Annotated in this window: 103 protein-coding genes, 7 tRNA genes, 1 other RNA gene and 1 pseudogene (2 of these 112 cut by a window edge); 60 read left to right on the top strand and 52 right to left on the bottom strand. The window is 71.8% G+C overall.

The window, feature by feature from the left end; all coding sequences use genetic code 11:
• Positions 1-971, bottom strand: partial view of a purine-cytosine permease family protein gene (locus ABD369_RS14610; protein WP_344636806.1) — the 5' portion only. The gene continues 394 nt to the left of window position 1, outside the view; only the first 971 of its 1,365 coding nucleotides appear in the window; the start codon lies at positions 969-971; its stop codon lies off the left edge, out of view.
• A 419-nt stretch (positions 972-1,390) separates the two neighbouring features.
• On the opposite strand from ABD369_RS14610, the gene ABD369_RS14615 reads away from it, so the two are divergent.
• The 5 genes from ABD369_RS14615 to ABD369_RS14635 all read left to right on the top strand — a co-directional run bounded on the left by ABD369_RS14615 (position 1,391) and on the right by ABD369_RS14635 (position 7,044).
• On the top strand, positions 1,391-3,022 hold the full coding sequence (locus ABD369_RS14615) for a S1C family serine protease (RefSeq protein ID WP_344636807.1): 1,632 nt from the start codon (positions 1,391-1,393) through the stop codon (positions 3,020-3,022).
• Positions 3,023-3,103: 81 nt separating this feature from the next.
• A tRNA-Ser gene (locus ABD369_RS14620) sits at positions 3,104-3,191 on the top strand.
• Positions 3,192-3,661: 470 nt separating this feature from the next.
• The gene (locus ABD369_RS14625) at positions 3,662-4,156 is read left to right on the top strand and encodes an allene oxide cyclase barrel-like domain-containing protein (protein WP_344636808.1); all 495 of its coding nucleotides are present in this window, start codon (positions 3,662-3,664) and stop codon (positions 4,154-4,156) included.
• A 543-nt stretch (positions 4,157-4,699) separates the two neighbouring features.
• Complete coding sequence (locus ABD369_RS14630) at positions 4,700-4,996, top strand: hypothetical protein (RefSeq protein ID WP_344636809.1); 297 nt, start codon at positions 4,700-4,702, stop codon at positions 4,994-4,996.
• Positions 4,997-6,324: 1,328 nt separating this feature from the next.
• Complete coding sequence (locus ABD369_RS14635; protein ID WP_344636810.1) at positions 6,325-7,044, top strand: HAD family hydrolase; 720 nt, start codon at positions 6,325-6,327, stop codon at positions 7,042-7,044.
• A 194-nt stretch (positions 7,045-7,238) separates the two neighbouring features.
• Here ABD369_RS14635 and ABD369_RS14640 read toward each other — a convergent pair whose 3' ends face one another.
• Positions 7,239-8,231, bottom strand: coding sequence for a ScbA/BarX family gamma-butyrolactone biosynthesis protein (locus ABD369_RS14640; protein ID WP_344636811.1), 993 nt, complete (start codon positions 8,229-8,231; stop codon positions 7,239-7,241).
• A 152-nt stretch (positions 8,232-8,383) separates the two neighbouring features.
• Here ABD369_RS14640 and ABD369_RS14645 point away from each other — a divergent pair, with 152 nt between their 5' ends.
• Entirely contained in the window at positions 8,384-9,040 is a 657-nt protein-coding gene (locus ABD369_RS14645) for a ScbR family autoregulator-binding transcription factor (protein ID WP_344636812.1), read from the top strand.
• Positions 9,041-9,090: 50 nt separating this feature from the next.
• On the opposite strand, the gene ABD369_RS14650 is transcribed toward ABD369_RS14645, so the two are convergent.
• Positions 9,091-9,819, bottom strand: a complete 729-nt coding sequence (locus tag ABD369_RS14650; protein ID WP_344636813.1) for a ScbR family autoregulator-binding transcription factor — start codon at positions 9,817-9,819, stop codon at positions 9,091-9,093.
• Between the two features lie 317 nt (positions 9,820-10,136).
• Between ABD369_RS14650 and ABD369_RS14655 the strand changes: the two genes are divergently transcribed.
• The gene (locus ABD369_RS14655) at positions 10,137-11,348 is read left to right on the top strand and encodes an IS701 family transposase (RefSeq protein ID WP_344636814.1); all 1,212 of its coding nucleotides are present in this window, start codon (positions 10,137-10,139) and stop codon (positions 11,346-11,348) included.
• A gap of 89 nt (positions 11,349-11,437) precedes the next feature.
• Here the strand turns inward: ABD369_RS14655 and ABD369_RS14660 are convergent, their stop codons facing one another.
• Complete coding sequence (locus ABD369_RS14660; RefSeq protein WP_344636815.1) at positions 11,438-12,313, bottom strand: shikimate dehydrogenase; 876 nt, start codon at positions 12,311-12,313, stop codon at positions 11,438-11,440.
• A gap of 319 nt (positions 12,314-12,632) precedes the next feature.
• Between ABD369_RS14660 and ABD369_RS14665 the strand changes: the two genes are divergently transcribed.
• Positions 12,633-13,997, top strand: a complete 1,365-nt coding sequence (locus tag ABD369_RS14665; protein WP_344636816.1) for an FAD-binding oxidoreductase — start codon at positions 12,633-12,635, stop codon at positions 13,995-13,997.
• Between the two features lie 126 nt (positions 13,998-14,123).
• Here ABD369_RS14665 and ABD369_RS14670 read toward each other — a convergent pair whose 3' ends face one another.
• Complete coding sequence (locus ABD369_RS14670) at positions 14,124-15,068, bottom strand: EamA family transporter (protein ID WP_344636817.1); 945 nt, start codon at positions 15,066-15,068, stop codon at positions 14,124-14,126.
• Between the two features lie 150 nt (positions 15,069-15,218).
• On the opposite strand from ABD369_RS14670, the gene ABD369_RS14675 reads away from it, so the two are divergent.
• The 3 genes from ABD369_RS14675 (at position 15,219) to ABD369_RS14685 (ending at position 18,782) form a co-directional block, all read left to right on the top strand.
• Positions 15,219-16,133, top strand: coding sequence for a DUF1906 domain-containing protein (locus ABD369_RS14675; protein ID WP_344636818.1), 915 nt, complete (start codon positions 15,219-15,221; stop codon positions 16,131-16,133).
• A 162-nt stretch (positions 16,134-16,295) separates the two neighbouring features.
• Positions 16,296-16,700 carry an SSI family serine proteinase inhibitor gene (locus ABD369_RS14680; RefSeq protein ID WP_344636819.1) on the top strand — a complete coding sequence of 135 codons (405 nt, stop codon included), beginning with the start codon at positions 16,296-16,298 and terminating at the stop codon, positions 16,698-16,700.
• Positions 16,701-17,120: 420 nt separating this feature from the next.
• Positions 17,121-18,782 (top strand): long-chain fatty acid--CoA ligase, encoded by a 1,662-nt coding sequence (locus tag ABD369_RS14685; RefSeq protein WP_344636820.1) that lies wholly within the window; start codon positions 17,121-17,123, stop codon positions 18,780-18,782.
• Positions 18,783-18,950: 168 nt separating this feature from the next.
• Here ABD369_RS14685 and ABD369_RS14690 read toward each other — a convergent pair whose 3' ends face one another.
• Positions 18,951-22,418 carry a PAS domain-containing protein gene (locus tag ABD369_RS14690; protein ID WP_344636821.1) on the bottom strand — a complete coding sequence of 1,156 codons (3,468 nt, stop codon included), beginning with the start codon at positions 22,416-22,418 and terminating at the stop codon, positions 18,951-18,953.
• Between the two features lie 221 nt (positions 22,419-22,639).
• On the opposite strand from ABD369_RS14690, the gene ABD369_RS14695 reads away from it, so the two are divergent.
• The 3 genes from ABD369_RS14695 (at position 22,640) to ABD369_RS14705 (ending at position 23,051) form a co-directional block, all read left to right on the top strand.
• Positions 22,640-22,733: transfer RNA gene (locus ABD369_RS14695), tRNA-Ser, on the top strand.
• A 130-nt stretch (positions 22,734-22,863) separates the two neighbouring features.
• Positions 22,864-22,939 (top strand) — tRNA-Arg (locus ABD369_RS14700).
• Positions 22,940-22,975: 36 nt separating this feature from the next.
• A tRNA-Arg gene (locus tag ABD369_RS14705) sits at positions 22,976-23,051 on the top strand.
• An 82-nt stretch (positions 23,052-23,133) separates the two neighbouring features.
• On the opposite strand, the gene ABD369_RS14710 is transcribed toward ABD369_RS14705, so the two are convergent.
• The gene (locus ABD369_RS14710; protein ID WP_344636822.1) at positions 23,134-24,360 is read right to left on the bottom strand and encodes a globin domain-containing protein; all 1,227 of its coding nucleotides are present in this window, start codon (positions 24,358-24,360) and stop codon (positions 23,134-23,136) included.
• A 10-nt stretch (positions 24,361-24,370) separates the two neighbouring features.
• A complete protein-coding gene (locus ABD369_RS14715) occupies positions 24,371-24,826 on the bottom strand; it encodes a hypothetical protein (protein WP_344636823.1) in 456 nt (151 codons plus the stop codon).
• Positions 24,827-25,213: 387 nt separating this feature from the next.
• On the opposite strand from ABD369_RS14715, the gene ABD369_RS14720 reads away from it, so the two are divergent.
• The gene (locus ABD369_RS14720) at positions 25,214-26,242 is read left to right on the top strand and encodes a hypothetical protein (RefSeq protein WP_344636824.1); all 1,029 of its coding nucleotides are present in this window, start codon (positions 25,214-25,216) and stop codon (positions 26,240-26,242) included.
• 187 nt (positions 26,243-26,429) lie between these two features.
• The gene (locus ABD369_RS14725; protein WP_344636825.1) at positions 26,430-27,761 is read left to right on the top strand and encodes an SPFH domain-containing protein; all 1,332 of its coding nucleotides are present in this window, start codon (positions 26,430-26,432) and stop codon (positions 27,759-27,761) included.
• Between the two features lie 229 nt (positions 27,762-27,990).
• On the opposite strand, the gene ABD369_RS14730 is transcribed toward ABD369_RS14725, so the two are convergent.
• Entirely contained in the window at positions 27,991-28,959 is a 969-nt protein-coding gene (locus ABD369_RS14730) for an aldo/keto reductase (protein WP_344636826.1), read from the bottom strand.
• A 173-nt stretch (positions 28,960-29,132) separates the two neighbouring features.
• On the opposite strand from ABD369_RS14730, the gene ABD369_RS14735 reads away from it, so the two are divergent.
• Positions 29,133-29,333, top strand: coding sequence for a hypothetical protein (locus ABD369_RS14735; protein ID WP_344636827.1), 201 nt, complete (start codon positions 29,133-29,135; stop codon positions 29,331-29,333).
• 420 nt (positions 29,334-29,753) lie between these two features.
• On the top strand, positions 29,754-30,647 hold the full coding sequence (locus ABD369_RS14740; RefSeq protein WP_344636828.1) for a tyrosine-protein phosphatase: 894 nt from the start codon (positions 29,754-29,756) through the stop codon (positions 30,645-30,647).
• Positions 30,648-30,671: 24 nt separating this feature from the next.
• On the opposite strand, the gene ABD369_RS14745 is transcribed toward ABD369_RS14740, so the two are convergent.
• The 9 genes from ABD369_RS14745 to ABD369_RS14785 form a co-directional block, all read right to left on the bottom strand.
• A complete protein-coding gene (locus ABD369_RS14745) occupies positions 30,672-31,586 on the bottom strand; it encodes an RNA polymerase sigma factor SigF (RefSeq protein ID WP_344636829.1) in 915 nt (304 codons plus the stop codon).
• A 163-nt stretch (positions 31,587-31,749) separates the two neighbouring features.
• A complete protein-coding gene (locus ABD369_RS14750; RefSeq protein ID WP_344636830.1) occupies positions 31,750-32,592 on the bottom strand; it encodes an RNA polymerase sigma factor SigF in 843 nt (280 codons plus the stop codon).
• 257 nt (positions 32,593-32,849) lie between these two features.
• Positions 32,850-33,143: a Dabb family protein gene (locus ABD369_RS14755; protein ID WP_344636831.1), complete on the bottom strand. Its 294-nt coding sequence runs from the start codon at positions 33,141-33,143 to the stop codon at positions 32,850-32,852.
• A gap of 83 nt (positions 33,144-33,226) precedes the next feature.
• Entirely contained in the window at positions 33,227-33,415 is a 189-nt protein-coding gene (locus tag ABD369_RS14760) for a hypothetical protein (RefSeq protein WP_344636941.1), read from the bottom strand.
• Between the two features lie 436 nt (positions 33,416-33,851).
• Positions 33,852-34,028, bottom strand: a complete 177-nt coding sequence (locus tag ABD369_RS14765) for a hypothetical protein (protein ID WP_344636832.1) — start codon at positions 34,026-34,028, stop codon at positions 33,852-33,854.
• Positions 34,029-34,148: 120 nt separating this feature from the next.
• A tRNA-Ser gene (locus ABD369_RS14770) sits at positions 34,149-34,238 on the bottom strand.
• 56 nt (positions 34,239-34,294) lie between these two features.
• Entirely contained in the window at positions 34,295-34,792 is a 498-nt protein-coding gene (gene tadA, locus ABD369_RS14775; protein ID WP_344636833.1) for a tRNA adenosine(34) deaminase TadA, read from the bottom strand.
• A gap of 29 nt (positions 34,793-34,821) precedes the next feature.
• Positions 34,822-35,346, bottom strand: a complete 525-nt coding sequence (locus ABD369_RS14780; RefSeq protein ID WP_425557622.1) for a tRNA adenosine deaminase-associated protein — start codon at positions 35,344-35,346, stop codon at positions 34,822-34,824.
• Positions 35,347-35,602: 256 nt separating this feature from the next.
• Positions 35,603-35,830: a hypothetical protein gene (locus tag ABD369_RS14785; RefSeq protein ID WP_344636835.1), complete on the bottom strand. Its 228-nt coding sequence runs from the start codon at positions 35,828-35,830 to the stop codon at positions 35,603-35,605.
• A 117-nt stretch (positions 35,831-35,947) separates the two neighbouring features.
• Between ABD369_RS14785 and upp the strand changes: the two genes are divergently transcribed.
• The gene (upp, locus tag ABD369_RS14790) at positions 35,948-36,583 is read left to right on the top strand and encodes a uracil phosphoribosyltransferase (RefSeq protein ID WP_344636836.1); all 636 of its coding nucleotides are present in this window, start codon (positions 35,948-35,950) and stop codon (positions 36,581-36,583) included.
• A 92-nt stretch (positions 36,584-36,675) separates the two neighbouring features.
• Here upp and ABD369_RS14795 read toward each other — a convergent pair whose 3' ends face one another.
• From ABD369_RS14795 to ABD369_RS14815, 5 genes are all read right to left on the bottom strand, one after another.
• Positions 36,676-37,419, bottom strand: coding sequence for a LytR C-terminal domain-containing protein (locus tag ABD369_RS14795; RefSeq protein ID WP_344636936.1), 744 nt, complete (start codon positions 37,417-37,419; stop codon positions 36,676-36,678).
• Positions 37,420-37,663: 244 nt separating this feature from the next.
• A complete protein-coding gene (locus ABD369_RS14800) occupies positions 37,664-37,960 on the bottom strand; it encodes a type II toxin-antitoxin system VapB family antitoxin (protein ID WP_344636837.1) in 297 nt (98 codons plus the stop codon).
• 230 nt (positions 37,961-38,190) lie between these two features.
• Entirely contained in the window at positions 38,191-38,691 is a 501-nt protein-coding gene (locus tag ABD369_RS14805; RefSeq protein ID WP_344636838.1) for a hypothetical protein, read from the bottom strand.
• A 99-nt stretch (positions 38,692-38,790) separates the two neighbouring features.
• On the bottom strand, positions 38,791-39,987 hold the full coding sequence (locus ABD369_RS14810) for a hypothetical protein (RefSeq protein ID WP_344636839.1): 1,197 nt from the start codon (positions 39,985-39,987) through the stop codon (positions 38,791-38,793).
• 91 nt (positions 39,988-40,078) lie between these two features.
• A complete protein-coding gene (locus tag ABD369_RS14815) occupies positions 40,079-40,789 on the bottom strand; it encodes a rhomboid family intramembrane serine protease (protein ID WP_344636840.1) in 711 nt (236 codons plus the stop codon).
• 75 nt (positions 40,790-40,864) lie between these two features.
• Between ABD369_RS14815 and ABD369_RS14820 the strand changes: the two genes are divergently transcribed.
• On the top strand, positions 40,865-41,386 hold the full coding sequence (locus ABD369_RS14820; RefSeq protein WP_344636841.1) for a YbhB/YbcL family Raf kinase inhibitor-like protein: 522 nt from the start codon (positions 40,865-40,867) through the stop codon (positions 41,384-41,386).
• 185 nt (positions 41,387-41,571) lie between these two features.
• On the top strand, positions 41,572-42,609 hold the full coding sequence (gene pyrB, locus ABD369_RS14825; RefSeq protein WP_344636842.1) for an aspartate carbamoyltransferase: 1,038 nt from the start codon (positions 41,572-41,574) through the stop codon (positions 42,607-42,609).
• 48 nt (positions 42,610-42,657) lie between these two features.
• Here the strand turns inward: pyrB and ABD369_RS14830 are convergent, their stop codons facing one another.
• Complete coding sequence (locus ABD369_RS14830; RefSeq protein WP_344636843.1) at positions 42,658-43,338, bottom strand: nucleotidyl transferase AbiEii/AbiGii toxin family protein; 681 nt, start codon at positions 43,336-43,338, stop codon at positions 42,658-42,660.
• Positions 43,339-43,376: 38 nt separating this feature from the next.
• Here ABD369_RS14830 and ABD369_RS14835 point away from each other — a divergent pair, with 38 nt between their 5' ends.
• A complete protein-coding gene (locus ABD369_RS14835; protein ID WP_344636844.1) occupies positions 43,377-43,589 on the top strand; it encodes a KTSC domain-containing protein in 213 nt (70 codons plus the stop codon).
• 10 nt (positions 43,590-43,599) lie between these two features.
• On the opposite strand, the gene ABD369_RS14840 is transcribed toward ABD369_RS14835, so the two are convergent.
• Positions 43,600-44,217, bottom strand: coding sequence for an HhH-GPD-type base excision DNA repair protein (locus tag ABD369_RS14840; RefSeq protein WP_344636845.1), 618 nt, complete (start codon positions 44,215-44,217; stop codon positions 43,600-43,602).
• A 179-nt stretch (positions 44,218-44,396) separates the two neighbouring features.
• Here ABD369_RS14840 and ABD369_RS14845 point away from each other — a divergent pair, with 179 nt between their 5' ends.
• Complete coding sequence (locus ABD369_RS14845; RefSeq protein WP_344636846.1) at positions 44,397-46,415, top strand: transglycosylase domain-containing protein; 2,019 nt, start codon at positions 44,397-44,399, stop codon at positions 46,413-46,415.
• Positions 46,416-46,470: 55 nt separating this feature from the next.
• On the opposite strand, the gene ABD369_RS14850 is transcribed toward ABD369_RS14845, so the two are convergent.
• The 4 genes from ABD369_RS14850 to ABD369_RS14865 form a co-directional block, all read right to left on the bottom strand.
• Positions 46,471-47,715, bottom strand: a complete 1,245-nt coding sequence (locus tag ABD369_RS14850; protein ID WP_344636847.1) for a hypothetical protein — start codon at positions 47,713-47,715, stop codon at positions 46,471-46,473.
• 138 nt (positions 47,716-47,853) lie between these two features.
• A complete protein-coding gene (locus ABD369_RS14855; protein ID WP_344636848.1) occupies positions 47,854-48,615 on the bottom strand; it encodes a TIGR03943 family putative permease subunit in 762 nt (253 codons plus the stop codon).
• Entirely contained in the window at positions 48,603-49,691 is a 1,089-nt protein-coding gene (locus tag ABD369_RS14860) for a permease (RefSeq protein ID WP_425557623.1), read from the bottom strand. The genes ABD369_RS14855 and ABD369_RS14860 overlap by 13 nt, the downstream gene beginning before the upstream one ends.
• A 242-nt stretch (positions 49,692-49,933) precedes the next feature.
• On the bottom strand, positions 49,934-50,305 hold the full coding sequence (locus ABD369_RS14865; RefSeq protein ID WP_344636850.1) for a winged helix-turn-helix transcriptional regulator: 372 nt from the start codon (positions 50,303-50,305) through the stop codon (positions 49,934-49,936).
• 93 nt (positions 50,306-50,398) lie between these two features.
• Here ABD369_RS14865 and ABD369_RS14870 point away from each other — a divergent pair, with 93 nt between their 5' ends.
• Complete coding sequence (locus tag ABD369_RS14870) at positions 50,399-51,238, top strand: SDR family oxidoreductase (protein WP_344636851.1); 840 nt, start codon at positions 50,399-50,401, stop codon at positions 51,236-51,238.
• 6 nt (positions 51,239-51,244) lie between these two features.
• Here the strand turns inward: ABD369_RS14870 and ABD369_RS14875 are convergent, their stop codons facing one another.
• The gene (locus ABD369_RS14875; RefSeq protein WP_344636852.1) at positions 51,245-52,588 is read right to left on the bottom strand and encodes a hypothetical protein; all 1,344 of its coding nucleotides are present in this window, start codon (positions 52,586-52,588) and stop codon (positions 51,245-51,247) included.
• Between the two features lie 138 nt (positions 52,589-52,726).
• On the opposite strand from ABD369_RS14875, the gene ABD369_RS14880 reads away from it, so the two are divergent.
• Positions 52,727-53,314 (top strand): hypothetical protein, encoded by a 588-nt coding sequence (locus tag ABD369_RS14880; RefSeq protein WP_344636853.1) that lies wholly within the window; start codon positions 52,727-52,729, stop codon positions 53,312-53,314.
• Between the two features lie 59 nt (positions 53,315-53,373).
• Here ABD369_RS14880 and ABD369_RS14885 read toward each other — a convergent pair whose 3' ends face one another.
• Together ABD369_RS14885 and ABD369_RS14890 are read right to left on the bottom strand one after the other, a co-directional pair.
• Complete coding sequence (locus ABD369_RS14885; RefSeq protein WP_344636854.1) at positions 53,374-54,288, bottom strand: TolB family protein; 915 nt, start codon at positions 54,286-54,288, stop codon at positions 53,374-53,376.
• Between the two features lie 187 nt (positions 54,289-54,475).
• Entirely contained in the window at positions 54,476-55,174 is a 699-nt protein-coding gene (locus tag ABD369_RS14890) for a hypothetical protein (protein WP_344636855.1), read from the bottom strand.
• 330 nt (positions 55,175-55,504) lie between these two features.
• Here ABD369_RS14890 and ABD369_RS14895 point away from each other — a divergent pair, with 330 nt between their 5' ends.
• Both ABD369_RS14895 and ABD369_RS14900 read left to right on the top strand, forming a co-directional pair.
• Positions 55,505-56,356, top strand: coding sequence for a MerR family transcriptional regulator (locus tag ABD369_RS14895; protein WP_344636856.1), 852 nt, complete (start codon positions 55,505-55,507; stop codon positions 56,354-56,356).
• Positions 56,357-56,389: 33 nt separating this feature from the next.
• Positions 56,390-57,595, top strand: coding sequence for a glycosyltransferase (locus ABD369_RS14900; RefSeq protein WP_344636857.1), 1,206 nt, complete (start codon positions 56,390-56,392; stop codon positions 57,593-57,595).
• Between the two features lie 59 nt (positions 57,596-57,654).
• Here the strand turns inward: ABD369_RS14900 and ABD369_RS14905 are convergent, their stop codons facing one another.
• The 3 genes from ABD369_RS14905 to ABD369_RS14920 form a co-directional block, all read right to left on the bottom strand.
• Positions 57,655-59,664, bottom strand: a complete 2,010-nt coding sequence (locus ABD369_RS14905) for a glycoside hydrolase (protein WP_344636858.1) — start codon at positions 59,662-59,664, stop codon at positions 57,655-57,657.
• 368 nt (positions 59,665-60,032) lie between these two features.
• A complete protein-coding gene (locus tag ABD369_RS14915; RefSeq protein ID WP_344636859.1) occupies positions 60,033-61,040 on the bottom strand; it encodes an LpqB family beta-propeller domain-containing protein in 1,008 nt (335 codons plus the stop codon).
• Between the two features lie 172 nt (positions 61,041-61,212).
• Positions 61,213-61,938 carry a TetR/AcrR family transcriptional regulator gene (locus tag ABD369_RS14920; RefSeq protein ID WP_344636860.1) on the bottom strand — a complete coding sequence of 242 codons (726 nt, stop codon included), beginning with the start codon at positions 61,936-61,938 and terminating at the stop codon, positions 61,213-61,215.
• Positions 61,939-62,047: 109 nt separating this feature from the next.
• Here ABD369_RS14920 and ABD369_RS14925 point away from each other — a divergent pair, with 109 nt between their 5' ends.
• Positions 62,048-63,130, top strand: coding sequence for an alpha/beta fold hydrolase (locus ABD369_RS14925; RefSeq protein WP_344636861.1), 1,083 nt, complete (start codon positions 62,048-62,050; stop codon positions 63,128-63,130).
• 3 nt (positions 63,131-63,133) lie between these two features.
• Positions 63,134-63,355 (top strand): annotated as a pseudogene (locus ABD369_RS14930) (hypothetical protein); the annotation flags it as partial.
• Between the two features lie 124 nt (positions 63,356-63,479).
• On the opposite strand, the gene ABD369_RS14935 reads toward ABD369_RS14930, so the two are convergent.
• The 5 genes from ABD369_RS14935 to ABD369_RS14955 form a co-directional block, all read right to left on the bottom strand.
• On the bottom strand, positions 63,480-64,607 hold the full coding sequence (locus ABD369_RS14935; protein WP_344636862.1) for an NADH:flavin oxidoreductase: 1,128 nt from the start codon (positions 64,605-64,607) through the stop codon (positions 63,480-63,482).
• Positions 64,608-64,977: 370 nt separating this feature from the next.
• On the bottom strand, positions 64,978-66,210 hold the full coding sequence (locus ABD369_RS14940; RefSeq protein WP_344636863.1) for an FAD-dependent monooxygenase: 1,233 nt from the start codon (positions 66,208-66,210) through the stop codon (positions 64,978-64,980).
• Between the two features lie 35 nt (positions 66,211-66,245).
• Positions 66,246-69,143: an ATP-binding protein gene (locus ABD369_RS14945; RefSeq protein ID WP_344636864.1), complete on the bottom strand. Its 2,898-nt coding sequence runs from the start codon at positions 69,141-69,143 to the stop codon at positions 66,246-66,248.
• Positions 69,144-69,168: 25 nt separating this feature from the next.
• Positions 69,169-69,939: an SDR family oxidoreductase gene (locus tag ABD369_RS14950; RefSeq protein ID WP_344636865.1), complete on the bottom strand. Its 771-nt coding sequence runs from the start codon at positions 69,937-69,939 to the stop codon at positions 69,169-69,171.
• An 865-nt stretch (positions 69,940-70,804) separates the two neighbouring features.
• Positions 70,805-70,889 (bottom strand) — tRNA-Ser (locus tag ABD369_RS14955).
• 129 nt (positions 70,890-71,018) lie between these two features.
• Here ABD369_RS14955 and ffs point away from each other — a divergent pair.
• From ffs to ABD369_RS15005, 10 genes are all read left to right on the top strand, one after another.
• Positions 71,019-71,115: signal recognition particle sRNA small type (ffs, locus tag ABD369_RS14960), an RNA gene on the top strand.
• 60 nt (positions 71,116-71,175) lie between these two features.
• Positions 71,176-73,323, top strand: a complete 2,148-nt coding sequence (locus ABD369_RS14965) for a DNA polymerase III subunit gamma and tau (protein ID WP_344636866.1) — start codon at positions 71,176-71,178, stop codon at positions 73,321-73,323.
• A 98-nt stretch (positions 73,324-73,421) separates the two neighbouring features.
• Positions 73,422-73,733 (top strand): YbaB/EbfC family nucleoid-associated protein, encoded by a 312-nt coding sequence (locus ABD369_RS14970; RefSeq protein WP_425557625.1) that lies wholly within the window; start codon positions 73,422-73,424, stop codon positions 73,731-73,733.
• Between the two features lie 310 nt (positions 73,734-74,043).
• The gene (gene recR / locus ABD369_RS14975; protein ID WP_344636868.1) at positions 74,044-74,643 is read left to right on the top strand and encodes a recombination mediator RecR; all 600 of its coding nucleotides are present in this window, start codon (positions 74,044-74,046) and stop codon (positions 74,641-74,643) included.
• Positions 74,636-75,307, top strand: a complete 672-nt coding sequence (locus tag ABD369_RS14980; RefSeq protein WP_344636869.1) for a DUF5063 domain-containing protein — start codon at positions 74,636-74,638, stop codon at positions 75,305-75,307. The genes recR and ABD369_RS14980 overlap by 8 nt, the downstream gene beginning before the upstream one ends.
• A 293-nt stretch (positions 75,308-75,600) precedes the next feature.
• Positions 75,601-76,881 carry an aspartate kinase gene (locus ABD369_RS14985; protein WP_344636937.1) on the top strand — a complete coding sequence of 427 codons (1,281 nt, stop codon included), beginning with the start codon at positions 75,601-75,603 and terminating at the stop codon, positions 76,879-76,881.
• Positions 76,878-77,930, top strand: coding sequence for an aspartate-semialdehyde dehydrogenase (locus ABD369_RS14990; RefSeq protein WP_344636870.1), 1,053 nt, complete (start codon positions 76,878-76,880; stop codon positions 77,928-77,930). The genes ABD369_RS14985 and ABD369_RS14990 overlap by 4 nt, the downstream gene beginning before the upstream one ends.
• Before the next feature lie 270 nt (positions 77,931-78,200).
• Positions 78,201-78,827, top strand: coding sequence for a SigE family RNA polymerase sigma factor (locus ABD369_RS14995; protein ID WP_344636871.1), 627 nt, complete (start codon positions 78,201-78,203; stop codon positions 78,825-78,827).
• Entirely contained in the window at positions 78,820-80,100 is a 1,281-nt protein-coding gene (locus ABD369_RS15000) for a hypothetical protein (RefSeq protein WP_344636872.1), read from the top strand. Before ABD369_RS14995 ends, ABD369_RS15000 begins: the two co-directional genes overlap by 8 nt.
• A gap of 126 nt (positions 80,101-80,226) precedes the next feature.
• A complete protein-coding gene (locus ABD369_RS15005; protein ID WP_344636873.1) occupies positions 80,227-81,036 on the top strand; it encodes an SURF1 family protein in 810 nt (269 codons plus the stop codon).
• A gap of 80 nt (positions 81,037-81,116) precedes the next feature.
• Here the strand turns inward: ABD369_RS15005 and ABD369_RS15010 are convergent, their stop codons facing one another.
• Both ABD369_RS15010 and ABD369_RS15015 read right to left on the bottom strand, forming a co-directional pair.
• Positions 81,117-83,003 carry a S9 family peptidase gene (locus ABD369_RS15010; RefSeq protein WP_344636874.1) on the bottom strand — a complete coding sequence of 629 codons (1,887 nt, stop codon included), beginning with the start codon at positions 83,001-83,003 and terminating at the stop codon, positions 81,117-81,119.
• Between the two features lie 179 nt (positions 83,004-83,182).
• Positions 83,183-83,545: a nuclear transport factor 2 family protein gene (locus ABD369_RS15015; protein WP_344636875.1), complete on the bottom strand. Its 363-nt coding sequence runs from the start codon at positions 83,543-83,545 to the stop codon at positions 83,183-83,185.
• Between the two features lie 175 nt (positions 83,546-83,720).
• Between ABD369_RS15015 and ABD369_RS15020 the strand changes: the two genes are divergently transcribed.
• Positions 83,721-86,705 (top strand): helix-turn-helix transcriptional regulator, encoded by a 2,985-nt coding sequence (locus ABD369_RS15020; RefSeq protein WP_344636876.1) that lies wholly within the window; start codon positions 83,721-83,723, stop codon positions 86,703-86,705.
• Here the strand turns inward: ABD369_RS15020 and ABD369_RS15025 are convergent.
• On the bottom strand, positions 86,671-88,218 hold the full coding sequence (locus tag ABD369_RS15025; RefSeq protein WP_344636877.1) for a preATP grasp domain-containing protein: 1,548 nt from the start codon (positions 88,216-88,218) through the stop codon (positions 86,671-86,673). The genes ABD369_RS15020 and ABD369_RS15025 overlap by 35 nt on opposite strands.
• A gap of 121 nt (positions 88,219-88,339) precedes the next feature.
• Here ABD369_RS15025 and ABD369_RS15030 point away from each other — a divergent pair, with 121 nt between their 5' ends.
• On the top strand, positions 88,340-89,623 hold the full coding sequence (locus ABD369_RS15030) for a tryptophan 2,3-dioxygenase (protein ID WP_344636878.1): 1,284 nt from the start codon (positions 88,340-88,342) through the stop codon (positions 89,621-89,623).
• Positions 89,624-89,722: 99 nt separating this feature from the next.
• On the top strand, positions 89,723-90,019 hold the full coding sequence (locus ABD369_RS15035; protein ID WP_344636879.1) for a DUF1330 domain-containing protein: 297 nt from the start codon (positions 89,723-89,725) through the stop codon (positions 90,017-90,019).
• Positions 90,020-90,582: 563 nt separating this feature from the next.
• Here ABD369_RS15035 and ABD369_RS15040 read toward each other — a convergent pair.
• Positions 90,583-91,926 (bottom strand): alpha/beta hydrolase family protein, encoded by a 1,344-nt coding sequence (locus ABD369_RS15040; protein WP_344636880.1) that lies wholly within the window; start codon positions 91,924-91,926, stop codon positions 90,583-90,585.
• 302 nt (positions 91,927-92,228) lie between these two features.
• Between ABD369_RS15040 and ABD369_RS15045 the strand changes: the two genes are divergently transcribed.
• Positions 92,229-94,274: a phosphocholine-specific phospholipase C gene (locus ABD369_RS15045; RefSeq protein ID WP_344636881.1), complete on the top strand. Its 2,046-nt coding sequence runs from the start codon at positions 92,229-92,231 to the stop codon at positions 94,272-94,274.
• Positions 94,275-94,444: 170 nt separating this feature from the next.
• Here ABD369_RS15045 and ABD369_RS15050 read toward each other — a convergent pair whose 3' ends face one another.
• Positions 94,445-95,083, bottom strand: a complete 639-nt coding sequence (locus ABD369_RS15050; RefSeq protein ID WP_344636882.1) for a class I SAM-dependent DNA methyltransferase — start codon at positions 95,081-95,083, stop codon at positions 94,445-94,447.
• 291 nt (positions 95,084-95,374) lie between these two features.
• Positions 95,375-95,872 carry a hypothetical protein gene (locus ABD369_RS15055; protein ID WP_344636883.1) on the bottom strand — a complete coding sequence of 166 codons (498 nt, stop codon included), beginning with the start codon at positions 95,870-95,872 and terminating at the stop codon, positions 95,375-95,377.
• An 800-nt stretch (positions 95,873-96,672) separates the two neighbouring features.
• Between ABD369_RS15055 and ABD369_RS15060 the strand changes: the two genes are divergently transcribed.
• Entirely contained in the window at positions 96,673-97,281 is a 609-nt protein-coding gene (locus ABD369_RS15060) for a hypothetical protein (protein ID WP_344636884.1), read from the top strand.
• A 555-nt stretch (positions 97,282-97,836) separates the two neighbouring features.
• On the opposite strand, the gene ABD369_RS15065 is transcribed toward ABD369_RS15060, so the two are convergent.
• From ABD369_RS15065 to ABD369_RS15075, 3 genes are all read right to left on the bottom strand, one after another.
• Positions 97,837-98,898, bottom strand: a complete 1,062-nt coding sequence (locus ABD369_RS15065) for a hypothetical protein (RefSeq protein WP_344636885.1) — start codon at positions 98,896-98,898, stop codon at positions 97,837-97,839.
• Between the two features lie 979 nt (positions 98,899-99,877).
• On the bottom strand, positions 99,878-100,087 hold the full coding sequence (locus ABD369_RS15070; protein ID WP_344636886.1) for a hypothetical protein: 210 nt from the start codon (positions 100,085-100,087) through the stop codon (positions 99,878-99,880).
• Positions 100,088-100,738: 651 nt separating this feature from the next.
• Positions 100,739-101,209: an NUDIX hydrolase gene (locus ABD369_RS15075; RefSeq protein WP_344636938.1), complete on the bottom strand. Its 471-nt coding sequence runs from the start codon at positions 101,207-101,209 to the stop codon at positions 100,739-100,741.
• Positions 101,210-101,226: 17 nt separating this feature from the next.
• Here ABD369_RS15075 and ABD369_RS15080 point away from each other — a divergent pair, with 17 nt between their 5' ends.
• The 15 genes from ABD369_RS15080 to ABD369_RS15150 all read left to right on the top strand — a co-directional run bounded on the left by ABD369_RS15080 (position 101,227) and on the right by ABD369_RS15150 (position 109,773).
• Complete coding sequence (locus tag ABD369_RS15080) at positions 101,227-102,006, top strand: GntR family transcriptional regulator (protein ID WP_344636887.1); 780 nt, start codon at positions 101,227-101,229, stop codon at positions 102,004-102,006.
• Positions 102,007-102,142: 136 nt separating this feature from the next.
• A complete protein-coding gene (locus ABD369_RS15085) occupies positions 102,143-102,484 on the top strand; it encodes an SCO3933 family regulatory protein (protein ID WP_344636888.1) in 342 nt (113 codons plus the stop codon).
• Positions 102,485-102,488: 4 nt separating this feature from the next.
• Positions 102,489-103,868: an FtsK/SpoIIIE domain-containing protein gene (locus tag ABD369_RS15090; RefSeq protein ID WP_344636889.1), complete on the top strand. Its 1,380-nt coding sequence runs from the start codon at positions 102,489-102,491 to the stop codon at positions 103,866-103,868.
• Between the two features lie 84 nt (positions 103,869-103,952).
• Entirely contained in the window at positions 103,953-104,195 is a 243-nt protein-coding gene (locus ABD369_RS15095; protein ID WP_344636890.1) for a hypothetical protein, read from the top strand.
• Positions 104,196-104,198: 3 nt separating this feature from the next.
• A complete protein-coding gene (locus ABD369_RS15100; protein ID WP_344636891.1) occupies positions 104,199-104,375 on the top strand; it encodes a hypothetical protein in 177 nt (58 codons plus the stop codon).
• An 84-nt stretch (positions 104,376-104,459) separates the two neighbouring features.
• Positions 104,460-105,146: a DUF2637 domain-containing protein gene (locus tag ABD369_RS15105; RefSeq protein WP_344636892.1), complete on the top strand. Its 687-nt coding sequence runs from the start codon at positions 104,460-104,462 to the stop codon at positions 105,144-105,146.
• Positions 105,147-105,165: 19 nt separating this feature from the next.
• A complete protein-coding gene (locus tag ABD369_RS15110) occupies positions 105,166-105,357 on the top strand; it encodes a mobile element transfer protein (RefSeq protein WP_344636893.1) in 192 nt (63 codons plus the stop codon).
• A 13-nt stretch (positions 105,358-105,370) separates the two neighbouring features.
• The gene (locus ABD369_RS15115; protein WP_344636894.1) at positions 105,371-105,565 is read left to right on the top strand and encodes a hypothetical protein; all 195 of its coding nucleotides are present in this window, start codon (positions 105,371-105,373) and stop codon (positions 105,563-105,565) included.
• A gap of 16 nt (positions 105,566-105,581) precedes the next feature.
• A complete protein-coding gene (locus ABD369_RS15120) occupies positions 105,582-105,776 on the top strand; it encodes a hypothetical protein (protein WP_344636895.1) in 195 nt (64 codons plus the stop codon).
• 94 nt (positions 105,777-105,870) lie between these two features.
• Positions 105,871-106,059, top strand: coding sequence for a hypothetical protein (locus ABD369_RS15125; RefSeq protein WP_344636896.1), 189 nt, complete (start codon positions 105,871-105,873; stop codon positions 106,057-106,059).
• Positions 106,060-106,064: 5 nt separating this feature from the next.
• A complete protein-coding gene (locus ABD369_RS15130) occupies positions 106,065-106,238 on the top strand; it encodes a hypothetical protein (protein ID WP_344636897.1) in 174 nt (57 codons plus the stop codon).
• A 61-nt stretch (positions 106,239-106,299) separates the two neighbouring features.
• On the top strand, positions 106,300-106,989 hold the full coding sequence (locus ABD369_RS15135) for a DNA cytosine methyltransferase (protein WP_344636898.1): 690 nt from the start codon (positions 106,300-106,302) through the stop codon (positions 106,987-106,989).
• Positions 106,986-108,398, top strand: coding sequence for a replication initiator protein RepSA (repSA, locus tag ABD369_RS15140; RefSeq protein ID WP_344636899.1), 1,413 nt, complete (start codon positions 106,986-106,988; stop codon positions 108,396-108,398). Before ABD369_RS15135 ends, repSA begins: the two co-directional genes overlap by 4 nt.
• The gene (locus ABD369_RS15145; RefSeq protein WP_344636900.1) at positions 108,395-108,610 is read left to right on the top strand and encodes a helix-turn-helix domain-containing protein; all 216 of its coding nucleotides are present in this window, start codon (positions 108,395-108,397) and stop codon (positions 108,608-108,610) included. Before repSA ends, ABD369_RS15145 begins: the two co-directional genes overlap by 4 nt.
• Positions 108,607-109,773 (top strand): tyrosine-type recombinase/integrase, encoded by a 1,167-nt coding sequence (locus ABD369_RS15150; RefSeq protein ID WP_344636901.1) that lies wholly within the window; start codon positions 108,607-108,609, stop codon positions 109,771-109,773. The genes ABD369_RS15145 and ABD369_RS15150 overlap by 4 nt, the downstream gene beginning before the upstream one ends.
• 77 nt (positions 109,774-109,850) lie before the next feature.
• Here the strand turns inward: ABD369_RS15150 and ABD369_RS15155 are convergent.
• Positions 109,851-109,924, bottom strand: a tRNA-Pro gene (locus ABD369_RS15155).
• 121 nt (positions 109,925-110,045) lie between these two features.
• Positions 110,046-110,987 carry a metallophosphoesterase gene (locus ABD369_RS15160; RefSeq protein ID WP_344636939.1) on the bottom strand — a complete coding sequence of 314 codons (942 nt, stop codon included), beginning with the start codon at positions 110,985-110,987 and terminating at the stop codon, positions 110,046-110,048.
• A 1,005-nt stretch (positions 110,988-111,992) separates the two neighbouring features.
• Here ABD369_RS15160 and ABD369_RS15165 point away from each other — a divergent pair.
• On the top strand, positions 111,993-112,448 hold the full coding sequence (locus tag ABD369_RS15165) for a GatB/YqeY domain-containing protein (protein ID WP_344636902.1): 456 nt from the start codon (positions 111,993-111,995) through the stop codon (positions 112,446-112,448).
• A gap of 107 nt (positions 112,449-112,555) precedes the next feature.
• Here the strand turns inward: ABD369_RS15165 and ABD369_RS15170 are convergent, their stop codons facing one another.
• On the bottom strand, positions 112,556-113,074 hold the final stretch of the coding sequence (locus tag ABD369_RS15170; RefSeq protein WP_344636903.1) for a transglycosylase domain-containing protein. Its footprint extends 1,683 nt past the window's final position; the window shows 519 of its 2,202 coding nt (coding positions 1,684-2,202); the start codon falls outside the window, past its right edge — the gene reads right to left on this strand; it ends in the stop codon at positions 112,556-112,558.

Genomic DNA, 113,074 nt, shown 5'->3' on the forward strand with positions numbered 1-113,074 from the left:
ATCCCGCCGGTCAGCAGGCGGCGGTCGACCCGGGGGAGCAGGTTGTGGATGGACATCGCGGTCGAGTACACGTTGGCGAACGACTGGTCGGTCTCGCGCAGCACCAGCACCAGCAGGAAGAGCCAGCCGGCCGCGACCCCGGTGAACGAGGAGAAGATCTTCGAGGCGTCGCCGCCGGACTGCAGCAGCGCGATCAGGCCCACCACGTAGCACCAGACCTGGGCCAGCGTGTAGCCGGAGAAGGTGCCCCAGTACGCCGCCGAGGAGGTGCGCGAGTGCCGCGTGTAGTCGGCAGCCAGCGGGACGAAGGAGATCGAGACGGCGATGATCGCGTCGGTCGCGTGCAGGAACCCGTTCCAGTTGCCCGCGCCCGGGTCGGGGAAGCCCTGGCGGCCCAGCTGCACCGTGAAGTACACCATCGCCAGACCGACCGCCGCCGCGACGTACCTGCGCAGCACCGCGATCGAACCCAGCGGCCAGATGGTCAGCGTGGTGGTCACCGCACCCGCCAGCACCACGAACAGCCAGCGCCAACCCTCGGTGCCGGCCACCGCCTGCGCGCCCATCGCGATCACCATGAGCTCGTAGACGCCCCAGCCGATGCACTGGGCGATGTTCAGCACCGTCGGCAGGTACGAGAGCTTCGTGCCGAACAGCCCGCGCAGCGACGCCATCGCCGGGGCACCCGTCCGGGCACCGATCAGCGCAGCCACACCGAGCATCGCGGTACCGATCACCGTGCCCGCCACCACCGCCGTCACCGAGGCCGCGAAGGAGAGCTCGGAACCCGCGGTGCCCAGCACGGTGGCCGCACCGCTGAAGCCCATCAGGCTGACGCCGAGGTTGGCCCAGAGCGCGAACTGGTCGCGGAAACCGAGGGTGCGGGGAGGCGCGGTGTCCAGCGTCAGCGGCGCCTCGGGGCGCGCGGCGGTCGTGGACGCGTCAGACGGTGGTGCAGAGACAGCCGACATGGCCAATGCTCCCTACGCCGGCATTACCCGGACAGGTTCGAGCGGTCTGCGCCCCCTCGCCCCATCGCCGGTGTGAATGGCGTACGGTCCGATCAGCGCACTCTCAGCCTGGACGGTCCAAGCTCCCGCGTGTCAGTTTGGAGCGGCCAGGTTAACCGCAGGGCCCCCGGAACCCCAAGGCCGAGGGCGCTCGTCCGGATCGCGGACGGCCGGCGCACCCGGTCGGCGTAGTTGGTCGGCGCGCCGGTTGGTATACCCGGTCGGACCGCTCGGACGGAGCGCTCGGACGGGAAACCTGTCGGGAGCATGTCGGGAGTACCTAAGGATTCTCACGAGTTCTTCAGAGGGCTCCTTACGGCAACTGAATCCTGGATGCGAAAAACTATGGGTCAAGGTCCTGTCAGTTATGGAGGTCGTCCGTGAGCACCGAGCACGCGAGTGGGTCCGCCGGGCCGGAGGAGGAGCGCTCCTCCGACGGCCAGGGGGCGGTGGGTCCGGCTCCTGACGCCGCGTCGGCTGGTGCCGCACCGGTCGTCGAGTCCGCGCCTACGGTCGCCCTCACCAAGCTGAGCGACGCGGAGGCCGCCGAGCCGTCCGCCCCCGCCGCCGCGGGCGAGTCCGACGCTCCGGCCCCCACCTACCTGGACGCGCCGCCGCCGACCGCCCCGGCCGCGCCTGCCGCGCAGAGCTACCTGGACGCGCCGCCGCCGGTCGTCCAGGCCCCGCCGCCGGCTGCCGGGAACCCCTACGCCGCGCCGGCCGCCTCGGCCGAGCAGACCACGGTGCTGGGCGCCGAGGGGCAGCAGCACCACCCGTTCGGCGCGGGGCAGCCGCTCGGCGGCTGGGGCGCGCCTCCGGCCGGCCCGGGCGAGCCCGGCGTCCCCGGCTACCCGGGCAAGTTCGGTGCCCAGGGCTCCCCGCAGCCCCGCAAGCGCGGCGGCCTGGTCGCCCTGATCGCAGCGGTCGCCCTGGTGGCCGGCCTCGCGGGCGGCGCGATCGGCGCCACCGTCGGCGGCAACAGCGGCAGCTTCACCAACTCCGGCGCCAGCCACACCAGCACCACCATCCAGGCCGGGGACAAGACCATCGACCGGGCCCCGAACTCCATCGCGGGGATCGCCGCCAAGGCGCTGCCCAGCGTGGTCACCATCAAGGCCCAGGGCTCGCAGGAGTCCGGCACCGGCACCGGTTTCGTCTACGACACCGAGGGCCACATCCTCACCAACAACCACGTGGTCGCCCCGGCGGCCAACGGCGGCAAGCTGACCGTCAAGTTCTCCGACGGCTCCGCGTACACCGCCTCGGTGGTCGGCCGCGCCCAGGGCTACGACGTGGCCGTGATCCGGCTCGACAACCCGCCGAAGGACAAGCTGGTCCCGCTCCCGCTCGGCGACTCCGACAAGGTCGCGGTCGGCGACGCCACCATCGCCATCGGCGCGCCCTACGGCCTCGAGGGCACCGTCACCACCGGCATCGTCAGCGCCAAGGACCGCCCGGTGGCCTCCGGCGACGAGACCGGCGCCCAGTCGTCCTACATGAACGCACTGCAGACCGACGCCTCGATCAACCCGGGCAACTCCGGCGGGCCGCTGCTCAACAGCGCCGGCGCGGTGATCGGCATCAACTCGGCGATCCAGTCCAACACCGGCGGCTCGGGCGGCCGCGCGGGCAGCATCGGCCTCGGCTTCGCCATCCCGATCAACCAGGCCAGCCGGGTCGCCCAGGACCTGATCAAGACCGGCACGCCGGTCTACGCGATCATCGGCGTACTGCGCAACGACGACTACAAGGGCGACGGCGCGCAGATCCAGACCGGACCGGTCCAGGGCACCCCGGCCGTCACCCCCGGCGGCCCCGCCGACCAGGCCGGCCTCAAGGCGGGCGACGTCATCACCAAGCTGGGCGACCACCCGATCGACAGCTCCCCGACCCTGGTCAGCGAGATCTGGACGTACAAGCCCGGCGACAAGGTCTCCGTCGAGTACATCCGGGACGGCAAGACCGCCAAGACCACCATCACCCTCGGCGAGCGCAAGGGCGACACCCCCTGACCCCGCCACCCCGGAAAACGCCCCGCTCCGGAAAAGCGTGTGCACCGAACCCCTCCGGACCCGTTAGGCTGACCTCCGCCAGGAGGGTTGCCCGAGCGGCCTAAGGGAACAGTCTTGAAAACTGTCGTGGCGTGACCCGTCACCGTGGGTTCAAATCCCACACCCTCCGCACGTGGGCGTAGTCCCAGCTCAGGGCGGGTACCGGCAAGCAGCCGGTACCCGCCCTTCGCTGTTCCGTCCTGCGGTGTCCGCCGTCGTTCAGCGCGCGTGGAACGTCCGTGGAACGTCCGTGGAACGCGTGGCCGGCCGGCGCGCCGACGATGAAGGCGGTGCTGCGGTGGCGCTCGTAGAGGGACTGCCCCTGCACCGGGGCCGAGCGACTGGCAGAAGCTTCGTCGTCCGCCGTGTCGGTTCTGGGAGGGGTGCCGGCGTGGAAGGCGCGACATCGGGATGCGCTCCCACGTCGCGTGTCGGCGCGCCATGCCGGAGTCACGCCCATCCGATGGACCCGACTGGGCCGGACTCCGCGCACGCCCGGCGCGCCGTGATCTGCAGCAAAGCCGATGAGGTATGCAGGAAGGCATAAGTGATTAACCGTCACTTATGCAACCTTCATCAATTCTCACCAGGAGACGCACAATGCGCCGTTACAAGGCACTGGGGTCGGTCGCGGGAACCGCCCTGGCCGCTGTCCTCGCCTGCGCGCCACTCGCACATGCTGCCGCCCCGGTCCCCGACACCCTCGGTGGTGATGGCAAGGGCAAGGTCAAGGTCATCAAGCTCGTCGCCCTCCTGCGACAGGCGGCCGGCATCCCGGTGGACGGTGGGTTGAGCCTCGGTGACCGGCAAGTCGGTAACGACGATCTCTTCCAGAACGGCAACAGGGTCGGCAGCGACGGCTTCGTGTGCACGGTCACCAGCCTTTCGCCGGACGAGCGGGAGTGCGAGATCACCCTCCACCTGCCCAAGGGCGACATCGCCATCCAGGGGCTCGCCCCTGTGATCCACAGCTTCCCCACCGAGTTCACGCTCGCGATCACCGGCGGCACCGGCGTCTACAAGAACGCCCGCGGTTTCGTGACCGGCACCAATGTCAACGACACGGAGACGGACATCACGCTCCACCTCACCTAGCGATGCCCGGGGCGGCGACCGCGACGCCCCGCCACCGGCGGACTCCGGAGGCCCGGCCACCAGAGGCCCTGCCGCTATACGCCGACCACTCCGCGATCACCCGAGTCGGGGCTTTCGTTCGATCGGCAACCCCTTGATCGGTACGACAACGGCTTCTGACGCCGTTGTCGATCTGGCACAGAACTGGCGCGACGACGATGGAGACGGCGCTGCGGGGATGCTCGTAACCGTCTGACCTGCAGCGGAGCGCTCACAGCGACCAAGTCGGGCGCAAGACTTGAACACTGTCGTGGCGTGACCCGTCACCGTGGGTTCAAATCCCACACCCTCCGCACGTGGGGATCACCCCAGCTCAGGGCGGGTACCGGAAGTCTTCGGCACCCGCCCTTCGCTGTTCCGTCCGCTGTCGTCCCGGGCGTGTGGCCCACCGGTGGACCGTGATCGGGTGGGCCGGCCGGGTCCAGTAGCGTTTCGACCCGCCGGGCCTCGCTGCGTGGTGGCGCGGACGGCGCCGTGCTGCCGGGGCATCGATACGCTGACGCCGTGGCGAGGACTGAGCTGCTGGTCAATGTGCGGGGGCACCGCATCGAGTCCCTGATGGACTTCCGCGAGGCGCTAGTCTCGGTGAACCCCGAAGCCCTCGGCTACTGGAAGGGCCGGAGTCTGGACGCGCTGTGGGACATCATTGAGAACCGGGGCTTCTCCGACCTGCTCGACTCCCACGACGTCCTCGTCGTTCGCGCGGACCGCAGCGAGTTCCTGTCCCCGGAGAACCGGGTCGGCGCGGTGCTGCTGGAGCTCTTCGAGAGTGCGACGCGCGCGCGACTCGAGTTGTTCTGATACCCGCTCACCGTCGGGGTGCTGCTCGGCGCAGACCTTGTGCGGCGGTCTGCGCGGCTCGTTGCGTGGGGAGCAGGGCGGTGGTTTGCGCGGGCAGCCCAGTCGCCGTCGGTGCACAGCGCCTTGGTCAACGGTCCGCTCACCTCCCTCCGCTCCACGGGGGCCAGCTCAGTCGGGTGGCCGAAGTCTGCGTACTGGAGTCGGCGGAAACGCGGATGCTCCGGCAGACCCGTGGTGCCCTGGTCAGGCGACCAGCGAGGCTGCCCACGCCGACGCGGTCGAGCGCGACGCTCACATGGCCGTCGTGGAGGCCAGGGCCCGGGCATTGGCCGAGTTCGGTTGGAGCTACCCGGCAGGGACATGAAGGCGGGGCGTTCAACAGACAGCGACCAGGCCCACCCGCCTGGTGTGTTGTGGGTGGGCCCGGCCGTTCTGAGGCGTAGCGATCGTTGCGACATGAGTGCCGTCGGGCTGATGCCGGCTCTGCTACGTGTTGGCGTGATGCCGTGCGTAGTAGGCAACCTCAATGGCGGTTAAGCCCCAGAAGAAGGCGGTCCCCGCCACCACGACTGGGTTCAGCGCCATAGCGGCGGCCCCCAACCCAGCGGCGGCAGCGCCGGCCCCGCCGGCTCCGAGAGCGATGGGGTCGCCGAGAGCGCCGAGACGCGTCATACGGGCTTTCCCGGCTCGCAGGAATCCTCTAGACACGGTTACGACACTTAATACGATCACACCGCCCCACAGGAGCCACATGGCATTCCCTCTCGTGATGGTCCGTCAGCTGCAGTATTCACCACTTCTATGCAGGCGTGATCGCCGTGGTCCTTCACTTGCGAGTGGAGTCCAAGGACCAAGAGGCCGGCAATGAGTGTCTAGCAGGTGCTTCCCGGCCTGAGAGTCGGGGGAGTCTCGTACTCACCCTCGTGGAGGCCGAGTTCAACTCGATGCCCGCGACCAGTGCGCCCAGCAGGTCGACCCGCCGGTTGCGAGCTTCCGCGCGCGGCACCACCGCGCGTTGGCCCGACGCGCGACCAGGCGTGGCCGGTGGGCATGGTGGATGCGAAGTCCGACTCGTTGAGGCAGGTCGAATCGCGCGTGCCCGCATCGGCCTCCGTCCGCAAGTCCGCAATTCCTCCGGATCAGTTGGCGCTGCCCGGGTCGTCGATCCCGGCCGATGTCGGGACGTCCCGGCGGATCCCTTGGGTGAGATGGAGGTCGTCGTCAGGGCTCGACCGATGATGAGTTGACGCCGAATCAGTTCCGTGCGCCAGTTGATCTTTGCCCGTGCCTCCCCTCTAACATGGGCCGCAGATCTGAGGGGGCTACCGATGACAGGACCGTTGACGCGGCTCAGGGCCGTCGCCGTGAACATCGACGGCGTGATGCTGAACGACACCTTCAGTCCGGTGATCCACCACTTCATCACCAGTCGGGGTGGCCGGTACTCGGCCGAGGTAGAGCGCCGGATCTTCTCGCAGCGGCAGGCGGACGCCGCCGTTGTGCTCGCCGAGGCCGCCGGGGTCGACTGGCCGGTCGAGCGGACCCTGGAGGTCTACTTCCAGGAGCGGGCCGAGTACCTGGAGCGTGATCCGAACCGGGTGCTGGACGGCGCGGTCCGGTTGGTCGAGCGGCTTCGCGCGCTCGGGCTGCGGACCGTCTGCTACGGCGGCCTGGACCGCTCCCACTTCGACCGCTATCTCGGCGAGCACTCCGGGCTGTTCGACGAGCCCGGGTACGTCTGCACCAATGACTTCCGTCCGGGAGTCAAGGAGATCGTCACCGAGGTGTTCGGCCTGGGCTTCGACGAGGTGCTCTTCATCGACGACGTGGCCCGGGTGGCCGAGCACGCCAGGGCGCTGGGTGTCCCGTTCATCGGCCACCCCTCGGACTTCGAGCACGGCCACCAGCGGGAGTTGATGCGGGAGGCGGGTGTTCGCCACATCGTGGACTCGCTCGACGTGATCGACGAGACGCTGGTCCGCGAACTGGATGCGGCGGCCGAGGCCGGCCAGCTCTGGCCGGAGCAGGCCGGGGCCGTCACGGGCTGAGCACGCCCGCAGCCGGGCGTACCGGTGGCCCGGCGTACCCGCTCGGCGCACCGGTGGCTGGACGCCCGGCAGGCCGGCACTCGCCACCTCCGTGGCGATGCGAGCACGTCCGTAACGAGCGCCCGTGGCCGTGCGGGCCCGTTCCGAAGGCGCGGATCGCGGCCTCAGGAGCCCGGCGGCGGGCGGCAGCGCCGTCACACGGTGAGCGGCACCCGCGCGGCCACCGAGATGGTCATGGTGAAGGCGGTCTCCCCGAACTGTTCTCCGCGGATCACCAGACGCCGGCCGGAGGGGTCGTCGCCCGCCACCTCGTCGGCCGTGATCCAGCAAGGTGCCTCGAACTCCACGTACTTGGTGAAGGACGTGTCGAGCGAGGTGATCATGTCCGCCTCCGGTGCCATCGCCCGGGCCGCCTGACGGGCGGCCTCCATCAGCACCATGCCGGGGATGTGGTCGCCCGGGTGGTCGAAGAGCACCGGGTGCCGGCTGTCGGCGCGCAGTTCCCAGCGGTTGGCGAGCCCGGTCGAGGAGAGGACCACGTCGAAGCCGATCCGCCGGCCGACGAGGGCGGGTTCGATCGGTGGGGGAAGCACCGTGCTGGGCCGGGCGGTCAGGTAGTCGCCGCGGAGGCGGCGGTAAACGGCCGGTGCTATGAAACTGGCCTTCAGGCCGGCGCTGGCCACCCGGGCGCCGTCGCGCAGGAACTGGGCGTCGTAGCGGACACCGCTCAGCCTGCGGCCGCTGTAGCGCAGATCGGACGCGGTGACCATCAGCTCCAGGTCGGCCGGTGTCCCCCTGACCTCCAGCCCCTGGAGATCGGAGTCGAAGCGCATGGTCTCCAGCAGGAAACAGCTGTCCATCGATACGTCGAGCTCGGCGTGAGCAAGTAAGGTACCGACCTGTCGGATGGTTTCCGCAATGAGAAGGGGGTCATGGTGAAAACCGTCGGGAGACGTGAAGAAGCTGTGACCTCGGGGCCACTGGGCCGAAACGCCGAAGTGTGTGGCATCCAGTCGGTGCCAGCGGGTCAGCAGAACCTCGGCCACGGCGGCGCGGTGTACCAGTTCCCTGGGGACAGTGCTGCTGAAGTGCGCTTTTGTCGAGGCTATCCGGTTGGTTACGGAGTTGAACGGCGGCTTGAACAGTGCCCAGTCCGGGGCTGCGGCGATGGACGGCGACTCGATCATGGCCCCTCTCCCGAGGATCACGAAGAGCGTGGTTCAGGGCCCCGTTGACCCTGGCATCACAATACAGGCCAGCCGGTTTATTTGTGGAGTGCTTCGTCCTTCAATCTTGCGAACGGGGCGGGGCGTAGCAGTGGTACGACAGGAGAGTCCTGATGGCACAACAGGAGCGCGCGATCCGTACGCGCCGGATGATCTTGCAGGGGGCTGCGGAGGTCTTCGACGAGTTCGGCTATGACGCGGCATCGATCAAGGAGATCCTGTCCCGGGTGGAGGTGACCAAGGGCGCGCTGTACTTCCACTTCCCCTCCAAGGAGGCGCTGGCCCGAGGGGTGATTCAGGAGCAGACCCTGCATCTGCGGGTGGCGGAGAACGCTTCCAAGCTCCAGGAGCTCGTGGACATCACCATGGCGGTCGCGCACGTCCTGCCGGAGGACGCCATGCTGCGGGCCGGGATCAGGCTCGCGGTGGAACGCGGATCGGTCGACTTCGGTGACAGCAACCCGTTGCTCGCGTGGACCGAGGTGCTTGGGGCGCTGGCCGAACAGGCAAAGCAGCAGGGCGAGTTGCTGCCGCAGGTCGACCCGATGGAGACCACCGAACTGATCGTCAGCAGCTTCCCCGGCATCACGCTGTACTCGCAGGTGGCGGCCGGGCTGGCCGACGTGGAGAGGCGCGTCTCGGTCCTCTGGCAGCACCTGCTGCCGTCCATCGCGACGCCCTCGGTGCTGGCGCGGCTGGACACCGCACCGGGACGCGGCGCTCGCGCGCTGCTGTCCGTTGGCGAGGCCGGCGGAGAGTCGGCCGAGTAGGCGGCGTTCCGGCGGGGTGCGGACCTCCCGGTGCCGCATCCCGTCGTCGGTCATTCTCCTTGCGCGGCCGATGAGTCGGGCGCTTTCTCGGTGCTTTTCCGGTGCAGTTCCGGTGCGCCCGGTTCGTAGGCCCCGAACCTTGAAGGAAACAGGCCATCCGGTACTGAACCGGAGGCGTTCAGTCGGTCGAGGTGCTCGGGCAGCACCAGTGCCGGGAGGACCGCCCACCACATGCGGGTGAGCATCTCCCGGTCGAGCCACCGGGTCTCCTGCCGGGCCAGCAGTTCGACCCCCACCGCCGCGGCGCCGAGCAGGTCGGCCGCCACCTCCATCGGAGCCCCGGTGTGGATCTCCCGCCGCCAGGCCGCGCGCCGCAGCAGCAGTCGCACCATGCGCACCCAGCTGGCCTGCGGCGACGGGCAGACGGACCGGTCCAGGCCGGGGTCGCCGGTCAGCCGGAGGCCGGCCCGGAACACCACGTCGTCGTCGATCCGGCGGGCCACCGAGTGGCACAGGTGGATCAGGTACTGGATGGTCGGGCCGCCGGACGCGCGGGCCTGGCGGACGCACTCGCGCAGCCCGTCCCGGGAGCCTGCCAGCACCGCCTCCGCCAGCTGCTCCTTGGAGCCGAAGTGGAAGTACAGCGCGCCCTTGGACATGCCGGAGAGCCTGGTGACGTCCCCCAGGCCGGTCATGGTGTAACCGTCGGCGTCGAAGGAGGAGGCGGCGGCCTCGATCAGTAGCTGCCTGGTGCGTTCTGCCCGTTCCTGGCGGGGCATGACTCTCCCTCGTGCTGGGCGGCCGGGCTGCGGGCGTGCGCGGCCGACCGGGTTGCCATGGACCCGCCGTTCCGCTGCCCCGCAGACGGCCGGGCGGTCGCGGGGAGGGGCAGGTGTGCGTGGGTCGCAGCTTAACAAACCAACTGTGCGGTATCACGCCTTCGGGCGACTTCACCGCAACTGGGCAAAGCCTTTGGCGGGGTATTTAAAACCAACCAGTCGGTACGATATGGTCCCTGGGTCAGCGCGACACCCGGTCTCCGGCGCGGCGTCCGGAGGGGCGGGTGGACGCAACCGCAGAGGAGGGGACGCGGGCTGTGGATCGGATCGAGAAGGATGTTCCGGACCGGATCTGGGGGGACGTGGCGGACGACTTCGTCACGGACTTCTCCCGCCGGATGCTCGCCTCGCTGAAGCGCCGTGACCAGCGGGCCCGTGGCGAGTGGTACATCGCCGGGCTGCTGTCGGTGCCGGGCCGGAAGTCGATGCGGGCGCTCGCCTCGGTGGCCGGTCAGGGTGCGGCCGAGCAGAGTCTGCACCACTTCATCAGTGACTCCTCGTGGGACTGGCAGGCAGTCAGGCACGCGCTGGCCCGGCACCTGGACCGCGTGGTGTTGCCGCAGGCCTGGGTGCTGAGCTCGATGGCGGTTCCCAAGGCGGGTGCACACTCGGTCGGCGTCGAGGAGTCCTTCCGTACCGAACTGGGTCGGGTGGTCAACAGCCAGCGGGCGTACGGCGCCTGGCTGGCCAACGAGGACCTGAGTGCCCCGGTGAACTGGCGGCTCTTCCTGCCGCCGGGCTGGCTGGACGACCAGGAGCGCCGCAGGCGCGCCAAGATTCCGGACGAGGTCGCCGGCGCCAGCCTCGAACTGTGCGCCGTGAGCGCGGTGGTGGAGCTCGCCGGCACCGACTGGGGGCTGCGGCGCCGGCCCGCCGTGCTGGACGCCCGCGAACTGGACGCCACCGTACTGGTCGAGGAGTTCGCCCGGCGGGGAGTGCCGTTCGTGATGCGGATCGGCGGTGCCACCCGACTGATCGGCTTAGATCCCGGGTTGCCCGGGCTGGGTGAACGGATGTTCCAGGCGCAGCAGTTGATCGAGCGGGCGAAGCGTTCCTCCCGGCGGGTGGGCTGGGTCGACCCCGACTACTCGATCACCCGGTCGATCCTGGTCGGCGGAACCCGGGTGACCATGCCCTCGATCCGCCGACACGGCGCACCCGGGATGCCCGAGCGGGCGCTGACCCTGGTCGGCGGCTGGGCCGGTGCCAAGGGGCAGCCGGCCGAACTCTGGCTCTCCAACATGGTGGAGGTGCCGCCGGTGGCGCTGCTGCGGCTGGGCCGGCTCACCCGCCGGGTGGCCAAGGACTTCACCGGGGTCAGTGCGAAGGTCGGCATGCGCGACTTCGAGGGGCGCAGCTACGCGGGCTGGCACCGCCACGCGACCCTGTGCTCGGTCGCGCACGCGATCTCGGTGCTCTCCTCGGCTCGGCGCCAGGGTTTCGACCACTCCCAGGAGCTGTCGGCGTAGCGAAGGCGGGCGGCAGGAGAGCGAGGGGCGCGGCGGCGGGTCAGTGCGGCCCGTGCGACGGGTCAGTGCGGCCCGTGCGACGGGCAGGTTCAGCCCGCGTGACGGGCCAGTTCGGCCCGGCCGGCCGCGCGCATGGCGTCGAGCGGCACATCGCTCCGTCCCGTGATCAACTCCACCTGCCGGGCGGCCTGGTGGACCAGCGTGGACAGCCCGTCCGCCACCGGGTTCCCGGCGAATCCGGCGGCCTTGGCGAGCCGGGTGGGCCAGGCGGAGGGGACCACGTCCAGTACGGCGGCCCGGGAGTGCATGATCACGGCCGCGTACTGGTTCGCCGCCCCGGGCGGCAGGGTCGAGATGACCAACTCGGTGCCGTGCAGCAGCTCTTCGAGGTGGTCGAAGGTGTGGATGTCCACGGCCATGCCCAGCCGTACGGCCGCCGAAGCGGCTTCGGCCGCGCGCCGGCGCTCGCGGACGACCAGACCGGGGTCCCGGACGCCGAGGTCGCGCAGGGCGGCGAGGGCCGAGGCGGCGGCGGCGCCGCCGCCCAGCACCAGGGCCGAGCCGGGGTCGTCCACCCCGGCCTCGCGCAGGGCGAGGACGATTCCATGCGGGTCGGTGTTGTCCCCGAAGGTCCGGCCGTCGCGGAAGACCACCGTGTTGACGCCGCCGATGTCCAGGGCGAGGTCGGTGACCTCGTCGATCCAGGGCAGGGCGGCACGCTTGAGCGGCATGGCGAGGGCCACTCCGGCCCGGTCGCCCGTCCCGGCATCGAGCATCCGGTGCAGCACGGTCTCGTCGCACTCGACCGCCTCGCAGTCCCAGTCGAGGCCCATGGCGGCGTACGCGGCCCGGTGCAGGGCGGGGGAGAGGGACTGGCCGACCGGCGATCCGAGCACCGCCGCACGGGCGGCCGCCGGCCGGGTCGGCCTCGCGTGCTCCGCCACCGGGTCGTGATCCGTGCGCATGGTCGATGGACTCCTCCGGCAGAGGCGGGGACGGAGACCGGCCGGGTACGACCCGCCGTCTCCATCGGTGTTGCTCAGCTTAGGCAGCCGACCGCGCCGCGCAGGGAATCCGCAGGAACGAAGTCAGCTCCGCCGCCGTCGGGTTGGAAGTCCCGCCGTACTTCGTCAGATCGCGAGGCCCTTCCCCGGGAGGGCCCGCCGAGAAGCTGCCCGCCCCGTGCGGAGCGCCCGGTTGCCGGAGCGGGGCGGGAGGGGCAGAGTTCGCCCCGGACCGGATGCCGGGTACGCGTCCGGGCGGACCCGAGGAGCGGAGGCGGTCATGGCTGATCTGGCGGGACGGCTGTTGGAGGGGCTGCCTGAGGCGGCCGTCGTGCTGGACCCGGACGTGACGTCCGCCTACAGCCACGACATGGCGGGATTCTGCGTGGCGGGCGAACCCGCCGTCCTGGTCCTCCCGGAGACCGTCGAGCAGGTGCAGCACATCCTCCGCACCGCGACCGAACTCCGGGTGCCGGTGGTGCCGCAGGGCGCCAGGACCGGCCTGTCCGGCGGCGCCAACGCGGTGGACGGCTGCATCCTGCTCTCCATGGTGAGGATGAACCGGATCCTGGAACTTGACCCGGTCAACCGGATCGCCGTGGTCCAACCCGGCGTGGTGAACGCCGAGTTGTCGCGCGCCGCCGCCGAGCACGGCCTCGCCTACCCGCCGGACCCGTCCTCCTGGGAGTCCTGCACCATCGGCGGGAACATCGGCACCGGCGCGGGTGGCCTGTGCTGCGTGAAGTACGGCGTGACCAGCGAGTACGTCCTCGGGCTCGACGTCGTGCTGCCGGACGGACGGCTGCTGCGCACCGGTCGCCGCACAGCCAAGGGGGTCGCCGGCTACGACCTGACCCGGCTGCTGGTCGGCTCGGAGGGCACCCTGGGCGTGGTGGTCGAGGCGGTACTGGCCCTGCGGCCCGCGCCCGCGCCGCAGTTGGCGCTGGCGGCGGAGTTCCCGAGTGCGGACGCGGCCTGCACGGCGGTCTGCGAGGTGATGGCGGCGGGGTTCGTCCCGTCCCTGCTGGAGCTGATGGACGCCACCACCGTCCGGGCCGTCAACGAGATGGCCAGGATGGGACTGCCGGACGCCACCAAGGCGCTGCTGCTGGTCGCCTTCGACGGTCCGGGCAAGGCCGAGGACCTGGCCGCCGTGGCCGAGCTGTGCCGGGCTGCCGGTGCGAGCGAGGTGGTTCCGGCGGAGGACCGGGCCGAGTCCGACCTGCTGCTGGAGGCCCGCAGGCTGGCACTTCCCGCACTGGACCGGCTGGGCACCACGATGATCGACGACGTCGCGGTACCGCGCTCCCGGATGGCCGAAATGCTGCGCGGGGTCGCCCGGATCGCCGACCGGCAGCGGCTCACCATCGGCATGGTCTGCCACGCCGGGGACGGCAACACCCACCCCGTGGTGGTCTTCGACGCCACCGACGAGGCGCAGTCCGCCCGGGCGCTGGAGTCCTTCGACGAGATCATGGCACTCGGCCTGGAACTCGGCGGCACCATCACCGGGGAGCACGGCGTCGGTCTGCTCAAGCGCGACTGGCTGGCGCGCGAACTCGGTCCGGTCGGGCTCGAGTTGCAGCGGCAGATCAAGGCCGTCTTCGACCCCTTGGGCATCATGAACCCGGGCAAGACCATCTGACGGTCATCGGATCGTCCGACGCACAGAACACCGGTGGGCGGCACCGGACTCCGGCACCGCCCACCACCACGTTCGCGTCAAGTCGCTCCGGCCGTGCGGACCTACCGCTCGCCCCGGCCGTACGGCCTACCGCCGGCTCGCCAACGTCGCGCCCACGCTGGCGATCACCACACAGGCGATCCCGGCGAGTTGCGCCACCCCCAGTACCTGGTGCAGCACCACGAGCCCGACCAGCGCGCTGACCGCCGGCTCCAGGCTCACCAGCACGCTGAACACGCGCTGCGGCAGCTGTCGCAGCGCCGACATCTCCAGCGCGTACGGGATCACCGGCAGCAGCAGTGCCACCCCGGCCACCGCGAGCAGCAGCGGCCAGGGGCTGTCGGCCTCGGAGAGCCCGTGCAAGGCCGGACCGATCCCCACCGGCAGCGTCACCAACGCGCCGACGGTGATCGAGACCGCCAGCCCCTCGAAGCCCTTGAAGGCCGCGCCGACCTTGTCGGTCAGCAGGATGTAGCCCGCGTAGCAGGCCGCGGCGGCGAAGGCCAAGCCGAGCCCGGCCGGGTCCAGGCCGCCCGAGCCGCCGTCCCCGCCGCCCTCGGCGCCGAACAGGGTCAGCAGCGCGACCCCTCCTCCGGCCAGCAGCGCCCAGACCAGGTGGCTGGCCCGCCGGGCGAAGGCCAGCGCGACGGCCAGCGGCCCGAGGAACTCGATGGTGGCCGCCGTCCCCATCGGCAGCCGGTCCACAGCGCCGGCGAAGCACAGGGTCATGCCGGCGGAGACCACACCGAGCAGCCCGGCCGAGGCGAGGTCGCGCCGGCTGCGGCCGCGCAGCCGCGGCCGGGTGAGAGCGAGCAGGATCACCGCGGCGGCGGCCAGCCGCAGGAAGGTCGCGCCGCTGACCCCGAGCGGCTCGAAGAGCGGTCGGGAGAACGCGATACCGAGCTGGACGGCGAACATCGCGGTGACGCAGAGCAGCGGCGCCGGAACGTTCAGGCGGCGCCGCAGGGGATGGACGGACGAGGGGCCGGGCGAGACCTGGACAGCGGTCTCGCAGGTACTTCCTGTGGACATGGGACGAGTGTGACGTAATACCTGAACTGCGTCCAAACTCATTACAGCGCTGTTTCTCGGCATACGGACAACCGTCACGGTCGGGTGAACGGCCATCACCCTCCGGCGCGGCGAAGTGGCCGGTCGATGGCGGGTCAGTATCAAAGGACGGTGCGCTACCTCCGTCCGGCCGCGCTCTCGGCGGCTTCCCTCGTTCTGCTCCTCGCCACCGACCGCAACGTCCCCCTGCGGGGTGGACGGGTGGTCGACGCCCAGGCGGTCGCCGCGGTCACCCGCTCGGTGGGCGGACGTCTGCCGGGGCCGCCGGCCGTGCTCCCGGAGACCGGCCGCGGCCCGGAGGCGCTGCCGAAGCGCTACTTCACCGGCGCCGGCTTCGACGCCTGCAGCGCTCCGCCGCTGGAGGCCATGGCGCTGTGGCGCATCGCCTCCCCGTACGGCGCGGTCGGCATCTACACCAGCGGAAGCCAGCGCGCCTGCGACCAGTCCAGGCTCACGGCGGACTGGGTCGGCCAGGTCCGCTCGATGGGCTGGGAGCTGGTGCCCACCCACGTCGGCCTCCAGGCGCCCTGCGCCAAGATCAAGAGCAAGCCCAGGCGAATCGACCCGGCCCGGGCCATCCAACAGGGTGGCGAGGAGGCCGCCGAGGCGGTGCTCAGCCTGCAGGCGCTCGGCCTCGGCCCGGGCAGCCCGGTCTACCTCGACATCGAGGCGTACCCGCCGGACGACCAGACCTGCAGCCAGGCAGTGGTCGACTTCACCCTCGGCTGGACCCAGACACTGCACTCCGCCGGGTACCACTCCGGCTTCTACTCCAGCGTGAACTCCGGAGTCGCCGACATCATCGCCGCCGCCCGGGCGGGCAGCGCCCCGATGCCCGACGTCATCTGGTACGCGCGCTGGGACGGACGGGCCGTCACCGACGGCCAGGACGCACCGCCTGACGACATGTGGACGCGGCGCCAGCGCATCCACCAGTACCGGGGCAGCGCCGACGAGACGTACGCCGGTACGACCCTGAACATCGACCGCGACCAGCTGGACGGCCTGGTGGCAGTCGGGCCGTAGGGCCGACCGGCCATGGGGCCCGCGACGCCGCGGACCCCATGGCCGGCCTAAACCTCCCGGCGGCCCGGCGGTCACTCCATGGCGCGAACTTCCTTACCGGGCTCACTCGTTCGACCCAAGCGCGGCTTGGTCGCACCGATCCCGCGTGGTCGGCTGTGAAGCATGACCACCACCGGGCTCCGCAGGCTCGCCGCCTCCGCCGCTGCCGCCCTAGTCGCCGTCACCACCCTGAGCATCTCCCCGGCTCCCGCCGTCCCGGCGGCCGAGAGCAGCTTCTTCCAGCTCTACGTCGTGCGCGACGCGGACGACACCGCAGTCGAGGACTACTTCCTCACCTGCAAGCCCGACGGCGGCAGCCACCTTGCCCCGGAACGCGCCTGCGCCGCCCTCACCATCGCCGAGGGGGACATCAACCGCCTCGCCGGCGACCGGCACCGCACCTGCCCGGACGTCCAGGACCCGGTCACCGCCACCGCGTACGGCGACTGGAACGGTCAGCAGGTCACCTGGCAGAAGACCTTCACCAGCCTCTGCCGCCTGCAGCGCGCCACCAGCCCGCTCTACTGACGGCCCGACCGGTGCGCCGGGGCGCCCCTCCCTCGGGGGCGGGGCGCCCGGCCCTTCTCCCGGTGGCGACCGCATGTGCGCGGTCGCCGACCGGGCACCGGTGGTCGCACGGGGTGTCAACTCGGCTGCAGGAGGTGACAGGTGGCGGCCTCCGTCGCGCGACAGGTCGGCTGAGCGGGATTCCGCGCACGGGGAAACGGACCGGCCCCGGCTACCCGAGACGCCGGCCCGCCGGCTCCTCCGTCCGCTCGCGCGCCGGTGCGCGGGGCGCGGCCGCGGTGCGGGTGAGCGACGCGTCTCATCCCCGACCATTCTGCTGACACCGGGGCGACATTTCGCCAGAATCAGGCCGAGACCCCGTTTCTACTGGCCAGTAGCGGTGGGCGTGCTCGCACCCAGGACCGGTCAAGGAGGACCCGCGTGTTCAGCACCATGCAGGACGTACCACTCACCGTCTCCCGGATCCTCGCGCACGGATCCACCATCCACAGCCGCTCGACGGTGACCACCTGGGATGGGAACGGCCCGGTGGTCCGCACCTTCGCCGAGGTCGGCGCCCGGGCCGCACAGCTCGCGTGCGCGCTGCGCGACGAGCTCGGGGTCCTTGGCGACCAGCGGATCGGCACGCTGATGTGGAACAACGCCGAGCACCTGGAGGCGTACCTGGCCGTGCCCTCGATGGGTGCGGTGCTGCACACGCTGAACCTGCGGCTGCCCGCCCAGCAGCTGGCGTACGTCATCAACCACGCCGCCGACCACGCGGTCATCATCAACGGCAGCGTGCTCCCGCTGCTGGCCGGCGTGCTGCCGCAGCTCGCCCCGACGCTGAAGCACATCGTGGTGAGCGGCGAGGGCGACCGCTCGCTGCTGGCCGGCTTCGGCGGCACCGTCCACGACTACGAGGAACTGATCGCCGGGCGCCCGGCCGATTACCCGTGGCCGACCGACCTGGACGAGCGCGAGGCGGCGGCGCTCTGCTACACCTCGGGCACCACCGGGGACCCCAAGGGCGTGCTCTACAGCCACCGTTCGGTCTACCTGCACTGCCTGCAGGTGAACTCCGCGGACACCTTCGCGCTGACCGGCCGCGACACCGTGCTGCCGGTGGTCCCGATGTTCCACGTGAACGCCTGGGGCGTACCGCACGCGGCCTTCATGTCGGGCGCCGACCTGCTGATGCCGGACCGCTTCCTCCAGCCCAAGCCGCTGGCCGAGATGATCACCCGGGTCCGCCCGACCGTCAGCGCCGCCGTCCCCACCATCTGGACCGGCCTGCTGGACGAACTCGACCACGGCGACTACGACACCTCCTCGCTGCGCATGGTGGTCATCGGGGGCTCGGCCTGCCCGCCCTCCCTGATGAAGGCATTCGAGGAGCGCCACGGCATCAACGTGGTGCACGCCTGGGGCATGACCGAGACCTCCCCGCTCGGCACCTTCGCCCAGCCGCCGGGCGGACTGACCGCCGAGCGGGAGTGGCCGTACCGGATCACCCAAGGCGTCTTCCCGGCCTCCGTCGAAGCCCGCCTGACCGGCCCGGACGGCGAGCGGATGCCCCACGACGGCGTGGCGGCGGGCGAGTTGGAGATCCGGGGGCCGTGGATCGCCGGCGCCTACTTCGGCGGCGCCGGGCAGGACCCGGAGCGGCCCGACGACAAGTTCAGCGAGGACGGCTGGCTGCGCACCGGTGACATCGGCACCATCACCCCGGACGGCTACCTCACCCTCACCGACCGGGCCAAGGACGTCATCAAGTCGGGCGGCGAGTGGATCTCCTCGGTCGAGCTGGAGAACCACCTGATGGCCCACCCCGAGGTCGCCGAGGCCGCCGTGGTCGCCGTCCCGGACGAGCGGTGGGGCGAACGCCCGCTCGCCACCGTGGTCCTGCGCCCGGGCTCCACCGTCGCCTTCCCGGCCCTGCGCGCCTTCCTCGCCGAGCGGGTCGCCTCCTGGCAGCTCCCGGAGCGCTGGGCCCTGGTGGACTCGGTGCCCAAGACCTCGGTCGGCAAGTTCGACAAGAAGGTCATCCGCGCCGACTACGCCGCCGACCAGCTGGCCGTCACCGTCCTCGGCAAGGAGTAGGGCGAGGGTCCGCGGGGGCGGCCGTACGCGCGGCCGGCCCCGCGGCCTGGTACCCACTGCCGTACCGTCCCGGTGCACGGGGAGACCGGGTCCGGGGCCGCGCACCGCCGCGGCGGGCCGCCCGCGCGGCTTCCGCGTTCCGGTCGGCCCCGGGTCCAGGCCGCTGAGCTACCGGCCCGCCGTGCTGACCTCGCCCATCGCGCCGATCCGCGCCAGCAGGTCGACGATCCGGGACTGGACGTCCTCGGTGGTGGAGCGTTCGGCGAGGAAGAGGACCGTCTCACCGGTGCGCAGCCGGGGGAGTTCCTGCGGGTCGAGGTCCACCGAGGTGTAGACGACCAACGGGGTGCGGTACAGCCGGTCGTTGGCGCGCAGCCAGTCGAGCAGACCGACCCGGCGGCGGCGGATCTGGAGCAGGTCCATCACCACCAGGTTGGGCTGCACGCTGCTGGCCCGGGAGACCGCGTCGCTCTCCGAGACCGCGTGCTCGACGTGCATGCCGCGCCGTTCCAGGCTGCCGATCAGCGCCGCCGCGATGTCCGGGTCGGACTCGACCAGCAGGACCCGCGCGGCGTGGTTCTCACTGTCGCGCGGGGCCAGGGCGCGCAGCAGTACGGCCGGGTCGGCGCCGTACGCGGCGTCCTTGGTGGCCTGGCCCAGACCGGCGGTGACCAGGACCGGGATCCGCTGGTTGAGCGCCGCCGTACGCAGCGACTGGAGGGCGGTGCGGGTGATCGGCCCGGTCAGCGGGTCGACGAACAGGCCCGCGGGGTAGCCGGAGACCTGGGAGTCGACCTCCTCGCGGGAACGGACGATCACCGGGCGGTAGCCGCGCTCCTGGAGCGCGGTCTTGGTGGACGGGTCGGGCTCGGGCCAGACCAGCAGGCGGCGCGGCCCGCCGTCCACGGCGGACGACACCATGGTCGGGTAGTCGGGCATGGCAGCGGGCTCCCGGCCCGCCTCCTCGGCGCTGGAACGGGCCAGTTCGGCCACCGGGCGCGGGGGCGTACGCGGCTCGACGTGCGCCGGCGAGTCAGGGGCGCTCACCAGCGCGGGCAGCGCGGGACGCGCGCCGTCCGCCGCTGCCGGCGACTGCGGCGAAGTCTGGACCGGGGACTGGGCGGGTACCGGGGGCACCTGCGCGAACGCCTGCGGGAAGGCCGAGGCGAACCCGCCGAGCGGACGCGGCGGCGCCAGCTCGCCCAGCCCGCTGCCCACCGGCTGCGCTTGACCGCTGCCGGCCCGCTGGTCCGGGGTCTGCGATCCGGGCGCCTGCCCGGTGTCCCGCTGCCCCACCGTCGCCGGCAGAGCGGCGCCCGCCTCCGGACCGCCCTGCTGCCCGAACGGCGCGGGGAGGGCGAGACGCCCGCCCGGGGCCTCGGGCGCGGCGGTCGAGGGCTGGGCCTGTGGAGCGGCCGGAGCGGGCTCGAGCGCGATCGGCCGGCCGGACTCCACCGCCGGGGCGGCCGGGGCCGCGACCTGGTCACCCGCCGGAGCGTCGGGCTGCGGCGGCACGGCCAGCCTTCGCCGGCGCCCGGTCGGCGCAGGCGTGGCCGGTACCGGCGGTGCCGACGGGCTCGCGGGCAGGGCGTTCTCAAGGCCGGGGTAAAGCGGCGTGCCGGGGTCGGGTACGCCGGGCAGGGACAGCGCTCCCGAGGACTCCTCGCTCGCGGGCGTACCGCGCCGACGGCGGCCCGTACGGCCCGTCTCCTCCTTGGCCGGTGCGGCCGGGGCCGGCGTCGCGGGCGCGGGTGCGGCCGGGGATCCCGGCGCCACGTCCGCAGCGGGCCCGCCGGGGCCCAGCGCGATCGGCCCGCGCGCACCGCCGTCCGCCGCCCGGCCGCTCGCGCCGTCGCCGGCGGAAGCACCGGCCGAACCGCGTTCGGCGGCAGCGTCCTCGACGCGTGCGTCACCGCTCGCGGCCGAGCCCGTGGCGGCATCCGCACCGGCCGCGGTGCCCTCGGCGGCGCCGCCCGGCGCGGGCGGGACGTCCGGCAGGTCGGGCAGCATCGCGGTGTCGGTCTCCCTGGGGATGCTCCGCCCACCGTCGGCCGTCGACTTCGCGGCCGCCCGCGCGACCGCCGCCGGGTCCAGCGGCAGCTCCACCACGTACGTCGTCCCGGCCTGGCCGGGCAGTTCGTGCCGCTGCAGGACGCCGCCGTGCCGCTCGACGGTGCTGCGCGCGATCGGCAGGTGCACGGGGCTGCTGACGCGCGCGGGGCCACGTACCTCGATCCGGGCCACCTCGCCGCGCTGTGCGGCCGCCAGCACCACCATCGGCGAGTCGCCGCCCACCGGAGGCAGTGCGGGCATGCCGAGCTGACCGCCGCCGGGCGCGCCGTCCTCGCCGTCCGTTCCGGCCGCAGCGGCCGCCACGTGGTGGCCGATCCCGCTGACGTCGGCCACCAGGTGGGCCAGTGCGCGCGCGAAGCACTCCCGGTCGGCGGTGACCTCGACGGCGGCGGCGTGCACCGAGTAGCGGACCCGGTCGGGCCCGACCAGGTCGCCGGCCAGTTCGACGGCCCGCTGGACGACCTTGTCCAGGCCGATCGGTGCGCGCTCCAGCGTCCGCTTGCCGGCCTCGACCTCGCGTTCGAACTTCTGGTGTGTCAGCACCCCGTCTATCAGGGTGCCGAAGCGGCGGCACTCGTCGGCGAGCCGCCGCAGCGTCCAGTTGGCCTCGGGCCAGAGCTGTCCGGCCGGGTCGGCCGCCAGTGCGTCGATCCGGCGGTGCAGGGCGGTGAGCGCGCCGCCCAGCTCGCCCTCCAGGACCGCCGTGAGGTGCTCGTTGCGGGCGATCAGTGCGAGTTCCCTGGTCCGGTCGGTGAAGGTCATCACCGCGCCGACCAGTTCCTCGCCGTCCCGGACCGGCGCGGTGGTGAGGTCCACCGTCACCGGCGTGCCGTCCTTGCGCCAGAGCACGGCGCCGCGCACCCGGTGCTTGCGGCCGGAGACCAGGGTGTCCAGCAGCGCCGAGCCCTCCAGGGCCAGCGGGCTGCCGTCCGCCTGGGAGTGCTGGATCAGCGGGTGCAGCTCGCGCCCGCCGAGCTCGCTGGCCCGGTAGTCGAGGATGTGCGCGGCGGCCGGGTTCACCAGGACCACCCGGCCGTCCAGGTCCACGCCGAGCACGCCTTCGGCGGCGGCCCGCAGGATCATCTCGGTCTGCTTGTGCTGCCGCCGCAGCTCCGCCTCGACGCCGAGCCGGCTGGAGAGGTCGCGGACCAGGAGCAGCAGCAGGTCCCGGCTGCTGGTGGGGTCCCGGTACGGCTCGAAGCCGTACGCCGCGCCCGCGCCACCGCTGCCCGCGCCGTCGTCCGTGAAGTCGTTGCCGGAGACCTCGACCGGGAAGGTGCTGCCGTCGGTGCGCCGGGCGGTCATCCGGACCGGGTGGTCCAAGCCCTCCGGTTCGGCGGCCGCCGGGCGCATCGAACCCGGGATCCGGCTCGGGTCGAAATCGGGCAGCAGATCCAGCACCCCGCGCCCGACCAGCGAGGTCCCGGGGGCCTGCATGGCCTGCACGGCGGCTCTGTTGGCGTCCACGACGGTGCCGTTGCTGTTGACCAGCAGCAGCGCGTCGGGCAGGGCATCGAGTATTGCGGCGAGGCGAGCAGCGCCTCGGATCGGCCTGCTGCTCACGTCGACAGGTCTCCTCACGGCTTTCGTCACTGACGGCTGTGCCGTCGCGGCGTACGACTCGCGGCTCGCGCTCTCCTCGGGGGGCTGAAGTATCTCATTCTTCTTTGCGCTCTGGATGACCCGCCTAGTAACGTAAGCGGTGGTTGGTGTCGGAGCCCCTGGCTGTGGCATCATCGCATTCGCACGGAGTGCATCCGGTCCGCCGGTGCAGTCCATGTGAAGGAGGCTTCGCCTAGTCCGGTCTATGGCGCCGCACTGCTAATGCGGTTTCGGGGTTATTCCTGATCGAGGGTTCAAATCCCTCAGCCTCCGCCACCGGAAGGGCCCCGTCGGCAACACGCTGACGGGGCCCTTCGTGCATCCCGGGGCAATGGATTTCGTCCCAGGTCGCAGGTCATGTAATGTTGTCCCCGCAACGCCCCGCAGGCCCCGGCCGACAGGGCGAGCGCTCATAGCTCAACGGATAGAGCACTTGACTACGGATCAAGAGGTTGCAGGTTCGAATCCTGCTGAGCGCACCAAACCGCCGCGAAGGCTCCCCCTCGGGGGTGTCCCTAGCGCTCATAGCTCAACGGATAGAGCACTTGACTACGGATCAAGAGGTTGCAGGTTCGAATCCTGCTGAGCGCACCAGCCGAAGGCCCCGGACGAGAGTCCGGGGCCTTCGTCGTTCCGGAGGATTTTTTCAAGATCCACTTCGTCTGCCCGGGCCGGTTCAGCCCAGCTCGGTGCGGTTGATCCAGGGCACGTTGCGCTGGTCGAGGAACCAGTCGGACGAGGTCAGCGGCCGGCTCCGGTTGAACGTCGGCGGCACGGGGTCGTGCCGGATCAGCTCGGGCTCGGCATCCAGTGCGAGCAGCAGTTCGGCCACGGCCGGCGCCAGGTCCGGCGGGCCGCTGAGCCGGATGTCGTGTCCGGCCCAGCCGCCGCGCCGATGGGCGCCGTACCGGTACAGTCCCTCGCGCAGCAGTTCGACGGCCTCCTCCCGGTCGGTGCCGTCGGCGGGTGCCGCCAGCACCACCTCCAGCCAGGAGTGCCGGGCCACCAGGGCGTGGACCGCGTCCAGGTCGTACTGGTCGGCGTCGTCCCGGGCGGCGAGGAAGACCGTGGCCCAGGCGGAGGAGTCGGGCCGGGCCCAGGCGGCGCGCTGCTCGACCAGCGACTTGATCTGCGCCCAGCCGGTCCCGCCGGCCACGGCGAGCAGCGGCCGCAGGGAGTGCGGGTCCAGCACGGCGTCGCCGACCGGCGGCCCGAGCAGCAGCCGTTCGCCGGGCACCACGTCGTTGACCAGGGCGGTGCTGAGCAGCCCGTCCGGCACCCGGCGGATGTGCAGTTCCAGCGCGCCGTCGGCGCGGGGGGCGTTGGCGATCGAGTACGGCCGCCAGACCCGGGGCCGCCGGGGTGAGCAGAGCGAGAGGTACTGCCCGGCCAGGAAGGGGTACGGCCGGTCGGGGCACAGGGTGAGCCGCACGATGTCGGGCGCCGCGCGGTGACGTGCCGTCACCGCCGCCTCCCAGTAGGCCGGCGCCTCGGCCGGTAGCGCCCGGGTGGCCCGCAGCATCGTCCGGGAGACCACCGCGTACGCCTCGGTCCAGGCCTTCTCGATCTCCGGCGTCCAGGAGTGGCCGGAGCAGTGCCGGATGGCGGCGATCAGGCTGGCGCCGACGGCGGGGTAGTGCTCGGCCGAGGCCTGGAACTTGCGGTGGTCGCGGCCCAGGGCGCTCAGGTAGTCAGTGAGCCGCTCGCCGCTGTCCAGCCGGAGCACGATCTGGGTCAGCGCGGCGAACAGGCGCTCGCGCTGCTCGGACAGCTCGGTGGGGAAGAGCTCCCGGACGCCCGGATTGTGCGCGAAGAGGTGGGCGTAGAAGTACTTGACCAGGTGGTCGGCGCGGCGCTCGACGACGGCGAAGCTGGCCCGGAGCACCGCGGGGTCCAAGGGCACCGCGCGGCCCTCAGCCGGCGGTGCCGGTCGGTGCGGGGCCCGTCGCCGGCGCACCGCCCATGGCCTCGGTGGCGACCTGGTGCGCTGCGTCCCGGGAGGGCGCTGTCCGAGGCGTCCGCGCCTTGCCGGCGGAGTGGTGTGCGACGGCGGGGTAGCGCGCGATGGCGGGGGAGGGCGCGGTAGTGGGGAAGTGCGCGGCGGTGGGGAAGTGCGTCGGGAGCGCGCTGTGGCCCGTGTGCCGGGCGCTCAGGATGCCGGTGAGTGCTTCGGAATCGTCCCGCCAGGTGAAAGGCGCACGGTGGGCGGCACGCTGCCGGTGCTGCCGCTCGTCGGGGTATGGCACCAGGGGCCTGCGGACTTCGGAAGTGCACTCGAACGGACGGCGGTGGACGCGCCAGGCCGCCTCGGGCTCGCGCGGCTCCACCAGGGCTAAGTCGCCGTTGAGGAGAACTGGGTCAGTCGTCACGGCCGCTGACTCTACTGAGCCTCCGACCAATTCGAACAGGCCGAGTTGACGGAGAGTCGGCCATTGGGCGGGAAGCTCGATCGTCTGCGGACGAGATGGCCGGAACGCATCGCTTCCGGTGGCTGAGGGTCGTCGGGAGAGTGGCCGCCGACCGGGTGGCAACGGGCGGCCATCCAGGTGTCGAGGTATGACGAACGCTCGATCGTGATTCCCTTTTGTCGGATGTTATGGGCTTGTCAACGCCGTCCTCGGACCGCCGGTTCCGACGGCGGGCCGGGTAAGGAGAGCCGGATGAGCCGACAGTCCCCCCAAGCCGCCGCGACGTCCCACTCAGGCCGGTGCGGACCGACCGGGCCCGGACCCCGCAGAGTCGCCAGAGCCAGTGCCGTGACCCTGACCACCGCCCTGCTGCTGGGCTGGAACTCGACGGTCGGGTCGGGTATCGCCCGAGCGCAACAGAGCCCGGACGCCTGGACCGGCCAGGGCCGCGCGGTGCTGCCGTCGGGCCTCACCGTGGAGCTGGAGTTCTCGCCCGCGTCGGGCGTGAGCTCCACCGCCGCACCCGGAGTCCTCGCCGCCCGCACCCCGGCCGGCCACGGCGCGGCTCGCCCGGGCGGCAGTGCGGATGACGGGAGAACCGCCGGCTGTGAGCGGGCCTCGTCCGCGGCCGACGCCCGGGGCTACGCGGACGGGCCGCGCCCGCGGGCGGATCGGGCGCGGCGTCCGAAGGCGAGCCCGAGCGCGGACACGGGCCGGGAGTCGCATCCGGACACGGGTCGGGAGTCGCATCCGGACGTGGGTAGGGAGTTGCATCCGGACGTGGGTAGGGAGTTGCGCCCGAGTGCGGGTCGGGAGTCGCACCCGGACGTGGGTCGGGAGTCGCATCCGGACGTGGGTCGGGAGTCGCACCCGAGCTCGAACACCGGTACGGCGAAGGAGCCGTCGCCGGTGCGGTCGGACGCGTCGCCCGGTCGGAGCGCAGATGCTCAGCTGCTGCCGATCGTCATTCCGTCCGAGCAGGCTGCACCGTTCGCGCCCTCGGCGCCGGCTGCCGTCCTCCCCAAGTCGGCGGGGGCCGGCGGTACGTCCTCGGCCGTGCCGACGGCCGCGGTTTCGCCCGTTGCCTCGGCTTCTGCCGCGCCCGCTTCGTCGGTCGCGTCCCCGGCCGCAGGGCAGTCTGGCGGGCAGTCCGGGGCGAAGGCGGCTGCGGGCGAAGCTCCGGAGCAGCCCGAAGAGCGGCCGGTCCGCGCCCTCGCCGGTCCGCCGGACGTCCCGCCGGCGCTCGTCACGCACCGCACGTCCATGGACGCCTGGCGCAGCGCGCTCTGTACGGCCCTGTTCTTCCTCATCGCCGTAGGTCTGCTGGTCCGCCGGGGCCTTGGCCGGGCAACCGGCCGCCGCCGGCAGGGGTGGTAGGCGGGCGGCCTACACCGGCGCGGCTGTGACTGGGTCTTCAGGGTGACACTTTATCGGAAATGCCCAACTATGCCGGATATGTGCCTAACGCGGCATTTTGATGGACTGTCAGAGAAGTCTGCGTCCGGCGCCGCCCGGCAGATCCGGGCAGGCCGTCGCGCGACACACCGACCCTGAGGATCCGTGCATGGACGTCACCCGCGATTCTTCGCCACGACCCGACCCCCGGCTGCCGGGCAGGCCCGAGCCGCCGTCGGGCGCCGCCCAGTTCTACCGGGCCGTCGCCGAGGCGGCCGCCCGGCCGCCGACCGAGTCGGGCCGGAAGCCGGCCGAGGACGAGCTCGACATGGCCGACACCCTGCCGCTGGCCCGGTACCCGGCAGCGGACGGCGCCGACCGGCGAAGGCTGGCCGGTCCGTTCGCCTCGCCCAGCCCCCTGGCCGGTCCGTTCGCCGCGCCCAGCCCCCTGGCGGGGCCCGCATTTACCGCCCAGCTGGCCGATCTGGCCGGCCCGGCCGTCTCGTCCGGCCCTGACGCGCTGGACGAGACGGATACGGCGCGCCGCCCGCCCAGGAGCGACCAGTGGCCGTGTGAGTACCGCGCCCGCGCGATCCCCGGCTGGATCGCCCTGCTGGTACTGCTCTCCTCCGCCACCGCGCTGGCCGTGCTGCTCGTCCGGACCGGCGTCCTGCCGAGGCTCCCCGGGCTGCCGGACCTCCGCGGCGGCGGGCAGACCGGGTTCGGCATCGCCGAGTGGGCCGCCGCCTGCGCCGCCGGCCTGATCGCGGCGTCGGCCGCCTGCGGCCTGCTGGCGAACGGGGGCGGCCAGACCCGGGTGCTCACCCGCTGTGGCCGCTACCGGGGCACCGTCCGCCGGACCGGGCTGGTCTGGGTGAATCCGCTGCTGAGCCGCCGCGTGGTCGACGGGAGGCTGCGCCACTGGCGCAGCGAGCCGGTCGACGTCACCGACCGGGACGGAACGCCCATCGTGGTGAGGCTGCTGATCGTGTGGCGGGTGAAGGACACGGCCCGCGCCGTGATGGCCGTCGCCGATCACGAGCAGTACCTGCGCGAGCAGGTGCACGCCGTGCTCACCGTAACCGCCAGCGCGTTGCCGTGCGACAGCGACTCCGCATCCGGTCCCGCACTGCGTGACGGGGAGTGGTTCGCCGGCAAGTTGACCCGGGCGCTGGCCGCCGAGGTCGCAGCGGTGGGCATCGAGGTGTACTCGGTGCAGCCGCTCGCCCTCGACTACGCGCCCGAGGTCGCCGAGAGCATGCGCCGCCGCCGACTCGCCGACCTGGACGCGGACCTGCGTACGGTGCTCGTGGACGACGCGGTAGAGGCCGCCACGCTCGCGGTCCGGCGGCTGGAGCACGCCACCGCGCGCGAGCTGGACGAGGCGGCGCGCCGGTCGCTGACGGAGCAGCTGCTGGTTGCCTTCATGGCACCCGCGGGGGTCACCGCCCCGGTACCGGGCCCGGCCTTCCGGGCCGAGCGGAAGGAGGCGAAGCCCTAGTGAGGGCGGCCGCCGCACTCCCGGCCGACCTGGCTCGCGCCACCTGTGCGGCGGCGTTTGTACCGGCCGAGGGCCGCTGGGTCGGCCGGCACCGGCGGCCCTTCCCAAGGCGTCCGGAGACCATTTCGTACCCCTAGGGCCGCGGTCCGCCGCCGGAAAGCCCCTTGCCTGTCCACAGGCTGTGGACAGGCAAGGGGGGCGCCGCCCACCGCCCGTGGGACTCAGCCGGTCAGGCGGAGACGGAGTCCAGCAGCGCCAGCTCGTCCGCCGTCAGCCGCAGCCGCGCCGCCGCCAGCAGCGGAGGTAGCTGCTCGACGGTGCGCGCACTGGCGATCGGCGCGGCGACGGTCGGCTGGGCGGCGAGCCAGGCCAGCGCGACCGAGGCGAGCTCGGCGCCGTGCGCCTCGGCGACCTGGTCCAGTGCGGCCAGCACCTTGGGGCCGCGCGGGTCCTCCAGGTAGCGGGCGGCACCCTGCGAGCGGGCGCTCTCCACCGCGCCGCCGTCCGGCCGGTACTTACCGGTGAGGAAGCCCGAGGCGAGCGCGAAGTACGGCACGGCCGAGAGGCCGTGGGCCGCGACGGCCTCGGCCAGCGGGCCCTCGTAGGTGTCCCGGGAGACCAGGTTGTAGTGCGGCTGGACTGCGATGTACGCGGCCAGGCCCTCGCGGGCGGAGAACTCCAGGGCCTCGGTGAGCCGCTCGGCACTGATGTTGGACGCGGCGACGTGCCGGACCTTGCCCTCGCGGACCAGGGCGTCGAGCGCGGTGACGAACTCCTCGACCGGGACCTCCAGGTCGTCCCGGTGGGTGTAGAGGAGGTCGATGTGGTCGACGCCGAGGCGGCGCAGCGACTCCTCGGTGGCGGACCTGATGTTCGCCGTCTTGAGTCCGCTGGCCTCCGGGTGCGCACCGACCTTGGTGGCGATAACGATGTCCGCGCGATTGCCGCGGCTGCGGAGCCAGTTGCCGATGATGGTCTCCGACTCGCCGCCGGTGTTGCCGGGGACCCAGGCCGAGTAGACGTCGGCGGTGTCGACGAAGTTGCCGCCGCCGGCCGCGTAGGCGTCGAGCACGGCGAACGACTGCGCCTCGTCCGCCGTCCAGCCGAACACGTTGCCGCCGAGCGACAGCGGGGAGACGGCCAGGTCCGACGTGCCGAGGGTCACCCTGTGGGGAGCGTCACTGTGATTGTCGGTCATGACCGGATTCAACCCGATTGCCGCGCGCTTGCCTTCCAACCCGGCCACGTCTTCACGAGCTTGTCGTACGCGGGCCCGGCGAGTGGCCGTCAGTCCGGGGTGACGGGCTGGCATGCCCACTTCCGGGGGTCCGGGGTGTCCTTTGACCTCGCGGGTTGGCTAGAGTCCCTGCCATGGCTGACAACGACTACGACCCCGCCGGTAGCACCCAGATGTTCCGGGCGTTCGTGGAGGAGACCCCCGCTCCCCAGGCCCCGGGTTCCGTGTCCACGTACGGCAGCGCCTCCAGCAACAACCGTAGCGGTCTGATCATCGGCGTCGTCGTCGTGGCGATCGCCGTGGTGGCCGCAGTGATCTGGCTCGCCGTCAAGTAACCGCACCCGCCGTCGGACGGTTGCGACGGCCTGTTCCCCGTGCCTGGCGGATGGTCCCAGCGGGGCCGCCGCCAGGCATCCAGTTCCAGCTACCGGACCGGGGCGCTGACACCCGGTGCCCGGTCTCCGGCGAGCCAACTGTGCCGTCGTCAGCTCACGTCCGTCCGGGCGGCACCGGTCCGTCCGTTCCGGCACGCGACAGCGGTCGCCCCCCCGGCGAAGGCGGCGTGCCGCCCGTACGCGCCGGACTCCCCTCCGGCTCCCGGCGTCCGGCCCGGAGCGGTCCACCGTGCTCCGGTGCCTCCCCGAAGTCGCCCAATACACTGATCGGGTCGTACGAATTTTCGTACTCGTCCCCACCAAACCAACGCCCGTTCTCGTGCCGCTCACCCGTACGACCGTGCCTCCGGAGGACAGCCCGTGACCCAGCAGACCACCGAGACCGCCCGCAGCCTCGGCCTCAAGGGGGCGGCCAACGCCCGCGACCTCGGTGGCTACCGGACCCGGGACGGCCGCACCCTGCGGCACGGCGTCGCGCTGCGCGCCGACGCCATGAACCGCACCACCGAGGAGGACCGGGCGATCCTCGCTGCGGCCGGCCTGCGCATAGTCGTCGACCTGCGCAGCCTGGACGAGGTCCGCGAGGCCGGGCCCGACCGGATCCCCGGCCTGCCGGTCGCCGAGCTCGACGGGGCCGGCGAGTCCGTGCTGCTCGAGCCCGTGCCCTCCGTCGAGGCGGACGGCCCGGCCCTGCACCACGTGCCGATCTTCGCCGCCGACTTCGACATCTACATCGCCATGCGCCAGGCCCTCGCCGACCGCGACGCCGAGCGGCAGCGGGCCATCCTCGGCGACGGCAAGGCCGAACAGATGATGATCGGCCTCTACCGCTGGTTCGTCACCTCGCCGGTGGCCCGGGAGCGCTTCGCCGGCGTGCTGCGCCTGCTCGCCGCCCCCGACGGCGTGCCGATGCTCTTCCACTGCTCGGCCGGCAAGGACCGCACCGGCTGGGTCACCGCCCTGGTCCTCACCGCCCTCGGGGTCGACCGCGACACCGTGTTCCAGGACTACCTGCTCACCAACGAGCGCTCCGCCGCGCTGATCGAGCACATCGTGGACAGCTTCGGCACCCGTGGTCTGATGAAGGAGCCCAGCCTGCTGCTCCCGGTCTTCCTGGCCGAGCGGGTCTACCTGGAGACCGCCTTCGCCGAGGTCGAGGCAGGCTGGGACTCCTTCGAGCACTTCTGGCGGGACGGCCTGGGCCTGGACGACGAAGTCCTGGCCGGCCTGCGGCGCAACCTCCTCACCGACTGAGCAGCGGGACCGGCCGCCGGGCGGTCAGCTCTCGCTGATCAGCCCGGCGCGCAGCTGGGTCAGCGTCTTGGTGAGCAGCCGGGAGACGTGCATCTGCGAGATGCCGATCTCCTCGCCGATCTGCGACTGGGTGAGGTTGCCGAAGAATCGCAGCATGATGATCCGCCGCTCCCGCGGCGGCAGTTTGGCCAGCAGCGGCTTCAGCGACTCCCGGTACTCGACCCCCTCCAGCGCCAGGTCCTCGTAGCCGAGCCGGTCCGCCAGCGGGCCCTCGCCCTCCTCCTCGCCGGGCGTGGAGTCCAGCGAGCTCGCGGTGTACGCGTTCCCGACCGCCAGGCCCTCGACCACGTCCTCCTCGCTCACCCCGAGGAAGGCGGCCAGCTCGGTCACGGTGGGGGAGCGGTCCAGCTTCTGGGAGAGCTCGTCGCCGGCCTTGGTCAGCGCCAGCCGCAGCTCCTGCAGGCGCCTGGGCACCCGGACCGACCAGCTGGTGTCCCGGAAGAAGCGTTTGATCTCGCCGACCACCGTCGGCATCGCGAAGGTCGGGAACTCCACCCCGCGCTCCGGGTCGAACCGGTCGATCGCCTTGATCAGTCCGATGGTGCCGACCTGGACGATGTCCTCCATCGGCTCGTTCCGGCTGCGGAACCGCGCCGAGGCGTACCGCACCAGCGGCAGGTTGAGCTCGATCAGGGTGTCCCTGACGTAGGTGTGCTCGTCGCTGCCCATCTCCAGGGCGGCCAGCCGCTGGAACAGCGAACGGGAGAGTGTCCGGGTGTCCAGCGTCCGGCCCTCGGGGACGGCGGCGGGCAGCGCCGCGGGCGCGGGCCCGGACGCGGCGGGCTCGGGCACCGGTGGCGGATCACTCTGCAACAACACGGGAAACTCGGCGACCGTGGTCGTGCCCTGGATCTCGGCAGCGCCCAGCTCTGCGGACATGCACCCACCCCCTCGTGACTGACAGTACAACGGGCACTACCGAGCGACAGTTCCCGGCTGGGCGGCCCTCCAGCTCCATACCGGAACACGCGTCTCGGCAAACCCGACCGTCGCAAGATGTCACGTCGCAGTAACGCGCAGCAACCCCCCGGCGGGGTTCGGTTCACTCCTCCCAGGAGTTTCCGGTCCGCAGCCGGGTCAGGATCCTCGACAGTAGTCGGGAGACGTGCATCTGCGACATGCCCAGTTCGGTGGAGATCTGGGACTGCGTCAGGTTGGCGAAGAATCGCAGCATGATGATCCGCCGCTCCCGTTCGGGGAGTTGGACGAGCAGGTGGCGGACCATGTCCCGGTGCTCGACGTCGGTCAGCGCGGAGTCCTCGTAGCCGAGCCGGTCCAGCAGGGCGAGTCCGCCCTCGTGCTCCTGCGCGGCCTCCAACGAGGCGGCGTTGTAGGCCCGCCCGGCGTCCAGGCAGGCCCGGACGTCCTCTTCGGGAATCCGCAGGTTGGCGGCGATCTCGGGCACCCTGGGCACTCGGCCGTGCACCACCGTGAGTTCCTCCATGGCGCCGCTGACCTGCACCCACAGCTCCTGCAGTCGGCGCGGTACGTGCATGGTGCGGACGTTGTCCCGAAAGTAGCGCTTGATCTCGCCGAGGATGGTCGGCAGCGCGTACGTCGGGAACTGCACCCCCCGGGTCGGGTCGAACCGGTCGATGGCGTTGATCAGTCCGATGGTGCCGACCTGGACGATGTCCTCCATCGGCTCGTTCCGACTGCGGAACCGGGTCGCGGCGTAGCGCACCAGCGGAATGTTGATTTCGATCAGCGCGGCCCGCACCCGCTCGCGCTCCGGCGCGTCCGGTGGCAGTTCGCTCATCCGCTCGAAGAGGACCCGGGTCAGCGTCCTGACGTCCACCGAGCCGCGACCGGCGCCCGGCCGGCCGCCGGAGGATCCGGATGACCCCTCCTCGCCGGCCTCCGGCGCGCTGTCCTGGGTCCGCACGGAACGTCACCCTCCCTTGATCGACTATTCCGGTCCGAGCCACTGCTGCGCGGTCCTTGGGTCGTCCTCACCACCTCGCCAGGTCCGGCAAAACCGGTCATAGCATCACAAGTCGCTTGTAGTCCGGGCAAGCACCACATTTAGGCGTGTTGGCGGATCATTGGGGAGGGTCGCCGGTAGCCGAAGGCCCCCCGGGCTCAGTGGCGGCCGGGGGGCCTGGGGGTCGTACGGGTACGACCGGTGTTGTCGTCGGGGCCTCAGACCTCGATGTCGGCGATCACCCAGGTGGCGAACTCGCGCCACTGCGCCGCCGCGGCCTGGTGCGCCTCGTGGGTGAGGTAGGCCTGCAGCGCGTCGCGGTCGGCGACCAGGCTGTTGATCGCGTAGTCGTAGGCGATGTCGCGCTCGGTGGTGTTCCAGCCGCACTCCCACTCGTGCAGCTCGGGGATCAGCGAACCGAGTTCCTCGAAGGCCTTGGCTCCGGCGAGCACGCGCTCGTCGTCCTTGCCGACGCCTTCGTTGAGCTTGAAGAGGACCAGGTGCCGGATCACAGTGCCGCTCCTAGCGGTCGAGGTTGGTGAACCCGGTCACCGTATCGGCCCGGGCTCCGGCGGTGCAGCAGGGGGCGTATCGGTCACTTCACCAGTCCCGTCATGAAGGTCCCCACCGCCTTGGCGGCGTCCGAGATCCCCACGAATCCCGACTGCACCAGCTCCGCCGCCCTGGTCGGCGACGTGATGATCGTGTAGACCACGAAGATGAGCAGCAGGTACATGCCGATCTTCTTTGCCTGCGCCATCGCCCCGGCCTGCCTCCCTGCCATGGGCCGCCGGCCCTTCCCCGGGCGCCCCTCCGCTACCTGTTCGGCAGCTTATCCACCGGATGGCCGATCGGGTGACAGACGCGTTCGGCCGGTGGGACGAAGGTCCCGGCGACAGGGGCCTTTCTCCGGGTGCCCGGGCCCCGGCCGTGCAGCACGATGGGTGGTGTACCGGGGATCTGGCAGGAATCCCGCGGTGCATGGATCCGGAGCTCCCCGCTGTGGGACCGGGTGCCGCGGCTTCCCCCCGAGTGGCACCGGTTGTGGGACTCCGGCGGGGGAGTGGTTCCCCCCAAAGGCCGCTCCCCCCTCGAAGGCCGGCAGCGGCCGCGAGAACGGCTCCGCACTCCCGGGCGGTGGTGGTCACCCCCGGGCGAGCGCGGAGCCGTTGCCATGCCGGTCGTCAGCTCGTCGTACCGGCTTGGTCGTCGACGGCGGCTCAGGCCTCCGGAACGCCCTGGCCGTGCACCTGGTCCCACGCCTCGGACACGTAGCGCTCGCGCTCGGTCAGGGACAGCGAGGGGAAGTACTCCTTGAGGCGCTCCACCACGACCTGCTCGGGCTCGTTGCAGTCGTGCAGCAGGAATGCGGCCTTGTGAACGATCTGGCTCTCCATCAGCGGGTTCCTCCTGTGTGCACGCCCGCCCTGTGCCGACGATGCGGGGATCAGCATAGAACCCTCGGATGTACGACAAAGGGTCCGGACTGCCTTCAGTCCGGACCCTTTGCCAATTTATGGCGGTAGCGGTGGGATTCGAACCCACGGTGGAGTTGCCCCCACACACGCTTTCGAGGCGTGCTCCTTTGGCCGCTCGGACACGCTACCGAGGGGAACTCTACCGGACGGTCCCGTCAGGAACGAAATCCGTATCGGCGGAGGCCTCAGCGCTGGGTGTCGAAGAAGGCGCGCAGCTGCTCGGCGCACTCCTCGGCGAGCACCCCGGGGATCACCTCGGGGCGGTGGTTGAGGCGGCGGTCGCGGACCACGTCGAAGAGCGAACCTGTCGCCCCGGCCTTCTCGTCCAGGGCGCCGTAGACCACCCGGTCCAGCCGGGAGAGCACGATCGCCCCCGCGCACATGGTGCACGGCTCCAGGGTGACCACGAGGGTGCAGCCGCCCAGGCGCCACTCCCCGACCTTCTCGGCGGCCTGCCGGATCGCGACCATCTCGGCGTGCGCGGTCGGGTCGCCGATCGCCTCGCGCTCGTTGTGGCCACGCCCGATGACCGTTCCGTCGGGGCCCAAGACGAGCGCCCCGACCGGTACGTCGCCGGTGGCGGTGGCCAGCGCGGCCTCGGCGATGGCGAGGCGCATCCGGTCCGTCCAGCGGTCGCGTACCGGATCGGGGCGTACGGGGGCCGGGAGGGGAGCGATCTGCATGGCACCAGTGTCGGGCACCGGCGGGACGGTTACCGCACCGCCTCCAGAACCTCGCCGCAGCCGAGCGCCTCGGCGATCTCGGACAGCGCGTCGCCGGGGGCGGCGCCCTCGCCGCTGAGCTCGACCAGTTCGCCGGCGGTGATCCCGAGGTCGGCCAGCAACTCGAAGTCGCCGAGCGGGCCGACCGGCACCGCGCCGGATCCGGCGTCCCGCTCGTCCTCCTCCTCGTCCTCCACCTCGCTGTCGGCCTCGGCACCGGCGTCCTCGTCGTCCAGCTCCGCCACCAGGGTGTCGAAGTCGTCGTCGAAGTCGCTGTCACCGACCCGGTCCACCAGCTCGTCGGTGAGCACCGCGCCGTAGGAGCTGCGGGCCGCGGCGGCGCCGTCGGAGACGAAGATCCGCGGGTCGTCCTCGCCGTCCACCCGGATCACGGCGAACCACGCGTCTTCCTGTTCGATGAAGACCAGGACGCTGTCGTCGTCCTGGGCGGCCTCGCGGGCCAGGTCGGCCAGATCGGCCAGGGTCTCGACCTCGTCTAGTTCTGTCTCGCTCACGTCCCACCCGCCATCGGTGCGAGCAAGCACTGCAGCGAAGTACGCCACCAGGGACACTCCCAAGTTGGTCTCGGCTGTAGGCGATCACGGGCGAACGCGGCCTGGCCGCCCCCGCGCCGGAGGCGGTCCGCTGTTCGGACCGTCCCTCCGGCATCGTGACAGAAAGGCTGCCGCTGCGGGGGGTGTTCGGCAGCGCGTCTTCGCAGGTCGTGTCGGAATGGCCGGTCGAGGACGGACGGAGGGGTCGGTGGCTCCGTCAGATCCGGAAGGTTCGCATCCGCATCGCTTCGCGCATTCGGCGCTCCTTGGTGCGCCGGGGCTGCACCCGCTCGCGCAGCTCGCGCGCCTCGGCGAGTTCGCGCAGGAAGACGGCGCGCCGTCTGCGCCGCTCCGCCGGGGTCTCGGGGGCGCCCTGGGACTCGTCCGTCGAGCCGGGCTCGCCCGCCGCATCAGCGGCTGATGTTCGCGCCGGATTGCTCTTCATATGGTCCGACCTTCCCAGAAGTGTTCGGTTGATACCACGGGAAAGGTCTCGGTTCCGTCATAGGCCCGCGCTTCCGGCAAGTCGTACGTATGTGCCCAAGCCCGTTATCGTCGGACTATGCGTCTCCATGTCGTCGACCATCCGCTGGTCGCCCACAAGCTCTCCACCCTGCGCGACGAGCGCACCGACTCGCCGACCTTCCGGCGGCTGACCGACGAGCTGGTCACCCTGCTCGCGTACGAGGCCACCCGGGACGTCCGTACGGACCAGGTGGAGATCACCACTCCGGTCGCCGTCACCAACGGCACCCGGCTGAGCTATCCGCGTCCGCTGGTGGTGCCGATCCTGCGGGCCGGGCTCGGCATGCTGGACGGCATGACCCGGCTGCTGCCGACCGCCGAGGTGGGCTTCCTCGGCATGATCCGCAACGAGGAGACGCTGGAGGCGTCCACCTACGCCACCCGGATGCCGGACGACCTCTCCGGCCGCCAGGTCTACGTCCTCGACCCGATGCTGGCCACCGGCGGGACGCTGGTCGCGGCGATCCGGATGCTGATCGACCGTGGCGCCACCGATGTCACCGCCGTGGTGCTGTTGGCCGCGCCGGAGGGCGTCGAGGTGATGGAGCGGGAGCTGGCCGGGATGCCGGTCACCGTGGTGACGGCGGCGGTCGACGAGCGCCTCAACGAGAACGGCTACATCGTCCCCGGCCTGGGCGACGCGGGCGACCGCCTCTACGGCACGGCGGGCTGAACGTCCCTGAGCTGCGCCGAAACCAGTGAGCCAGTCGCACCCCGCAGAGCGGTGCGACTGGCTCACTGGTTTCGGCCGGCCTTCGACGGGCTTCAGCAGGTGCCCTGGCTCGGGGAGGGGGAGGGCTTGGTCGCGGCCTGGAGGGCGGCGGCGGCCTGGGCCGGCTCCAGGAGGGCTGAGTAGGTGTCGCCGATGACGAAGTCGACGGTGGCGTCGGTCCGGCTGTCCGTGGTGGTGGTCGAACCGGCGCTCTGGGAGCCGAGCAGGGTGGCCGCGCCCATCCCGGCCGGGCCGCTGATCACCTGGACGGTGCCGGGCAGCTTGCGGTCCAGGGCGGCCGGGGCGTTGCCGACCTTGCCGATGGTGAAGCCGCGCTTCTTGAGTTCGTCCGCCGTGCGGGCGGCCAGACCGGACTTGTCGGTGGCGTTGTAGACGTTCACCGTGACGGCTTGCGGCTGGGGGACGGCGGTGTTGGTCGCGGCCGGTGCGGCGGGGCTGCTCGCGGGGGAGCCGGAGGCGGCCGCCGAGGGGGCGTCGGAGGGTGCGGGAGAGCCTGACGGGGCGGGGGAGCCGGAGGCGGAACCCGAGGCCGCCGGTGCGGCCAGGGCCTTGCCGCTCGCGCTGGGCGAGGCGCAGGCCCGGGCGCTGGGCGACTTGCCCTTGCTGGTGAAGATCCCCACCAGCTGGACGCCACCGAGCGCGATCAGGGCGAGCGCCAGCACCGCGCCGACCACGGCCAGTACCTTGCGGCTCCTGCTAGGTGGACGCCCGAGGCGGGGATAGGACTTACCGGTGACCCGGTACTGCTTCCCCTTCAACCCCTGCGGAGTCAACATGCTCACGGTCAGTCTCCCCCTCTTGCCAGGGCAGGCTCGGTGATTGGTGCGGCCAGCGACAGATCCGTACCCAGCACACTAGTGCCGGAGCGGCTGCGGAGTACTGGATGATCATCATCTGGAGTACGAGGGCACTCGAAAGGATGTACCGGAGCCCCGAGCGTCGGACACCGGCGTGCGACTGATGATCAGGACGCGCGCAACCGGGGTTCGGTTCGCGTTCGATTCCTCGGATTTCCCGAGGTCAGTCCATCTCGAGCACGCGCGCGTGCAGCACCTGGCGCTGCTGCAGGGCCGCGCGGACCGCGCGGTGCAGCCCGTCCTCCAGGTAGAGGTCGCCGTGCCACTTCACCACGTGGGCGAACAGGTCGCCGTAGAAGGTGGAGTCCTCGGCCAGCAGGGTTTCGAGGTCCAGCTGCCCCTTGGTGGTCACCAGCTGGTCCAGCCGCACCGGACGCGGCGCGACGTCCGCCCACTGGCGGGTGCTGATCCGGCCGTGATCCGGGTACGGCCGTCCGTTGCCGATGCGCTTGAAGATCACACGGAAAGCCTACCGTCACGCCGCCCGGGGGCGCAGCAAGCGCGACGCAACCCCGAGGGAGAGGACGGGTGGCGATTGGTCGGCTTGGGACTCTTTTGTCGTCCCAGTTGTCGCCTTTCGTCTCCTCGTGCCGCTCGGAGGAGGGCGAAGCGGCGGCGGGTGCCGGGACAGCGTGCGGCCCGGGTGCCGTGTCGGGCACCCGGGCCGCGGGGAGCGGGAGCGGACCAGGATCAGGCGGTGATCTTGCCGGCCTCGACCAGGGCGCGCAGGGCGGTCTTCTGGGTGTAGACGAGCAGGGAGACCGTCACGGCGGCCATCACCAGGGCGAACAGGAGGTGCACCAGGACGGAGGTGAGGACGACGCCGATCACGGCCAGCAGGGCGTGGCTGCCCAGGCGCAGGCCGAGCAGCATGAAGGCGACCTTGCGGGTGCCCTTGCCGCGCCAGAGCATCTTCGCCAGCTTGAGCCGCTTGCGCATCATGGTGAACGAGACGATGAGGTTGGCCGCGAGCAGGGCCAGCAGCGCGGGCCAGGCCGCGGGGAAGGCGTGCAGGATGTCGTACGCGCCGGCCAGGACGCCCTCGAAGCCGAAGAACCAGGCGGGCAGCCGCATCTCGGCGACCGTCGGCAGGGGCTCGGCGGCGGGCGTGCCTTCGGCGGGGAGCTGTCCGACGATCACCAGCTGCTCGGCGTCGTTCTGCGGCAGGTCGGTGGCGGCGGTGCTGCTCATGGTGTTCCCCCGGAGACTGTGGTCCCGGCCTCGCGTCGCTCGCCCCGCCGGTGATCACGATTCTGCCGTCCGGCCGGTGCGGCACGACAGGCCGGTGCGTCACCGATCCGGCGTGACGGATGTCATGGGCCGGCCGTGCAGGGCCTGGCCGATCCGGTCCAGCGAGGACAACCGCATCAGACCGTAGTTGTAGAACTCGACCTCGGGAACGCCGAGTTCGCGTAGGGTGCGCAGCTTGGCGGCCAGGTTGTCCGCTCCGTCGCAGTCCTCGGCCATCGGGCGGAGGACCACCGCCATCGAGTCGGGCCGCACCCCGTGCAGCGCGAAGGCGGAGACCTGCTCGCGGAGCGCCTGCGGGGTCTTCACGTACCCGAGGGTCTCGATCCGGTGGGTGGCCCCGGCGAGGGCGGGCAGGTCGATGCCGGACAGCCAGCCCCTGCCCGGGCCGGCGGCGTCCATGAAGGTCAGCCGCATGCCGTGCTCGGCAGCCGCCTCGGTCACCTCGGCCGCGAGCGCGGTGACCGAGCGGGCGGCCGCGTCCAGGTACGCCGCCAGCGCGCCGTCGGCCAGCCGGTCCAGGGCGGCGGGCTCGGCGGCGCGGCGCTCGTCCGCGAGACGGGCGCGCAGCTCGTCCTGGACGGCCTGCCGGACCTCGGCGGCCGGGACGCCGGCCGCGGCGGCGGCTGCCTGGCAGTGCGGGCAGAAGCAGATGCCGAGCAGGGCCTCGGCCACCGGACCGAGCTCCTCGAAGTACCGCTCGTGGTGGTAGCCGTGGCGCAGGCCGTGGAAGTGCAGCGACTCGGCGCGGATCGCGTCCACGCCGTACCGGGCGAACTCGCCGACCAGGGTGGTCGCGTACTCGCGGACCTCGGGGTTGGCCGGGCACAGCTCGGTCAGGTGGCGGTCGCCGAAGGCGTTGGCCGGGGCGGTGTCGGGGTGGCTGAAGCCGAGGCGGTCGTTGTGGCAGAAGACCGTCCAGGCGTGCAGCTTGAGGCCGCGCCGCCGCGCCTCGGCCGCCGCCTCGGCGAACGGGTCGCGCTCGCCGATGGCGGCGGCGGGTAGAGGGGCGAGCCGGCGGCCGGCCCAGCGGGCCGGGTCCGGACGGAAGTAGGCGGCGCCGGGCTCCAGGTAGCGGACCACCCGGCGTGGGTTGTGCGGGAAGACGTCGCGGGCCTGGTGGTAGACGGAGGCCAGGGTGACGCCGCCGACGCCGGCCCGGTCGTTGAGGTTGCCGAAGAAGGTCTCGGCGCCCTCGTCGATCAGGTCGGTGGCGAAGGCGAGGACGGACGACTCCACGGGGCGGCTCCGGCTGGGTGGTGCGGTACGGGCTGTCACGCTAGCCGGGCTGCCGGGATTGGTCTATACCTAGTCGCCCGAGTGGCGGTGCTCAGAGGCCGAGGTCGTCGAGTTCCTTGAGCAGCTGGGCGCGGTCCGGGTCGGCGCTCCCGGGTGCTGCGGCCGGTGCGGTGACTGCGGCCGGTGCGGTGGCCGCGGCGCCGCGGGTGCGGGTCCGGTCGCGGAAGAGCCAGGCGCCCGCGAGGCCGCCGACCAGTCCGCCCAGGTGGGCCAGCCAGCTGACGCCCGGGGTGCCGGGGACGGCGGTGGTCAGGAGGTAGGCGAAGGAGGCGCCCATCACCAGGCCGATCAGGGAGTCGATCAGGTTCCGGTCGAACAGGCCGCGCAGTACCACGTAGCCGAAGTACCCGAAGATCACGCCGCTCGCGCCGACCGTCACCACGTGGTCGCGCTCGAACAGCCAGACCGCCGCACCACTGGTCAGCGCGACCAGCAGGGTGAGGCCGAGGAACTTCTTCACCCCGCGGTACGCGGCGAGGAAGCCGAAGATGAAGAGCGGTCCTGAATTGCCCTCCAGGTGCTGCCAGTTGACATGGAGGAAGGGGGCGGCGAGGACGTCGGCCAGCCGGCTCGGGCGGTGGGCCACGATGCCGTAGTCGACGGTGAGGCGGTAGTCGTCGGCCCAGTTGGCGAGTTGGACCGCCCAGACCGCGCAGAGCAGGGCGAACATCGTGAAGAACGCCCGCCGGGCCTCGGCGATCATCCGGGCGGGGTCGAGTACGGGGGAACTGTCCGTGGCCATGCCTTCGACTCTACGGCCGACTCCTACACTGCTGGGTGGTTATTCACCGCCCGACGAGTTGAAGAAGGTGCTGTGATGAGCGTCCGCCCACCCCTGCCGTACGAATTCCTGCCCCAGGTCCCATCGTTCGAGCTGACCAGCCGTGATCTGACGGATGGTGCCACGCTCGCCGACACCTTCACCTACGCCGGCGGGAACGAGTCGCCGCAGCTGGCCTGGTCCGGCGCCCCGGCCGGGACCCGGAGCTTCGCCGTCACCTGCTACGACCCCGACGCGCCGACCGGCAGCGGCTGGTGGCACTGGCTGGCGCTGAACCTTCCCGCCGACACCACCGAACTGGCGCGCGGCGCGGGTGCGTCGGACGGCGCCCTGCCCGGCAAGGCATCCTTCCACGGCCGCAACGACTTCCCCGGCCACAAGTACGACGGCGCGGCCCCGCCGCCCGGCCCGGCCCACCGGTACGTCTTCGCGGTCCACGCGCTGGACGTCCCGGCCCTCGACGTCAACCCGGACACCCCGGCGGCGGCGATCGGCTTCAACATCACCTTCCACACCATCGCGCGCGCGCTGATCACCGCGGAGTACGCCTCCGGCTGAGGCCGCCCGGAGCACCTCGCAGGCCGCCCCGAATTCCCTTATCCGGAATTAGAATTCGGGGCGGTCCGGGTTTTCCGGATTTCGCCGGTGCGGAAATGTGCGGAAACTGCTCGGCAGGGTCCGGCAGGGCCCGGGGAAGTACACTGTCGGCGCCGAGCAGCACTACCGAGGAAGTCACAGCCGCCATGTCACTGACCGGGAAGCACATTCTGTCCAGCGATATCTTCGACCGGGACGAACTGGAGCGGCTCTTCGAACTCGCCGACGTCCTGGTGCCGGTGGCCCGGGGTGCGCAGGTGACCCGGGTGCTGGAGGGGGCGGTGATGGCCAGCCTCTTCTTCGAGGCGAGCACCCGTACCCGGCTGAGCTGCGAGACCGCGTTCCTGCGGCTCGGCGGAGCGGTGACCAGCACCACCGGTGCGGAGGTGACCTCGATCTCCAAGGGCGAGTCGTTGGCGGACACCGCCCGGGTGGTCAGCGGCTACTGCGACCTGGTGGTCATGAGGCACCCCGAGGTCAGCTCGATGAACGAGTTCGCGGCGGCCACCAACGTCCCGCTGATCAACGCGGGCAACGGCGCCGGTGAGCACCCGACCCAGGCGCTGCTCGACCTGTTCACCCTGCACCGCGAGTTCGGCCGGCTGGGCAAGAGCATGGACGGCCGCCGGATCGCCCTGGTCGGCGACCTGAAGCACGGCCGTACCGTGCACTCCCTGATCAAGCTGCTCTCCCAGTTCGAGGACCTGACCATCTCCTGCGTCTCCCCGACCGAGCTGCGGATGCCCTCAGAGCTGCTGGAGCTGGTCGCGAGCCGGGGCCACCGGGTCGAGGAGAGCACCCAGCCGAGCAGTGGCCTCAAGGACGCGGACGTGGTCTACGCGACCCGGCTGCAGACCGAGCGCTTCAAGGACAAGCCGCTGCCGTACAGCGACGAGTTCCGGATCGACCGCGCGCTGGTGGACCGGGTCTGCCTCGACGACACGGTGATCATGCACCCGCTGCCGCGCGACAGCCGCCCGGGTGCCAACGACCTGAGCACCGACCTGAACCAGGACCCGCGGCTGGCGATCTTCCGGCAGACCGACGCCGGTATCCCGATGCGGATGGCGCTGTTCGCTTCGGTGCTCGGGGTGGACCGGCAGGTGCGCACGGCGATGCGTCCGTCCACCTGGTACCGGCCGGAGTACACCGGGCCCGACGACGCGCCGTTCTACCGGGACTGAGGCGAACGGGCCACTTCGACGGCGAGCGCCCTCGGGGGGTGCTCGCCGTCAGTCCGTCTCGTCGTCCTGGGGCGGGGCCTCTTCCATGAGGCGTTCGGCGATGTCGTCGACCCAGGCCTGGGCCCAGGCGCGGAGCCCGGTCCGGGCGTCCTCGTCCAGGCCGAGGGCGGCGAACTCGCGGTCGTCGATCCAGTCCGCCCGGGCGAGCCGAGCCTGCAGTTCGGTGAGGTCGAACTCGCCCCGGGCGTGCCGGCGTCCGAGCTCCTCCAGTTCCGGGTGGCTCCAGTGCTCGGCGGCCGCGTGCACGTCGACCAGGTCGCGGGCCAGGCCCCGGTCGGCCAGCGCGCGGACCCTGGTACCGACCACGTCCTCGAGCGCCAGCACCGGCCCGTACTCGGTGTGCACCACGGGACGCCAGAACACCTCCTTGAGCAGCTCGGCCTCGCACCCCTGAGCGGTCACCGGATCCGTCACCGCCAGCCGGGCCGACACCGGCCCCGTCCCCAGTCGCCGCACCGTCCAGCCGCACGCGGCCAGTCCCGCGCCGACCTCCGCCGCGATCTCCGCCATCGGCACCGGGCTCTCGGTGGCCACCCCCAGGACCTCGGCGGGCCGGTCCACCAGGCCGTGGACCCGCACCGCGCAGCCCCCGCCGAGCGCCAGGGCGTACGGTGCGCCGACCGCCAGCAGGTCCGCCAGCAGCAGTTCGTGCACCGGGCTGAGCCTCATGCCGGGCGCTCCGCCGCGGGCGGGCACAGGATGGAGGGATGGTGCGCGATCATGTCGCTTCCTCGTGTCTGCGGTCGGTGGGTTACGACGCCCGGGCGCAGGTACTGGAGCTCGAGTTCGTGAGCAGCGCCGTGTACCGGTACACGGCGGTGCCCCGGCGGGTCCACCGGGAGCTGCTCGACGCGTCCAGCCTGGGCCGGTACTTCAACCGGGCGATCATGGGGCGGTACGAGTACCGGAAGGTGGCCTGACCCGGGCGGGTCAGGCCTTCCGCCGGCCGGCGGGGGCCTGTTTCGCGGCCGAGGCCGCCTTCGCCTCCCGCTTGGCCTGCTGCTTGAAGGCGCGGACCTTCTCCAGCGACTCGGGCCCGGTGATGTCCGCGACCGAGCGGTAGCTGCCCGCCTCCCCGTACGCGCCGGCGGCCTGGCGCCAGCCCTCCGGTGTCACGCCGAACTGCTTGCCCAGCAGGGCCAGGAAGATCTGCGCCTTCTGTTTGCCGTAGCCGGGCAGCGCGGTGAGCCGGTCCAGCAGCTCGCGACCGGAGGCGGCGTCGCGCCAGACCGCCTGCGCGTCGCCGTCGTAGTGCTCCACCAGGTACTGGCACAACTGCTGGATCCGCTTGGCCATCGCCGCGGGGTAGCGGTGCACGGCGGGCTTCGCCGAGAGCAGGGCCGCGAAGGCCTCCGGGTCGTACGCGGCGATCCGGTGCGGGTCCAGATCGTCCTCACCGAGCCGCTGCGCGATCGCCAGCGGGCCGGCGAACGCCTTCTCCATCGGGACCTGCTGATCCAGCAGCATGCCGGTCAGTGCGGCGAGCGGGCTGCGGCCGAGCAGTTCGTCGGCCTCGGGCTGCTGCGCGAGCCGAATGGTGTCGTCCATACCCGCGATTCTCCCCGCCCGCGTGCGGCGTGTCCCCGCTCAACACGCGAGCCGGCCGGATGCGCGGGCGCCACTCGGTATGACGGTGATCACACCCGCATCGGTAACCGAGGGGCAGCCCTCATCACGTCTCTGTGTTCGGGGCGCTCTGTCCCCAGGAGCGAATCGGAGACCGGACTGTGCGAGCTCACCAAGGTGGCGGGACCGAGGAGGAGCTGCCCGGTCGGCGGCCGCAGGGTCGGCGGCGGGTGGTGTGGCGGCTGGACTACCCGCGCCGGGGGCGGCAAGGGGTCCGCCGCTGGCTGCCGTCGTGGCGGCAGCTGCTCCTGGTGCTCGCCGTCGGGACGACCGCGCTGACCGGGTGGGCGACCTGGTTCTACGTGACCACCGAGGTGCCGGACGACCTGAACTCCTTCGCCACCCAGCAGAACAACGTCTACTACTGGGCCGACGGCACCGAGATGGCGCGGGTCGGGGAGATCAACCGGCAGGAGGTGCCGCTCGGCCGGGTGCCGGAGTCGGTGCAGTGGGCCGTGCTGGCGGCCGAGAACGAGACCTTCTACTCGGACCCCGGAGTCTCCCTCAAGGGCATCAGCCGTGCGATCTACAAGATGGGCTCGGGCGGTGACACCCAGGGCGGCTCGACCATCACCCAGCAGTACGTCAAGAACATCTACCTGAACCAGCGCCAGGACATCTCCCGCAAGCTCAGCGAGATCGTCATCGCGGTCAAGCTGGACCAGCGGATGAGCAAGCAGGACATCCTGGCCGGCTATCTCAACACCAGCTGGTTCGGGCGCGGCAGTTACGGGATCGAGCGGGCCGCCGCCGCGTACTACGGCAAGGACGTCTCGCAGCTCAATCCGAGCGAGGCAGCCCTCCTGGCGACCCTGTTGAAGGGGGCGGGGCAGTTCGACCCGACGCTGAGCCCGGAGAACCACAAGCGGGCCGTGGAGCGGTGGTCGTACATCCTGAACCGGATGGTGAAGGTCGGCAAGCTCTCCGCCGCCGAGCGCGCCAAGTACACGGTGTTCCCCGAGCCCAGGCCCCAGCCGAAGGCGGCCGGGCTGACCGGCCAGGTCGGGTACCTGGTGGACATGGCCAAGACCTATGTGGAGGGCCACACCGACATCACGCCCGCCCAGTTCGACCTCGGTGGCCACCAGATCTACACCACCTTCGAGAAGCCGAAGGTCACCGCGCTGGCCGCGGCCGTGCAGGACGCCACCAAGGACATCGATCCCGACAGTCGCGACTCGGACAAACTCGTCCGGGTCGGCGCCGCCTCGGTGGCCCCCGACGGGCGGATCGTCGCGCTCTACGGCGGACCCGACTACCTGAAGCAGGGGTTCGACAACGCCAACACCTCGACGGTGCCCGTCGGTTCGGCCTTCACCCCGCTGGTGTACGCCGCCGGCCTCGGCCAGGGGGTGCAGCGCCAGCGCATCGGCAGCCGCACACCGGTGCTGCCGACCGCCATCTACAACGGCGACAACGGTGTGAACGTGATGACGCCGGAGGGGCCGTACTGGGGACGCGACGGCCAGATCGTGAAGACCGTCAACGACGGCAAGCGGAACTGGGGTCCGATCAGTCTGCGGACCGCGGTGGAACAGTCCGTCAACGGGCCGATGATGCAGCTGGGCATGGACGTCGGCCTGGACCGGGTGCAGAAGACCGCCACCGATCTGGGCCTGCTCCCGGACAGCATCGGCGAGTTGGTGCCGGCCTTCGCCGCCGGCAACTCCACACCGAGCGCGATCAGGACCGCCGACGCCTACGCCGCCTTCGCCGCGGGCGGACGGCACACGGACCCGTACTCGGTGCTCAAGATCACCCGCAATGGCGCGCCGATCGCGCTGCGGCTGCCGACCGCCGTCCAGGCGCTGACGCCCAAGGTCGCCGGTGACGTGGACGCCGCGCTCAAGGGAGCGGTGCGCACCGGGAGCGCCAGGGAGGCGGCCGCCGCAGGTCCGGACGTGGCCGGCAAGGCCGGCACCACCGCGGACCGTACGGCGGGCTGGTTCGTCGGCTACAACGGCCAGGTGTCCACGGCCGTCACCCTCTTCCGGGCGGACCTGAAGGACATGAAGCTGCTCTCGCTGGAGGGCCTCGGCGGCGCGAGCCCGGACACCCCGGACTCCGCGCTGCCGACCCGGATCTGGACCTCGTACATGAAGGTGGCCGGCGGCCGGTAGGGCGTCCTCGGCGGATCCTTCCGGCCCGGAAGGATCCGCCGAAGACGCCCCGGGGTCACTTGACCAGGCGGGACCAGTCGGCGGGCTGCCCGGGGTCCAGCTGGCGCAGCTTGTCCAGCACCTTGGGGTCCTGGGCGTCCATCCAGTCGGCGACCTGGCGGAAGGAGACGCAGCGGACGCCGTCCCGCTTGCAGACGCTCTTCATCACGTCCTCGATGGCCTGCATGTAGATGCCGCCGTTCCAGGTCTCGAAGTGGTTGCCGATGAAGAGCGGGGCCCGACTGCCGTTGTAGACCCGTTCGAAGCCGGCGAGGTAGCTGTCGCGGGCCTCCTTCTCCCAGCCGGCGTACTTCTTCGGGTCACCGTTGGTGCTGTCCCCGGACTGGCTGGCGAGGAAGTTGAAGTCCATCGAGAGGCCCTGGGAGGACCTGTAGGGCAGCATCTGGAGCGGGAAGTTCCAGATACCGTTCTTCTTCGAGGGCCAGACCTGGAACTCGCCCGGCGAGCTGGCGTCGTACCGGAAGCCGGCCGCCTTCTCGACCGGGAGCAGGTTGTTCTGGCCCTCCAGGCAGGGGGCGCGGCCGCCGACCAGCTCCTTGGTGTAGTCGAAGGGCAGCGGCGCGAGGTCCTTGAAGCCGGTGTTGGTCTTCCAGTTGGTCACGAAGGAGACCGCCTGGTCGAGCTCGCTCTTCCACTCCTCGGTGCTCCAGTCCTTGCCGCCCTTGTCGCCGCAGAAGTGGCCGTTGAAGTGGGTGCCGATCTCGTCCCCGGCCTGCCAGGCCAGGCGCAGCTGCTCCAGGGTCTCCTTGACGTGGGCGTCGGTGGGGAAGTCGATGGCGGCGGCGCCGACGTCGTGCTGCGGCGGGTGGTAGAGCGCCCGCTTGGAGTTGGGCACGGTGTAGATGCCGGTCAGGAAGAACGTCATCTGGGCGTTGTTCTCCTCGCCCAGTTCGCGGAAGCGCGAGAACAGGTGGTCGTCGTTCTCCAGCGCGCCGTCCCAGGAGAACACCACGAACTGCGGCGGCTTCTCGCCGGGCTTCAGCTTCTCGGGCTTTGGCTGCTTGGGCTGCGGCCCGGTGTCGGAGGTGGAGCCGTCACCGAGCACCTTCACCTTGCCGTCCCAACTCGGCGAGGGGCTCGGACTGCCGGACGGAGCCCCGCTCTGGACGGGGGCCGGGCTCGGTGAGACGTCGGCTGCGGTCGGTCTGTCCTTGGAGCCGGAACCTCCTGTGGTGGCCAGGGCGAGGGCCGCGACGACCCCCACCGTGAGCAGGACGGCCGCGCCGCGCGCTGTCCGCACCGTCGCCCCCGTTCTCCGAATAGCGGTCAGATGGTGTTCGGAAATTCAGTCATACAGTGTGAATATGAGAACACTTTGACCCTTATGTGTCGAGGGAGCAGATGCGGGGCGCGGGGGGCGGCCGGCCCGGCCCCGCGGCTACTCGTACGGATCCTTCGGCTCCGGGATCCGGGTCACCTGGGCGGCCGTCAGCAGCGGGATGGTGTCCGGCTCGGCCTCCTTGCCGTCCGGTAGCCAGGTCCCGATCACCTCCACCCAACTGCCGGCCGGTGGTGCCGGGTTGGCCGCAGCGCCGCGGATCTCCACCTTGGACGCCAGCGCGTCGGCCGCGCAGCAGCTGATGGTCAGTCTCGTCAGGTACCAGCCGCCGCCCTTCCCGGCCGTGACGAAGCCGGTGAGCCTCACCCGGCGGCCGCGCAGCGGCGCGGCGGTGTCCCAGACGGCGCGGACGTCGAACGAGCCCAGCGTCATGGTCAACGGGTCCCCGGCCGGCAGCGGCGGGAAGGTGGGCTGGGCGCCCGCGGGCTTGACCGTCGTACTCTCCGACCGCTGCGCGGTGTACGAACCCAGCGCCGGGGGTGCGATCAGCACGATGGCCAGTACCGGCAGGGTGAGCAGCCAGGCGATCCCGGGGCCGCCGTGGTGGCCGTGCCCGTGGTCGCCGCCGTGGTCGTCCGCGGCGGCGTGGGCCTGGTCCGGGTCGGCGCGCAGGGCCTGCACGGTGGCGATCGCGCTCGCCACGCCGAGCAGTACCAGGACGGCGCCGGTGGCGATCAGGTACGGCCGCAGGGCCGCCCGGACGTACCTGAGGTAGCTGTCGCTGAACAGCGAGATCCGCAGCAGCGCCGTACCCAGCAGCACCAGCAGGATCGCGCGTACCTCACGCCTCAAAGCAGCCACCACCCGATCAGTGCCGAGGCCGCGATCGCGACCAGGAAGGTGGCGGCCGAGAACCGCCACGCGAACGCCCGGCCGAAGGTGCCGGCCTGCAGCGCGATCAGCTTGGTGTCCACCATCGGGCCGACCACCATGAACGCCAGCCGGGCGGCGGGCGGGAAGACGCTCAGGCTGGCCGCGACGAAGGCGTCCGCCTCGGAGCAGACCGCCAGCACCACCGCGAGCAGCGCCAGCACCAGCACCGAGACCGCCGGCAGGCCCGCCGCACCCTTCAACACCGCGCGCGGCACCAGGACGTTGAGGGTGGCCGCCGTGATCCCGCCGATCACCAGGAACCCGCCGGCGTGCAGCAGATCGTGTTCCAGGGTGGCGCGGAACACCGCGAACCGGCCGGACCCCGGCGGCACGTCCCGCCGGACCTTCGGCCGCAGCCACTCGGGCCGGCCGAAGCGCTCCCAGAGCAGGCCCATCACCACGGCCGTCCCCAGCGAGGCCAGGAACCGGGCCAGCACCATCTCCGGATGCCCCCGGAAGGCGACCGCGGTCGCGGCGAGCACCACGGGGTTGATCGCGGGCGAGGAGAGCAGGAAGGCCAGCGCCGCCGCCGGGGCCACGCCGCGGGCGATCAGCCGGTCCGCCACCGGTACGGACGCGCACTCGCAGCCGGGCAGGACCACACCGGCGACGCCCGCGACCGGCACCGCGAGCAGCGGGTTGCGCGGTAGCGCGCGCTGCAGGAAGGAGGCCGGCACGAAGGCGGCGATGGCGGCGGAGAGCACCGTCCCGAAGAGGAGGAAGGGCAGCGCCTGGACACAGATCGCGACGAAGACGGTGGTCCAGGTCTGCATCCAGGCGGGAGCGGTCCAGCCGCCCGTGAGGCGCTGCGCGAGCAGCAGCGCCGTGATCCCGGCGACCGCCAGTTCCAGGGAGCCGACACGGCGTCTGGTCGCCCTGGACGGTGGGGTGGGCCCGCTTTCGGGCGGGTGCTCGGGCGCGACGGTCGGATCGGCAGCTCGGCTGCCCGGGGTAGCCACGCGCCGAAGTGTAGAGGGCGAATCTTTGCGGGAGTTGACAGGCATCCCATGAGCTGGCGCGTCAAACGGCGAGTGCGTGGCGCGGCGGGACCAGCCGGTTGCCTCGTCGCACAGCTGCCGGTCAGTCAGCCCGGACTTCACCGGCCCGTCGGCGCAAAGCACCGTCTGCCTCGGCGCGAGTTGAGCGTGGATCAAGCCCTCCTCCTGGCGGACCAGCCGGACCAGGTCCTCGGGTTGCGGGGTGCTCGCTCACGCTGGATGCGCTTTCGTGGCCGACCACCAGCACGCTATCCCGCGCTGCGCGGCGGAAGCCGCCGTGTGATCCGGTCGAACAGCTCCGCCAGCGGCTCGCCGACGTCCCGACCGAACTCGGTCAGCCCGTAGGTGACCTGGGGCGGCGTCGTCGGCTCGACCCTCCGCCAGACCAGGCCGTCCTCGACCAGCGTGCGCAGGGTCTGGGCGAGCATCTTCTCGCTGATGCCCTGGATGCTCTCGCGCAGCTCGTAGAACCGAAGGTCGTTGCTCCGCAAGGAGATCAACACCCAGATGCCCCACCTGCTGGTCACATGGTCGACCACATCGCGCGCGGGGCAGTCGGTGTGAAACACCTCATACCCTTCCCCCGCCTCGGCCTGCATGAGCTGCGAACCTCCCACCATGTGATGAGCTTACCTCAAGGTATGTCCTTACCAAGAGTTAGCTCATGCTCCTAGCGTCAAGACCACAGAGGGCATCTGACGAAGGAGCTGATCATGATCGTGGTGACCGGGGCCACCGGGAACGTGGGCCGGCCGCTGACGCGGGCACTGGCCGAGGCGGGCCAGCAGGTGACAACGGTGTCGCGGCATGCGGCAGCGGTGCCGGACGGCGTCCGCCACCTGGCGGCCGACCTGGCCGAGCCGACCAGCCTTGAGCCTGCGCTGACCGGGGCGAAAGCGCTGTTCCTGCTGCTGTCCGGCGACCTGCACGCCGCCGGAGCCAGCCCGGCCGACATCATCGGCCAAGCCGCGACCAGCGGGGTCCGCCGGGTCGTCCTGCTCTCCACGCAGGGCGTGGCGACCAGGCCCTTCGGCCCGACGCGGATCGCGATGCGGGCGGTCGAGGACGTGCTGCGGGAGTCCGGCCTGGAGTGGGCCGTCCTGCGACCGGGCGGCTTCGCCTCCAACGCCCTGTGGTGGGCCGAGTCCATCCGCGCGCGGCGGGTCGTCGCCGCGCCCTTCGGCGACGTCGGGGTGCCGATCATCGACCCGGCGGACATCGCCGAGGTCGCGGCGGCCTGCCTGCTGGAGGACCAGCACACCGGCGGCGTGTACGAGCTGACCGGCCCGGAGGTGATCACGCCGCGCCAGCAGGCGGAGGCCATCGCCGCCGCGCTGGGCTCGCCAGTGCGGTTCCACGACCTCACCCGCGACGAGGCCAAGGCCGCCATGGCCCAGAGCATGCCGGCGGAGCTCGCCGAGGACACCCTGACCATCCTCGGTTCCCCGAACCCGGCCGAGCTGCGCGTCAGCCCGGACGTCCAGCGGGTCCTCGGCCGCGCCCCGCGCCCGTTCGCCGACTGGGCCGCGCGCAATATCGCCGCGTTCCGCTGAAACGGGTCAGCGCCGCTGGAAATTCGCGCCGGGCGCGCGGTCAGCCGGGTGCGCCACCCCGGCGCGGTCGAGCAGGTGGTGCATGGCGGTGACGGGTACGGCGGGGTTCCCGGCGGCGCTGCGGGCGGTCTCGACGTCGTGCAGCAGGGTGGTCAGCACACGGGCCGGGAGCCGGGCGTCACCGGCTGCGGCGCTCCGGACCCACTCCTGCGGGTCGTCGAGCAGCCGGACCACCGAGGCGGCGGAGAGCCGGCCGTCCCGAAGCGCCCGGTACCGGATCTCCGGATCCCGGTCCCGGCTGCTGAGTTCGACCTCAGCCGTGGTCGACTCCGGCTCGGATTCGGCGGGTCCGGGTGTCCGGGGGCACGGGTGGGGCGGCAGGGCGGCCGACTCCCGCACCCGGGAGTCGGGGTCGGCGGCCAGTGCGGCCAGCAGGTGTACCGGCAGCCCGGGGTGGCGCGCGATCGGGGCCCGGACCCGCGGATCCGCATCCGTCGCGAGGCTTGTGTAACCGTCCTCGGTGAGCGGCTGGTTCATGGTGGCGGTGAGCATGGCGAGGACGGGCCGGTCCCCGTCTTCGGCGTCCGCCAGCAGCCGGGTCCGGTCCGCGGCGTCGAGGTGCCGGCTCTCCACCAGCCGCCGCCGTACCGTCCACTCGGGGTGTGACAGCCAGGCGGCCACCACCTCCGGCGGCAGTTCCCGGTCGAGCAGGGCGGACCACAACCGCTCGGCCGGATCCTCCGTCAGCAGCCGCAGCAGGACGGAGGCGTCCGCCGCCGGGTTGCCGGCCAGGCCCTCGAGCCAGGCGCGGCGCAGGCGGAAGGGAGCGCTCCGCCAACGGCCGAAGGACTGCCAGCCGGCCGTCCGTTCCTCCGCGCTCTCGGCGGCCTTCACCCGGGCCTCGGCCTCGAGCCGTGCGCCCAGCCGGTCCACGGCGATCAGCCAGACCGAGTACTCCTCGGTCGTCACGCCCAGCAGGCTGTCGCCGTCGGGCGAGAGCGTGACGAACTCCGGTTGGCCGGGTCTGGGGCCCAGGACGCCTGCCAGGTCCCAGCGTTCGGTGAGCCGTACCTTCAGCCAGCCGCGCGGGGAGGCAGGGATGTCGATCAGGAACTCCCCGTCGGGGCCGAGCACTTCGTACTCGGTCGCCAGTCGCCGCCACTGCGCGTTGAGCTCGGCGACGAGATCCGGGTGGTCGCTTCGCACCTCGGCCGTCGGTCGGGCGTTCCCGGCCGCGACCGGGCGCCAAGCCGCCTTCGGCGGAAGCACGTTCACGGCCTTGCCGTCGTCCACGAGCTCCAGACCGGTCCGCCGCAGCAGGTCCGCCAGTTCACCGCTCCCAGCCGTCATGCGGCCATCCTGCACCACGCCGGGTGCGACACGGGTCTCGATTCGGCACCGGCTACGCGGTCTTGACGGGCGGGCGGCCATGATGCGGGCCAGGGGCCGGTGGTGCGCCCGGTGCCGTCCGGCTGATAGGCATGATCCGTGCGCTTTGACACCGTTCCGATGCCCCCGACCGTCGATGCCAGGCCCCGCGACACCCGCGGCTATCCCGTTCCGGCCATCACGCCGTGGCAGGAGGACCAGCCGCAGTTCGCACTCACCGACTACGGACGCAGCGCCGACTGCGCGCGGGGGCGGCTGTGCTCGGTCTGCAACACGCTGATGCCGCGCGGTCCGGTGTGGCGGGTGGTGGGCGCCACGGAGAGTGCCGCCATCGCCGAGGCGCTGGCCGCCGGCCGGCCGTACCGCAACCTCGCACCGACCCTGGAGGGGCCGGGCCACCGCGCCTGCATGCTGTACGCCTCGATGGTCTGCCCCTACCTGGCCCGGCCCAACGCGCGGCGCGGTACGTCCGCCGCCCAGCCGGACGAGCTGACCGAGCACGTGGTCCGCGGTGCGATCCGCGGCTCGACGGGCGCGGTGGTGGGCTTCGCCGACTACGAGTACGCGATCACCGACACCCAGGTGCTGTTCCGCTTCATCGACGTGGTCGAGTTCCTTCCGCACGACAGCGCGGACGCTCACCTGGACGAGCTGAGGGCCGAGTTGGCCCGGTCGGCCGGAGACTGATCCGGTCGACCGGGCCGACTCGGCCCAGGTGCCGTCGCTGGCTGCTCCCCCCGGGGCGGTCAGCGACGGAAGGCGGGCATCCCGGTGTGGGTGGACACCAGGGCCGGCTTGGCGGAGCCGTCGGCCGGGACGGTGGCGATGCCGCCAGTGGTGCGGGCCGCGATGGTCTTGCCGTCCGGGGACCAGGTCGGCTGGACGTAGTTCCTGGTGGAGCCGGGGGTGAGGTCCTTGTCGGTCGGGGCCTGGCTGTGCAGATCCCGCTCGAACAGGTGGTCGTGACCGTCGACGGAGCGGACGAAGACGACCTTGTCGCCGTCGGGCGACAGCGCGGGCTGGGAGCCCTTGGTCAGCGAGCCACCCTCCTGGCGCAGGTACTCGTCGCGGATGTAGACGTCGCCCGTGCCGGTGTTCGCGTAGGCGATGGAGCCGATCTTCCCGCCGGCATTGGGCCACAGGTTGCCGGTCTGCGGCAGCTGATCCTCGTCCGGGCCGGAGAAGGTGTTCAGGGGGAGCTTGACCGGCTTGCCGTTGACCGCGGTGGCCGGCACCTTCTGCAGGGTGGCGACGCCGCCCTTGGTCGCGGCGAAGATGATGTTGTTCTTGGCCGGGACATGGTTCCGGGTGTCGGCGGCGGCCACCTGCCAGGTCGGGTGCGACCAGATCTGGTGGCCCGGGTTCTTGGCGACGACGACCCGGTGGCTGCCGTTCGCCGCGGAGACGACGAGGCTGCCGTCGGCGCCGTCGATGAAGGCGGCCTTGGAGCCGTCCGGGGACCAGGCGAGGTCGCGGACGGGGACACCGAAGTCGACCTGCTTGCCGTTGATCACCACGTACTTGGTGCCGTTGCTGATGGTCAGGCCCTTGGGCGCGGTGGCCGCGTTCGCGGCGGTGGCCGCACCGATCGTGAGCAGGGCGGCGCTGGTGGCGGTGAGGGCGACGGCGACCGCGCTGCGGAGCCGGTTGCGCGTGGACATGAGTGTTTCCCCCCAAGGAAGTTGATGGTGCGGTGATCGGTGCTCGCGGGCGGCATCCGCGGCCCGGCGGACTACTGTGCAACGGTCCGTCGTCAAGGCCGAGGCAACGCGCTGGCTGAACGTCATGGATCCGCGAAGGTGCTGCCGTCGTACATGGTGGCGACAGCACCCGGCGGCGTGGTGCGGATCAGGAGTTGATCAGGTGCTCGGACATCGCGGCGAGGGTCTTGGCCGCCTCGGTGGTGTCGCTGATGTTCACCCGGGAGGCATTGATCGAGATCATCGAGATGGTCGGACCGTTCTGGACGAACAGCTCCTGCGCCTCGCTGGGCAGGTCGTCGATGACGGCGGGCTTGCCCGAGGAGTTGCGGGCGGCGAAGCGGTAGGCGGTGCCGTCCTCGGTGACGGCGGTCCGGCCGACCGCGAAGTGCACCGGCTGGCCGGTGGTCTCGTCGCCCCAGTGCTGGGCGTTGCGGCGCTTGACGCAGCCCGCGTAGTCGCGCTTGATGGTGGCCATGGCCTTCTTCGCCGCGGCGCTGTCCTTGAAGTTGAACAGGATCTGGGCGGCATCAACCGGGTCGTGGCTGTTGGCGGAGTCGGTGAACGGCATCACCGAGATGGACTTGGTGCCGAGCTCCTTGGCCGGGCCGCCGACGCCGCAGGTGAGGAGCCACTGGAACTCGCCGGTGGTGGTGTAACGCTTCTCCGGCTGGGCCTTCCAGTGGTGGCCGGCGGCGAGCGGGACCTCGCTGCCGCTCAGCCAGGGGGACGCCGTGGCATCGGCGGTGGCGGCCTGCGCGGCGGGCGCGAGCGCACCGGCCAGGCCGATGGCCAGGGCGCCGGCGGTGACGAGCTTCGCGGCACGGGAGACAAGGAGCTTGCGCATAACGGGTTCCCCCCGAGGAACGGACAGGACGGCTGGTCGGTTCTCGCGTGAGCCGCGCTGCCATTCCCCCCGGATTTCATCCACCCGTTCGAGCTGCCGCCGCTCTGTGCGATGTGAAAATTCTGTCGGGCGAACGTTCACAATCGATCTTCTGTGTGTCACCGCCGTGCAACAGCGCTCACCTGGGGGAGGACAGAGGTTCGGCGCGCCGCCCGGCGCCCGCGCGGTGGACCCCGGGTACGGACCTGGGGGATCCGCCGCCGGTGCGGGCTCCGGCTTGACCCTGACCCCACGTCAGGGCCCAGGCTGAGCCCGACGAGAGGTGGATCGATGAGCTACTCGGTCGGGCAGGTGGCCGGCTTCGCAGGGGTCACCGTGCGCACCCTGCACTACTACGACCGGGCCGGGCTGTTGTCGCCCGGAGACCGCAGCCCGGCGGGCTACCGGCTCTACAGCGACGCCGACCTGGGCCGGCTGCAGCAGATCCTGTTCTACCGGGAGCTGGGGTTCTCCCTGGAGGAGATCGGGTCGATCCTGCAGGATCCCCGGGCCGACGTCCTGGAGCAGCTGCGTGAACGGCACCGGCAGCTGACCGAGCAGGTCACCAGGCTGCAGAAGCTGGTCGAGGTCGCCGAGCACGCCATGGCGGTCCAGCAGACGGGAGTGGAGCTGACGCCGCAGGAGCGGTTCGAGGTCTTCGGTGACGTCGTCTTCGACCTCAGCTACGCCACCGACGCCCATCTCAAGTGGGGCCGCAGCGAGGCGCACCGGGAGTCGATGGCCCGGGCCGCGGCGCACACCAAGGAGGACTGGCAGCAGTTGATGGCCGAGGCGACCGCCTGGCGGAAGCGGCTGCTCGCCACCTTCGACGCGGGTGCGCCGCCGGACGGCGAGCGGGCCAGGGTGCTCGCCGAGGAGCACCGGCAGCACGTCGGCCGCTGGTTCGCCCCCTGCCCGCCCGAGACGCACTGCCGGATCGCCGACGACTACGTGGCGGACGCCCGCGCCTTCGCCCTGGTGGTGCCCCCGGCCGAACAGCGCCCCGGGCTGGCCCAGTTCCTGCACACCGCCGTCCACGCCAACGCCGTCCACGCCAACGCCGTCCACGCCAACGCCGGTCACGCCAACGCCGGTCACGCCAACGCCGGTCACGCCAACGCCGGTCACGGCGAAGCCGGTTGAGTCCGCGCCGGCAGCCCACCCGCAAGGAGAACCGTGAAGATCCTGATCATGGCGGCCGGCTCGTACGGAGACGTCGCCCCCTACACCGGTCTCGGCGCCGGTCTGCGGCAGGCCGGTCACCAGGTCGCCCTCGCCGCGCCCGAGGCCTTCGCACCGCTGGTGGCGTCCTGCGGAGCGGAGTTCCGCCCGCTGCCCGCCGACCCGTACGGCGGGGGCGGCTCCGCGGAGGGCCGGACTGGCCTGCTGGGCCGGGTGAGCGCGTTCATCCGGGCACTCGGCGAGGGGATCGCCGAGGCGGCCGCGCCGGGCGCGGACCTGCTGCTGCTCTCCACCACCACCGCCCCGCTGGGCCGGCACGTGGCGGAGGCGACGGGCGCCGCCTGCCTGGGCGCCTATCTGCAGCCGGTCGCGCCCACCGGGGAGTTCCCGCCGGTGGTCGGCGGCGGCCGGTCGCTCGGACGGTGGGGCAACCGGGCCGCCGGACGGCTCTCGCTGCGCGTGGTGGACCGCCTGCACGCCGACGCGGTACGGCAGCTGCGGACCCGGCTGGGCCTGCCCGCCCTGGGCCCGGGCGAGGCCCGCCGAAGGGAGCACGCCCCCTGGCCGGTCCTGCACGGCTTCAGCCCGACCCTGCTGCCCCGACCGGCGGACTGGCCGGCGGGCCTCGAGGTGGTCGGCAACTGGTGGCCGCACGATGCGGGCGAGGAGCTACCCGCCGAGGTCGAGGACTTCCTCCAGGCCGGGCCGCCACCGGTGTTCGTCGGCTTCGGCAGCATGGGCGGCGGCGAGGGCGAACGGCTGACCGAGCTCACCGTACGGGCGCTGCGCCGGGCGGGGGTCCGCGGCGTGCTCCAGTCCGGCCGGGCCGGACTGTCGGCCGCGGGCGACGACATCCTGACCGTGGGCGAGCTGCCGCACGCCCGGCTCTTCCCCCGGACGGCCGCGGTGGTGCACCACGCGGGCGCCGGTACCACCGCCGCCGGGCTGCGTGCCGGCGTACCCGCCGTCCCGGTCCCGGTGACGGCCGACCAGCCGTTCTGGGCCCGCCGGGCGGCGGCCCTGGGTGCCGCCACCACCCCCGTCCCGTTCCGCGAGCTCTCGGCCGACCGGCTCGCCGACGCGGTGCGGCGCGCGGTCGGCGAGCCGTCGTACCGGGCCCGCGCCCGGGCCGCGGCCGGCCGGATCACCGCCGAGGACGGCCTCGCCCGGGTGGTCGAGGCGGTCGCGGCCCTGAGCTGACCGCTCGGGCGCTGCCCGGCAGGCAGGGCGATGCCGGGCACGGCCTGCCGGAGCTGGCGCTACCCCGCCGGGAGGGCCGTCGGGCAGAGCCGCTGGGGCCGGCCGCCCTTGAGGACGGCGTCGACGCAGCCGGGCGGGAGGGACCCGTACGCGGTGGTGCCGAAGTTGGCGGTGACCTGGAGCACCGCGTCGCCGAAGGTGGTCTGCTGGACCCGGTGGTCGGGGGTGAGCCAGCGGAAGCCGGTCATCGGCGAGGTGCCGGCGGCCTGGTGCAGGGGTGCGAAGTAGCGCTGCAGCTCGGCCAGCCGCTTGCCTTGGGCGGTGATGGCGGGGCCGTCCAGCACCAGGTTCAGCGGGGTGTTGTAGAGCATGGCGAGCAGCGCCCGGTCGGTCTCCAGGGCGGGGAACTTGTTGTACGACAGCTCCCAGCGGTCGAGGTTGACCTGCGAGTCGTGCAGCGCGGTCTCGTACAGCGGGATGCGGTACACCGGGTCGAACATGGCCTTGGCGAGGTCGGGCGGCAGGGTGACCGGCTTGAAGAACGTGCCCGGTGCGCCGGCGGGTGCGTAGCCGCCCCAGGCCGCCTTGTCCCGCTCCAGGGGCCAGAGCCCGTCGGCGACCGGGGTGGCCGAGCCGTGGCTGAACGCGATGACCGGGCTGGCCCAGCTGCCGGCGCTCTCCGAGCCGAGGACCAGCTTGTCGGGACCGGACAGCCGGCGCATCCGGGCCAGCCGGTTGGCCTGGTCCTGCGACTGGTTCATGGCATGGGTGGGGCTGTAGTCGTCGAACAACTCGCCTGCCGCGTCGACGTCGAGGAAGTAGCTGTTCGCGCCGTTGGCGGTCAGTTGCACGGTGCGCTCGGCCAGGTACCGCCGGCCCTCGGCGCTCTGCTCGAAGGCCTGCGAGCTCAGGTAGCAACCGCGGTCGTGGAAGCCCGCCTTCACCTGGCCGTTCTGCTCGTGGACGCAGAAGTCCGGATAGACCGGGGACGGCCAGGAGGAGGTCGGCGCGTCGGAGGTCTTCGGGTCCTGGCCGTTGGCGAACGAGTCGTACGGGCCGACCAGGTAGCCGGCGCGCTTGGCCGCCGCGACCGCCTGGGCGTCCATCGGCTGCCCGTCGGCGTCGTAGCCGAGCCAGAGCCGGCTCAGCCCGAGTGCCTGCAGCTGTGCGATGCCCTGGGCGGTCCGGGCGGTGCCCCAGGTGTAGGCGTGGAAGGCGCCGAGGAGTTTGCCGACCTCCGGGTTGGCGGCGATCTTGCTCTTGAGGGTGACCAGCCGGCCGTGGTCGGTGAGCCAGCGCCGGTAGTCCAGCGCGGGCGCGACCGGGGACGGGTCGGTGAGGGCGAACGTCACGGTGTAGTCGGTGGTGTCCGCGCGCCGGGAGAAGGTGTGCAGGCCGGTGCCGCGCAGCCGCCCGCCGTCCGAGGCGAAGGCGACGGAGCTCCCGGCGGGCTGCGGGACCAGGTAGCTGACGCCGTGGCCGCCGAGGGTGTAGCCCCACAGCGGCATGGTCAGGTCGGCGGTGAGGTCGTAGCTGTGACCTGCCAGACCGGTGGAGTCCGAGTTCCAGAACGGATCCGCGACCGGTACGCCGAGTCCCTCGCCGCGCGGCAGCTGCACCTGCGAGGCGGCCCGGTCGGTACCGGTGACCGGCCAGGAGAGCGTGGAGTCGTCCCGGGTGCCGTGCACGGTGATCCGCAGCCGGCCCTGCTCCGCGGCCGCCGTCACCGACAGGCCGTGCTCGGGCAGCGTCCAACTCGCCGTCCTGCCGGAGACCTTGACGGGGCCGGGGCGGCCGAGCGGCTGGGTGGCGGGCGCGGAAAGGGTCAGCTCGCCGCCGTCGTCGGCGCGTACGTTCACGGCCAGCGAATCGGCCCGCACCTCGGCCGTGCCACCACTGACGGGTATCTCGACCTTCCCGGCGTCCAGCCGGATCTCGGGTCGGGCGCTCGCCTCGGAAGCCGACGGCCAGGCCACGCCGCACAGTGTGCCGGCACCGGCCACGACGAGCGCTGCGGCCAGCGCGGTACGGCGGCGACGCCGCTTCCCCGCCGACTGACGGGATGTCATGGAGTCCATCCCGGGATCGTGGCGCCCCGGGTTAAGAGCCTTCCTTACGAGCGGCACCCCGGAGGGGGATCGAGCTCGACTCGCCGCAGAATAGCTCCGGTCCACTGCCCCGGCGCCCGTCCACTCCCCGTACGAGGACGCGCCGAAGGCCGGCCGGACCCGTCGCCCGGGGTGTGCCGTAGCCTCCTGGGCGTACACCCACGTGGCCCGTCTGCTGAGCAAGCTCGGCGCCCGCGACCGGGTCCAGCTCGTCATCGCCGCCTACGAGGCCGGTCTGGTGACGCCGTACCGCTGAACCCGGCACGGCCCGCGGTACCCGACGGTGCCGCGGGCCGTGTTGCCGGTCGGTCATGGGGTGCGTGGCGGGCTCAGCGGTAGGCGGGCAGGCCGGAGTAGCCGGAGACCTTGGTCGGGGCGGCGGAGCCGTCGATCGGCAGGGTGTAGACGCCGTCGGGCGTCCGGGCGGCGACCGTCTTGCCGTCGTGGGAGATGGCCGGCTCGGTGAAGTCCGTGGTCGCGTTCGGCGTGAGGTCCTTCTCGGGCGTGCCGTAGCCGGCCTTCTCGAAGAGGTGGTCGTGTCCCTTGACCGACCGGACGAAGACGACGGTCTGCCCGTCGGGCGCCAGCGCGGGCTCGGACCCCTTGGCGATCGCGGCGCCGCTCAGCCTCAGGTAGTCGTCCCGGATGTAGACCTGGCCGTCGGTGGCGTTGGCGTAGGCCGTGGTCCCGTGCGGGCCGCCGGAGTTGGGCCACTGGTTGCCGGTCTTCGGAGGCTGGACGCTGCCCTCCTCGCTGTTGCCGATCTCCAGCGGCTGCGGGGTGCCGTTCGCGGCGGTGGCGGGGACCGACTCCAGCTTGAGGACACCGTCCTGCTTGGCGGCGAAGACGATGTTCTGCTTGCCCGAGTGGCTGTTCTGGGCGTCCGCCCCGTACACCTGCCAGGTGGGGTGGGACCAGGTCTGGCCGCCGGGGTTCTTGGCCACGATCATCCCCTTGGTGCCGTCGGCGCCGACGACCATCAGGTCGCCGTTGCTGTTGACGAACGCGGCCTTCGACCCGTCGGGGGACCAGGCGAGATCCCGGACGTCGGTGGCGAAGTTGACCGAGGTTCCGTTCATCAGCACGTTCTTCGTCCCGGTGCTGATGGTCAGCCGGTTGGCCGCGGACGTTCCGTTCACTGCCGGCTTGCCCTGGCCGCCGCCCGACGGAGCCGCGTCGGACTGGGCCGGAGCCGCACCCGACTGGGACGGAGCGGCGCTCTGCGGGCCGTTGGCGCCCGTGGTGGCGTTCGGATCGCAGGCGGAGAGCAGCATCGCGCCGGCGGTGGCCGCCAGGGTCATGGCGGCGACGGTGCCGAGCCGGTTGCGAGCGGACATGAACGTTCCCCCTTGTTGTTGCGTACGACAGGAGACAGAGTGTCAGACGCCGGTCCGGAACCGGTGCGACCGCTGTCACAGGCGGGCAACAGCCGGCGCCGCTCTGCCCGGCCGAGGTGAGCGAGGGTCCGCGCGCCGGGCGGCCGGCGCGCGGTCGTGTCGCCCGCCCCGTTCAGGCCCGGTCGGCCAGGGCGGCGATCCCGTCCAGGATCCGCTCCAGGCCGAAGTCGAGCGGGTCGCCCTGTTGCGGGGCGAAGGCCCCGGCGGTGATGGCGGCGGTCAGGGCCGGGTAGCGGTGCCCGTGGCGCTCCAGAACGTCGGCCTCGAGCCGGTTCCACTCCTCCTCGCCGGCCTCGTCCGCGGCGGCGGACTGCTGGGCGAGGGTCCGGATGTGACCGACGATCAGCAGGAAGGCGTCGTGCTGTTGCGCCGCGGGCAGTCCGGTCCGCGACAGGGCGGCCAGCGCGGCGTCCAGCCAGGCCAGTTGGTTGGGGCCCATCAGCTGCCGGCGCATCGCAGTGGCGGTCAGGATCCACGGGTGGCGGCGGTACTTCGCCCAGCACTGCCGGGCCCAGTCGGTCAGTCGGGAACGCCAGTCGTCCGGGATGCCGTCGGTCGTGGCCGGCGTGCCGAGCGCCGAGTCGACCATGAGGTCGATCAGTTCGGCCTTGCCGGGGACGTACCGGTACAGCGCCATGGTGGTGACGTCGAGCTCGGCCGCGATCCGCTGCATGGAGACCGCGTCCATCCCCTCGGTATCGGCGATCTCGATGGCGGCGGCCACGATCCGCCCGGCGGTCAGCGAGGGCTTCGGGCCGCGTCGAGGCTGCTCCTGCTCCCCCCACAGCAGAGCCAGGCTCGCCTTCGGATCGCGCTTCTTCTCCCTGCTCCCGGCCATGGCCGGCCCTCCTCGACGTGGTCCTGCGGACGGATGATTGACGGCCGCTCAGAACTGTGTATAACATACACGAAACTGCGTATTCGATAAACAGTTTCTGGGGGTAACCATGTTCGGCATCGCTCTCGCGGCATCCGCGGCTCTCGCCACGCCCGTGGCCGGGGCGCTGGGGTACCGGCGGATCAGGCAGGCCCGCAATGCCCGGCTGATGCGGATCGACACGCAGAACGGCATCGACGAGCGGGGCTTCGTCCGCATCGGCGGCCTAGACCACTGGATCTCGATCCGTGGCGAGGACCTGGGCAACCCGGTGATGCTGGAGATCCACGGCGGCCCCGGCGCCTCCAACGCGCCCTACGGGGCGCGCACCCGCGCCTGGGAGAAGCACTTCACCATCGTGCGCTGGGACATGCGGGGCACCAGCAAGACCCTCGGCCGCACCGGCGTCGACGGCCAGGGCGAGTTGAGCTTCGACCGGCTGTACCAGGACGCCCTGGAGGTCACCCGGCACGCCCTCGCCCGCCTGGGGGTGGACCAGGTGATCCTGGTCGCCAACTCCTTCGGCAGCGTCTTCGGGCTGCGGCTGGCCCGCCGGCACCCCGAGCTGTACTCGGCCTACGTCGGCACCGACCAGAACATCAACGACGGAGTCCTGGACGACTCCGTCCGACAGGCGCTGCTGGCACGGCTGCGCGCCGCCGGCAAGTCCAAGGACGTCGCCGTGGTGGAGCGGATGGGCCCCGACCGCACCGCCTGGACCGCCGAGCAGTTCAGCGCCTACGCCAAGCTGGTCGTGACCAGCGACCCGCTGACCTTCGACACCATGAAGACCGTGGTGGTGCGGTCCCTGCTGTTCTCCCCACTGCACTCGCTGCGCGACGTGAAGTACTTCTTCAAGGGCATGAAGCTGTCCGAGCAGATCGTCCCCGCCACCGCCGCCTTCGACGACTGGGCCGACGGCACCACCTTCGACCTGCCGTTCTTCATCTTCCAGGGCGACCAGGACGTGCTCACCGCACCCGAGCTCGCCAAGCGCTTCTTCGACGACGTACAGGCCCCGGTCAAGGACTTCGCGCTGATCCGCGGCGCCGCCCACTTCGCGTCGTTCCGGCAACCGGAGCAGTTCCTGGACCTGATGCTGACCAAGGTCCGGCCGGTTGTGACCGGCCGCCGGAGCGTCGCCGTCGGGTGACCGGAGCCGTACCGCCCCACCAACGACGACCTGGCCTTCGCGCAGCGCTTCGTCGACTGGAACACGATCGACCACGGCATCCAGCGCGTCGACGCATGCCGCACCCGCGACGGCCGACTGCTGCTGGTCGAGCCGGAGGACCTCAACCCCCACCTGTCGCTGGACCTCCTCGCCCCGGCGGAGCGCGACGCCTTCATCACGGCCATGAAGGCGTCGCTGCACCGTTCGCAGCCGAGGCCCGCACCACCCCGCAGCCCCCGGCGTAGCCGGGCGGGCGGGACGGCGCGGCCGACATGTCCGCCGTGGTGCGGGCCGGCGGACCGTGTCGGTCTCCTGGGCCGGGCAGGGACTAGCTCAGCGTCTTCAGCGCCGCCGCGTCGTACGGCTTCAGCTCATCGAACCGGTCCGCCAGGACCTTCGCCGCCCACTCCGGATCCTGGAGCAGGGCGCGGCCGACGGCGACCAGGTCGAACTCGTCGCGCTCCAGGCGGTCGAGGAGGTCGTCGATGCCCTGGACCGGGGCGCCCTCGCCCCTGAAGCCGCCGATGAAGTCGCCGTCGAGGCCGACCGAGCCGACGGTGATGGTGGGCCTGCCGGTGAGCTTCTTGGTCCAGCCCGCCAGGTTCAGGGCAGAACCCTCGAACTCCGGGAGCCAGTAGCGGCGGGTGGAGGCGTGGAAGACGTCGACGCCGGCCGCGGCGAGCGGGGCCAGGATCGCCTCCAGTTCCTGAGGGGTCTCGGCGAGCCTCGCGTCGTAGGCCTCCTGCTTCCACTGCGAGTAGCGGAAGATCACCGGGAAGCCGGGCGAAACGGCCTCACGGACCGCGGCCACGATCTCGGCCGCGAACTTCGTCCGGGCCACCGGGTCGCCGCCGTAGGCGTCGGTACGGCGGTTCGTCCCCGCCCACAGGAACTGGTCGATGAGGTAGCCGTGGGCGCCGTGCAGTTCGACGCCGTCGAAGCCGATGCGTTCGGCGGCCGCGGCAGCCTCGGCGAAGGCACCGATGACGTCGTCCAGGTCGAGCCGGGTCATCGCCCTGCCATGGCCTTCGGTGCCGTCGACACGGAGGCCGGAGGGGCCCACGGCGGGGGCGTCGGCGTAGGGCGGCTCACCCTGCTTGCGCACCATGCCGATGTGCCACAGCTGCGGCACGATCGTCCCGCCCGCCGCGTGAACGGCCTCGGCGACCTTCGCCCACCCCGCCAGCTGCTCCTCACCGTGGAACCGCGGCACACGGTCACTCTGCCCCGCCGACTCATGGCCGACGTAGGTCCCCTCGGTGACGATCAGGCCCACGCCCGCGGCGGCGCGCCGGGCGTAGTACGACCGCACGTCCTCACCGGGGACGCCGCCCGGGGAGAACATGCGCGTCATCGGCGCCATCACGATGCGGTTGGGGACGGTCAGGCCGTTCAGTGCGACGGGCCGGGACAGGATCCCGGCCGCGCGGGAGGCGGAGGATGCGGTGACGGTCATAGGTGTTCCTCGCAGCTGCCAGACGGTGAGTGCACACGCGTTGAATACGTGTAGATGCCAACCACTTTTGCGGCCACGACATTTCACCCGCCCGGCGAGCCGCCGTGTGATCCCGGACACATGCCCAGTGGGCGGGGAGGCCGAGGTCCAGCTCACTTCCGCTGCGGGCCTCGGCATCCACCCCGACTGCACGGAAGGCGCCAGGGGCGCGTTCATGGCCGCTGGGGGAGGCGGGTGGTCCGCCCTGGACGGCGATGAATGGGACCGGAATCCGGGACTTGCGAGTGCTGTGGCGTAAGTGCTCGGGCAGCTGCGCCAGCGTAAGCACGACCGCTGCGACCGTGTGACGCGAGCCGGAACTCCGCACCGTTCACCCGCCCGCTGTCGAGAGCGCGGCGTCCCCCGGCTGACGCCGGTTCGGCTCCGGGTAGTCCTGCAGTGCGATGTTCTCGGCGGTCTTGCGGGCGATCCTGGCGGCCATGTTCTTTCCCGGCAGGTAGGGCATGACCTTGTAGTAGTGGTTGAGGAGTGCGGCCAGGAGCCGGTTTCCGGGAACCATGAGTCCGGCCACGCCGTCGCCCATCCTCTGGCAGCCCGCCGCGTACTCCCGCATCCCGTCCTCATAGCGGGCGAACGCGATCCGATGGTTTCCGTCCGCGGCGGCCAGTTCTCCAGCGAGGACGTACGCGCCGACCAGGGCGAGTCCCGTTCCCATGCCCGACAGGGAGGAGGGGCAGTAGGCGGCGTCGCCGATCAGGGCGACCCGACCGCGGGTCCAGGAGTCCATACGAACCTGGGCGACCGAATCGAAGTAGAAGTCGGGCGCGTACCGCATGTCTTGCAGCAGCCGGTCGCTCTGCCAGCCGTTGCCACTGAAGTGCTCGATGAGGACGGCCTGTTGCCGCGCCACATCGCGGCGGTCGAGGTCCAGGAGCGGGGAGGCGAAGTAGAAGACGGCCTTGGCTTCGGTGTTGTGGCGGGCGCTGTACATCGCGACGAGTCTGCCTGCGGTGCGATAGGCGTGTCCGGTGTGGTCGAGCCCGAGGTGGTTGGCCGTGGTGAAGATCGCGCAGTGGACGCCGAGGTGCCTCACGAACTGCTCCTCCGGCCCGAACGTCAGGCGGCGGGTGTTGGAGTGCAGCCCATCGGCGCCGATCACCAGGTCGAATCTGCGTGGCGCGCCGCGTTCGAAGGAGACGGTCACGCCTTGGGCGTCTTCGGCGAGCGAGGTGATGGAGTCTCCGAAGACGTACTCGGTGTACTTCTCGGTCGCGTCGTAGAGGATCCGTGCCAGGTCGCCCCGGAGGATCTCGACGTCGCCGGCAAACAGATCGGCGGGCAGCTTGGCCTGCGGCTTGCCCGCGCTGTTGACGTACGACATGGATCCCGTGCCGGTTCGGGCGCGCTCGATCTGGTCCATCAGGCCCATGCGGCGGAGGATCGACAGATGCGCCTCGCCCCGGAAGTCGACGGCGTAGCCGCCGTCCCGAAGCGCGGGGGCGCGCTCCACGATCGTGGGGTTGAAGCCGTGCCGGTGGAGCCAGTAGGCGAGCGCGGGGCCTGCGACGGAGGCACCGGAGATCAGGACGTTGAGGTTCTTCACGACGGAAAGACTGCGCGGGAGGTCTCACCGGTGGCTCACCGCGCACTCACCGCCTCGATGACGGCTTCGATGACGGTCTCCGGGAGGCCCAGCAGGCGAAGCGCGTCCGGGGTGGCGGCCCCGATCACGACCGCCGCCTCGGCGGCCTCCCGGTAGCGCGTCCGGGCCCCGGTGGTGTCACCGAGGCGCGCGGCGACACCGCCGAGGCCGGCGAGTGTGCGCACCCTGGTGCCGACGCTCTTGACCCAGTGCGGGTCGATCCGTTCGAGGGCCTCCTCGTACAGTCGCCCCGCTTCGGCCAGGTCGCCGTCGAGCAGAGCGATGTCACCGAGCCCCCGCAGGGCCGCCGCCACGCCGGTGGAGCTGCCGGCGCGGCGGGCGATACCGGCGGCCTGGTCATAGTCGGCGCGGGCCGCCGCCGCGTCCTCGCCGAATCGGTGATCGCCCCGGTTGACCAGCAGATCGGCGCTGTCCTCCAGGGCACCGAGCTGCTCGGTGAGCGCGAGAGCCTCGTCGGTCAGCGCGATGGCCTCCGCGCGGTTGCCGCGCCCGCCCGCCAGACCGGCGAGCGCGTCCAGGGCCAGGGCAGTGCCCCAGCGGTCGCCGAGCGAGCGGAACCCCGCGACGGCCGTGCCGAAGGCGTGTGCGGCCAGTGCGGTGTCCTCCTGCCCGAGAGGGCCGAATCCCGACACGTACCGGGCGGCTGCTCGCGCCCACGGCTCGGAGCAGTCGCGCTGGGACGAGACGAAGGCAAAGGCGCGCTGCGGGTCGGCTTCGCCCGCGTTCCGCATCATCCACAGGAACAGGCTGACGGGGTAACGGCCCGGCCGTGCCCCCGACCAGGCGGTGGCCAGCGCCTTCTCGGCGGTCGCGCGGTGCCGCTGCCACACCGGCCGCCCGGCGACGCCGGCTGCTGCCAGCAGCACGCACGCCACGTACTCCTCACCGAGGCCGGCCGGTGGTGCGTCATCCATGGCTTCAAGGAGTGCGATCGCTTGCGGTGCGACCGAGGCGGACACGCCTCGGATCCACATGTAGTTCGAGGCCGAGGCGAGCAGCTGGAGTCCCGTCTCCACTTCCGCTGCCTCGACCGCCCAGCACAGAGCCGCAGAGAAGTTGCTGTGTTCGACCCTGAGGACGGGCAGCCACTCCAACTGCTCGGAGCGCCGCAGATGGGGATCTGCGGTCCGCAGCAGCTCCAGGACCCACCGGGTGTGTGCGCGCTGCACCAACTCGCGCTCACCGGCCGCGTCGAGCCGTTCGGCACCGTAGGCGCGGATCGTCTCCAGCATCCGGTAGCGACCGCCCGCGAACTCCAGGAGCGACTTGTCGACCAACAACTCCAGTGTCTCGCCGTCGGTTCCGCACACCCGCAGCGCGGACTCGGCCGTCGCGCCACCGGCGAAGACCGTGAACCGCCGTGCGGCCTGTTGCTCGGGGCCGGAGAGCAGGTCCCAGCTCCACGCGACCACCGAGCGCAGCGTCCGATGCCGCTCGGCGGCTGCGCGGCCGCCACGGGCAGCGACCTCGAGCACGTCATCCAACCGTCCCGCGAGGTCGCCGACATCCAGAGTCCGGACACGTGCCGCCACGAGCTCGATGGCCAGCGGCAGGTTGTCGAGAGCCGCGCAGATCCGACTGACGACCTGAGGGTCGGCGGCGAAACCGCGCCGCACGGCGTCGGCCCGGTCGGTGAAGAGTCGTACGGCCGCTTCGCCGTCGAGCGGCCGCACCTGCCAGAGATTTTCGCCGGTGATACCGAGTGGCTCCCGGCTCGTTGCCAGGACTCGCAGCCGTGGGCAGAGGGCCAGTAGCCGCGCTGCCAGCGCCGCGACATCGTCGATGACGTGCTCGCAGTTGTCGAGGACGAGCAGGAGCTGCCGGTCCGACAGCGCCGCGATCAGGCGATCGACCGGCGTCGGCCCGCTGTCCCCCATGGTGAGCCCGTTTTCACGCAGGCCGAACGCGCCCAGCAGCGCCTGCGTCAGTCCGGCGCCATCGTGCAGCGGAGCCAGTTCCACGAAGCAGACATCGTCGGCCGCGACACCCGCGACCTCGACGGACAGCCGAGTCTTGCCGACACCGCCGGGGCCGACCAGCGTGACCAGCCGGGCCACCCGCAGCAGACCGGCGACCTCGGCCACTTCGTCGGCGCGACCGACGAATGCCGTCAGCTGGGCGGGTGGCGCGGTGGGCGCGGGCGACGGGTCGGTGCTCAGCAACTCCCGGTGCAGCGCCCTGAGTTCGGCGGATGGATCAGCGCCCAGCTCATCGGCCAGGTGTCGCCGGGTCTCCTCGAACACCACCAGGGCCGCAGCCTGCCCGCCCTCGGCGAACAGCGCCCTCATCAGGAGCCCCGCCAGTCGTTCCCGCAGCGGATGGCGGCCGACCAGCTCGCGCAACTCGGGTATGACAGAGCGGGGTTCGCTGATTCGGCACTCGCCCTCGATCCGGTCTTCGAGTGCCCCGAGCCGGTGCTCCTCCAGCCAGACAGCGGCGGGCTGGGCCGTCTCGGCTTCGGCGAGGCTCGCCAGCGCCGGCCCCCGCCACAGTCCCAGCGCCTCGCGCAGCAGCGCGACCGCCCGTTCGGCGTCGTCGGCACGCAAGGCGGCCCGCCCTTCCCGGGCGAGTCGCTCGAACCGGCAGGCGTCCACGTCGTCTTGCGGAACTACGATCCGGTAGCCCGCCCCGGCCTGTTCGATCGCGGCTCCGGGGCCGAGGGCCTTGCGCAACCTGGATACCTGGGACTGCAGCGCGTGCGCCGACAGTGACCCGGCCGGGTCGATGGCGTCGGACAGCCGGTCCGCCGACACGACCTCTCCCGGGTGCACCAGCAGTTGGGCCAACAGTGCGCGGCGGGCCGGTCCGCCCAGCGGAACCTCGGCCCCGTCCTCGTGCCAGGCCCGGGTCTCGCCCAGGATTCCGAACAACATGCCGGCGATTATCCCCCGGTGTTGATCACGCGTGGGCGATCGGGCCGAGAAAGGTCCCGCCCGAGACATCGATGGTCTGGCCGGTCACCCACCGGCCCTGCGGGCCCGCCAGGAAGCCGACGACGTCAGCGACGTCGTCGGGCTTGCCGAGCCGCCCGAGCGCGGTGATGGCTTCGAGGCCGGCGACCACCTCGGGGATCGCGGTGTAGCCGGCGGTCATATCGGTTCGCACCGCGCCGGGTGCGACGGTGTTCACCGTGATACCACGCCTGCCGAGCTCGTTGGCCAGCGATGGGGCCATCGACTCCAGCGCCGCCTTGCTGACGGTGTAGCCGATCTGCGTGGAGACGGCGAACCGGCTGGCCGTCGAGCCCATGTTGATGATCCGGCCGCCGTCGTTCAGCAGCGGCAGCGCGCGCTGGATCACGAAGAACGGCGTGCTGACGTTGATGGAGAGCAGCCTGTTGAGCTCCTCCATGGTCACCTGCGCGATCGGGTTGCCCGAGCTGATGCCCGCGTTGTTGACGAGGATGTCCAGTCCGCGTCCCGCCAGGCCTGCGGTCAGGCCCTCGAACAGCCGGTCCACGGCGCCGTCTTCGCCGAACCGGGCCTGAACGGCGAACGCCCGGCCGCCTGCCTCCTCGATCCTCGCGACGGTCTCCTCGGCCGCAGCGTCGTTGCCACCGTAGTGGACGGCGACCAACGCGCCCTCGGCGGCGAGCCGCAGTGCGATCGCCCGGCCGATTCCGCGCGATCCGCCCGTCACCAGTGCTGTCTTGCCGGTCAGCATGCCCATGGTCTGCTCCTCGCCCAGTGGCCGGTCCTGCGTGGATCCGGCGTTGGGGCAACAGTGGCGGCGGTGGCTCACCGCACGCTCACCGCACGCTCACCGGGCTCCTGATCTGGGCTTCGGGAACCTCCGGTCTGTTCCAAATGTTCGCCCTGCTTCAACGCGGGCTGCTGGTGGGTGCGGAATGCGGCACCGTCGCGGCCGGTGCTCGTGCCCGGCCGGAGGCGCCGGTGGGCCCGCTCCGGAGCCTTGCGGTGACCGGCGCGGCCTGGAGGCGGCTCGGCGGCACACCTGCTGTACGAGGCGTGCTGCTGTCCGGAGGCCGCGATCGTGTTGGAGATCGGGGACCAGGCCGTGGTCGAACGATACGCCGAAGGCCCCGACCACCGGGGCGGTCGGGGCCTTCGAGCTGCCCTGGCGGGAAGATGGTCGGCGACTTGTTTGTGGTGCTTGCCGCACAGCAGGACCAGGTTCGTATGACTGTCCCACGGACGCGTCGTCCAGCGCGCCAGCCCTCGGTCCACCCTTCGAGCGGGCGACTATGTGGGCCGCCTCGCCGAAGACCGAAAGGTCGTCGCGGTCAGTCCCGGATGACCTGCACCCGGCGGATCGTGCACCTGCCGCCTGCTTCACATCAGATGATCTTGCGGGTCTTTTCGGACAAAGCCATGAATTGCACCCTGCCGGAGGAGTGGTGCCCGGCGGCGCGAACGCGGTGGCTTGGCCCGGGAGCCTGTCGGCCGGATGCGGTCGCGCAGTCAGCCATGCCCCCGGTGCATCTGGGCAACTGCAACCAAAACTGCAACCACGGAACGACGAGGGGCCCGACCGCAGTGCGGTCGGGCCCCTCGTTTGCCCAGCTGGGCAGAGGCGGAGGATACGAGATTCGAACTCGTGAGGGGTTGCCCCCAACACGCTTTCCAAGCGTGCGCCCTAGGCCTCTAGGCGAATCCTCCGTGGGAGAGCTTAGTACATGTTGAGGGGTGCTCGCGAACCGCAGTCTCGTAGGTGGTCACGGGTGGCTGCCTGCGGATCGGAGATCGGGGTGGAGTGCGGGGTCCGGGGCCGGGATCCGCTACTCTTGGGGCAGCCCCTCGTGCGGCGTTATCTCTCTGAACCCCCCCAGGGCCGGAAGGCAGCAAGGGTAGGAGAGCTCTGGCGGGTGCACGGGGGGTCCTTGCGTTCCGGGGCTGCTTCGGTGGGACCACGCGTTTGTCCGCGTGTCCCGATATCGTCGTTGGCGTGTCCCTAGCCCTGTACCGCCGCTACCGCCCCGAGACCTTCGCGGAGGTCATCGGGCAGGAGCACGTGACCGCTCCGCTCCAGCAGGCCCTGCGCAACAACAGGGTCAATCACGCCTACCTCTTCAGCGGCCCGCGCGGCTGCGGCAAGACGACGAGCGCCCGAATCCTGGCCCGCTGCCTCAACTGCGAGCAGGGGCCGACGCCGACGCCCTGCGGTGAGTGCCAGTCCTGCCGGGACCTGGCGACGGGCGGACCCGGCTCGATCGACGTGATCGAGATCGACGCCGCCTCGCACGGTGGTGTGGACGACGCGCGCGAGCTGCGCGAGCGGGCTTTCTTCGCGCCGGTGCACAGCCGGTACAAGATCTTCATCCTGGACGAGGCGCACATGGTGACCTCGGCCGGCTTCAACGCGCTGCTGAAGGTGGTGGAGGAGCCGCCGGAGCACCTCAAGTTCATCTTCGCGACCACCGAGCCGGAGAAGGTGATCGGGACGATCCGCTCCCGTACGCACCACTACCCGTTCCGGCTGGTGCCGCCCGGCACGCTCCGCGACTACCTGGCCGAGGTGTGCGGCCGGGAGGGCATCGAGGTCGAGGACTCGGTCTTCCCGCTAGTGGTCCGGGCCGGTGCCGGTTCGGTGCGTGACTCGATGTCGGTGATGGACCAGCTGCTCGCGGGTGCGGGCGAGGCCGGCGTGACGTACCAGATGGCGACTGCGCTGCTCGGGTACACGGACTCGGCGCTGCTGGACGAGGTGGTCGACGCCTTCGCCGCGCACGACGGGGCCACGGTCTTCCAGGCCGTCGACCGGGTGGTCGAGGGTGGGCACGATCCGCGCCGCTTCGTGACGGACCTGCTGGAGCGGCTGCGCGACCTGGTGATCCTGGCCACCGTGCCGGATGCCGGGGAGAAGGGGCTGATCGACGTCCCCGCCGACCGGGTCGCGGTGATGCAGGCGCAGGCCGACCGGTTCGGGGCGGCCGAGCTGAGCCGGGCCGCCGACATCGTCAACACCGGGCTGACCGAGATGCGCGGGAACGCGGCGCCCCGGCTGCAGCTGGAACTGATCTGCGCCCGGGTGATGCTGCCCGGCGCGTACGACGACGAGCTGTCGCTGCAGGCGCGGCTGGACAAGCTGGAGCGGCGGGCTGCGGCCGGAGCCCTGGCGGCGCCGATGGCACCCATGGCACCCATGGCACCGATGGCACCCGCAGCAGCGGCTCCGCAGGCCCCGGCGGCACAGGCCCCGGCCGCGATGCCGCTGGCCCCGGTGGCGCCCGCGCCGCAGCAGCCGGCCTCCGCTGCCGCCCCGGTGCAGGCTCCCGGGCCCGCGCAGGCGGGCCCCGCGCCCGGCGCGTGGCCGATTCCGCGCAGCTTCCCGCCCGCCGGGGGCGCGCCTGCCCCCGTCCCCGCCCCCGCGCCGCAACAGCCGGCGCCCGCTCCGGCGTACGCCCAGCCGGCGCCCGCGCCGGTGCAGGCCCCGGCGCCCGCGTCGCAGCCGTCGGGCGGGCAGCCGTCCGCCGTCGCGCAACAGGGTGCGGCCCAGGTGCGCCAGCTCTGGCCGCAGATCCTGGATGCGGTGAAGAACCGCCGCCGGTTCACCTGGATCCTGCTGAGCCAGAACGGCCAGGTCGCGGGCTTCGACGGCAGCGTGCTGCAGGTCTCGTTTATCAACGCGGGCGCCCGGGACAGCTTCGTCAGCAGCAACAGCGACGACGTGCTGCGGCAGGCGCTGGCCGACTCCCTCGGGGTGGACTGGCGGGTCGAGTGCATCGTCGACCCCTCCGGTGGTGGCGGCGGTGGGTCCTCGTACGCGCCGCCGGCTCCGCAGGCCGGCGGCGGCTGGGGCGGCGGTGCTGGGGCGGCGCAGGCTCCCAGGCCGGCCGTACCTGCGGCACCGCCGCAGGCCCCGGCTCCCGTCCAGCCCGCGCCCGGTCCGGTGCCGCCCCCGGCCGCGCCGCCGGCGCGGCCGCAGCCGGCCATGGCGCCGCCGCAGGCGCCGCCCGCCCCGATGGTGGCGCCCGAGGACGACATCCCCGAGGACGACGACCCGGATCTCAAGGAGGACGCGTACTCCGGCCAGGAGTTGATCATCCGCGAGCTCGGGGCGACGGTGTTGGAGGAGATCCACCACAACAGGTGACCGGCGGTGCCTGCGCGCCGCACGGCGGCGCGTAGGCTCAAGGTGACATTTCCGTGCACAGGCAGGAGTGAGCCGTGTTCCCTGGTGGCCAGCCCAACATGCAGCAGCTGCTCAAGCAGGCGCAGAAGATGCAGGAGGAGCTCGGCAAGGCTCAGCGGGAGCTGGCCGAGACGAAGGTGAGTGGTACGGCCGGCGGCGGCCTGGTCGAGGCCACCGTGACGGGTTCCGGTGAACTGGTGGCGCTGACCATCGCCCCGGCGGCGGTCGACCCCGAGGACACCGAGACCCTGGCCGACCTGGTGCTGGCGGCCGTCCGGGATGCCAACGCGGCGGCCCAGAAGCTCCAGGCGGACCGGATGGGCCCGCTGACCCAGGGCCTCGGCGGCGGTATCCCCGGTCTGCCGTTCTGAGAAGGCGGGCCTCCGTTCTGAGAAGGCGGGCCTCGGACCTGACGGCAGGGCTCGGGGTCTGACAGGCAAATCCCGGGGCCGGTCACCGGCCGCCTCGGGCCGTCGCGCGGCCCAGGTGGCTGACAGGTAGCAGAAGCGCAGCCACGCTGTGTGATTTATGGGTAAGTCGGGCGTCGGACGGTGTGTCCGGCGCCCGATTCGTTGGATGATGGCACCGCGAGCGCGCGTACGAGCAGGCGTGGAAGCAGGCGCTGCAGCGCGCGCGGAAGCGAAGACGAGAGCACGCGACGGCACGAGGGAAGGCGCGAAGTTGTACGAGGGCGTGGTTCAGGACCTGATCGACGAGCTGGGCAGGCTGCCCGGTGTCGGGCCCAAGAGCGCGCAGCGGATCGCCTTCCACGTCCTGCAGGCCGACCCGGCGGATGTCCGCCGCCTGGCGCACGCGCTGCTGGAGGTCAAGGAGAAGGTCCGGTTCTGCGTGGTCTGCGGCAACGTCGCGGAGTCCGAGCAGTGCCGGGTCTGCCTGGACCCGCGGCGCGACCTGGCGGTGATCTGCGTGGTCGAGGAGCCCAAGGACGTCGTCGCGATCGAGCGCACCCGGGAGTTCCGCGGCCGCTACCACGTGCTGGGCGGCGCGATCAGCCCGATCGAGGGTGTCGGTCCGGACGACCTGCGGATCCGCGAGCTGCTCGGGCGGCTCGCCGACGGCACGGTCACCGAGCTGATCCTGGCGACCGACCCCAATCTGGAGGGGGAGGCAACCGCCACCTATCTGGCCCGGCTCTGCAAGCCGATGGGTCTGAAGGTCACCCGGCTGGCGAGCGGCCTGCCCGTCGGCGGGGACTTGGAGTACGCCGACGAGGTCACCCTCGGCCGGGCCTTCGAAGGGAGACGACTGCTCGATGTCTGACCACACCCGCGCCCAAGCGCACTCGCACCTCCGGCACCCGCACACCAAGGCCGAGGCACCGGACGACTTCGCGGTGCAGATCGCGGACTCCATCGAGAGTTTCGTGCTCGCGGTGACCGAGGTCGCCAAGGGGGACGAACCCGGCAGCGCGATCTCGCTGCTGCTGCTGGAGGTCTCCCAGCTGCTGCTGGCGGGCGGGAGGCTCGGGGCGATCGAGGACGTCCTTCCGGAGGACCGGTTCGAGCCGGACACCGGCCCCGAGCCGGACGGGGTGGAGCTGCGCGAGCGGCTGGCCGAGCTGCTGGCGCCGATCGACGTGTACCACGAGGTCTTCGACCCGTACGGTCCGCCCGCGCGTCCGAACGCCTTCCGGATCTCGGACGACCTGGCCGGTGTGGTGAGCGAGCTGCAGCACGGTCTGACCCACTACCGCGAGGGCCGGGTCAGCGAGGCGCTGTGGTGGTGGCAGTTCTCGTACCTGTCCAACTGGGGTTCGACCTGCTCGGCGGTGCTGCGGGCGCTGCAGTCGCTGATCGCGCACGTGCGGCTGGACAGCCCGATCGGCGCGGCCGTGGAGGGTGCGGACACCGACGACGACGGGCTGACGGACGAGCAGTTGGAACAGCAAGCCGGCGACCTCATGGCGGCCGAGCTGGGTATGTGAGCCGTGCCCCGCAGCCCGGCGGGTGCGGGCGGCGGGGCACGCGGAAAGTGTGACGAAGAATTCATCAATCGGCCGGCCGGAAAAATTCCGAGCCCTTCGGCGGCGGCCCCGGCAATTCTTGTCGGCCACCGGTGGTGGGTCCGGAGACCTGACGAAAGCCGCTGACCACCAGTCGATATACGCGTCTCAGCATATGGAGCACGGCTGAGGTGCCGAAAGCGCTGGATAGACTGGCTCGGACCGCAGAAGGGGCCACCCAAGTCCCCCTGAACGACACAAGTCGAGGAGCGCACGTGGGCCTTGTCGTGCAGAAGTACGGCGGCTCATCCGTTGCGGATGCCGAGGGCATCAAGCGCGTAGCCCGCCGAATCGTCGACACCAGGAAGGCCGGCCATGAGGTCGTCGTCGTGGTGTCCGCGATGGGCGACACGACGGACGAGCTCATCGAACTCGCGGAACAGGTAACCCCGATTCCGTCCGGCCGCGAGTTCGACATGCTGCTGACCGCAGGAGAGCGGATCTCCATGGCGCTGCTGGCCATGGCGATCAAAACGCTGGGTTTCGACGCCCAGTCCTTCACGGGTAGCCAGGCCGGCGTCATCACGGACGCGACGCACAACAAGGCGCGCATCATCGACGTCACGCCGGGCCGGATCCGCAACGCCCTTGACGAGGGCAACATCGCGATCGTGGCCGGTTTCCAGGGTGTCTCCCAGGTCAGCAAGGACATCACCACGCTCGGCCGGGGCGGCTCGGACACCACGGCGGTCGCCCTCGCGGCGGCGCTGGAGGCCGAGGTCTGCGAGATCTACACCGACGTGGACGGCGTCTTCACCGCGGACCCGCGGGTGGTGAAGAAGGCCCGCAAGATCGACTGGATCGGGTTCGAGGACATGCTGGAGCTGGCGTCTTCCGGCTCCAAGGTTCTGCTGGACCGGTGTGTCGAGTACGCCCGGCGCTATAACATCCCGATTCACGTACGCTCGTCCTTCTCGGGGCTTCCCGGGACGATTGTGAGTGGGGCCAACCCGATCAAGCCCGAAGGGGGCGAAATGGAGCAGGCGATCATCTCCGGAGTCGCCCACGACACGTCCGAGGCCAAGGTCACGGTCGTCGGCGTACCCGACAAGCCGGGCGAGGCGGCCCGCATCTTCCGCGCCATCGCGGATGCCGAGGTCAACATCGACATGGTGGTGCAGAACGTCTCCGCCGCGTCCACCGGCCTCACCGACATCTCCTTCACCTGCCCGAAGACCGAGGGTCAGAAGGCGATCGACGCACTCAACCGGGTCCGCGAGGGCATCGGCTTCGAGTCGCTCCGCTACGACGACGCGATCGGCAAGATCTCGCTGGTCGGCGCGGGCATGCGTTCCAACCCCGGCGTCACGGCGACCTTCTTCGAGGCGCTCTCCGAGGCGGGCGTCAACATCGAGCTGATCTCCACCTCCGAGATCCGCATCTCGGTGGTCACCCGTGCCGACGATGTGAACGAGGCCGTCCGGGCCGTGCACACCGCCTTCGGTCTGGACAGCACCACCGACGAGGCCGTCGTCTACGGCGGCACCGGCCGATGAGCCGTAAGCCCAACCTCGCGGTCGTCGGCGCCACCGGCGCCGTAGGGACCGTGATGTTGGGCCTCCTCTCCTCGCGGGAGGACGTCTGGGGCGAGATCCGGCTGATCGCGTCGCCGCGGTCGGCCGGGCGCCGGCTGACCGTGCGCGGCGAGGAGGTCGAGGTCGTCGCGCTCAGCGAGGAGGCGTTCGACGGCATCGACGTGGCGATGTTCGACGCCCCCGACGAGGTCTCCGCCCAGTGGGCGCCGATCGCGGCGGCCAAGGGCGTCGTGGTGGTGGACAACTCCGGCGCGTTCCGGATGGACCCGGACGTGCCGCTGGTCGTCCCCGAGGTGAACGCGCCGGCGGCCAGGTTCCGCCCGCGCGGCATCATCGCGAACCCGAACTGCACCACGCTCACCATGATGTGCGGCCTGGCCGCGCTGCACGCCGAGTACGGGCTGCGGGAGCTGGTGGTGGCCTCGTACCAGGCCGCTTCCGGTGCCGGGCAGTCGGGCGTGGACGCACTGCGCGACCAGCTCAAGCAGGTCGCGGGCACCGGTGTCGGCGAGCAGACCTGCGACCTGCGTGCCGTGATCACCGACAACGGGCCGTTCCCGGCGCCGCTGGCGCTGAACGCGGTGCCGTGGGCGGGCTCGGCGGCCGCGGACGGCTGGTCCTCCGAGGAGCTCAAGGTCCGCAACGAGTCCCGCAAGATCCTCGGCCTGCCGGACCTCAAGGTCTCCGCGACCTGCGTCCGGATCCCGGTGATCACCGCGCACTCGCTGGCCGTGCACGCGGTCTTCGAGCGGGAGGTCAGCCAGGAGCACGCACAGGACATCCTGCGGGAGGCACCGGGCGTCGTGCTCTACGACAACCCGGCGGCCGGGGAGTTCCCCACCCCGAACGACGTGGTCGGTACCGACCCCACCTGGGTCGGACGTGTTCGCCGATCGCTGGACGACCCCAATGCGCTGGACCTCTTCCTCTGCGGGGACAACCTGCGCAAGGGCGCCGCGCTGAACACCGCTCAGATCGCGGAGCTGGTCGCGGCGGAGCTCGGCGGCTGAGGCGGCGCAGCGCATCGCCTTGAGGCGCCGTGGCCGAGGCGCCGACCGGTGTTCTGCCGGCGGGCGGGAACTGCCGTTCCGTCGAGGAACTGTCGTCCGGAAGTGGACGGTCCGGATCCCCCTCCAGGGCGTTGGAGGGGGATTCTGCGTATGCGGGAGAATGTGCCTTCGGCCGGGCAACCATGACGGGGGAGCGAGTGTCCAACAGGCGTGGCGAACGTAGTGGGGGCGGTCTCCGTGGTGCCCATGGCACCCGTGATGGTGGTGCCCATGGCACCCGTAATGGTGGTGCCGGCGGCGCCCGTGGTGTCCGGGGTGCCCGTGCTGCCGGCGGTGGCGCTGCCGTCCCGAGCAGGGCTGTTGGCCGATAGCCGGATGGGCGCGGCCGCAGAGGACGCGGCGGGAGCCAGCGTCGACCACCTCACCGAGACGTACCAGGCGCACTACCGTTCCCTGTTGCGCCTGGCCGCCCTGCTCCTGGACGACCTCTCGACCTGCGAGGACGTCGTCCAGGAGGCGTTCATCCGGGTGCACGCCGCCCGCCGCCGGGTCCGCGAACCCGAGAAGACCCTCGCCTACCTCCGGCAGACCGTCGTCAACCTCTCCCGCTCGACGCTGCGTCGGCGCATCCTCGGCCTGCGGCTGCTGCCCAAGCCGATGCCTGACATGGCCAGTGCAGAAGAGGGTGCCTACGATGCGCTGGAGCGCGACCAGTTGAAGACCGCACTGCGAGGGTTGCAACGCCGCCAGCGGGAGGTGCTCGTCCTGCGCTACTACGCGGACATGACGGAGGCACAGGTAGCCGACGTGCTGGGGATCTCCCTCGGCTCGGTGAAGGCGTACGGATCGCGCGGCCTGGCGGCCCTGCGAGTCCTGATGGAGGCCGAGGATGACTGACGAGAGGACGCCCGGCGAGGGGATGACCGGCGACGGGCCGGCCGACGAAGGCGCGGTCCGCAGTGCAGTGGCCGACGGGGGTGCGATCGGCAGCGAGCGGGAGCCGCGGCGAACGGCAGCCGCTGACCGGCAGTCAGGCGGTTCGAGCCGCGCCGTTGGTGCCGGGAGTCCGGGACTGGGCACCGCCGTCCGGGCCGAAGAGGCCGAACCGGCCGATGAGGTGATGGAGCGACGGCTCCGGGAGATGCTCCACCAGTCCGTCACCGAGGTGCAGCCCGACCCGGCCGCGCTGTTGCGGATCAGGCAGGCCGTTCCGCGGCGTCGTGCCCGGCAGCGCAACCTCTGGACCGGTGCGGTTGCCGTCGTGCTGCTCGTCGCCGCCGCCGTACCGACCATCAAGGGCGTCCAGCACCTCGACCTCTCCGACGGCGCGGCCACCGGTCACGCCGTCGCGGACTCCGACCGCCAGAGCCAGGTCCCGCCGTCCGAGGACGGCGGGGCGGGCCGCTCGCACCTGCCCAGGCCGGCCGGTTCGGCCGACCGGTCGGGCACCGCCGCGCCCGGCAGCGACGCCAGCTCCGCTGCCGCCAGCCCTTCTCCCGGGGCCGACGGCAGCCCGGCCGGGAACACACCGGTGCCCGACTGCGTACGGGCCGACCTCGGTGACGGCAGCTCCCATCTGTCCACCGCGGACGGCAGCGGCAAGGTGTACGGCTGGTTCACCGTGTTCAACACCTCCGGGCGCAGCTGTGAGCTGACCGGTCCGGGGACGGTCGCGGTCAGCTCGGCGGACGGCGGCCCGGCGCCGAAGGTCAGGGTGCTGGACCACCAGGCCGGCGACCCGGCGATCGGCCTGCCCGACCCGGGCCCGGCGACCGGGCTCCTGGTGCTGCCGCCGAAGGGCGGGTACCAGATCCGGTTCGGCTGGGTGCCGGACCTGCAGTGTCCGAAAGCCGGCGGGGGCCCGGCCAGCCCCGTCGCACCGGCCCCGCAGGCGGCGCCCTCGGTCGCGGCCGCGCCGGGCGCCGAGGCCTCGCCCCAGGCCACGGCCTCGCCCAGCGCCGCCCCGAGCCCCAGCAGCTCCCCGCCGCCCAGCACGCCGTCGAGCATCACGCTGGCGCACACGCCGGAGTCCGGCGGCCCGGCCGCCGCGACCACCCAGGTCAGCGCGGCCTGCACCGGGACGCTGTACCGCACCGCACCCGAGGCCGTTCCGGCGGCGGGTGCGCAGCCGCCGTCCGACAGCCCGACCTCGGGCTCGGCCGGGCAGTAGCGGGCAGTAGCGGGCAGTCGCGGGCCTCGAGCGGAGCGGTACGGCGCTGCGGGGGCCGCGGCCGGGCCGGCCCGGCCACGGCCCCGGGGGACCGGACGGGTGTGAGGAATGGTTACCGTGGTGGGCGTGTACCGGTTTCTCCTGACTTCGCGCTGGCTGGGCGGCACAGTCCTGGCCCTGGTCGCCATCGCGGTCTGCCTCTGGCTCGGCTCCTGGCAGCTCGGGCGCTTCGAGGACCGGGTCTCCACCCACAAGGACGGCGGCAACTCGGCGAAGGCGCCGCAGGCGGCCGCCCCGCTGTCCTCCGTACTGAACGGCGGGACGGCCGAGGTCGGCACCGACACGGTCGGCCGCGAGGTCACCGTCACCGGCAGCTACGACCCGGCGCACCAGCTGTTGGTTCCCAACCGCACGGTGGACGGCAGGAACGGCTTCTACGTGCTCACCCCGCTGCGCACCGCCGACGGGCCGGCCGTGGCCGTCGTGCGCGGCTGGGTACCCGGTGCGCCGGACGGCTCCGGTACGGGCACGGCGAGCAGTGCGGTCCCGGTGCCCGCCGCACCGGCCGGACAGGTGACCGTGACCGGCCGGCTGCAGGCTCCGGAGAACAGCGGCAGCGGCGGTGCGGTGGCCGGCGGACTGCCGGCCGGCCAGCTGGGCACGATCAGCCCGGCGACCCTGGTCAACGTGCTGCCGTACCGCTCCTACGACGGCTGGGTGGCCGCCGACGCGGCGCCGGGCGGGCTCACCGCCGTGCCGACCGTCCAGCCGCAGGGCGGGGACGGGCTGAGCCTGCGGGCCTTCCAGAACCTCGGCTACACGCTGGAGTGGTTCGTCTTCGCGGGGTTCGTCGTCTTCATGTGGTTCCGCCTGGTCCGGCGGGAGGCGGAGCTGCTCCAGGACCGGGCGCTCGGCCTCGACCCGGCCCTGGACTGAGGCGGGCCCGGGGGCTCACTGCCGCCCCCCGGGGAGCGGACTGGGCTCCCCGGGGGCTGAGCGGCTGTCGGGCCCGGCGGTCACCCCTCGCGGGCGGGCAGGTGCCGCAGCGCGAAGTCGATCTCCAGTCGGAGCTGCTTGATCCGCTCGTCGACCACCAGCGAGCCGTGGCCGGCGTCGTAGCGGTAGACCTCGTGCACCTTGCCGAGCTGCTCCAGCCGCTCGACGTAGTTCTCGATCTGGCGGATCGGGCAGCGCGGGTCGTTGACCCCGGCGCTGATGTACACCGGTGCCTTGACCTGCTCGACGTACGTCAGCGGGGAGGAGGCGTGCCAGCGGTCCGGGACCTCCTCCGGGGTGCCGCCGAAGAGCGTCCGGTCCAGCGACTTGAGCGCCTCCATCTCGTCGGCGTACGCGGTGAGGTAGTCGGCGACCGGGACGGCGGCCAGGCCGAGCGTCCAGCTGTCCGGCTGGGTGCCGAGGCCGAGCAGGGTCAGGTAGCCGCCCCAGGAGCCGCCGGAGAGCACCAGCCTCGACGGGTCGGCGAGGCCGGAGGCCACCGCCCAGTCGCGGACGGCGCCGATGTCCTCCAACTCGATCAGGCCGATCCGCTCGCTCAGCGCGTCCGTCCAGGCCTGGCCGTAGCCGGTGGAGCCGCGGTAGTTGACCCGGACCACCGCGAAGCCGTGGTCCAGCCAGGCGGCGGGACCGGCGGCGAAGGAGTCGCTGTCGTGGTGGGTCGGGCCGCCGTGGATCTCGAAGACGGTCGGGAAGGGGCCCTGGCCGTTCGGCCGCTGGACCAGCGCGTGCACCCGGCCGCCGGGGCCCTCCACCCACGCGTCCTCGACCGGGACGGACCCGGGCGGCACCGGCCCGGCGGCGCGCAGCACCACCGTGCCGGCGGTGGACCGCACCGCGGGGGGCTCGGCGGCGCAGGACCAGAGGAACTCGACCGTCCCGTCCGGGCGGGCGGTCGCACCCGCGACCGTGCCGCGCGGGGTGTCCAGGCGGACCAGCTCACCCCGCTCCAGGTCGTACGAGAACAGTTCGCTGCGGGCCTCGTACTCGTGCTCCACCAGCAGCGCCCGCGCACCCGGCCGCCACTGTGCGGAGAGGTCGCCGGGGAACTCGCGGCCCTGCTCGTCGCGGAGCGCCAGCTCGGTCTCCGCGCCGGTGGCGACGTCCCAGAGCATCGGCTCCCAGCGGCCCCTGCGCTGGTGGGCGACGAGCAGCCGGGTGTCGCCGTCGGCCGGGGCGAAGCCCAGGCAGGTGACACCGCAAGGGTTCCGGCGGCCGGTCACCTCGTCCAGCTCGGCGACGGTGGAGCCGTCCGAGACCCGGACCACCCGGAGCGCCGAGTGCATCGCGTCACCGTGCTCGGTGTGCTCGATGGCCAGCAGCGCGGAGTCGTACGAGAGGTCGCCGACGCTGCCGTACTCGGGGTGCTGGTACAGCCTCTCGACCTCGGTGCCGCCGGGGCGGCGCAGGTAGACGGCGGTGCCGTCGTCGTCCGTGGAGGTGCCGACCACCACGGCGCCGTCGCGGCCGATCGCGAGGCCCGCCGAGTACGCGGCGGGCACGCCGGGAACGGCCTCCTCGTCGGTGCCCCGGGCCCGCCCGGCGCCGTCCGCGCCTTGCGTGCCGTCGCTCCCGGTGGCGGCGGTCGCCGGGCCGGTCGGGAAGGGCCGGCGGCGCCAGACGCCGAACTCGTCACCGTCGGTGTCGTCGAACCACCAGATCCACTCGCCGTCCGGGCTCAGCTCGGCGTCCGTGGTCCCGTTCGGGCGGTCGGTGACCTGCCGGTGCTGGTCGGTCGACCGGTCCCAGGCGTAGACCTCGTAGGTGCCGGTGGCGTTGGACACGTACAGCGCCCGCTCGGGGGCGTCCTCGGCCCAGTCCGGCAGCGTTACCCGCGCCGCCCGGAACCGCTGCTCCCACGCAGGTGCTGCGCTCTGCTGCTCACTCATTCCCCCATCCAACCCGATGTCGGGCGCCGAGCGGAATGCCGTGGGAACCGGGCCGGAGCCCGGCACGCCGCCCGGCGCCGCCGTCCCCGGGTCGCCGCCGGCCGAGGAGCCCGGCGAGCGCCCGGTGGGACGGCGGCGAGGGACGCGGGCGCAGGGCAGGGGCGGGACGGGGACCGGGGTCAGGCGGCCGGAACCTTGTCGAGGAAGCCGAGCACCGCGCTGATCCGGCCGTCCTCGTCCACGGTGACGACGTCGAAGCCGACCACCAGCGCCTCGGCGCCGGCCGGACCGAGGTCCCAGGTGAACCGGGCCAGGTGGTGGTGGGCGTCCACCGGGCCGAGGGTGAAGACCAGGCCGGGGAACTGGGCCTGGGCCGCGCCGATGGTCGCGTCGATCGCGTCCCGCCCCCGGACGTCCACCAGCGGGTCGGTGTAGCCGCCGTCCTCGGCCCACAGCTCGTCGATCAGCTTGCGGCGGGCGGCCTGGTCGGTCTCGTTCCAGACGGCGATGTAGCGCTCGGCCACCTGCTGGAGGTCGGTCATCTTCCTGCTCCTTCGGCTCGTTCGGTGATCTCTTCCGAGGCGCCTGCCGGGGTGTTCCCGACGCTGCGTTCCTCCGATGGCATGAAGGTACGGCGGGGCGGGGTGACGGCGAATCAGTCACGGATAGGTCATCGCGGCGACCGGTATCCGCACCGGCGTAGGTAGGGTGCAAGCCATGCTGTTCGGGAGGGCGGAGGAGCAGGCGGCCATCGGCCGGCTGCTCGACGGGGCGAGGGCGGGCCGCAGCGGGGTCCTGGTGCTGCGGGGCGAACCGGGCATCGGGAAGAGCGCGTTGCTGGACCACGCGGAGCGCGTGGCGCTGGCGGGATCGGGCCCGGGGCCCGGCGGGGCGGACGGAGGCGCGGCAGGCGCCACCGGGCCGGGTGTGCCCGGCCCCGGGGAGGCCGGGGAAGGGGCGGCCGGACCGGACCCTTGGTACGAGGACGAGTTCGGGGCCGGCGGCCCGGGGCCGGCGAACGGGCAGCCGCCCTTCCGGGTGGTCCGGGCCACCGGAGTCGAGTACGAGGCGGAGCTGCCGTTCGCCGGGCTCAGCCTGCTGCTGGCCCCGGGGCTCGACCGGCTGGCCGCGCTGCCCGCCCCGCAACGGCGGGCGCTGGAAGCGGCGTTCGGGCTGACCGACCGACCGGCGGGCCCCTCGGGAGCCTCGTCCGGGCCGGCCGCCCCGGCGGCCGACCGGCTGCTCGCCGGGCTCGCCACCCTCGCCCTGCTGGCCGAACTCGCCGCCAGTGGGCCGCTGTTGTGCCTGGTGGACGACGCCCAGTGGCTCGACCGGGCCTCGGCGGAGGCGCTGCTGCTGGCCGCCCGGCGCCTCGGCAACGAGGGCGTGGTGCTGCTCTTCGCCGCCCGTGACGGTGAAGGCTCCTTTCCCGCACCGGGGTTGCCGGAACTCCCGTTGGCGGCACTGTCCCCGGCCGCCGCGTCCGCACTGCTCGCCGCGCTGCCGCCAGGCCGGGACCTGGACAGAGGGAGCGTGGACGCCCAGGACACCGCCAGGATCGCCGCCGTCCACCGGCGGGTCCTCGCCGAGGCGCGGGGGAATCCGCTGGCGCTCACCGAACTGCCCGCCGCGCTCGCCGCCGAGCAGTCCAGCGCCGTCGGCGCGGTCCCGCTCACGAGCCGCCTGCAACTCGCCTTCCACGGCCAGGTGTCCAGGCTTCCGGCCGCCACCCAGACCCTGCTGCTGGTCGCCGCCGCGGAGGAGACCGGGGACCTGCGGGTCGTACTGTCCGCCGCGGCGGCGCTCGGTGCAGGCCCCGAGAGCCTGCCGCCGGCGGAGCGGCCGGGGCTGCTCAGGCTGTCGGCCGACGAGCGGTTGGTGTTCCGGCACCCGCTGATCCGCGCCGCGATCATGCAACGAGCCCCGCTGACCCAGCGGTTGGCCGCGCACCGGGCCATCGGCGAGGCGCTGGACGAGGGCGACCGCCGTACCTGGCACCTCGCCCTCGCCGCGACCGGCCCCGACGCCGGCCTCGCCGACGCGTTGGAGCGTACGGCCCTGCGAGCCGGAGCCCGGGGCGGTCCCAGCGGCGCGGCCTCGGCGTACGAGCGGGCCGCCCGGTTGACCCCGGACCGGTTCACCGCTGTCCGGCGGCTGGTGCTGGCCGCCGAATCCGCCACCGACGCCGGCGAGTTGGACCGGGCGGCGGCACTGGCCGAGCGCGCACTGGCCCGTACGGACGGCCTGCCCCACCTCGACGGACGGGGGCGGCCGCTCGCGGTGGCGCTGCTGGAGCACATCAGGGCGACCGCGCAGTTCTGGCGCGGCGCCTACCCGGCCGCGTACGAGCTCCTGATGGCGGCCGCGACGTCCGAGATCGAGGCCACGCACACCGCCCGGATGCTGTTCCAGGCGTTCCACGCGGCCTGGTACCTGGGGGAGGAGCAACTGGCCGCCGTACTGGACCGGTTGGCCGCGCTGGAGCTGCCGATCGGGGATCCGGCCGAGCCGCCGGCCCGGTATCTGCTCGCCGCCGCGCTGCCGGTGGTCGGCGGCCTCGCGCCGGAACTGCCGCCGGTGGACGAGACGGTGGCGGCGGCCCGGCGGGCGGGCGCGGACGCCGTCAGGGACCTGGTGCAGGTCTGCGGGGCCACCCTGATCCTCGGACGGGACGAGGAGACCTACCGGCTCGCCGCCGCTCTGGTGGCCGAGGCCCGGGCCGAGGGCGCGGTCGGGCAGCTGCCGACCCTGCTGTACTTCCTCGCCGAGGCCGAACTCTTCCACGGACGCCACCGCGACGCCGAGGTCACCGCGACCGAGGGCCTGGCGCTGGCGGCAGACACCGGGCAGCGCCAGTGGGTGAGCCAGCTGAGGAGCCTGCTCGCCTACCTGGCGGCGCTCGCCGGTGCCGACGGCCCCTGCACGGAGCTGGCCGCGGCGGCGCTGGACGGGCCGGGCTCCGCACCGGCGGCCGGGTACCCGTGGGCGCAGTGGGCGTCGGGGCTGCTCGACCTCGGGCAGGGGCGGGCGGGGCTGGCCGCCGACCGGCTGGAACGATTGGCCGGCGGCCGGTTCCGGCACCATGTCTCCGCCACCCGCGCGGTGCCCGATCTCGTGGAGGCGGTGGTCCGGCTGGGCGAGCCGGAGCGCGCGGCCGAGCCGTACGAGCGCTTCGCGCGGTGGGCCGCGGTCACCGGCCGTCCCTGGGCGCAGGCGCTGGTGCTGCGCTGCCAGGCGCTGCTCGCGCCCCCCGAGTTGGCGGAGTCGGCGTACCGGTCCGCGCTCGAACTGCACCAGCGGGACCACCGCCCCTTCGAACAGGCGCGGACCGCGCTGCTCTTCGGTGAGTGGCTGCGCCGGGAGCGGCGCCGGACCGAGGCCCGCTCCTGGCTCACCACCGCGCTGGAGTCCTTCGAACAGCTCGGCGCCGCCCCCTGGGCGGACCGGGCCCGCGCCGAGCTGACCGCCACCGGTTCCACCGCCCCCGCGGGGCAGGCGGCCGGTCCGCTCGCCGCCCTCACCCCGCAGGAGCTGCAGATCGTCCGGCTGGCGGCGCAGGGCCTCACCAACCGGGACATAGCCGCGCAGCTGTTCCTCAGCCCGCGTACGGTCGGCCACCACCTCTACAAGGCCTACCCGAAGCTGGGGGTCGCCTCGCGTGCCGAACTCAGCGATCTGGACGGTGTGCTGACGGGGACGTGAGGCGGTCGGAACGGTCGTCGAGCGCGGCGTCCAGCACGGTCTGCAGGGAGCGTTCGAGTTCCGCCGCGCGCCCGGGGCCGGCCGCGATGGCCGCGTAGTGCCAGCCGGCGTCGGGGGAGACGGACTCGACGGACAGCACCACGCCCTCACCCCGCTCGTGGGAGTAGGTGAGGCCACAGTCCCGCAGCAGTGCCTGGACGGCCGCCAGATCGGTGGGGTGCGGGCCGGGCCTGGTGTCGGTCAGCCAGGCGAGCTCGGAGCGGCCGCTCACCGAGGCCAGCCGTTGCACCATGGCCTGCCGCGCCGTGGTGGCGGTACGGCGGACGTTGCTCTCCACCGCGTACACCGCCGAGTCCTCGGCCACCCCGGCGTCGACGCTGAACCTGCCCCGGTAGTCGCGGTCCGCCAGGTAGCCGCCGAGGGCCATCCCGGCCCGCTCCAGTTCCCGGCGAACTCCGCCGGCCCGCGCGCCGCAGCCCGCGGCGCCGGAGTCCGCAGCGTCGTCGACGGTGCCTTCGCGGCCGGGCCCCGGCTCGGTCAGCGGCGAGGCGAATCCGTGGTAGCTGCAGTCCCGGGTGCGCATCTCGCCGGTGTAGACGACGGCCGGGCCGGTGGGACCCACCTCCATCTGCACGCTGACGTCGCGGACGAAGGGGACGTACTCCTCGACCACCCACCCCTCGGCCCGCCGCTCTCCGGGCGGGTGACGGCGAGCCAGGCGTGGGAGGTCCGCGCGGGTGAGGATCCGCAGGCCGTCTCCGCCAGCCGCCCTGGCGGGCTTCACCAACACGCGGGGGTACCGGTCGAGCAGCTCGCGCACGCCGGCGACGACCTCGGACCAGTCGCGGCAGGAGCGGCCCGCCGGCACCCGGATACCCAGGCTCCGCGCGGCCTGACGGAAGCCGCTCTTGGTGTTGAGCCGGTCCACCGCCTCGAGCGCGCTCTCCGGCACCGCCTCCGCGGCCTCGCCCCCCGGGACGGCGCCGCGGGCCCGGCGACGGTACCCGTCCCCGTACCCGGACACCGGCAGGCCGAGCTCGGCGGCGAGCCGGACCGTCGACCGGTCCAGCACGATGGGCAGCAGTTCGATGCCGGGCCGCTCCGCGACCAGGGCGCGCAGCCGGCCGCTCAGCCCCGGGGTGCGGTCGATGGCCTCGGCGAGCGGCAGCGTCGGATCGGCGTCGGTGCTGATCACGGTCACCGATTCGGGTGTCATGCCGAGCAGGCCGCAGGCGTACCGCCGGAAGTCCCGGCTCACCGGGAACTGCGTCACCAGGACGTCCCCGGGACGCGTCAGCCAGACCTTCCGGGAGGACTGCGCCATCCCGTGCAGGTTCAGGTCGGCCGCCTGGCGGCCGCAGACCACGTCGGAGACGAAGTTCGCGAACAGCAGCAGCGGCCCGCGGCCCCGGCCTCCTCCTCCGGGAGCCCCGCCGCCCCGGTTCTCCTCGCCCGTGCCCCCGCCGCCACCGGTCGTGCCGTCCCCGCCGTCGCCACCTGCCCTGTCGCGCATGCGCGCAGCCAAGCACGGCGGACGGCCGCCACCCGGTCGGCCACCCGGCGGCGCGGGGGACGTCACCCTTTCGTACCCGCCCGCCGCGCCGGTCGTCCGGGCTGCGGACAGTCTGGGGCCGATGATGCGTGACACCCCGTCCGACAGCGCCCTCACCGCCGTGAACGGCTGGCTCAGCGATCCCGAGCCCGAGCTGTTCCCGTTCGACGCCGTCCTGCGCGAGATCCAGACCACGGGAAAGCACTTCCTCCCGGGGCCGCTGGCCACCGCGCTGGAGGGCGCCCGCGCGCTCTGCCGAAGCGGCGCGGTGCCCGGCGACGCGTGCGGGGGGTCCGTGTTGCGGGCCTTCCTGGACTGTGCGCTCGACAAGCATGACGGCCGCTACAGCTACCGCAGTTACCTCTGCCTGCCCCTGCTGGAGGACCTGGTCCGCGGACCCCGGCCGCGGGTCGCCGGCACCGAACTGGTCGGCCTGCTCGTCGCCGACGCACTGCGGTACGAACTGGCCGCGGACCGCGACCCTCCGGCCACCCTGCCGCAGGGCCGCCCGGACGCCACGGTCCGGCACAAGCGGCTGCGGTACGGCCTGCGGCTGTTGAGCGGCTACGCGCCGGCCGGGAGCGAGAAGGCGGACGTCGACCGGCTCAGCCACGCCCGGGGGTCGGAGCTGCCGGAGCTGGAGAAGGTGCTCGACTCGATGGCACCGCAGGTGGATCCGGTGGTCGGCCGGCGGATCGCGCTCAGCATGCAGCCGGTCTACCTGCTGCACGACGAGTACCTCTTCCTCCGGGTCCTGCAGAGCTACGAGACGGTGTTCACCGCTCTGGTGGGCTGCGCCCGCCAGGCCCGCGACCTGCTCGGCCGGGGGCGGCCCGGCGGTGCGGTGGCGGCGCTGACCGAGGCCGCCGGGCAACTGGACCGGGCGAGCCTGCTGTTCAGCCTGCTGGCCACGATGGACATCGGCGGGTTCCGGCGGTTCAGGCAGTACACCGAGGGATCGAGTGCCATCCAGTCCGAGCAGTACAAGCGGTTCGAGTGGCTCTGCGGCAGCCCGCGCGAGGAGCGCCGGCTCTCGCCCGCGTTCGGCAGCGTGCCGTCGGTGGCCGAGCAGGCCGCCGCCGACCCCGGCAGCATCTCGCTGGCCTATCTCGCGGTCCGCGAGTCGAAGTCCTTCACCGCGGAGCAGTGGTCCGCCCTCGATGCCGCACTGGCCCGGCTGGAGCACAGCCACCAGCACTGGAAGGCGACGCACCACTCGCTCGCCGCCAGGATGATCGGCGACGCCGCCGGCTCGGGCTACACGGCGGGGGTCCCGTACCTGGACGACTGCCTCGGCAACCGGCTGTTCTGGCGCCTGGGCGAGCGGTACCTGCCCGTGTCCCGGGAGCCGGCCCGCCGCCCTTAGGCCCGGGCAGGGCGGGAGCGGTGCGCAGGGGGTGGTGGCCGCCCGGCGGTAGCGGGAAGCTGAAGACATGGCGTCCGCGCACCCGAGAAGGTGAACACGATGACGTTTCTCCAGCTCATCGAGTACGAGACCACGCAGAAGGCCCGGGTCGACGATCTGATGGACGAGTGGCTCAAGGCCACCGAGGGCAAGCGCACCGCGACCCACGAGATGCTCGGCCAGGACCGGGACAAGCCGTCGCACTTCGTCAACATCGTCGAGTTCCCCAGCTACGAGAGGGCCATGGCCAACAGCGCCCTGCCGGAGACCCAGCACATCGCCGAGGAGATGCGCGGGCTCTGCGACGGCGAGCCGCGCTTCGTCAACCTGGACATCGTCCGGGACGAGAAGTGGTAGGAGGCGAGTGGCAACTCGGTTCGCCGACGGCTCCCGCCGCCGCGCGGGCCGCACAGTGGTGACGGAGTCGCCCTTCACCGCCGCGTTCGTGCCTGTCGGACCCAGCCGCCGGACAGGCCCTCGCCGCCGGAACCGGTAGCCGCCGGTTCCGGCGCCGGCTCTACCACCGGCTCCGTGGGCAGCGCCCGCAGCCGGACCACCAGGGAGAGGACCAGCCGATCACCGCCGCCTGCGGACCCTCGCCACCGCCCTGCGGGAGCGCTGCGCGGCCCCGGCCCAGGCACTCTCCCGCGAACTCCCGGACTGGACCCTCGGCCGGCTACCCGCCGGCGGCCTCCACCTCTGGCTCCGGCTGCCGCCGGGCCTGCCCGACTCCGTCGTCGCCGAGCTCGCCCGGGCCCACGGCGTGTCCCTCGACACGGGGACCCGCTACTTCCCGGCCGAGCCGCCGGCCGGCCACCTCCGGCTCGGCTTCGCGGCCGCCGCGGACCCTGCCGAACTGGCCGGCCGCCCGGCGCCTCGGCGCGGCCGTCCGCGCCGCCGGCTGATCTCCGGGGCGCCGGCTACGAGGCCGGTGCCCCGGCGGCGGGCCGCAGCGAGCTGAACCAGCGGACGATCTCGGCCGTGGCGACCACGTTGGACCCGAGGTGGGTGGAGTTCTGGTAGGGGGCGGCGGGCAGGTCGGTGACGGTGACCGGCACACCGGCGGAGTGGAAGGCCGCGGCGCAGTGGTCGGTGTTGGCGGCGACGGCCTCGCTGTCGGAGCGGGTGGCGAACAGGCGCACGGGGGCGTGCGTCGACCAGCCGGAGCACACGCCGTCGGCGGTCCGGAGGGCCGCGAGGAGCCGGCCGTCCGGGTGGCGCAGCAAGTTCAGACCCCGCGGGGTGAGGAGCGCGTCGAGGGTGTCGGGGGTGCCCGCCATGAGCTGCTCACCGGTGTGGTTCCCGTCGAGGAGCCGCTCGATCGAGTCGGCGTACGGCGGGCGGAACACCTCGGAGGGCGAGGCGTAGAGGTGGTGCAGCCGGTTCCAGGACACCAGCAGGTACGCCGTGTACAGCACACCCATCTTCGCGGTGATCCGGCCGCCGGTCAGCGCTGGCAGCTCGACCTCCCGCAGGGCGTACGCGCCGCTGACCGGGGCGACGGCGCCGAGGCGGAACCGCGGATCGGCGCCCCGGTCCAGCGCCTTGGCCAGTCCCAGTGCGGCGGAGGCGCCCTGGGAGAAGCCGGTGACCAGCACCTCGCGGTCCAGCGTCCGCCGGGAGCGGCCGCCGGCGTCGGTGCGGGCGCCGCGCACGAAGTCGCTCGCGGCGCGGAGCATGTCCAGCGAGGCCGTGGTCTCCGAGGGCAGGTCCATGTAGGGGTGGAACCCCGGCCCGGTGCCCAGCCCCAGGTAGTCGGGCGCCACCGCGGCGAACCCGGCCGCGCCGTAGCTGAGTTCGGGCGAGGTGGCGAAGTCGTGCTGCTGCTTCGACGGCGCGTCGCCCCGGTAGCTGGTGGTGCCGTGCTCGAAGACCACGGTGCGCAGGGTGCGCGCTCCGCCGTGCGGCAGGACGAGCAGCCCGCTCGCGGTCGTCGGACGGCCCTGCGGGTCGACCGTCCGGTACACCAGCCGGTAGGTGTCCACCCCGTACCGGGCCAAGGCGCCGGAGAACCCGGTGCCGGTCAGCTCGGCGGCGGTCTCCCGCGCCGTCAGGGACCGCAGGTGGCTGTGGGACACCAGCTGCCCCCGGTGGTGGGCGGCCAGGCGGGTCGGGGTGCCCTCGGGAGCGGCCGCCGCCGAGCTGGCGCCGGCGGCGAAGGCCCCGGTGGCGAGAGCGGAGGCGGCCGTCAGGGCCACCAACTTGCCCGGGCCGTAACGACGTTGACATGTGCGAGTGGCCTCTTCCGCGAGCGGCGAGTTCATGGCAACCACGGTAGGAGCCCGGCGTCCTGAGGTCGCCCCGGGCAGCCACCGTCATGGGGTGGGGTTATCCCGAAGAGCGGCGGTGGTACCACAAGCGCGTGTGCGGCGGCCGCTGCCGGACGGCGCACTCCCGTCTCGTCAGCAGCCGCGGCCCCGGCCGCAGTTGCCGGGCGCCCGAGGTCGACGGTCTTAACCCAGGCTTCCCCTTGGTTTCCCCCGGGCGCCGTGGGATGTTGTCGAACGCTTGATGACACTGTCCCCGCAGCACCAGCACCTCGGACGACCCTGGAGGGCCGGCCCACATGACCGAGATCAACCGTCGACGTTTCCTGCAGCTGGCGGGCGGCACCGCCGCGATGTCCGCGCTGTCGAGCACCATCGCCCGCGCCGCCGAGATACCGGCGAACCGTCGGACCGGCACCCTGAAGGACGTCGAGCACATCGTCGTCCTGATGCAGGAGAATCGTTCCTTCGACCACTACTTCGGCACCCTGCGCGGTGTGCGCGGCTTCGGTGACCCGCACCCGGTCAACCTGCCGAACGGCAAGGCGGTCTGGTACCAGTCGGACGGCACCAAGGACGTGCTGCCGTTCCGGCCGGAGGCCGACAACCTCGGCCTCCAGTTCCTCCAGGACCTGCCGCACGACTGGGAGAGCGGCCACGTCGCCTGGAACCAGGGCCGGTACGACAAGTGGGTCCCGGCCAAGGGCACCACCACCATGGCCTACCTGACCCGGGAGGACATCCCCTTCCACTACGCCCTGGCCGACGCGTTCACCATCTGCGACGCCTACCACTGCTCGCTGCTCGGCCCCACCGACCCGAACCGCTACTACATGTGGACGGGCTACGTCGGCAACGACGGCAAGGGCGGCGGCCCGGTCATCACCAACGCCGAGGCCGGCTACAACTGGACCACCTACCCCGAGCGGCTGGAGCAGGCCGGGGTCTCCTGGAAGATCTACCAGGACATCGGCGACGGCCTGGACGCGGCCGGCAGCTGGGGCTGGCTCAACGACGCCTACCGCGGCAACTACGGCGACAACGCCCTTCTCTACTTCGACAACTACCGCAACGCCAAGCCCGGCGACCCGCTCTACGACAAGGCCCGCACCGGCACCGACGCCAGGAAGGGCGAGGGCTACTTCGACCAGCTCAAGGCCGACGTGCTGGCGGGCAGGCTTCCGCAGGTCTCCTGGATCGTCGCCCCCGAGGCGTTCACCGAGCACCCCAACTGGCCGGTCAACTACGGCGCCTGGTACATCGCCCAGGTGCTGGACGCGCTCACCGCCGACCCCGACGTGTGGGCCAAGACCGCGCTGCTGATCACCTACGACGAGAACGACGGCTTCTTCGACCACGTCGTCCCGCCGTTCCCGGCCGCCTCCCCGGCGCAGGGGCAGAGCACCGCCGACACCACCACCGAGATCTACCACGCGACCGACGGTGCGCTGATGACCGGCCCGTACGGCCTGGGCCAGCGAGTGCCGATGCTGGTCGTCTCGCCCTGGAGCAAGGGCGGCTTCGTCTGCTCGCAGACCTTCGACCACACCTCGATCATCCAGTTCATCGAGCGGCGCTTCGGCGTGCACGAGCCGAACATCTCGCCCTGGCGCCGGGCCGTCTGCGGCGACCTGACCGCGGCCTTCGACTTCTCCCACGGTGACGCCCGGGTACCGGAACTGCCGGACACCGGCGGTTACCTCCCGCCGGACCGTGGCCGCCACCCGGACTACGTCCCGACCCCGCCGGCCCACCCCGCGCTGCCCAAGCAGGAGCGCGGACTGCGCCCGGCCCGCCCGCTGCCGTACGACCTCACCGCCGACGCCGTCGTCCGGCCAGGCCGGCTGTCCGTCGAGTTCGCCAGCCACGGCGCCGCCGGGGCGACCTTCCACGTGACCTCGGTGACCGACGGCAACGGCCCCTGGACGTACACCGTCGAGGCCGGCCGGGGGCTCGTCGGCGACTGGGACGTCAAGGGTGCCTACGACTACTCGGTGCACGGGCCGAACGGCTTCCTGCGCCAGTTCAAGGGCCAGGCCGGCAGCGCGGGCGTGGAACTGACCACCCGGCGCGGCGGGGACGGCCAGCTCCAGCTGGTGCTCACCAACAACGGCCCGGCGACGGTACGGATCACCGTCACGGACGCCTACGGCAGCGACCGCCGGTCCGAGCACCGGCTCCGCCCGGGCGCGCACACGGTGCACACCGCCAACTCCAGCCGCGGTCACGGCTGGTACGACCTCACGGTCCACTCCGACCAGGACGTGACCTTCCTGCGCCGGCTGGCCGGACACCTCGAGAACGGGCGGCCCAGCACCAGCGACCCGGCGATCGTCGCCGACTGACCGGCGCTCTCGGGCCGTCGTCGGATGCCGCAGCCCGGTCGGGCGGTCGAGCGGCTTCGGACGCCGGTAGGACGCGGGCGGTGCGGTGGCCCCGGAGCGTCCGAGCGCTCCGGGGCCACCGGCCTCCGGTCCGGCCGGACCGGAGGCCGCGGCGCCTGCCGGCCTCGCGACTACCGCCTGCGCAGCAACAGGTGGCCCCGGCGGTAGCGCTCCTCCTCGCGCGGCTCGCGCAGCATCCGGCCGACCTCGGCGAAGCCGGCCGCGCGGGCCAGCTCGGCGAGACCGTCGACCGGCCACCGGTAGGCCGGTGCCACCTTGTGGTCGAACTCCACCACCGGCTCGCCCTCGGATTCGAAGAAGGCGAGGAGAAGATGACCGCCCGGCGCCAGCACCCGGCTGAACTCGGCGAAGTACGGGGGAAGTTCCCGCGGCGGCGTGTGGATCACCGAGTACCAGGACACGATGCCGCCCAGCTCGCCGTCGGCCACCTCGAGGGCGTCCATCGAGCCGACCTCGAAGCGCAGGTCGGGGTAGGCCCCGCGGGCAAGGTCGATCATCACCGGCGACAGGTCGACGCCGAAGACGTCCAGCCCCAGGTCTCGCAGATGTGCCGTCACGACACCGGGACCGCAGCCGAGTTCGGCCACCCGGCCGGCATCGGAGGTGTTCACGAGCTCGGCGAACGCGGCGAGGATCGAGCGGTCCAGCGGGAGCGGGTCGAGCCCGTTCCGGACGAAGTCGGCGTAGCGAACGGCGACGGCGTCGTAGGCGTCCGCCGTCGCGGTCAGGTGGGGGGAGGGTTCAGCCATGGGGAACCACCCTAGATGACCGTCAACCCGCGGTGAGAGGTCCCCGGTCGGACGCCGGCCCGACCCTCCGTCACCCTCCTTTCGGCAGGCATCTCCGACCCGCCGCCGGATCGATCCCGGAAACATGTTCAGCGGGCATCGGTGTGCTCCCTTCCAAGGACCCGCACGGACACAACTCCCTTCACCCTCGCGTCGCCCCTGCGGCCCCGCAAGAAGGGGAGCCTTCCACTGGCCGATCGCGGGGCACCGGGCCGCGTACGAGCCGTGACGCCGCCGCGGGCCGAACGGGCCCTAGGTGGACCGGGACCGGCCACGCGTCTTCTTCCGCTGCTCCTCGCCCGGCCCGCCGTCTGCCTGCGGCGCCCTCAGCGAGAACCAGCCGACCTTGGTTCCGAACAGCCAGGTCACCCCCAGATACAGGTCCGGGCCCACCTGGCGGATCTCGTCACGCACGCCGCCCACGACGAGGGACGTCCTGGAGTAGTCGATGACGATGCACTCCTCGCCGTCCAGCAGACTCGGTCCCGGAGCCACCGTGGCGAGGACCGCCAGCACGTCCAGCGCGGACAGCCGATTGCTCAGGTAGCCCGCGTCGCGGTCGAAGACCTTGCCCCGCCACACGCCCAGACGGATCAATGCGGCGATCGGCCGGGTCAGGGCCGTGCCCGCGCCGATGATGGCGGTGCCTTCCATCGGGCCGTCGGGGATGTCACCAGGCATGCTCACCCGGAAGAGTTCTTCCAGTCGCTCGTCCTCGGCGCTGAGCAGATCATCCTCACTGACTGTCACGATCATCCTCCGGGCGGTCGCCCTGGTCGCTCGCAGCCCGGCGTCGTCGCACCGACCGGTCTCCCCCGGCCGTTCCTTCATCAGGCCAGTGCGGTGTCCGACTCCGAGGCCGCGCATCGCAACAGGACCGCGGTATCGGGTCGACTCAACGATGGAGGCTGTCGGCGCGGACCACCTCCGCTGTTGGCGCAAACGGCTGACAGCCGCCGCGGAAGCCGGACTCCGAGGTCGCCGGTGAGAGCCACACGCCGGCCGCGCGGTGAGTCGGGGCCGCCCTCGTGCGCCATGCCTCGCGGCAGGTCGCGAGGCGCCTTCTGGTGGCAACGACAATGATGCAAGCCTAGTTTGGGGCCTGTGCCGAAGTACCGAGTGCGGCGCCCACACGACCGCGTCGCGCCCCATGGTGATATGACCCGAAACCGATATCCGCTCGCGCCCAGCGGCGCCGACGTTCACGCCTTCCGCACTGACGTTCGCCCGCAGCGCGACCGAGTCCATCACGGGGGTCGGAGCGACCTGTACGGCGCACCGAGGCATCGGTGTCCGCCGGGCCGGTCCACTCACTCCGGAGAGCACATGAACCGGTCAACGCCCTGCCCTTGCTGAGGATCAGGGCGCTGACCGGTACCACCGGGCCGGGGCAGCGGGATTTCCGGTATGCGATGCGAGCCGCACTTCCACCTGGCTGGACTCCCCGTGTCATACCTCGGACATGTCCGAAATGACAGCTATAGGGGCTGTCGTTACGTTCGTCGCAGATCGGTCGCCCGGCCGACATCCATGTGACGGAGAGAAGTGACATGCGCACGCGTACGTTAACTGTGGCCGCTGCCGGAAGCGCGGCGGTCCTTGCGGCCACCGGTATCACCTACGCCTCGACCGCCGAATCCGCCCCGGTGTCCCCGTCTGTTCAGCGAGTGGCCCAGCCCGTCCAGCGAGTGGCCCAGCCCGTCCAGCCGGCCACCCCCGCTGCGGCTGTCTCGGGCAGCGGACACGCAAACGGGGAGAAGGACGAGGGCCGCGACCGCGAGGGTGGCGGACGCGCAGGCGGAGACAGGGACGAGGGCCGCGACCACGAGGGCCGCGACCACGAGGGCGGCGGACACGGCCGCGGCCACGAGGAAGAGGGGAGGATCTTCTTCAACGACCGCGCGTACTCCGCCTCCACTGACGGCTGCATCACTGCGGTCAGCGGACTGGGCTCCAGCAGCTTCAGCGTTTTCAACGACAGCCGGAAGACTGTCGAGGTCTTCCGCGGCTTCACCTGTGACAACGGCGCCCCGGTCGCCACCGTGGGTCCCCACGGCGAAACCGACGGCGTTGTGACCCGCACCGTCCACGGAGGCCTGTTCGGTGACGACGGTGTCGCGGGCAGCTTCCTGGTGATCGGCGACTACGACGAGTGGTGACAGCGCCGCCCGGAGGGCGGGACAGCTCCCGGCCCGCCGGGGCCGGGCCGACGTTCCCAGCTTCGTGGATATCCGTGGGGTCGCAGTGGGCACCTGCCTGGCGGGCTGCGGCAGGTGCCCACTGACGGGAGCTCAGACGGGAACTCGGACCGTTCCCGTCCCGCCGACCAGGCGGCCGCGCCGGCGTCCTGCCGAGCCCCCACGGCGTGGCTGAGACCTGCTGCCGGGGTGAGTGGCGCAGGCTTCCGGCCACCTCGGACTCTGCCCAGCGAACCATCGTCGACCTGCTGCGGAGCCGTCGATGCCGGTCAGCGCCGGTAGCCCTCGGACGGCCCACTGACGGCCCATGGGCTACTCGGCCAGAGCCCGCCTCCCGGTTGGGGCAGCCCGCCGGCAGTCAGCCGCCCCGACACGACGTCGGCGTTGCCGCAACCGAACACCAACCCGTGCAGCCCTGGCGTTCCTCAGCCCTCGGTGAACGGTCAGGACGTACCAGTGATCCGGAGTTGCGTCGTCCACGATCTTCGCAACGCTGGGGCCCGCCGTGGCACACGGCTACCGCCACTCCAGGACGACATCGCCGTAGCCCAGAGCTGTGGCCGCCTCCTGAGGGGTGACCTGCTGCGGCTGGGCGCCAGGGCTGAGGTCGGTGACGAACGCGGTCTCCTGGTTGCCCTGGACCGAGCGGAACAGCAGCTTCTTCCCGTCGGCCGAGATGACCTGGGGGATGTTCTTCCGGTCGGTCGCCGGGAGCAGGACGGGGCCGGCGGCATCCATGGCGTTGTCGTAGTCGTTCGGGTGCATCCGGTCGACGTCGAGGGTCCACAGGTTGTTCTGATAGGGCGGCTTCGGGCTCCCGATTTTGGTTGGGGCGCAGAGCAGTGTGTGGTTGTCGATCCACCCGGACGGCCTGCAGTCCATGTCTTTGATCTGGCTGGCGCTTCCGTCGGCCTTCAGAAGCCCACTGGACGTCACCGTCACCACGTTCTGGCCCTCCCCGTCGACGTACGCGACTGCGCGCTTTCCGTCCGGGCTGAAGTACACGCTTCCGCCGGTCACACCGTGCAGGGGGCTGCCCCCCAGGGTCAGGCCGAGGTCGCCGAATCCGGCGGGGGAACCGCTCCACTGCTCGGTGAGCCGGTGGTCGGAGGTGAGGTCGCGACTGGCGATGTGGTCCTGGCCACTCGGGTCGCGGTACGTGAACCAGACGCTCCCGCCGTCGGGGGCGAAGAGTGCGTCCTTCTCCTGGGGAGTGCTGGCGAAACCTGAGCTGGTGCCGGTGAGGTCGGTGAAGTTGCCCTTGCGGTCGACGTAGCCGACGTGGCTCGCGCCTGTCTTGTCGTCGGTGGTGACCACCGCGAGCCGACTGAAGTCGTGGTCGAAGAGCTGACGGACCCGAGGCCCGAAGGCGTTGTCGGAGGCATTGTCATTGCTGCTGCCGGAGGTGGGGAAGTTGCCCGCACACAGCTCCTGCAGGGCGCTCAGCTTGGCTCCGGCCCCGGGGCGGGAGCCGACCACCGCCGTTGCCGGAACGGTGAACTCGACCGATGCCACCTTCTTCCAGCTGCCGGGCTCGAAGCCTTCCACCCACACCTTGGCGGGCCTGGACGCGGGCACGGTGCAACCTGCACTGATCACGAGGTCCCGGTCGCGAAAGGCCGCGTCAGTGGCGGCGGCGCTCGGTGACTTCTGCGTCGAGTCCTGCGCGGGCGCCGTGCTGCGTCCGTCCGAGGCAGCACGCGGTGAAGAGCCCCCGCAGCCGGTGACCAGGGGAAGCGCTAGAGCTGCCATCGCCGCCAGCGGTACCAGTCGCCCGGCGGCATGCCGTGTCCGCGTGTATCCCATGAAGACCCCCATTGTTGTGCAGTGCAGTGCCGTGCCTGGAGCTGACGGTGGACAGGTAGAAGATCTCAGATGAGGGTGCCCATGATCTACGTCATTGGCCGCCCACGACGTGTTGCTGAGTCGAGGGCGCCGGCGGCGGCCGCGGTGGCACTTGATGGGGGTGCGGGCGGGGGTGTGCGACGGCTGGGTGCTCGGCGCTTCCCCATCTCGGCCGGGGACGCCGCGGTAGTCCGGGCCTGCCACGGCGCCGAGTCGGCGACTGGAGCGAGGAGGCGGCCTCGGAGAAGCGGCGGAAGGTGCGTCCTGGTTCCCCCGGGGTCGCACTCGGCGCTGCTGAGGGTGGATCAGTAGCGGCGGCTCGGGAGTGGGATCCACTCCCCGATCGCTCCCAAGGGTGCTCAGAAACCAGTCAGGGCCCTGATCCTCAGTGAGGATCAGGGCCCTGACCTGGTACTACTGGGTCGGGGTGGCGGGATTTGAACCCACGGCCTCTTCGTCCCGAAGCAACTTGGACGCTCACCTGGCGCGGGGAAGGATTTGCACTGACCTGCAACGACAGTCCGCGAGTGTCTGTGGTGGTCCGCTGGAGTACGGGGCGGTTGTAGCGCAGTTAGACACTCAGTTCTGCCGTACCTAGGCCAGCTCCTTCTCGGTTCGACTGAGCGTACTGACTCGGATCCTCGCTGCCTGTCTACTGAAAAACGGCTCAGCTAGTGGACGCCGAAATCCATCGACGTCCACCGTGTTGGTGTCAGCCGGCGCTGTTGGCGTTGGCCGCTGCCGCCCTGCCCCACAGCTGGCTGATCAGCCCGATCGTGGCCTGGCAGGCAGTCGGCAATGACTGTGCTGGCACCCGGATCAGCACGACGATGACGATCATCATCGTGGGCCACGTGAGGGACTGCAGGGTTGACAGGTCATGAGGTGCGGGCATCATGCTCAAGGTGATGGTTCCTTTCATGGGGCCGTCGTTAGCCCGCCTGTGCCGCGCATGGTTTCCAGACCCCAAGCGGCGCCGGCGGGCTTCTTGCATTTCTCACTCTGCTCCAAGGCCGGTTTGGCCTACCATCTGGCGGCCCCTGGCGAAAGGTGGCGAATACTCGCGCGCCGTGGCGCACCCCTGGCGAACTTGCACTGAGGCTTAGTTTCTTGAACTAGACCCCTACTGATCGGGTCTGAGAAGTGAGCGAGGACCCGCACCTGCCCTCTAGCTCACGCTGAGTGTCCCACCAGGGGCGGGGTGTTATCCCCCCGAGGGCGGTGGAGCGGTTTTGGCCGGTGTCCTGCCTGGTCTGGGTCCGAGCATGATCGGGGGGCCGTAAGCTGTTGCGACTCGGTCAGGGCTCTTTGGGCCTGACCGCAATTTGGCCGAGTGGCCCCCCGGTCTTGCTCGGTCAGGGTCCCGGTCCGGGGAGGTGGGTAAAACCGCGGAGGCGCCCGCCCCCGGCCACGGCGGGGTTCTGGGCTCAGCCCTCATCCGGCGTCTGACCGCCGACGCGGCCGGGCCGCCGCCGGAGCGGGGCGAAGACAGGAGCGGCGGCGAGCGGCCAGGGCCGCGCGGCGGGGCGCGCCGTGCGCGCCCTTGATGAAGTAGCGAAACTCGTAACAGCGACTATGCGATCAACCGCTGACCGTCGTGTGTCCGGATACGCGGAGCCGAGTCACCCTCGTTGTCCAGCGCATCGAGTAGACGCACGGCGTAGACCTCGCCCATGCGGGCCTTGACCTCTTCGGCTGTGAGCCATTCCACTGCGGTCGATTCCTCGGAGAGCTGTTCGGCGCCGCCTTCGAGGTGGCAGCGGAACACGAGTGCCACGACTCCTCGGGTCACGTTCTTGTAGACGCCGGTCAGGTGCTTGACGCTGACCTTGAGCCCTGTCTCTTCACTAACTTCGCGGCGTACGCCATCCTCGACAGTCTCCGTCAGCTCCAGCACTCCGCCCGGGGGCTCCCAGGTACCGTTGTCGGCGCGGCGGATCGCCAGTACCCGCCCGTCCTCGCGGACGACTGCCCCTGCGACAGACACGGAGTGCAGCGGCGTTGACTGGGCCTTCCCTGGGTTGCTACTCATGTACAGGAGAATAGGAGCCCTGAAGGACTATGGCGAGTGGTGAGGTGGCCTCCTCGGCCAAGGCGAAGTATCTGCAGATTGCGGATGATCTCGCCGCACAGATCAGGTCGGGGGTCCTTGCTCCCGGCTCGGCGGTACCCAGTGAAGCTGAGCTGATGCAGCGCTACGGTGTCGCATCCGGAACGGTCCGCAAGGCGATCGCGGAACTCCGCACGTCTCAGCTCATCGAAACGCACCACGGCCGCGGCTCCTTCGTCCGATCTCGCCCACCCGTGCAGCGCAAGTCGTCGGATCGCTTCCGCCGCGCGCACCGGAACGCGGGCAAGGCCGCATACCTTGCGGAGGCTGAGGTGTCCGGCGGCGTCCCGTCTGTCACAGTACTGTTCGTCGGCCCAACCCAGGCGCCAACAGAGATTGCAGAGAGGCTGAGCGTCCCGGCCGGCGCCCAGGTGCTCGCCCGCAAGCGCCGGTACTTCCGCGATGGCGTGCCGACCGAGGAAGCTACCTCGTACCTGCCGTGGGATGTGGTGAAGGACATTCCCGAGGTCTTCGCCGAGAATCCGGGCGGCGGCGGGATCTACGCCCGGCTCGAAGAACACGGCCACGTGCTCGCTGAGTTCACCGAGACTGTGCGCGCGCGACTCGCGACCAAGCCTGAGACCGCCGCACTGGCACTGAGCCCAGGTGCACCGGTAATCCATCTCGTCCGTGACGCGATCACCACGGAAGGCCGCGTGGTGGAGGTCTGCGACACCGTCATGGCCGCCGACCAGTTCGTTTTGGACTACCGCTTCCCCGCTCGCGACTAACGGAACGTCAACCTCCGCAACCCGTCGCAGGATTCTTCTCGCGGCGGGTTTACTTATGTATAGGAGTAGGGCACTCTTCTACTCGTAACTCCTGTACATGAGTGCAGGAGATCACCTCATCTAGAGGAGAGCCATCATGGCTGTGTTCAAGGTCGACACTTCGACGGCGTTCGTGTTCGTGGCGGTGCCCCCGGCGCCGAAGCTGGTGAACAAGCAGACGGGTGAGATCGCGATCGACAGGGAGACCGGCGCCAAGATGATGACGATCGGTCTGACGATCGCGGACGAGGGTGAGGCGAGTCTCTACACCGTCTCGGTCCCGGAGACCGGCCTGTCGGACGGGCTGGCCGTGGGCATGCCGGTTGCGGTGACCGGGCTCAAGGCTCGTGACTGGGAGAACGAGTTCAACGGCCAGAAGCGGCACGGGATCTCGTTCCGGGCGGCGGTCGTCACCTCGCTCGTTCCGGCTCAGGGCTGACGCCATGTCGGGGGCGCTGACACTGGTTGAGTTAGGCGGGCCTCTAGCCGCTGCTGCTGGCGGCGCCGCCTTCGCCCGGGCAAAGGCACCGGCGATCTACTGGTCGGCGATTGGCCTGCCGGTTACAGCAGCTCGGTTCGCCGCTACCTACGGCAGCACGATGGACGCATGCGGGTTGACGGTGACCCCGTCCCGGCTGCGGGTCCTGATGCTGCGGGCCACCACCCGCCGGGAGATCCGGCCGGTACCGCCGAGAGTCCGCCGACTGTGGCCGACAGCCACCGGCCTTCGAGTCCGGCTTCGACTGGCTCCCGGACAGGAGCCAGCGGACGTGGCCGCCTCGGCGGAACGTCTCCGCCACGCCTGGGGCGTGCACGGAGTCCACGTCTCGGTGATCAAGCCCGGTGTGGTCGAGCTTCGGATGGTCGGCTTCGACGTGCTGCGCAGGGTACGAATGCCGCGTCGACTGCCGTCCGGCCCGATGGTGGTGCCGGTGGCGCTGCGGGAGGACGGGACCGCCTACGTACGCGACTACCGGCGTGTGCCGCACGGGCTGAATCTGGGTGCGACCCAGTCGGGCAAGTCGGTCTTCATCCGCAACCTGGTCAAGGGCCTGGCCCCTCATGAGGTCGCGCTGGTGGGGATCGACTGCAAGTGGGGTGTGGAGCTGTCCCCGTTCACTCCCCGACTGTCCGCGCTCGCGATCGATCCCGATCAGGCGGCCGAGATCCTGGATGTCCTGGTCGCCGAGATGGAAGGCCGCTACGAGCTGATCCGCCATCACCAGGGCATCGACGCGGATGTCGCGGACGAGGACATCACCTCGGACCTCTGGGGCCTGCCGGCCAAGGTGCGGCCGGTTCCGCTGGTGCTGCTGGTCGATGAAGTGGCGGAGCTGTTCCTCGTCGCCACCTCAAAGGACGAGAAACGCCGCGACCACATGGTCACCCAGCTGATCCGGCTCGCGCAGCTCGGCCGCGCGGCCGGGATCTACCTGGAGATCTGCGGGCAGCGGTTCGGCTCCGAGCTGGGGAAGGGCGCAACGATGCTCCGCGCTCAGCTCTCCGGCCGGGTCGTGCACCGCGTCAACGACAAGCCCACCGCTGAGATGGGCCTGGGCGACATCGCACCTGAGGCCGTGATCGCCGCCACCTCGATCCCGCCGGAGACCCCCGGCGTCGCGGTGGCTGGGGATTCCTCTGGTGGCTGGTGCCGCATTCGCACCCCAGAACTGTCCCTGGCCGACGCGGCCCGGGCCTGCCGCGAAACGGCCCACCTGGTCCCCGACCTGCCGGCGCTAGCCCGCTTCCGCCCGCACCTTCCGGCAGCCACCGAACTGGCCGACGCCCGGCCACTGGCCCGGCACTGCCCGGCCACCAGCTGACCCACCCAACACCGGTCGGCGCAACCGCTTCGCGCCAAGTCCCTACCCGTTCCATGCCCGAAACCGACCCGAGAGGACTATCCGATGTCCGCCTCCATGTCCTTCCACCCGGAGCCCAACACCTACGTGACCTGCCACGGCTACGGCAACGAGCGCACGCCGATCCTGTCGCTGTGGTCACCCTCGGCCAGCCTGATGATCTCCGAGAACGACGCGCTGCCGCTCGCCGACCTCCTGGCCTTCGCCCGGGAACTGGCCGCCGAGACCGCCGCCTACCTCGCCGCCCTGGAGCTCTACGCCGCCTCCCAGAGCGACAAGGAAGCGTGAGCCATGGCCGCCACCACCCGCAAGGCCAAGACCACTACCCCGGCCAAGTGCCCGGCCTGTGCCGGTGAGGGCTGGGTCAACGAGACCCACCTCGCCGGACGCGGCAAGAAGGCCCGACCGGTCGGTGAGGTCCAGGTGCTCTGCCCGACCTGTCTGGGCACCGGAACCGCCTCCCAGTAGCCGCCAAGACCGCCGGGACCGGGCGGCAGGCAAACCCGAGCCCCGCCCGGCCCTGGCCCCGACGCCAGGAAGGAGGACCGACCGATGCGCCCACTCCGCCCCGATGCGGTGATCGTGCAAGCCGTCATCGCCGGCGCCCTGTCCTTCGCCCACCTCCACGACCTCGCCCAAGCCGCCGGACAGCACGGCTGGAAGGCCTGGGCCTATCCCGTCTCCGTCGATCTGCTCCTGGTCGCCGCCTGGCACCGCATGCGCACCTTGCGGGCCAGCGGCCAACCGAACGGCTCCGCATGGACATGGTTCGCCATCGCCCTGGCGGCCTCCCTCGGTGCGAACGTCGCCACGGCCGGACTGCTCGACCTGGTACACGTCCCGGCCTGGCTGCGGATCCTCGTCGCCGGATGGCCCGCGCTCGCCTTCTTCGGCGGCACGCTCCTCGCCCACAGTCCCACCCCGCCACCGGCCAACGAGTCCGAGTGCACCGAACTCGAACTCCCCCTCTACGAGGAGCCCGAGGAGCCTGCCGACACCCCGGTGACCGAATCCGAGCCGCCGGCCGTCGAGCCCGCCGCCAGCACGCCCGCGCTGCCCGGCCCGCCCCCGACCCCTGTCCCGCCGGTCACGGTGCCCGCCGCTCTGGTCGAGCACGCCCGCAAGGTCGCCGCCGACCACCACGCCCGCACCGGACAGGACATCGACGCCGACACCCTCCGCGCCCGCCTCGGTGTCCCGCCGCACTTCGCCGCCGCCATCGCCTCCCAACTCGCCTGATTCAGAAAGGAGTTCTGCAATGCCCCGTCCGATCCGGCCGCGCAACGTGATCCGTATCGGCCCGGTCCAGGTCGCCACCTACTACGACCGCCACGGCCGCGAGAAGCACACCGCCGCCTGCACCGCCCCGCGCTGCGGCTTCTCCGCCGACTACGACTCCCGCGCCGCCGCCGAGATCGCCGCCCGCACCCACCGCTGCAACGTCAGCTGACAGGAGACCAGCCGTGACCGTCACCCTGCCCCTCGTGCTCATCCTCGGCGTCGGGACCTTGGCCGTCGTCAAGTTCCTCGGTGTCCGCCCGTGGGTCGTCATCGTGATCGGCCTGTTCGGGTTCTACCTCGCCCACACCTTCCTCGCCCCCGCCATCGACGGCACCGCCAAGTCCGGTGTGCAGATCGTCAACGGCACCCACCACTGACCGGAGGTACTCGACCATGGCCGAACCGAAGTACTACACCACCGCCGAGAAGGCCCGCCTGGCATACATCGTCGGCAAGGCCGCCCTCGCCGCCGGCAGGGGCAAGGACCTCGCCAAGTACGACGCCCAGATCGACCGGATCCAGCAGGCCGCCATCGAACGCGAAAAGGCCGAGCAGGCCGCCAAGAAGTCGGCCAACCACTGGACTTGACCAGATCCCCGGGGCGGCAAAAGCCGCCAAGCATCCCGCCGCCCCGGAGACCGCAACCCCTCCCAGACACGAGGCCCAGAAGGAGACCACCATCATGCCCCAGCACAACCACGCCCCGGGACGGATCTGCCCCAACTGCGACGGCTTCGCCCGCGCTGCCATCGACACCGGCACCCGCCACCCGGACGGCACCCGCACCACCGTCCACGCCTGGTGCCCCGCCTGCCACGGCACCGGCACCGTGCCCGCCCGCACCGCCGCCCTCACCACCGCCCGGGGCTGACCGCCATGGCCGCCCTCTTCGACTGGCGCGACTCCCGGCACTGGGACAACAAGGCCGAACCCTGCGGCGTCTGCCGCAAGCCGACCAACCTCCGCTCCGACCGAGGCAAGCCCGTCCACAAGGTCTGCGCCGAGACCTGGACCGACCAGCACACCAAGCCGAACCCCGACAAGTCCTGACCGCCCCGCCCCGGGGCCGTGTATCCGCCGGCCCCGGGGCCTCTCCAACGGAGGTGATCCCGTGTTCCAGCTCCCCGCCCGCCCCGCGAACGGCCTTCGCGTCCTCGACCTATGCTGCTGTGCCGGCGGAGCCGCGATGGGCTACCACCAGGCCGGGTTCGAGGTGGTCGGCGTCGACATCGACCATCAGCCCAGCTACCCCTTCGAGTTCATCCGAGCCGACGCCGTCGAGTACGCGACGGCGAACGCCCATCTCTTCGACTTCGTGCACGCCTCGCCGCCCTGCCAGTCCCACTCCGCTCTGACCAAGGGCACCAACAAGGGCCGCACCTACCCCGACATCCTCGGCCCGCTGCGAAACGTGCTCACCGCCTCGGGGGTGCCCTTCGTCCTGGAGAACGTCCAAGGTTCCCCGCTCCGCCGTGACTTGACTCTCTGTGGCGAGATGTTCGGCCTCCGGGTAATCCGCCACCGCTACTTCGAAGTCCACGGCTTCACCGCGAACGCCCCCAGCCACCAACCGCACCGAGGCCGCGTCGCTGGCATGCGCCACGGCCAGTGGTTCGAGGGACCGTACTTCGCGGTCTACGGCGAAGGCGGCGGCAAAGGCACCGTGTCCCAGTGGCAGGACGCCATGGGCATCCACTGGACCGACGTACGCCGCGAGATCGCCGAAGCCATCCCCCCGGCCTACACCACCTACGTGGCCACCCAGTTCCTCGCCTCCACCCGATCGAAGGCAGCCGCGTGAACACCACCAAAGTCCTCCCCCATGAGGCCGACCGACTCGCCCTCGCAGACCTCGCCCGTCTGGCCGGCCGTGGAGACCTCCCCAAGCTCACCGAGCAAATCCGCCGCACCGGCGGCTGCACCAACCCGATCCACCTCAAAGGCTTCCGCACCCTCACCCACGCACCCACCGGCGCCGTCTGGCACCGCTACTCCACCGAGCACGAACCCGGCCACCGCCTCAAGGTCGCCTGCGGCAACCGCCGAGCCTCCCGCTGCCCCTCATGCGCGCGCACCTACTCGGCGGACACCTTCCACCTGATCCGCGCCGGACTTGCCGGAGACGAATCCAAGGGAGTCCCCACCTCAGTCCGCTCGCACCCCCGAGTGTTCGCAACGCTCACCGCCCCAAGCTTCGGCCCGGTCCACAACCGGCCCGACAAGGGCTCGTGCCGCTGCGGCTCCGCCCACCCGACCGGCTCCCCGCTGCTGGGCACGCCGCTGGACCCCGAGCGGTACGACTACGCGCACGCCGTGCTGTGGAACAACCACGCCCCCGACCTGTGGCGCCGCTTCACCATCTACCTGTTCCGCGTCATGGCCAAGATGGCCGGCCTCTACCAACGAGAGTTCAAGGAACAGGCGAAGATCTCATTCGGCAAGGTGGCGGAGTACCAGCGCAGGGGCGCGGTGCACTTCCACGCCGTGATTCGCATCGACGGACCCGATGGCACGGACTCCCCGCCCCCGGCCTGGGCGACCGTGGCCCTGCTCGATGCCGCGATCCGGGCCGCCGCCCGTCGTGCCGGCGTCCCGGTGGAGGCTGCTGGTGACCTCCCCGCCCGGGTGCTGCGCTGGGGTGAGCAGGTCGACGTGCGCCCGATCGGCGCGTTCGGCTCCGGCGAGATCTCCGAACAGGCCGTCGCCTCCTACGTGGCCAAGTACGCCACCAAGTCGGCTGAGACCACGGAGACAGTCGACCGGCGGATCCTGGAGCGCCACGAGATCGAACGGCACGACCTGCCCGAGCACACCCGGCGCCTGATCGAAGCCTGCTGGGACCTCGACGGCCTGTACCCGGACCGGCTGTTGGCGCACTGGTCACACATGCTCGGCTTCCGCGGCCATTTCTCCAGCAAGAGTCCGAGCTACTCGACCACCCTCGGCGCCCTCCGCCATGTCCGTGCCGACTTCCGCGCCGACCAAGCCCGCCAGGACCTGCGGGCCCGCCTACTGGCCGCCGGGCTGCCGGACCTGGACGACCTACCTGAGGCCGAAACGCTCGTCGTCGCCCACTGGGCCTTCGCCGGGGCAGGCAACAGTCCTGGTGAGTCCATGCTCGCCGCCAGTATCGCCAACGACATTCGTGCCAGCCGAGAGCTCGCCCGCGAAGCTCTGGCAGATCTGGATGACGAGGAGGGGGAGTGGTGACCACCGCCCCGGAAGGCCTGATGGTCCGGCCCGTCCTCTACAAAGTGGCGGACGCCATGCAGGTCCTGAGCATGAGCCGGACCGTCATCTACGACCTGATCCGCATTGGACGTCTTCGCACGGTCAAAGAGGGCCGTTCCCGGTTCATCCCGGCGTCCGCCATCACCGAGTACGTCGCGCTGCTGGAGCGCGAAGCAGGGGGGAAGAAATGACCACACGCCGTAGCAGGGGAGACGGCGGCCTCCACTGGGACGAGAAGCGACAACGCTGGATTGCGACCGCCAGCCTGGGCTATGACCCGAGCGGCAGGCGCATCGTGAAGCGTGGCAGTGGCAAGACCAAGACCGAGGCCAAGAACAAGCTGAAGGAAGTCCTTCGGGATCACGAAGACGGCCTTGCCATCGCACCCACGAACTACACGGTGGAGAACGCGGTCAACGACTGGCTGATGTACGGCCTTGCCGGACGGGACAAGCGCACCCTGGAGGCTTGCACAAGCCTGAGCCGTACACACGTGATCCCCGCCCTCGGTGCCCGCAAGCTCCGTGATCTGAGCGCGGAGGACGTAGACCGGTGGCTGACCGACAAGGCCAAGACCCTGAGCACGCGCACCTTGCAGGGCCTTCACTCCTGCCTGAACCGCGCAGTCAAGCGTGCGATGGCCCGCGACAAGGTGAAGCGCAACGTGGTGGAGCTGTGCTCCGTCCCCACCGGTCAGTCCGGACGACCCTCGAAGGCATTGACGTTCACTCAGGCGGAGGCCGTGCTCAAGTCGGCGGAGAAGACCTCCATGTACGCCTACATCGTGGTGTCCCTGCTCACCGGGGCGCGGACGGAAGAGCTGCGGGCACTGACTTGGGACCACGTCTTCCTCAAGGGCCAGCCGGACACCGACCCGCCGATCCCGCCGCACATCGCCGTGTGGCGCTCGGTCCGCGCCGGCGGCGACACCAAGACCCGGAAGTCCCGGCGAACCTTGGCGCTCCCGGATCGGTGCGTCGAAGCGCTGTGGGACCACTGGGTGGACCAGGGTTGGGACCGCTATGCCGCGGGGGACAAGTGGGAGGAGAACAACCTCGTCTTCCACTCCGACGTGGGCAAGGAACTGGACCCCTCGCACGTCCGCCGGGCCTTTCGCTCCGCCATCGGCAAGGCCGAAGGCGTGAACCCCGCCGAGTGGACGCCGCGTGAGCTACGGCACAGCTTCGTGTCCCTGCTCTCGGACAAGGGGGTGCCGCTGGAAGAGATCTCCCGGCTGGTCGGCCACTCCAGCACGAGCGTGACCGAGGAGGTCTACCGGAAGCAGATCCGGCCCGTGATCCAGACCGGCGCCACTGTCATGGACGACCTGTTCAAGCAACAGCCTGAGCGGTAGTCACGCAGTTAGTCACGCACAACAGGTGCGGGCCCTACCGGATCTCTCCGGCAGGGCCCGCACCTGCTACTACTGGGTCGGGGTGGCGGGATTTGAACCCACGGCCTCTTCGTCCCGAACGAAGCGCGCTACCAAGCTGCGCCACACCCCGGTCTTTCCTTTGTTGCTTCCGTCTCCGTCGCAACGAGTAGAACTCTACCGGACGAGTGCCGAGAGGTGAAATCCGCCCCTCCAAAAGGGACAAAAGGGGCGGATTGACGCGCGAGGGCTGATCAGGGCTTGGGGGTGAGGGTGAGGAGGGTGGCTTCGGGAGGGCAGGCGAACCGGATGGGGGTGTATCGGTTGGTGCCGCAGCCGGCCGAGACGTGCAGGTAGGAACGGTGGCCGTCGGCCTGGTGGGAGGAGAGGCCCTTGACCCGGTCGGTGTCGAGGTCGCAGTTGGTGACGAGGGCGCCGTAGAAGGGGATGCAGAGCTGCCCGCCGTGGGTGTGGCCGGCGAGGATCAGCGGATAGCGGTCGGCGGCGAAGGCGTCGAGCACCCGCAGGTAGGGCGCGTGCACCACGGCGAGCGAGAGGTCGGCGTCGGCGGACGGGCCGCCGGCCACCTCGGCGTAGCGGTCACGGCGGATGTGCGGGTCGTCCAGGCCGGTGAACTCGATGTCGAGTCCGGCGACCTTCAGCCGCCCCCGGGTGTTGGTGAGGTTGAGCCAGCCGGCCGCGTCGAAGCCGTCCCGGAGCTGCTCCCACTCGATGTGGCAGGCGCCGGTGATGCCGCGCCGGCCGGTCCCGTCGGGGTTGTTCAGCCCGTGCACCCCGGTGCGCAGCGCCTTCAGGTAGCGCGCGGGGTTCTTCTTGGCGGGGCCGTAGTAGTCGTTGGAGCCGAAGACGTACGCGCCGGGGAACTCCATCAGCGGCCCGAGGGCGTCCAGCGCGTACGGGATGCCGTCCGGGTCGGAGAGGTTGTCGCCGGTGTTGACCACCAGGTCGGGGCGGAGCGCGGCCAGGCTCTGCAGCCAGCGGTGCTTCTTGCGCTGTCCGGCGACCATGTGGATGTCGGAGACCTGGAGCACCCGGATCGGCCGCGCGCCCTTCGGCAGGATCGGGACGTCGACCCGGCGCAGCCGGAACGAGCGGACCTCGTAACCGGCGGAGTAGACGAGACAGGCGGCGCCGGTGGCGGCGATGCCGAGGGGGACGGAGTACAGCGGTCGCATCGGTCCATCGTCGCAGACGCCGAAAGCGCGCGTGAACGGGCGGTGCCCCGCTCTGAGCAGCCGGATTCGCAGACTGTCGGCCCCGGCGGATCGGGGCCGTCGGCCTTGCGGATCGCCGCCGCGGACCTCGGTGGATCCCGGCCGCCAGGAGGGAGCTGACAGCCGGTCGGGTACGTCGGTGCCGAGTGGCGTACGGACCCCGAGGATCACGCTCAGGTCCGACGCCAGCGGCAGTTCGACGGCGCGCAGCGCGGGGTGCCGCAGCCAGTGCAGCCGGGCTCGGTCGGGCTCCCCCCGGTGCAGCGGGGGCCAGTCGGCGGACGGGGTGAAATCGTCGATCACCAGGACCCCGCCGGGAGTGAGCAGTCGGACGGGATCCGCGGCTTCCCCGGGGTCGCCCGGCAGCAGCGCCGGCGGGCCGCCCTTGGCCTGGCCGCCGCCGTCGAGGACCAGCAGGTCGTACGGGGCGTGGCGGTACAGCTCGGTCCAGTCCGCATGCAGGACCCGGACGGCGGGGTGCCCGGCGAAGAGCCGTCCCGCGGCGGCGGCCCGTGCCTCGTCGCGCTCGGCACTGACCAGCCGGACGCCCTCGCGGGCCCCGGTGGCCAGCCAGGCCAGTCCGACGCCGAAGCCGGTGCCGGTCTCGCCGATCCGGGCGTGGGCGCCGCCGGCGAGCGCGCGCAGCAGTCGGCCCTGTTCCGGGCGGCAGGAGTTCGCGAAGCCGGCCTCCCGGGCCGCGGTGACCGCCTGGGCCACCAGGGGCGGGAGGTCGCTCTCGGTCCGGTGGGCATCGGTTCCGTTGGGCGACATTGCGCCATCCTCTCCCGGCCGCCGCCGCTCTGTCCGGCGAACGGGAGGAGGTGCGTTGACGGCCCGTCGGCAGGGCTGGGTGTGGTTCCGACGGGGTGGCGCGAGTCCCCGGGGTGCGGTCCCGGCGGGGCGACGCGGGTTCCCGGGCCGGTTATTCGGGAGCGTCGGGTTTCCGCAGGTGGGACACTCATCAGCATGACAACGCTCAAGGAGCAGCTGCACGAGGACCTCACGGCTGCGATCAAGGCCCGGGACGAGCTGCGCGCGTCCACGATCCGGCTGACACTGGCCGCCGTCACCAGCGAGGAGGTGGCCGGCAAGGAGAAGCGCGAGCTGACGGACGACGAGGTGCTGAAGGTGATCGCCCGGGAGGCGAAGAAGCGCCGGGAGGCGGCCGAGGCCTTCGAGAACGCCGGTCGGGTGGATTCGGCCGCGCAGGAGCGCGCCGAGGGTGAGTTGCTGGCGCACTACCTGCCCAAGCAGCTCAGCGACGAGGAGCTGAAGGCGATCGTCGCTGCCGCGGTGGCCGAGAGCGGTGCTACCGGACCGCAGGACATGGGCGCGGTGATGAAGCTGGTGCGTCCGAAGGTCGAGGGCGTCGCCGAGGGCGGCCGGGTGGCCGCCGCGGTGAAGGCCGCACTGTCGGGCTGATCCGCCGAGGTCCGGGCTGATCCGCCGGCCGGCCTGGACACGAAGAGGACGGACACGGCGAAGGGGTGCCCCCGCTGTGGGGGCACCCCTTCGCCGTACCGTGGGTGTCAGTGGTGCTTGCCGCCCTTGCCGGGCCCACCGTTGCCGCCGCCGATGACGCCCGGCGGCAGGGTGAAGCCGCCGTTGATCAGGCCGGTGGCGCCGTTGCCGTTGGCACCTCCGTCGCCGGCGGGCGGCGCGGGGTTGGCGGGCTCGGTGTTGCCGCCGCCGGGAGGGGTGGCCGGGTCGGGGATGGACACCAGCTGGAAGCTGCTCTTCGGGGTGCCCGCCACGGCGTCGTTCATGGCCATCTGCCAGATCGGGCCGGGGCCGGAGGAGCCGTAGACCGAGTCGAAGTACTCGCCGCCGATGGTGATGTTGCGCATGGAGACGTTGCCGCCGGGGCCGCCGAGCCAGACGGCGGTGGCGAGGTCGGGGGTGTAGCCGTTGAACCAGGCGGCGTAGCGGTTGTCGGTGGTACCGGTCTTACCGGCGAACTCGCGGCCGTCGTTGATCTTGATGTTGGATGCGGTGCCCTTCTCGATCACCGTCTTCAGCAGGGTGTTGACCCCGTCGGCGGTGGTCCC

Source organism: Kitasatospora cystarginea (assembly GCF_039533515.1).
Classification (GTDB): Bacteria; Actinomycetota; Actinomycetes; order Streptomycetales; family Streptomycetaceae; genus Kitasatospora; species Kitasatospora cystarginea.

Bases quoted from the DNA above. Each gene is read 5' to 3' on its own strand.
- ABD369_RS14625 (WP_344636808.1), top strand. From the start codon at position 3,662: ATGCGCCGTTACAAGGCACTGGGGTCGGTCGCGGGAACCGCCCTGGCC.
- ABD369_RS14635 (WP_344636810.1), top strand. From the start codon at position 6,325: ATGACAGGACCGTTGACGCGGCTCAGGGCCGTCGCCGTGAACATCGAC.
- ABD369_RS14640 (WP_344636811.1), bottom strand. From the start codon at position 8,231: ATGATCGAGTCGCCGTCCATCGCCGCAGCCCCGGACTGGGCACTGTTC.
- ABD369_RS14645 (WP_344636812.1), top strand. From the start codon at position 8,384: ATGGCACAACAGGAGCGCGCGATCCGTACGCGCCGGATGATCTTGCAG.
- ABD369_RS14650 (WP_344636813.1), bottom strand. From the start codon at position 9,819: ATGCCCCGCCAGGAACGGGCAGAACGCACCAGGCAGCTACTGATCGAG.
- ABD369_RS14660 (WP_344636815.1), bottom strand. From the start codon at position 12,313: ATGCGCACGGATCACGACCCGGTGGCGGAGCACGCGAGGCCGACCCGG.
- ABD369_RS14665 (WP_344636816.1), top strand. From the start codon at position 12,633: ATGGCTGATCTGGCGGGACGGCTGTTGGAGGGGCTGCCTGAGGCGGCC.
- ABD369_RS14670 (WP_344636817.1), bottom strand. From the start codon at position 15,068: ATGTCCACAGGAAGTACCTGCGAGACCGCTGTCCAGGTCTCGCCCGGC.
- ABD369_RS14680 (WP_344636819.1), top strand. From the start codon at position 16,296: ATGACCACCACCGGGCTCCGCAGGCTCGCCGCCTCCGCCGCTGCCGCC.
- ABD369_RS14725 (WP_344636825.1), top strand. From the start codon at position 26,430: ATGGACGTCACCCGCGATTCTTCGCCACGACCCGACCCCCGGCTGCCG.
- ABD369_RS14730 (WP_344636826.1), bottom strand. From the start codon at position 28,959: ATGACCGACAATCACAGTGACGCTCCCCACAGGGTGACCCTCGGCACG.
- ABD369_RS14735 (WP_344636827.1), top strand. From the start codon at position 29,133: ATGGCTGACAACGACTACGACCCCGCCGGTAGCACCCAGATGTTCCGG.
- ABD369_RS14745 (WP_344636829.1), bottom strand. From the start codon at position 31,586: ATGTCCGCAGAGCTGGGCGCTGCCGAGATCCAGGGCACGACCACGGTC.
- ABD369_RS14760 (WP_344636941.1), bottom strand. From the start codon at position 33,415: ATGGCAGGGAGGCAGGCCGGGGCGATGGCGCAGGCAAAGAAGATCGGC.
- ABD369_RS14765 (WP_344636832.1), bottom strand. From the start codon at position 34,028: ATGGAGAGCCAGATCGTTCACAAGGCCGCATTCCTGCTGCACGACTGC.
- tadA (WP_344636833.1), bottom strand. From the start codon at position 34,792: ATGCAGATCGCTCCCCTCCCGGCCCCCGTACGCCCCGATCCGGTACGC.
- ABD369_RS14785 (WP_344636835.1), bottom strand. From the start codon at position 35,830: ATGAAGAGCAATCCGGCGCGAACATCAGCCGCTGATGCGGCGGGCGAG.
- upp (WP_344636836.1), top strand. From the start codon at position 35,948: ATGCGTCTCCATGTCGTCGACCATCCGCTGGTCGCCCACAAGCTCTCC.
- ABD369_RS14795 (WP_344636936.1), bottom strand. From the start codon at position 37,419: ATGTTGACTCCGCAGGGGTTGAAGGGGAAGCAGTACCGGGTCACCGGT.
- ABD369_RS14805 (WP_344636838.1), bottom strand. From the start codon at position 38,691: ATGAGCAGCACCGCCGCCACCGACCTGCCGCAGAACGACGCCGAGCAG.
- ABD369_RS14815 (WP_344636840.1), bottom strand. From the start codon at position 40,789: ATGGCCACGGACAGTTCCCCCGTACTCGACCCCGCCCGGATGATCGCC.
- ABD369_RS14820 (WP_344636841.1), top strand. From the start codon at position 40,865: ATGAGCGTCCGCCCACCCCTGCCGTACGAATTCCTGCCCCAGGTCCCA.
- pyrB (WP_344636842.1), top strand. From the start codon at position 41,572: ATGTCACTGACCGGGAAGCACATTCTGTCCAGCGATATCTTCGACCGG.
- ABD369_RS14830 (WP_344636843.1), bottom strand. From the start codon at position 43,338: ATGAGGCTCAGCCCGGTGCACGAACTGCTGCTGGCGGACCTGCTGGCG.
- ABD369_RS14835 (WP_344636844.1), top strand. From the start codon at position 43,377: ATGGTGCGCGATCATGTCGCTTCCTCGTGTCTGCGGTCGGTGGGTTAC.
- ABD369_RS14840 (WP_344636845.1), bottom strand. From the start codon at position 44,217: ATGGACGACACCATTCGGCTCGCGCAGCAGCCCGAGGCCGACGAACTG.
- ABD369_RS14860 (WP_425557623.1), bottom strand. From the start codon at position 49,691: ATGCCTGTCAACTCCCGCAAAGATTCGCCCTCTACACTTCGGCGCGTG.
- ABD369_RS14865 (WP_344636850.1), bottom strand. From the start codon at position 50,305: ATGGTGGGAGGTTCGCAGCTCATGCAGGCCGAGGCGGGGGAAGGGTAT.
- ABD369_RS14870 (WP_344636851.1), top strand. From the start codon at position 50,399: ATGATCGTGGTGACCGGGGCCACCGGGAACGTGGGCCGGCCGCTGACG.
- ABD369_RS14875 (WP_344636852.1), bottom strand. From the start codon at position 52,588: ATGACGGCTGGGAGCGGTGAACTGGCGGACCTGCTGCGGCGGACCGGT.
- ABD369_RS14885 (WP_344636854.1), bottom strand. From the start codon at position 54,288: ATGTCCACGCGCAACCGGCTCCGCAGCGCGGTCGCCGTCGCCCTCACC.
- ABD369_RS14890 (WP_344636855.1), bottom strand. From the start codon at position 55,174: ATGCGCAAGCTCCTTGTCTCCCGTGCCGCGAAGCTCGTCACCGCCGGC.
- ABD369_RS14895 (WP_344636856.1), top strand. From the start codon at position 55,505: ATGAGCTACTCGGTCGGGCAGGTGGCCGGCTTCGCAGGGGTCACCGTG.
- ABD369_RS14905 (WP_344636858.1), bottom strand. From the start codon at position 59,664: ATGACATCCCGTCAGTCGGCGGGGAAGCGGCGTCGCCGCCGTACCGCG.
- ABD369_RS14915 (WP_344636859.1), bottom strand. From the start codon at position 61,040: ATGTCCGCTCGCAACCGGCTCGGCACCGTCGCCGCCATGACCCTGGCG.
- ABD369_RS14920 (WP_344636860.1), bottom strand. From the start codon at position 61,938: ATGGCCGGGAGCAGGGAGAAGAAGCGCGATCCGAAGGCGAGCCTGGCT.
- ABD369_RS14925 (WP_344636861.1), top strand. From the start codon at position 62,048: ATGTTCGGCATCGCTCTCGCGGCATCCGCGGCTCTCGCCACGCCCGTG.
- ABD369_RS14935 (WP_344636862.1), bottom strand. From the start codon at position 64,607: ATGACCGTCACCGCATCCTCCGCCTCCCGCGCGGCCGGGATCCTGTCC.
- ABD369_RS14945 (WP_344636864.1), bottom strand. From the start codon at position 69,143: ATGTTGTTCGGAATCCTGGGCGAGACCCGGGCCTGGCACGAGGACGGG.
- ABD369_RS14950 (WP_344636865.1), bottom strand. From the start codon at position 69,939: ATGGGCATGCTGACCGGCAAGACAGCACTGGTGACGGGCGGATCGCGC.
- ABD369_RS14970 (WP_425557625.1), top strand. From the start codon at position 73,422: ATGCAGCAGCTGCTCAAGCAGGCGCAGAAGATGCAGGAGGAGCTCGGC.
- ABD369_RS14980 (WP_344636869.1), top strand. From the start codon at position 74,636: ATGTCTGACCACACCCGCGCCCAAGCGCACTCGCACCTCCGGCACCCG.
- ABD369_RS14990 (WP_344636870.1), top strand. From the start codon at position 76,878: ATGAGCCGTAAGCCCAACCTCGCGGTCGTCGGCGCCACCGGCGCCGTA.
- ABD369_RS14995 (WP_344636871.1), top strand. From the start codon at position 78,201: ATGGCACCCGTAATGGTGGTGCCGGCGGCGCCCGTGGTGTCCGGGGTG.
- ABD369_RS15000 (WP_344636872.1), top strand. From the start codon at position 78,820: ATGACTGACGAGAGGACGCCCGGCGAGGGGATGACCGGCGACGGGCCG.
- ABD369_RS15010 (WP_344636874.1), bottom strand. From the start codon at position 83,003: ATGAGTGAGCAGCAGAGCGCAGCACCTGCGTGGGAGCAGCGGTTCCGG.
- ABD369_RS15015 (WP_344636875.1), bottom strand. From the start codon at position 83,545: ATGACCGACCTCCAGCAGGTGGCCGAGCGCTACATCGCCGTCTGGAAC.
- ABD369_RS15020 (WP_344636876.1), top strand. From the start codon at position 83,721: ATGCTGTTCGGGAGGGCGGAGGAGCAGGCGGCCATCGGCCGGCTGCTC.
- ABD369_RS15025 (WP_344636877.1), bottom strand. From the start codon at position 88,218: ATGCGCGACAGGGCAGGTGGCGACGGCGGGGACGGCACGACCGGTGGC.
- ABD369_RS15030 (WP_344636878.1), top strand. From the start codon at position 88,340: ATGATGCGTGACACCCCGTCCGACAGCGCCCTCACCGCCGTGAACGGC.
- ABD369_RS15035 (WP_344636879.1), top strand. From the start codon at position 89,723: ATGACGTTTCTCCAGCTCATCGAGTACGAGACCACGCAGAAGGCCCGG.
- ABD369_RS15040 (WP_344636880.1), bottom strand. From the start codon at position 91,926: ATGAACTCGCCGCTCGCGGAAGAGGCCACTCGCACATGTCAACGTCGT.
- ABD369_RS15045 (WP_344636881.1), top strand. From the start codon at position 92,229: ATGACCGAGATCAACCGTCGACGTTTCCTGCAGCTGGCGGGCGGCACC.
- ABD369_RS15050 (WP_344636882.1), bottom strand. From the start codon at position 95,083: ATGGCTGAACCCTCCCCCCACCTGACCGCGACGGCGGACGCCTACGAC.
- ABD369_RS15060 (WP_344636884.1), top strand. From the start codon at position 96,673: ATGCGCACGCGTACGTTAACTGTGGCCGCTGCCGGAAGCGCGGCGGTC.
- ABD369_RS15070 (WP_344636886.1), bottom strand. From the start codon at position 100,087: ATGAAAGGAACCATCACCTTGAGCATGATGCCCGCACCTCATGACCTG.
- ABD369_RS15080 (WP_344636887.1), top strand. From the start codon at position 101,227: ATGGCGAGTGGTGAGGTGGCCTCCTCGGCCAAGGCGAAGTATCTGCAG.
- ABD369_RS15085 (WP_344636888.1), top strand. From the start codon at position 102,143: ATGGCTGTGTTCAAGGTCGACACTTCGACGGCGTTCGTGTTCGTGGCG.
- ABD369_RS15090 (WP_344636889.1), top strand. From the start codon at position 102,489: ATGTCGGGGGCGCTGACACTGGTTGAGTTAGGCGGGCCTCTAGCCGCT.
- ABD369_RS15095 (WP_344636890.1), top strand. From the start codon at position 103,953: ATGTCCGCCTCCATGTCCTTCCACCCGGAGCCCAACACCTACGTGACC.
- ABD369_RS15100 (WP_344636891.1), top strand. From the start codon at position 104,199: ATGGCCGCCACCACCCGCAAGGCCAAGACCACTACCCCGGCCAAGTGC.
- ABD369_RS15105 (WP_344636892.1), top strand. From the start codon at position 104,460: ATGCGCCCACTCCGCCCCGATGCGGTGATCGTGCAAGCCGTCATCGCC.
- ABD369_RS15110 (WP_344636893.1), top strand. From the start codon at position 105,166: ATGCCCCGTCCGATCCGGCCGCGCAACGTGATCCGTATCGGCCCGGTC.
- ABD369_RS15120 (WP_344636895.1), top strand. From the start codon at position 105,582: ATGGCCGAACCGAAGTACTACACCACCGCCGAGAAGGCCCGCCTGGCA.
- ABD369_RS15125 (WP_344636896.1), top strand. From the start codon at position 105,871: ATGCCCCAGCACAACCACGCCCCGGGACGGATCTGCCCCAACTGCGAC.
- ABD369_RS15130 (WP_344636897.1), top strand. From the start codon at position 106,065: ATGGCCGCCCTCTTCGACTGGCGCGACTCCCGGCACTGGGACAACAAG.
- ABD369_RS15150 (WP_344636901.1), top strand. From the start codon at position 108,607: ATGACCACACGCCGTAGCAGGGGAGACGGCGGCCTCCACTGGGACGAG.
- ABD369_RS15160 (WP_344636939.1), bottom strand. From the start codon at position 110,987: ATGCGACCGCTGTACTCCGTCCCCCTCGGCATCGCCGCCACCGGCGCC.
- ABD369_RS15165 (WP_344636902.1), top strand. From the start codon at position 111,993: ATGACAACGCTCAAGGAGCAGCTGCACGAGGACCTCACGGCTGCGATC.